The sequence below is a fragment of the Sphingobacterium siyangense genome, assembly GCF_007830445.1.
Classification (GTDB): domain Bacteria; phylum Bacteroidota; class Bacteroidia; order Sphingobacteriales; family Sphingobacteriaceae; genus Sphingobacterium; species Sphingobacterium siyangense.
This window is the reverse complement of sequence record NZ_VLKR01000002.1, coordinates 1-115,343: the sequence shown is the minus strand read 5'-3', so window position 1 is coordinate 115,343 and position 115,343 is coordinate 1. Positions and strand designations below refer to the sequence as shown.

Below are 115,343 nucleotides of genomic sequence, written 5' to 3'. Positions count from 1 at the left end.
AGCCAACATGTTGATAGCTTCATTGCTCGTACAGAGACAAGCATTCCGACAAACCTTACACCTTACATCGTTGAAGAACGTCAATTGAACGTTGCTCAAATGGATGTGTTTTCGCGTTTGATGATGGACCGTATCATATTTTTAGGCAGCGGTATTGATGATCAGGTAGCCAACATTATTCAGGCACAGCTCTTGTTCCTACAATCTACCGATGCACAACGTGATATCCAAATCTACATCAATTCACCAGGTGGAAGCGTATACGCTGGACTAGGAATTTATGATACTATGCAATATATCACGCCAGATGTAGCGACGATCTGTACAGGTATTGCTGCGTCTATGGGAGCTGTTCTTTTGGTTGCTGGTGCAAAAGGCAAACGTGCAGCCTTACGTCACTCACGCGTCATGATTCACCAACCTTCCGGTGGTGCACAAGGAGTTGCTGCCGATATGGAAATCAACTTACGTGAGATGATGAAATTGAAAGAAGAATTATACACCATTATTTCAGATCATTCTGGACAAACTTACGAATGGGTAGAAAAATCTTCAGATCGCGATTACTGGATGAGAGCCAATGAAGCCAAAGAATTCGGTATGATTGACGAGATTTTACTTCCTAAGAAGGAGATTATTAAATAACAATGGCAAAGAATAACGATAGAGACATTCACTGTTCGTTTTGTGGCATAAGCAAAAATGAAGCCCAGATGCTTATTGCAGGCAACGGAGCACACATCTGTGACAGATGTATCCAGCAGGCAGGCGAAATCTTGGCAGAAGAATTAAAACAACGAAAAAGTAAAACTTTACAGACTGCTTTAAAGTTGATCCGTCCTTTGGAGATTAAAACTCACCTGGATCAATATGTAATCGGTCAGGATGATGCTAAAAAAGTAATTTCAGTAGCAGTTTATAATCACTATAAACGTTTAAATCAGAAAGTGGATAAAGACGAGATTGAAATCGAAAAATCCAATTTGATTATCGTTGGTGAAACCGGTACAGGTAAAACCTTGCTTGCAAAAACTGTTGCCAAGATACTCAACGTCCCCTTCTGTATTGTGGATGCAACTGTATTGACAGAAGCAGGGTATGTAGGGGAAGACGTAGAAAGTATATTAACACGTTTATTGCAAGCAGCAGATTATGATGTAGCCTCTGCAGAACGCGGTATTATCTATATCGATGAGATTGATAAAATCGCACGTAAAAGCGACAATCCGTCTATTACAAGAGATGTATCGGGTGAAGGTGTGCAGCAAGCTTTATTGAAGATTTTAGAAGGTACGGTTGTAAACGTTCCACCTCAAGGCGGCCGTAAACACCCGGATCAAAAAATGATCGCAGTCAATACAAGTAATATTCTATTTATCTGTGGTGGTGCATTCGACGGTATTCAAAAGAAAATTGCAAACCGTCTGCGCACGCAAACAGTAGGTTATAAAATGAACGAAGACGAAGAGGAAATTGACTTGAATAATCTATACAAGTATATTACTCCTCAAGACTTAAAAAACTTTGGCTTAATTCCAGAGTTAATTGGCCGTCTTCCTGTATTGACTTACTTAAATCCATTGGATAAGGAAACTTTACTGAGCATTTTGACTGAACCAAAAAATGCATTGGTAAAACAATATAAGAAGTTGTTTGAATACGAAGGTATCGAACTAAAATTTGATCCTGACGTATATACGTTTATTGTTGATAAAGCTGACGAATTTAAACTTGGAGCCCGTGGCCTCCGCAGCATATGCGAAGCCATTATGCTGGATGCCATGTTTGAGATTCCGTCAACAAAAGAACAAACGGGACAGAAAGCATTAGAAATTACCTTGGACTATGCGAAGAAAAAATTCGAAAAGTCCGATTTAAAAAAGCTTAAAGTCGCTTAAAAAAATCCCGTTCGCTGAACGGGATTTTTTTTTAGAAAAGAATTAAAAATCTTATATTACAATAATAACATAGCCATAACGGAATGTTGACAGGAAGATAAGAGATTCAAGAAATTAAATTTAATGACTATGACAACAAAGAGAAGTGCAAAGAATACCGTAAATAGTCCGATCACACCAGGTTTAAAAACCAAAGAAGAAATCGTGAACAACTGGCTTCCCCGTTATACGGGAAGGCCTTTGGAAGAGTTTGGGGAGTATATCCTTTTAACGAACTTTTCAAAATATATCCACCTGTTTTCTGAAATGCATGATAATGCTCCTATTTACGGGGAAGACAAACCGATGCAATCCGTCACTGCCGGAGGTATCACCATTATCAATTTCGGAATGGGAAGTCCAATGGCCGCAACCATTATGGATCTATTATCAGCAATTGCACCAAAAGCCGTTCTATTCTTGGGTAAGACCGGGGGGATCAAGAAAAAAATTCCTGTAGGTGAATTGATTCTTCCAATTGCCGCTATCCGCGGCGAGGGAACATCTAATGACTACTTTCCACCCGAAGTACCTTCATTACCTGCCTTCGCCATGCAAAAGGCCATATCCACTACAATTCGGGATCACCAACGCGATTACTGGACTGGAACGGTATACACCACCAATAGACGGGTTTGGGAACATGACAAAGCTTTCAAAAAATATTTAAAATCAATCCGTGCCATGTGCGTTGATATGGAAACCGCAACGATATTCAGCGTCGGATTTGCCAACAAGATTCCAACAGGTGCTTTACTGCTAGTTTCAGATCAACCGATGGTGCCAGAAGGAGTAAAAACTTCGGTCAGTGATGTAACAGTTACAGCAAAATATGTGGAAGAACATATCGGTATAGGTATTGATGCTTTAAAACAGCTTATCAATAACGGATTGACCGTGAAGCACCTTAAATTCTAAGGTACAATGCAAGCAACATCATATTTTCCTTTGGCGGGAAAATATGATGCACTCCTCTCTATAAAACAATAACTATCAAATACTTAAAACTATTAAACATTATTATTGATTAATAATTGAACAGTTATTAACTAAAATTTGAGATGTTAACAAATGTTAATCTTCACAATAATTAAACTATTTGGCGTTTATATTGTAATATTCATATTACCCAACACATATATCGTAAAAATTAATCAAGCATTGTGAAGAAAAAAACATTATCTATTTTTAAAGTATCCCTATTGATTTGTTCAGCCTTAGCCACACAGGTAAGTTGTTCTTCAAGTTCTTCAAAAGAAAATAAAACCAAAGAAAAAAACGTGGCCTTGCCCGTCTATACCGTCACTAAATCAGATGCTACCACCATCAAGGATTATTTGGGCACCATAGAAGGTAAAGTTAACGTTGAGGTCCGCCCACAGGTCGAAGGACTGCTTCAGGAAATTTATATCGATGAAGGTTCTTTTGTTCAAAAAGGCCAGAAACTGTTCAAAGTAGACCCCTCTACTTATCAGGAAAATCTCAATAACATGGTTGCTACAGAGCAGGTCGCCAGAGCCAAACTTAAAAATGCACAGCTCGAAGTCGACCGATTGAAACCGCTGGTTCAAAACGACGTTATCTCCGATGTCAGACTGGCATCGGCCAAATCAGACTATCAGGTAGCCAAGGCGACACTGGATCAAGCCATCGCAGCCGTACGTTCCGCTCAGATCAGTAAGGATTTTACGGTTATCACCGCTCCGGTAGGCGGTTACATTGGTCGGATCCCAAAACGTATCGGGAATCTGGTCTCAAAAGGTGATAAAGAACCCCTCACCTATCTTTCAGATATCCAGGAAGTCTATGTTTATTTCTCCATGAATGAATCTGACTTTCTTTATTTTTCCAAAGCACAGGCAAAAAAAGATAGCCTAGAAGGGAAAAAATACAACCAGAATCAGAAGCTTGTATTTCCCGAAGTTACGCTCGTCCTTGCGGATGGCGAAGAATACGCAAAAAAAGGTATAGTGGATGCCGTCAATGGTCAGATCAACCGTACTACAGGTGCGATCTCCTTGCGTGCGACATTTCAAAATCACGACAATATACTTCGGTCCGGAAGTAGTGGTACACTTAAAATTGCAGAGGTTAAAAAAGACGTTCTTCAAATCCCTCAGATTGCAGTCAATGAATTGCAGGATAAAACCTTCGTGTATATACTGGACCAAAACAACAAAGCACAAAAACGAAATATCCAACTGACAGGCAAAAGTAAAAACAATTATATCGTCTACTCAGGACTACAGGAAAACGATCGCGTTATTACCAGTGGATTTGACAAATTGACCGACGGTTCACCAGTAACCCCGATTTTACAGAAATAATTATCTATCATTTTTACATGCTACAAGGTGTCGGGTATACTGTACACTTCATGTAGCGTGTTTAAAATTCCATATATATGCTAAAAACATTTATAAATAGGCCTGTATTAGCCACGGTGGTTTCCATTATCCTGGTAATCTTGGGCTTAGTTGGGCTAAAACTTCTGCCTGTCTCGCGTTTTCCAGAAATTGCACCACCAAGTGTGCTTGTTTCACTAAGTTATCCGGGAGCTAATGCTGAGACTGTAGCAAAAAGCGTTTTACTACCTATCGAAGAAGCCATCAATGGTGTAGAGGATATGACCTATATCAAGTCATCTGCCTCCAATTCAGGATCGGGAAGTGTGTCGGTCTATTTTAAGACAGGTACCAATCCTGATATTGCCTCAGTCAACGTACAGACACGGATTTCCAAAGCAATCAGTTCCATTCCCGCAGAAGTAAATGAGGCCGGAATCACGGTCATGCCACGGCAAACGGGTGTCATTATGACCATCAATCTCTACTCTGATCATCAGGATAGTGCCTACGACGAAACTTTTCTCCAGGCTTATGCACAGATTAACCTGATGCGGCCTTTGCTGCGTGTTGATGGTGTAGCCCAGGTTTCCCGTTTAGGAGCACGGGATTATGCGATGCGACTTTGGTTGAATCCCGAAAAACTAGCCCTTTATAACCTCGTCCCACAAGATGTTACCAACGCTATAAAAGATCAAAACTTTGAGATTGCCCCCGGTAAATTTGGAGAAACCTCAGATGAAGCTTTCGAAACAGTGATCCGTCATAAAGGGCGTTTCACCACACCGGAGGAATTCCAGAGTATTGTGATCAAAACCAACACCGACGGTTCAGTGCTCTATTTAAAAGATGTGGCACGCGTCGAATTCGGTGCTACAAATCTAAGCAGCGACAATAAAGTAAATGGACATCCCGGTCTTACACTCAACTTAACACAAACCAGTGGTTCCAACGCCCATGATATTGATATTGCCGTCAGAAAGGTTCTCGAGGAACAATCAAAAACATTTCCAAAAGGCATACACTATGAGGTAACCTACTCTGTACGTGACCAGATCGATGAATCGATCAACCAAGTTGAGCACACCCTTTTTGAAGCCTTTATCCTGGTATTTATTATTGTCTTTATCTTCCTGCAAGATTTTAGATCCACCTTGATCCCTGCAATTGCAATCCCGGTTTCATTGGTGGGAACCTTCTTTTTTCTGCAGCTTTTTGGATTTTCGCTCAATGTCCTCACGATGTTTGCCCTGGTGTTAGCTATTGGAATCGTAGTGGATGACGCCATTGTCGTCGTTGAGGCCATCCACGAAAAAATGCACAGCACAGGAATGAAACCCAGAGCCGCTACATTATCGACGATGTCCGAAATTACGGGAGCCATCCTGTCCATAACCATGGTCATGGCTGCTGTATTTTTGCCTGTAGGATTTATGGAAGGGCCAGCAGGTATCTTTTATCGCCAGTTTGCTTACACCCTGGCAACAGCGATTCTGATTTCAGCACTCAATGCATTGACATTAAGTCCAGCCCTATGTGCGCTACTCCTGAAAGCCCCGCAACAGCATACCAATCAAAAAAACGGCAAAATCAATCAATTTAAAGATCGCTTCTTTAAAGCATTCAACACCTCTTTTGATCGACTGACCGCCCGTTATGTCTCGATTGTAGAAATACTGATCAAGAATAAGAAAATAGCCTGGGCAGGCTTAATTTTAATTACAGCACTTGGCATTGTGTTTATGATTAATACACCCAAAAGTTTTATTCCGACAGAGGATGATGGATTTATCACATACAACATTGCCCTCCCTCCCGGCGCTTCATTGAGCCGAACAACTGAGGTTCTTCATCGTGCCGATAGTATTTTAAAGAAAAGACAGGACATCAATGGAATGACAACAGTTTCTGGTTTTAATGCCCTGGACGGAAGCTCAAGCCCGGCATTTGCCGCTGGTTACATCACCTTAAAACCACATGCCAAACGCAAGCACATCAAAAATATCAATGCATTTATGGATACCATCAGGCATGATCTATCCCAGATCAATGAAGCAACGTTTACAGTATTCCCCCGCCCTACCGTACAGGGTTTTGGCGACTTTGCCGGAATTGAAATGGTTCTTCAAGATCGAATGGGTGGTGACATTCGGGATTTTAACACCATTGCAGATACCTTTATCAACCAGCTCAATACCTTACCGGAAATACGAAGTGCCTACACAAGTTTTAAATCAAACTTCCCTCAGTATGAAGTAAATATCGATGCCGTAAAGGCAAAATCCCTGGGAGTTGAGATCAAAGATCTCATGTCCACAATCCGATCTTATTTTGCGCGTGTACAGGCGAGCGATTTTAATCGGTTTGGTCGCCAATACCGTGTTTATGTCCAATCAGATTTCGACTTCCGCAAAGATCCCGAATCCTTCAATTCAATTTTTGTGCGAAACAGTAAAGGCGAAATGGTGCCTATTAACACCATATTGACCTTAGAAAAGACTGTGGGTCCAGAAACCATCACGCGTTACAATCTATACAATGCAATTGCAGTAAATATTACACCCGCGGAAGGCTATAGTACAGATGATGCGATGCAGGCTATCCAAAAGTTGGCCGACAACAAACTTCCGGGTAATTACGGTTTTGAATGGACGGGCATGAGCTATGAAGAAAGTCAATCCGGCTCACAGACGATATTGATTTTTGCGCTTAGTATCCTATTCGTCTACTTCCTGCTTTCCGCTCAATATGAAAGCTACATTCTTCCTTGGGCAGTATTACTGTCTATACCTGTGGGACTGATCGGCGTATTTTCCGTGATCAACCTTGTGGGACTTCAAAACAACATTTATGTGCAAGTAGGACTCATCATGCTTATTGGTCTTTTGGCCAAAAATGCTATTCTGATCGTCGAATTTGCCGTTCAGGAACGCAAAAATGGTAAAAGTATCGTCGAAGCTGCCATTAACGGTTCAAAACTTAGGTTACGGCCAATCTTGATGACGAGTTTGGCATTTGTTGCTGGCCTGGTACCCTTGATGTGGACGGTTGGTCCATCGGCGATCGGTAACCATTCGATCAGTTTCAGCGCCGCCGGCGGCATGCTCTTTGGTGTAGCATTCGGCATCTTTATCATCCCTGTACTCTTTGTCGTATTCAAAAGCCTGGATGAAAAACTACATGATAAACTAGCTAAAGAAGAGGAAGAATAATGAAAAACATAAAAAAATACCTTTCGGGAATATCGATCATCATTGGCCTCTTAGGCCTGATGAATGCCTGTAAGATCGGCAAAGATTATGTGCAGCCCAAACTCAAACTTCCCGAAAACTTTCGTGGCGATACGCTGGATTATTTCGGAGACACCTCCAGTATGGGACTGATCCATTGGAAATCCTTCTTTCACGATCCCACATTGAAACTATTGATTGATTCTGCCTTAGCGAATAATTTTGAAATGAAGACAGCATTGCTCAACCTGCAGATTTCAACCCGAGTTTTGGCGCAGAACAAAGCCAATTATCTGCCGAGTGTAAATGCGACAATTGCCAATGGAAACCGTACCTGGCGATCGAAAGACTTTGGTAGTGGTCCCCTGACCAAATATTATGATCACAAAGGTGAAACAGCACCGCAAAATATGTTCGTGTATCAATCTATGTTTGGTTCCGATATTAATTTTAGCTGGGAAATAGATATCTGGAAGAAAATAGGTAGCAAACAGGAGCAGCTGTTAGCCGAGTATCTGGATACACAGGAGGCAAAAAATGCGATACAAACCTCTATCATAACTGCTGTCGCAAAAGGTTACTTCAATCTCTTGATGCTCGATGCCAAGATCGAGGTTGCCAAACGTAACGTCCAATTGAACGATAGTACGCTGCGTATGATCAAGCTCCAATATGAAGCGGGTGAGATCACCGCCTTGGCGATCCAACAAACACAATCACAGCGCCTATTGGCGGCATCCCTCGTTCCCGAAATCGAAAAGGAAATTGTCATCCAGGAAAATGCGCTTCAGACACTTACTGGAAAATTACCCGATAGCATCAAAAGAGGCACTTCTTACGAGCATCTCTTCGCTGAAAGCAAAGACATTTCACTCGGTTCCCCGATCGAAATTGTGCGTAATAGACCAGATATCCGATCATCTGAATTTCAATTGATGGCAGCCAATGCGAATGCCAATATCCAACAGGCCATGCGTTACCCTTCATTGACCGTGGGCGGCGTATTGGGGGTAAATAGTATGCTCCCCAAAAATTGGTTCAATATACCAGGGGCATTGCTCGGTGGAATAACCGGGAATTTGACCACACCTATTTTCAAAAACAAAACCTTGAAAACACAATATGAGGTCGCTAAATTGGAACGTGATAAAGCCGAAATCCAATTGCAACAAAAGGTCGTGGAAGCCGTAGCCGAAGTCTCTAACGCAGTGGTCACGGTCGACAAGCAACGGGAGCAATTGTCTTTGGCCAAAGAAAGAGTCGATAATGCACATCTTGCCGTCAAAAATGCGGGTTTACTCTTTAAAAGTGGCTACGCCACATATTTAGAGGTTATTACAGCGCAAAGCAATGCCCTAAACAGTGACCTCGATCTGGTCGAGTTAAGGCAACAGCATTTAGATGCATTTGTGGATCTGTACCGGGCACTCGGAGGAGGTTGGAGATAAGGATTTAAAACGCTATTTTTGTGGTATGACTCCAGAAGAATTACAACAATATTTTCAATCCAAAGACTTGCCTGAATCGTTAGAAATACAGCAAGATATGCAGGTCTTCGACGTACAACGTTTCTTGAGCACAAGTTTTATCCATGTTGGATTATGGAAAAAAGATCTAAGCAAATGTCCATCCTGGATTAGACTTCTTAAATTCAAGGATGCCTTAGAAAATAAAGAAGAGGCCTAACATCTGTTAGACCTCTTCTTTATTTATAGCTATATGCTAGGAGCAAGTTGTTTCATTAATAGTGGCATCTGTTCTTTCGAAAAGATCTCTTCTGCCCCAGCGTCCCGCAATTCCATCCGTTCATTTTCATCACTACTTGATGTCAGCCCAAATATTCGAATAGAGGGAAACCTCTCCCGTATGATTTTTGCCGTTTCTATCCCGTTTAATACAGGCATATGCAGATCTAATATACATATTTCAGGAAGTTCGTGCTCATTTTCATCGAGGTAGTCGATTAAATCCCTACCATTGGAAGCACAATAAACCAAATCCAATAAATGAGATTGAGCCATAGCTCGCATCAACACATGATGAATCAGCGCATCATCTGCGTAGACAACCGTACATTTATTTTTGGTATCCATTTGAAAAAGCTATCATTTTAATAATTATAAAAACAATATTATATAAATATGTAATAAAATAAAAAATACAGAAAAAAGTTAGCAATAATTATGTTATTATACAAATTTTATTTCAAAATGTTCACTATTAACAATCCAACAAGCTTTTAGTTTGATTTATACAATAAGAACATCATAGGTAGTAAATCTCTCCGTGTCAATACCGTTAGAAAAGATTAAGTAAAGAGAAATAAAGATCGGTAGCCTATACCTTAAAAATCATCTTCAATAATTTCAGCCACTCTTCCTACTTGGCCATCCGTCAACCTGACTTTAATTCCCCTCGAATGATATGAGGATGATGTCAGCAAGTCTTTCACAATGCCTTCTGTTAAATTTCCTGTACGTTGGTCCTTTTTTAAGATTATATTCACCAACATGCCTGGCTTTACATCTGCTCTATTTCTTCCATCCATGGTCAAACTTAGAAAAATTGTTTTTTAAATGCAATATAAATAAACAATTTATTGTTAGAAAAACCTTCGTCTCGTATTTTGGAACAGGTACAATGAAAGCAAATGAAACCCAATAGCGTAGATGAATGGTATAAACCGAACTGCAGGCTATTTTATTCAATACCTCCTTACCATAAAAAATGGTCGGAATTTCTTCCGACCATGATTGGCTTTAAGCCTTTTTTTATGGGATGTAGGCCATCAGCATATTGGCTGTTTGACCAATTGAATTTATTTAAATAGCTTAAAAATATCGTTTCCGAATATAAAGACCATTAAAGCCAATAAAATAAAGAAACCGACCATTTGTGCTTTCTCCAGGAATTTTTCGCTCAATGGCTTACCTTGTATCATTTCAACCAACAAGAACAATACGTGACCGCCATCCAAAGCTGGAATAGGCAATAGGTTCATAAATGCCAATGCCATAGACAACATCCCTACTAAGGACCAAAAACGGATCCAGTCCACTTCTGTGCCGAACAGGGTCGCAATTCCAATAGGACCAGATAATGCTTTATCGGCACGTACCTCCCCTTTGAAAATCTTGCCAAATCCTTTGGCGTTGTCCGTAATCACGGTAAATGCTTTTTTAGCGCCGATTGGAAATGCCTCCATCAAGCTATATTGCGTTGTAAAAGATTTGATGGAATAATCACGATTAATGCCTATTCCCAGCATGGCATCCGCAGGAACATTCCCTTGCAATGAAACTTCAGTTCCTTTGCGTAAAACTTTAATCGCTACAGCTTTATTGATATTCGCTTTTATTTGTGCTTTAAACTCGTCGAAGAAAGGAACCTGTACCTCATTCACCGCAATAATGCTGTCGCCTTTCACAAAACCCATTTTACTTGCTGCCGATCCAGGTGATACTTCAGCAACACTTGTTGTTTTAACACGTGGCTCGATGAACTTTTCCCCTTTCTTATCTGAAAGCGTGTTCAATAAATCGGCTGGAACTTTTACTTCTGTTGTTGCACCATTGCGCTCAACTGTAAGTGCCACTCCGCCCATCAATACTTTAGAACTGATCAACTCCGAGTAATTTTCGATACGGTGCCCGTCTATTGAAATCACTTTATCGCCAGCTTTCAAACCAATGGATTCACCAATGGATCCCGGAACAATACCGTTTACCAGCTGATCCATTTTGATATCTGTATTGCCCATTTTAAAAGTCAGCATCCAAAAGACAACAACGCCGACCACAATATTGACAATAATCCCCCCAAGCATAACGATTAAACGTTGCCAAGCTGGTTTTGATCTAAATTCCCAAGGTTGTGGCTCACCCTTTAATTGCTCAGTATCCATCGATTCATCGATCATACCCGCAATCTTGACATAACCACCTAAAGGCAACCAGCCAATACCATATTCACATCCTTTATAATTGAATTTAAATAATTTCACTCCCCAGGCATCAAAGAACAGATAAAATTTTTCCACCTTGATACCAAATGCACGTGCTGCTAAGAAATGTCCTAACTCATGTAGAACAATTAAAATTGACAAGCCTAAAATCACTTGTCCGACCATAATTAAAACACCCATGTATGCTTTTTAAAATTTAATCTTTGATTATTTCCTTTGTTATTAATCTTGCGACACGATCCGTCTCCAGATAATCATCCAGCGTCGGTGTCGCAATGAATTCTACTTTATCTAATGTTTGTTCAATAATATCACTCATTTCCAAAAACCCAACTTGATCTTTCAGGAAGGCATCCACAACAACTTCATTGGCTGCATTTAATACACAGCTTCTATTTCCGCCGGCACGAAGGCTCTCATAGGCAAGTGCCAAGTTCCGAAAAGTTTCCATGTCTGCTTTTTCAAAACTGAGCGTTGGATAGTCCATGAAATTAAATCGCTCAAAACTGTTTTCAAAACGTGCCGGATAGGTCAGTGCATACTGGATCGGCAATTTCATATCAGGAACCCCCATTTGGGCCTTCATGGAACCGTCCTGAAACTGAACCAGCGAATGTACAATAGATTGGGGATGTACAATCACATCGACCTGATCTATTGCCAGATTGAAGAGCCATTTTGCTTCAATCACTTCCAGCCCTTTATTCATCAAGGATGCTGAGTCAATCGTAATTTTGGCACCCATCGACCAATTGGGATGTTTCAAGGCTTCAGCCTTAGTCACTGCGAGAAGATCTGCTCTCTTTTTACCACGAAAGGGTCCTCCGGAAGCTGTGATATATATTTTCTCGATTGGATTATGCTCCTCGCCAGCCAAACACTGGAAAATCGCCGAATGCTCCGAATCTACAGGAAGCATGCGTACACCATATTCTTTCACTAAAGCCATAATCAGCTCACCGGCGACAACCAGCGTCTCCTTATTGGCCAGCGCAATATCTTTTTTCGATTGAATTGCTTGAACAGTAGGTTTTAATCCCGCAGATCCAACGATCGCATTCAAAACAACATCTACTTCTTCGTACTGCACCACTTCAACCAGTCCTGCTTCTCCCAAAAGAACAGCGATATCATGTCCTTTTAAAGCATCCTGCACATAACTGTACTGAAGGGAATCTGTTACAACAACCGCTTTGGGCTTAAACTCCAAGGCCTGTTTAACCAACAATGTGGCATTGCTACCACAGGTCAGAACGATTGCTTCAAATTTAGTAGGAAAGGCTCTAATCACATCCAAGGCTTGTGTACCTATACTTCCCGTTGCCCCTAAAATGGCAATTCCTTTTTTACTCAAAACCTTTGCTATTAATTAAAATATATTATTTAAAATCTTTGGATCCTCTCCCCCATGGTAATCCGCCATCATGGATCGGTAAGCGACCGAAACAACAATACTAGCCAAAGGTACCACCAAGAAAGAACTCACGAGGTTCAAAATAATAAAAATTATGTAATATTCTAAATAATTAAAATACATCTGCAATAACTGAAAAAAAGCAAATACAGCCAAAATCAATAATAGTTTGAATACATTGCCCTTTGTCAGTGCAAAACTGAAGCGTAATGACCTCAATGTGCCCGCGTGTTTATCAATAATGAAAAATGGATAAAATGCCACTCTAATAATCAAGATGAAAGTCAATATTGCCGCGACAAAAACAACAAACATCGTAAAGTTGCTCATCAACTCCATCCGATTGTCACCATTTTCAAATAGATAAAGGAATGGTAAAGAAATGGCTCCTAAAATCATCAGGAGTGCTATGGAGAGCACCATTATACTTAACATTGCGCCAAAAAAATAGGCGAGCTCCTTAGAACTAGGGATGCACTGGATCAATTTCTTATCATGATTTCCATCAATCAGACTTAAGATATACTTAAATAAAGTCATATTCAATCCGAAATACATCACCATGAAAAAAAATGCCATAAAACCACTCAACACCACATTGAAATCACTGATGGTGGTCGCGAGATAATTAGAGAGTCCGGAGGTCACGAACAGTAAAAAACAAAGCCCCGCCACTGAAAAATAATGTCTTTTCAGCAACTCCCATGACTTATTAAAAACCTCATTAACAGCAAAAGTACTTTCCTTTAGGAATTGAATCATTTTTTCTTTGAATAAACTTCTACAAAGATGCCATATTTTTTAATTTTCAACAATTTACACTCCCATAAAAATCATTTTTTTTATAATATTTAACATAAAAAAAAATCCCCTATCCGAATGGACAGGGGATTCTATAGGGTATATCGAACTATGCCTATTTAAATTCTTTGGGAAGCGGCTTCTCCAATAAGTATTGATAGTAGAAACGCGCACGCTCATTAGAATCATATTTACTTTTCGAACGGTCAAATCCATGACGGCTTCCCGGATAGATCATCAACTCAAAAGGAACACTTCGATCTGTCAATTTATCAACAAGTTGGATTGTATTCTGTAAATGAACATTATCATCCATATCGCCATGCATAATACGCAAAACGCCTTTATAGTTATTTGCGTAGGTTAACACAGAACCAGCTTTATAGCCTTCAGGATTGTCTTGAGGCGTATCCATCCATCTTTCAGTATAATGGCTATCGTACAGATCCCATGAGGTTACTGGAGCACCGGCAATACCAAAATCAAATACATCTGCGGCCTTCGTCATCGCTAAACAAGTCATATACCCTCCGTAGCTATGCCCGGTGATAAGCACTTTGTTTTTAGCTACCCAAGGTTGCGATTTTAACCATTTAACAATCGTTGAATAATCAATAATCTCCCAGTGACCAAGATTGCGGTGCATATAAGCAACACCTTGTTTACCAAAATGACCAGATGCCCGGTGATCTGCAGAGACTTGAATAATTCCTTCATTAGCCCAATATTGATTATTCGTTCCTTTCCAGGTATCTTTTACCGTTCCAGCATCAGGACCACCATAGATACTGAAAACAACAGGGTAAACTTTTGATTTATCGAAATTTGTCGGATAAGTAATTGTCAATGGAAGATCGAACAAACCATCATCTGATTTAAGATGTAAGTATTCGGTTTTACCATACGTATACGAAGCAAAATCAGCCGCTTTACTATCTGCTAACTGACGGACGACTTTACCTTGGTTATCCAACAAAGCAAACCGATCGGGTGTACTCACATTGGAGTATTTGGTAATAAAATACTTACCATCAGGCGATACATTGACATCGTGTGAGTATTCTCCGAAAGTCAGACGTTTTAAATTTTTACCCGAATAATCCACGCGGTATAAATCAAAACGTGCCGAATTTTCTTTACGTGCGGTAAAATAAATCACCTTATTTTTTTCATCAATCCGTTTTAATTCGGTTACCTGCCATTCGCCGGAAGTAATTGGATTGACCAATGTTCCGTCCAATTTATAGAGGTAGTAATGCGCCCAGCCCGTCTTATCCGATTTTAAGATATAATATTTGTTGTCCGCAAGATAGGTGATACGCTCATCGTGATCCAAATTGATCCATGAAGCCTGACGCTCGTCGTAGATTTCTTTTTTAGAACCAGAATTCGGATCCACTTGATAAAACTTCAAATTGTTCTGATCCCTGTTCATCCACTGCACCATCACATTTTTGCTATCAAAGGCCCAGTAAGGCTGCCCAAAATACTGATCATCTTTTTCGTTGAAATCAGCCCAGGTAACGTTCCCCCCATCGAGATGAACGATACCCACCTTCACCTCCGGATTTGGGTCTCCAGCTTTGGGGTATCTTGTCTCCTCCAGGTAACCATGCTGGCCTTTGGACGAATAAATCGGAAACATAGGAACCTTGGTATCATCGAAACGCATGAAGGCGATTTTACGGCTGTCCGGAGACCACCAAAAAGCTTTGTATTTTGTTGGACGCCCAAGAATTTCCTCGTAATATACCCAAGATGACCAACCATTATAAATAACGTCGGTACCATCATTTGTATATTGCATTTCCTTTCCCGAAGTCACGTCCACGCTATACAAATTGCTTTTGCGGGTAAAGGCAACATATTTACCATCCGGCGATAAGGTCGGATTCTGTTCAGCAACATCAGGAGAGTTGGTCAACTTCTTGGCTACACTATCTGTACTTTTCAGGAAGATATCATTGTTTTCGACATAGACAACCGTCCCTTCTTTAGGAGGAACTGTATAAATGCTTCTGTGACCTGATTTAATGTTAACCTGATATAAACGACCATCATTTACATCATTTTCCAGATAAGCTGTCCCGTCTGCCCAGCCAGGATACTGATTCGTGCGAACTGTCAACGATGGCTTTTGCCCCCAGGACTGTGCAAAATCCAATTTCTTTTGTGCAAAACCAACCTCATGCACTAAAAAAACGATAGACGCACCTAAGAGTACTCTTGAAACCGTATTCATTAATTTTTGGATATGTTTATTAATTATTTTGGCTAAGATAAAGAATTGTGACAAATAACGACGATTTTGCCTGTAACAAGCTTAATTCAGATTGCGCGTACCATATGGCTTAGCAAAGACTTGATTAAGCCGGATGATTCCTTGCTAAGGACGATGCTCGAAAAGTGTTAGCTGTATACCTTCCTTTGGAAAATCAGCTTCTTCCACAAAATTTGATATCGAAACACCCAACAACCTTACTTTGTTCACCAGCTCAACCTTACTCAACAAACTATGGGCAGTGGCGTAAATTTTGTCTTCCGAATCAAAACTATTTTCTAAGGTTATACTGCGTGTCAACTGAACAAAATCGGCATATTTAATTTTTATGGTTAAGGTTCTTCCAGAGATTTCCTTTTTCCCGATGCGTGTCCACAACTGTTTGCAGAGCCGTTGCAAAATGGTATTTAATTCTTCAAATGCTTCTACATCCTCGCCAAAAGTATCCTCAATCCCGACCGATTTACTGCTGCGATTGGGGACAACAGGACGGTCGTCGATCCCGCGTACGATACGGTAAAAAAAGTGCCCAGTCTTTCCAAACCAGCGCACCAAATCCTCCTCGCGTTGTTTTTTTAAATCGAGCCCAGTAAAAAGCCCCAGTTCATGCATTTTTTTCGCGGTTACTTTTCCTACGCCAAAAAACTTATCCACGGGCAATGACTCCATGAACTTGACAATTTTCGAAGGACCTATAAATGTTAAGCCGTTGGGCTTGTCCATATCCGAAGCAATCTTTGCAACAAATTTATTGACGGAAACACCAGCAGAGACGGTCAGATTCAACTCTTCTTTAATAGCCTCTTTAATTGCTTTGGCGATATCAATAGCCGAACCAATACCCTGTTTGTCTATGGTCACATCCAAAAAAGCCTCATCCAGGGAAAGCGGTTCGATTAAATCCGTATAACGGAGAAAAATCTCCCGAATTTGGTATGAAACCTGGCGATAAACATCGAAGCGAGGATAGGTAAAGATAATATGGGGGCACAACTGGAGAGCTTTTCGGGAGCTCATAGCAGATTTGACGCCAAACTTTCGCGCTTCGTAGCTGGCCGTTGCAACGACTCCCCTCCCATCCGGGGAACCACCCACTGCAATCGCTTTTCCCCGATATTCGGGAAAATCACGCTGATCTACAGAGGCATAAAATGCATCCATATCCAAATGAATAATCTTGCGATGTACCTGTTCGGGATCCATGATCCAAATTTACAAAAATTAGCATTATAGACTAAGAAAACCGAAAAATAACTAATAGAATTAGCAACACAGCACAAAGCGACAATCACTCGGCTAGCCAAGCGTCAATCTAAGTATAATGCATTCGTCATTATGCTGTTAATTATTTATCTTTAGGTGAAACTATCCGTTGGACAGAAAAATCATCGTTCCGGCGCATAGTCCTAGTCACTGCATTAAATGGTTTTAATTAGCACACATGATGGAAAATTTACCCGAACAAAAACCGAAAAAATCCGGATTTAAGAAGTTCTTACTCCTGCTGATCCTTTTCCTCCTTGTGGGGGCTGGCTCCTATGTTTACTGGAAGTATTACTATGTATTCGGTGAAGGTGTAAAATCTGGCTATCTTAATTATGCTGTAAAAAAGGGCAATATTTTCAAGACCTACGAAGGCAAGCTCATCCAGGAGGGATTTGGAAGTATCAAAACGGGTGGTATCGCCAGCAATCAATTTGAATTTTCTATTGAAGATGATTCGATATTCCGTCAACTGGAGCTCAATAGTGGAAAATACTTCGATCTGCGCTACAAAGAATATCATGGTGTCCTTCCCTGGCGCGGAAACACGGTTTATATCGTTGACAAAATTGTCAATATGAAATAGCGAACTCCGCTAGGTTTACCAGCGGAGTTATCGACACAACTTACTTATGCAGAAAGCACATCACGCACGATCAATTTTTCGTTGAAATAACGTTTTAAAATGCTTCCGTCACCGTGTAGTGTCCAAACTTCTTTGGGATTTACCATTTTAATGTACTGAAGAATGTCATTCCAGTCCACATGATCAGAAATATACAGCTCGATATCATTCTGAGCCTGTAAACGTTTCCAGCCTGAGGCAAATGCACGTAATACTTTGGTCGCCCTAAAATAACTATTGAAGGTCATCGGCGGTACCAAGTAAACTTTGTTCTGTTCGCCCTGTTTCATTTCTTTTCTGTTGTAGGGCTCGTAGTCTAATTTCTTCAGCCCGTGTTGATCATAAAGGCGATGGTAAGGCAATATTCCACTATGCACAAGCACTTTTCGATCCGGGCAGTACCTGTTGATCAAATCAGTAATTCGCTGCGCCTTGCCCAACACATAAGTACCTAATAAGATATTACTGGCATGTCCATCAAGTTTTTTTATCTCCTCCGCCGGATCGGGATGGCTGATATCCGGATTTGCAAAGGTACTTTCCGTAATGAGGACATCAGCCTGCTGCACTTTGATCGGCTCACAGGTATCATCAGCTTGTAACTTGTAATCGCCGGTGTACAAGTAACGTACCCCCCGATATTCCATTAGAATCTGTGCTGACCCCAGTATATGACCTGCTGGTAAAAATGTGATTTCGACTGCACCTATTTTAAAGGGACTATTAAACAATTTGACCTGATAAGAATCTTTGCGATTTTGTTTATACCGATAAGTCATAAAAACTGAAGTCGCATGTGTGGCATACACATAGTCGTGTCCTGAGCTGGCATGATCGCCATGGGCATGAGATACGACATTGTGCATAACGGGATTGCTGGCATCAATAAAAAAATCACCATAACGGCAGTAATAGCCTTCTGGCTTTCTGACTAAGAAGTCAGCCAATAGTGTAGACATCATATTATTTTAGAAACTTTTGATGCAAAGTCCACACCTGCGGTAATAGCGGAGTGGTTCCATCATTAATGATGACGAAGTCTGCCAATTTTAATTTTTCTTCGTCAGATAGTTGCTTATTAATTCGCTCCATGACCTGTTCCTCAGTAACAGCATCACGTTCCATGACACGTTTAACGCGTATGGGTAAAGGCGCAGTAACCAGTATGGTATAATCAAGATCCTTGTAGGACCCACTTTCAAAAAGCAAAGCAGCCTCTTTGAGTGAATAACGGGACTTTTGCTGTTCAGCCCAGTCCTTTGCCGCCTGAATAACGACGGGGTGTACAATGCTGTTCACAAGTTCGAGCTTCGCCTTGTCGGAGAATATCTGTTCAGCCAAAAAAGCCCGATCCAGTTTCCCATCCTTATAGGTCTCTTCGCCGAACTCCGCAATCAAGCGAGCTTTGATTCGCAAATCGGAATTCATCAATTCCTTCGCCTCATCATCAGCATTATAAACAGGTACAGTCATGGCTTTAAAAAGCTGACAGATAAATGTTTTACCGGATCCAATTCCACCTGTTATTCCAATCTTCATGAAAATATTGTTATTTACGTACAAAAAAGTCCACGTTTTGAGGTACAACGCTAATTACCTTACAATAGTCCGGTACTTTGGTCAGCAAAATAGGCAGATATTGCACCTCGTTTTTCTCCCAATCGGACAAATCGACCACTGCTTCAAAATCTCGCGATGTATAGTTATTATAATCTTTGACAGACATCAACACCGTGACGACAACTTTGCTCGGACTAAGCCTGACCGAGCTATAACGTTGGCCATTCTCCACTTTTACGGGCAACTCGATTATTTTCTCTGTCAATTCACCTACAGGCATGAGCACCTCGACCGAAGTCGGATAAACATTGATATTCGCTTTTTGGTTACGTGCCAGGTTGGCCACGGTCCGAACGTCGGTTTCGACTTCTTTCCCTCTAACGGTATCCGTTTCCCAATACTCGATAGCCGAAACATCCTCGTAAGGTCCGGTGATTGTCACATAAGCTGGTGTAACTTTGGTATCAGCGATAAAACCGTAGCCACGTTTAAATCCGATATTTGCAAGGGGTTTTACAGGCACCTTACGCTGGGTCTGTTTGGAAAAATCAAAAAACAAGGTATCTGGGCTAACTGACACCACGCGTTGTTCATGTGGAAACTGTCGGTTGATAAAGCCCAATTGGTTGGAAAAAACAATCCAGTCTTTGGTTTTTAACGAGCTTAGGTCCACCTGAACCTTTGGGGTTTCCAATGCAGCTTTGGAAAACAGGAATTGCCATCCTGTCATCTCCAGCTTCACTTTTACCGTATCGGATTGCTGGGGGTGAAATGCGCGTTTCTCGGGAAGATTGACATATTCAATCGCCGCCTTGACGGAAACAGTATATTGATTGGAGATCGAAAACAATAACCAAGCTAACAACGAAATTCCAACACAACGCACGAAGACATTAATCTTACGCCGTTGGGTCTTATTTATTCGAACTGCATTCGCCATGATACAAACTTAATCAATTTGCGTAAAAATCTGTGTTCTTATCTGCATTTCATCTTAAAGACAGCAATATTTCCATTGCATTTTTCTCTTTTGTGGCAATGGTTCTGAAAATTTCTGATGCCTGCTGCACATCATCAAAACTGGCTGTCTCCGCAATTTGACCAAACAATTCCGCCAGGGATGTCCACAATAATGCAATCTGCGCAAACTCATGGTGAACCTCAGCGATCTGCTCTATTCCGAGCAGATCATAACTTTCCTTAATAAAGTCACGATATAGATTTCGAAACAAGGCCCCTCCAGTACCTGCGTTTTCCATCAGTGGATCAAATCCTAAAAACAAATGAAAAACAACATCGCAAAAACGATTGTATTTGATAACTATTACGTTTTATATTTACAGGGGGTTAACGGGGGTATTACAGGGGGTTAACAGGGGTATAACAGGGGTCAATCCCCTGATAAACCCTTGTTAATACCCTGTAAAAATAGTGTTACTACTAAATTAATTAAGAAAATAGTAGTAAATTGACAATAAGCTCAATACAAGAATTATAAACTAAAAGAGGAATAGCTATGGCAATTTTACAAAACGGTCCGAATGGACCTATTATTGGTAAATTTGGATCGGTGAGTGCCTACATGTTGAAGGATCAAAATGTGGTGCGCGGCCCAAAACGAAAACGCAGCTCCCCACCAAGTGCGGCGGAACTCTTAAACAGAAAAAAACAGCAAGTAGCCGGTAAGTTTGCCGGCCATAATAAGCGGCTTCTTGAATTTGGTTACCAGTTTTTAGCGGAAAAAGGAAGTCGCGTAGGTGCATTCCAATTGGCACAACGGCATATTTTTAAAGAGGCCATCGAAATAGACGCAGAGAATAACCCTTTTGTTAATCCAGAACGACTGCTTCTATTTTCTGGTCCGCTAACCCCATTATCCAACTGCCAAGTCAGTATCAACAATGATGTAATCGACCTGAGCTGGGAAGCAGATGATCACTATAGTGATAGCGTATATAAAATCAACCTGGTATTATTGGACCCTTTTAATGAATCCCATTTAAGAACTTCTATCGCACCTGTAAGTGATGGATCTTGTTCCGTTCAATTTGACCGGTTAAAGCGAAAAATCACTGATTTCCATGTCTATGTCGCAATATGGGATACCTTAGATGGCGGTTTTTCGAATTCCATTTATTGTGGAGTAATCTAAAGCTTTGTTATGCTAACAATTTATATGAACGCTCTTGCCTGGGCTTTCTATTAACAGCATAAAAAAAGCCAGTTTTCTACGAAAACTGGCTTTCATTTCTTTCAGGAAAAAGCTTATTCGTCAATTTTATTAACAACGTATTGAATAAACCAATTTGGAAGCTTATTTTCCGGCAATAAAACAGTACCCCCTCCACGCAATACTTCTGCTATCAGAACCATTGTTTCATCAGAGTTGTCAAATAGATAAGCTTTTTCACTAGCTCTTATCGCTGGCAATAAATTGGTCAGTGTACGATAGTATCTTTCGACTATTTTATCTTTTGGCACACCATGCCCCCCCTTCTCTTTTCTAATTTCAACCCGAGAAATATTAATCAATGGATCATCCAAGCAAACAAAATAAAAATACGTCCTATATTTTCTTTCACTTGCTTCATCAATTTCATCCAATTTAGATGGATGACTCATAACAGTCTCAAATGAATAGCTGATACCATTTTCGAGTAAATGATACCGTATAAAAGAGGTAATAAGTGACGCTTCATAACTATGAGTATCTCTAGACTTATCTACGATCATATTTTCACGGATAGCAATAGATATAGGGTGTCCTGACTCTTCGGCCTTCCGTAATAGGCTATAGATTGATCCCTGCCTAGAAATTGATCCAAGTCTTCCTGAGTAAGTTTTAATCCAAACCTATTAAGATTTATAAATCCAGCTTTACTAATATCCTGTTCAATTTCGTCTGAATTAACAAAATAGCCAGTATTAAACTGGCTACTGATTTGCTTATATAAAGTTGATTTACCCGAACCATTTGGACCGGCAAATACCCTCAATCTTTTGGCCCTAGGCATAAAACAATACCTTTTTTTAATTTAACTTTACTCTTTATCCGATCTATTTTTTTAATAATCTGACGACTTCCGTCTACACGTTTTTCAACAACATATCCGCCCTCAATGATCTGGATCGATAAATCTAAAGCCCGGTTCTCCTTATTCGCAATTTCAGAAGCCTGTTTCGCTGCTTGATTTAATTTTCTGCGTTCTTCTTTCAATTCTAATGATGTCATAATAACCTCCGATGTCTAAATATACAAAATATTCACTATACTAATTCGAATAGGGATACATTTTAGACTAAATCTCGTAAGACGAAATTATAAAATTGCTACCAAAATATTATTTTATGTTATCAAAAATCAGGGATATCAGTGCACCTTTTTTATATTCGGGATTCGTTCCCCAGCGTAATCGTTTTACCGGGAACATAATAAAAAAAGCCAGTTTTCGTAGAAAACTGGCTTTCATTTCTTTCAGGAAAGAGCTTAAGAAGCGCTCTTCTCCGTATTGTTAGCAGCCTTAGAAGCATCTAAAGCAATTGCTGATTTATCAAAACGGATTTTTACACCCGAACCTACATCGACTAAGAAAGTAGTGTCTGATACTTCTACAATACGGCCATGAATACCAGCTGTAGTTACCACTTTTGAATTTACACCTAATTGCTCAATATATTTCTTATGGTCTTTTTGCTTTTTCATCTGTGGTCTGATCATGAAGAAATAAAATACCACAACTAGACCAACCATCATTATCAGTTGACCATAACCGGCGCCACCTGCTGCTTGTAATAATACTGTATTCATTTGTTATTATATCGTTTAATAATGTGTTATTTTGCTAATACTTCGCCTTTGAGCTGCACCGTTGTTAAGCCATTGGAAGCATTCGATTGAATCGTAATGATCTTCTGCTGTTTACCAACCTGTCCTTCACTATTGAAAGTTACATGGATCTCAGATTTTCCACCTGGCAAAATAGGGCTTTTCGAAAACTCAGGTTGCGTACAACCACATGAAGCAGTCACTTTCGAGATAATAACAGGTGCATCACCCGAATTTTTCAACACAAAGGTATGTTTTACCTGTGCGCCTTCCTTCACCTGACCGAAATCAAATGCAGACTCTTCAAATTCTACTTTTCCCAATTGTGCTGCTGCCTTAGAAAGGCTATCCGCAGCTGCTGTTTCAGTCGCTGTCGTGGCTCCTTCTTCTTTTCCTTTTTGTGCATTTCCACAAGAAAATAAAAGTACTGCCGACAAAGCTAAAACCGAATATTTGCCAAAGTTTTTCATTCGTATAAATTATTTATGCGTTTGGTTTTAATCTCTTAAACCACGACCTGCCTTCTGGATTCTTCCCTGTTGGTTCAGATCGTTCAGTATTTTATCCAAGATACCATTGATAAATGTATTACTTTTCAATGTACTGAATACCTTAGAAATTTCAATATACTCATTTATTGTCACTTTCACTGGAATAGATGGAAAATTAACCAATTCACATATGGCCATACGCATCAATAATGTATCCATTAAGGCAATACGATCTGATTCCCAATTCTTCGTTTTCTCAGAGATAAGCTTTTGATACTCATTTGTATTGCGAATAGTTTTACCCAACAATGCAATGACATAGTCGCTATCATCATTCCAGTTTTGCGTAATCTCTGCAAGTTTATTTTTACGTGGATCTTCAGAACTAAAATTCTTAAAAGTCTTCGCAATCAACGCTTGCAATACTTCTTTATCTACCGGCCAGTTGATGAATTTTTCTTCAAAAACCTGCTCTATAACCGGCGATTTCAAGATGATCTTTTTAAAGATATGCTTGATGATATCTTTTTCCGTACCGATCGAACGATCTTCTTGTTGCAAGTACTCCAAATAAGCTTCAGAATCCTTTAACTGCAAAAATACAGTACGTACGATCTCCGGATCAAAGCTCCAGGAAATCTTATACTTTTTGACACCTTCTCCATATTGTGGATTTTGTCTCAATGACTCAATAAAAGTGTTTGTACTTAACTTGGTCGTTAAAGACAAGTCTTTTTCAGTTGGTAAAAACTTATTGGCCCTACCCTCTGCATCTATTAAGACATAATCAGATACTTCATCTAAAAGATTCAGTGTCCACATATACATCTCATAAACTTCATCCACATTTTTTAATAGTGCTTTCTCAAATGTTTTGATGTCTTTATCTTCCGAAAGACTGTACGCATAAAGCGTTTGCACTACTTTTACCCTCAGGTGTCTCCTGTTTAACATAGTAATTTTAAAGAACGATTTTTTATAAAATAATAAATAAGAACGATTTTGGGATGAAGACTATCTCTTGATTTTTTTAATATCTTGGATACGCTTCTCCGCGATGCGATTGGCCGCTTCAAAAGTAGAGATATTCTCTTCTTTTGATTTTTTTAACACGTCTCTAGTCGCATTATAAATATTTTTGATCACAAATTCAGTGTGATCTACGCCATAATTTTGAATTTCTGAATAACAGCCGATTAATGCACCAGCGTTGATCAAATAGTCAGGAGCGTATAATATACCTCTTTCATGAAGGATAGAACTTGTAACAAGTTCATCTTTCAATTGATTATTGGCAGAACCAGCAATAATTTTGCATTGCATTTTCTGTGCGGATTCTGGATTTACGGTACCACCTAATGCACAGGGAGAATATACATCAAATTCGTGATCGAATACTTCACCGTAAGGTATTGGTTCAGCTTTGTACTTAGCCGCTACTTTTAGCATTTTTTCTTCCGTAATATCGCTTACATATACACGCGCATTCTCTTCACGCAACATCGCAATTAAACGCTCACCAACACCACCTACTCCATGTACAATTACTTTTTTACCAGCAACATTTTCCGATCCGTATAATTCCTTTAAGCATGCTTTTATACCGAAATAAACACCTTGAGCAGCGAAGATCGAAGGATCACCAACGCCACTGCCATGAATTGCTTTTGGTAAACCTGCAACATGGTCAGTTTCGGTATAAATATGTTCTAAATCGCGTTGTGTGGTACCTACATCCAAAGAAGCAATGAAATTACCATTCAATCCTTCAATAAACTGGCCCAAACGGCGCAATAAAACCTCAGATTTGTCCAAACGGCTATTCCCAATAATAACAGCACTACCACCGCCTAAATTCAATCCAGTGATGGCTGATTTATACGTAATGGCCTTGGATAAACGTAAAGCATCCTCAATAGCTTCTTCTGTACTTTCGTATGGTAACATACGAACCCCTCCTATCGCAGGCCCTAAGGTTGTATCATGGATCGCAACGATAGCTTTCAAGCCCACTAATTCATCATTACAGAAAAATAAGTTTTGATGGCCAGACTGGCTCATCAATTCAAAAATAGAATTTTGAGATGTTGACATAAAATGTACTACTCTAATTTGTTTTAATTTTTTAAGGTACTTGATGCAAAAGTAGGAAAATTATTCGTTGTGCATAACAACTTTTTTTATCCAAGACTTAACATTTGATTTCCGAATGACAGTAAATTCACTCAAATCGTAAAGCATTTTGATGAATTAGTCCTACTTTTGTATTCGTAATATGAAGGATCTCGCCTACTTAAATAAGTACTTTTATAAATACCGCTGGAAACTGATTCCAGGGGTTATTTTTGTTATCATCTCCAACTATTTCGGGGTATTGCCTGCGAAGGTAATCCGCGAAGCATTTGATTTGGTACAGGAAAACATCTATCTATACCGTCTATTTGATGGTTTCGACAGACAGGAACTCGTCTACCAGGTATTTGGCACCAGTCTCCTGTTTTTTGGTTTCGTCGTTCTCCTACTTTCGCTGTTGCGGGGCATATTTTTATTCTTTATGCGTCAGACGATCATTTTAACGTCGCGTTATATTGAATACGACCTCAAAAATGAGATCTATAATCATTACCAAGATTTAAACTTCGGTTTCTTTCGGAAGAACAATACCGGAGATCTCATGAGCCGAGCCACCGAAGATGTCAATCAGGTACGTAACTACCTCGGACCCGCCATCATGTATGCGATCAATACCGTAGTTTTATCGATCATGGTCATCTATGCGATGTATAGTGTCAATGGACGGTTGGCGACCTATGCATTGGCGCCAATACCGGTTCTATCGGTTATTATTTTATTTGTCAATAAGATTATTAACAAGCGTAGCTTAAAAATTCAGAAACAACTGGCGAACCTTTCTTCTTTTGTGCAGGAAACTTTTGCTGGTATCCGCGTGATCAAGACCTATACCAGAGAACAAAATAAAATGCAGGAATTTGAGAAGGAAAGTACCATTTACCGTAATACGGCTCTTGATCTCGTCAAAGTGCAGGCTGTTTTCTTTCCGCTTATTCTATTGCTTATTGGGCTCAGTACCGTAATCACCATTTATATTGGTGGAATTGAAGTTGCCAAAGGAACAGTCACTGCCGGAAATATTGCTGAGTTTATCATCTATGTCAACCAATTGACTTTCCCTGCCATGTCTTTGGCTTGGGTTACCTCATTGGTACAACGTGCTGCAGCCTCACAAAAACGCATCAACGAATTTCTCCATACTGAATCTCCAATTGTTAACGGAACAGCTACCAAAGAACTAGCGGGTGAAATCAGGGTTGATGGAATCTCCTTTACCTATCCAGAAACAGGTATTCAGGCGATTAAAAATATATCGTTCCAAATTCCGGTCGGCAAAACACTTGCTATTATCGGAAAAACAGGATCCGGAAAATCCACGCTGGCCAACTTACTCCTTCGGATGTATGATATCGACAAAGGAAGTATTCATTATGATAGTCTTGAAATTAAAAACCTTGATTTCAAAAGTTTGCGCCAACAAGTTGGATTTGTCCCACAAGATGTTTTCCTATTTTCAGATACCATTGCCAATAATATAGGCTTTGGTTTAGACCACTTTACACAGCAACAAGTTGAACAGGCCGCCAAAGATGCCGCTGTATACGACAACATTATAGCTTTTGAAGATGGATTTGAAACCGCCGTTGGGGAACGTGGTATCACCCTCTCCGGTGGACAAAAACAACGGGTTTCCATCGCACGCGCTTTAATTAAGGAACCCAAAGTATTGATTTTTGATGACTGTCTTTCAGCCGTGGATACAAAAACAGAAGAAACAATTCTCCGTTCGCTAAGCCGCATCATGAAAGGCAAGACCTGTATTTTTATTGCCCATCGCATCTCGACAATCAAGAATGCAGACCATATATTGGTGATGGATCAAGGAGAAATTGTGGAACAGGGTACACATGCTGAATTGATGGAGAAAAGAGGTGAATATTTTGAACTCCATGAAAAGCAATTACTGGAAAGTGTCGAAGGATAATTAAAATATCCCTGAATTCAGCTAAAGGATGTAAGGGATATCTCTCCTAAATTTGACTTAAATATTTAAGTCAAACATTTTACATTAAAGGATCATGGAGAGAACCCCTATTCAGAAGGCTACGTCAAGTGACGGAAAAACAATTGCTATTATTTCTTACTTAACCATCATCGGCCTTGTTGCTGCCATCATTATGAACAACAAGGAAAAGACTGCTTTAGCGCAATTCCATATCCGACAAAGTATAGGAATTTCAGTAACAGGAATGGCGTTGGGACTGTTACGTTTTGTTCCAGGTATTGGCGGAATTGCCATTAGTATTGTTGGATTGCTCCTACTTATTGCTCTTATATTAGGATTAATATCCGCATTTTCCGGAGAGCGGAAACCACTCCCCTTTATCGGTGAAAAATACCAGGAATGGTTCAATATGATCTAATCAACATTTTCAAGACATGGAGCACCTTCCCATCAAAGATGCTCCATGTTATCGTTTTTTATGAACGTTCTGCCTTTAATTGGACGTAGCGCATCTTTAGCTAGCTTTCATATCCGGCACCGCTTTCTCCTCTTTAAAAAACAGGGCAAATAGCACAAGACAAAAACCAGAAATACCTGCTGGAATAAACCAAAGATATTCCCAAAATTGAGCAGCATAAGCTGTTTTTAGGTAATCTGAAACAGCACCGGCAACCCAAAATCCGATCAGCATACCTACACCATACATCGCGATGGTAATAAGACCCTGTGCAGAAGCTTTGTATTTTTCACCAGCAATTCGATCGGTATAGATCTGACCCACTACGAACATAAAATCATAGCAGATGCCATGCAATAAAATTCCGAACAGCAATAAGAATGACCGTTCCTGTCCGTCGCCGTAAGCAAAAAACAAATAACGGAGTGCCCAGGCCGCAATGCCCAGTAAAATCATCTTTTTATACCCCAAGCGTCTAAAGAAAAATGGAATCAACAACAAGCAGATGGCTTCGGAAAATTGCCCCAATGCCATTTTTGCTGTGGGATTGGGTATTCCGGCGTTGACCAAAAATGGGTTCGCATTTTGATAATAGAACGAAATGGGAATACAGATGACAATTGCTGTTACAAAAAAAATCAGAAAACTCCGCTGTTTTAAAAGCTTCAATGCATCCAAACCGATTGCCTTTCCAAAATCAAACTTTTCATCTCTAAGCTTCACCTGTGGTGGTGTTTTTGGCAATGCTAGACTGAAGACCGCCAATAATAACGAACAAACCGCGCCCATAATAAAGGTATTATGCAGGGCACCTGCCTGTATCGATTCGGGAGCATCCCAACGGAACAAATAACTGATCACGAGTCCCGAACAGATCCAACCGATCGTTCCCCACACGCGTACCCCCGGAAAATACTTCTTCGCGTCTTCAATATTCCGGAATGCGATTCCATTGGATAAGGATAGCGAAGACATGTAAGCCATAAAATAGACAAATACATAGGGATAAAAATGTGTCGCATCCGGTGCTTGCGACATCCCGTAAAGTAGTGCAGCTCCAATGAGATGTAATGCTGAAAGTACCCGCTCGGCATTAAAATACCTGTCGGCGACAAAACCCACAAAAAAAGGAGCAAATACAGCACCAAGGGATTGTGTCGCAAAAATATTTGCGACCTCCATACCCGAGGCATTGAGCGATTTAATGAGGTATGTTCCCAAAGTTACAAACCAAGCCCCTTTGATAAAATACTCTAAAAACATCATCAGGGACAATTGCACGCGTAATACTGGTTTCATCTATTAATTGGTGTTGGAGGTGTTTGTTTTGATTCGTTTATTCGGCTTCGCTATTGTTAACTATTTGCTCTTCAAGACATGCTATCATCTGGGTAGGTTATTGACCTATTTGTGCTCAAGGATGTCTCCATTTCTTTTCTTAAGATTCGATTATCTTTTCTTAAGATTCTGGCAATGCATTTCGCATAAAATTAAGCCAGTTCTTGCTGGCAATCTTTTCAAGATCCGTGTTATCATACCCTCTTTTTGACAGGATACCAAATACTTTTTGGATATCAGCAATCGTTTCCAGATCATAAGGACACTGCTCACGGCCAAATGCTCCGTCTAAATCGCTCCCCACGCCAACATGATCTACATTTCCTGCCAATTGACAAATATGATCAATATTGTTGGCCATGATATCCATGGAGCAATTGCTTGTTTTAGGGTCGGATACACCGCGGACCCAATTCGGTACCATCATCCAAGCATCGAGCGCTACACCGATCACCGCTTTTTTCTCCACAAGTGTCTTAATCATTTCATCACTGAACTGCCTATTATGATCCACAAACTTGCGGCAATTATTATGACTGGCCCAAATCGCACCCTGGTAACGTTGTACAGCATCCCAAAAAGCATCATCATTTAGGTGTGTCGCGTCCAATATCATCCCCAATCGCTCCATTTCCTGCAACAACCTTATTCCCTGCTCATTAAGCTTGCCGGATGAATCTGTTCCATTGGCATATCTACCTGGCCCGTAATGTGCTGGTCCAATCGCTCTTAAACCATAGTTATAGGCTGTTTCGAGATAGCTGATATCCACAATGGAATCGGCACCCTCCAGACTCAGCAGATATCCGATTGGCTTATCGGCATGATCACTGCCATCCGACCAGAGCGCCAAATGCTGGTCCAGATCAGTTTTTGTACAGATCATTTTCATTTGGCCATCGGCTTCCATTGCTTTATACCATGCAAGCTGACCCTGTGTTTGTGCCCATGCCTGTTCCGGTGAGTACCAGCCTGGTAATAGGCTATCGGGTTTTACGAATCGAGCGATTTGTGTAGCAACAACCAAACCAATATGACCACGACGCAATTCGTCAAAAGTGACTGTTGCCTTAGCCCGATCGGGTTTGTCATCCATCCCCTTTTCCCTACGGTTCAGTTCAGTAATCGGCAATCGAAGATCCCGATTCCATTCCATGGCATTCATACTCAAATCCAAATGTGCATCGACCAAAAATGGCATTTCAAATTCGTACATATCAATAATTTATTTTTTTATTTCGCGCATAAACAGTCCAAATTTGATCTGCCTGCCGTTCATTGACAACTTGAAGTTCGCCATAACAAGCTACTGTCGGACAGATATGTCGTGGCACAGCATACAGCGCATCGCCAATATTAAATTGTGCAGTATTGGAAACTTCAACAACCAAATGTTCTTCACTCTGCATTTTTATTTCGCCAATACGGGGATCGAAAAACTTGACGCGAGGCTGCGGCGATTCACATGCAACTGATTTATACCCCAGGTCCAAACAAAGGTGCTTGTGATCAACGATAGAAACGACTCGCGTCAAAAGTACCGCCGCAAGCATAAAATCCTGTTCTGCGTAATTTTCGGCATAGCCGAAATCCCAAAACACAAACGTTCCGGGACTGCATTCTACATCGCTGCGTTCGGCATGAAAAGGGAAACTTGGTGAACCGCCAATAACTTTAGTCAAAGGTTTAGAAGTGGACACCTGCGCCATAAGATAGGCAGTTTCGAGTATACCATATGAATGTTGGGATTGCTTTTCGCGAAGTTTATAATCCTTATCATGAATATGACCGTCATAACCATGCACACCTACCAACTGAATACCTTCCAAAAGATGGATATCCATAACGAGACGCTCAATCCCTTCTAAAGGTAATCCTGTACGGCCCATGCCAATATTAACATCCAGATAAACAGCGCTGCGTAAGCCTTTCGACAAGCTCCACTTTGAAATCTCCTGTGCTGCATCGACATGATCCACAAGACAGGCAAAATGTGTCTCCGGAAAGGCGGTTACAAGATTCAAAAAACGATCTATCTTTGGCCCTACGGGCTGGTATGCCAGCAAAACATCTTTTGCACCGATAACACCCAATAGTTCAGCTTCTGCAATGGTTGCACACTTAAACTTTGTAATCCCCTTATCCATCATCAGTTGGCATACTTCCCGACACTTGTTCGTTTTGATATGCGGCCGCAATCGATCAGCCCGCCCATGCACAATATGTAAAGCGCGGTCTATGTTCTTGACAATGCGATCAGGATAGACCAGCAAGGCTGGCGAATCGACCTGATCAACATCATGTATATGGCACCAAGTTTCCATACAATTCCGATTAGTATAACTCAAATAATGCTTCGATTTCTACGGGAATATTATCGGGCAAAGATCCAAATCCAACTGCACTACGTGTTCCAATACCATTCTCTTCTCCCCAAACCGCAGCGAATAGTTCACTACAGCCGTTAATTACACCTGGATGATAAAGAAAATCCGAGGTACAGTTGACCATACCCAATACCTTGATCACACGCTTGATTTTGTTCAATGAGCCCAAATTGGTTTTAATGGTCGACAACATGGTTAGGCCTACTTGTCTCGCTGCAAGTTTGCCTTCTTCAGGACTGATATCACTTCCAATGCGACCGATAATTAATGCAGCATCATCTTGTACGGGACCGTGACCAGAAAGATACAGATACTTGCCGTCAATGACGTATGGTTTATAGACACCTTTAGGTGCCGGTGCTGGAGGTAATGTCAAACCTAATTTTTCGAATTGTTCGTCTGCGTTGTACATCTTTAACGATTTTAAAGTTTAAAATAATAGCTAATATAAAATTAATTGCAATAGTAAAACAGCAAGGAGCCCAACAATGGAAACAATCGCCTCCATGATCGACCAGGAAAATAACGTATCCTTTACGCTTAGGCCAAAATACTCTTTAAATAGCCAAAATCCGGCATCATTGACATGGGAGAACATCAGACTTCCGGCTCCTATCGCCAATACCATAAGGTTAGGGTCCGCTTTTCCCCCTGTAACAATAGGTAGCAGAACACCAGCGGCTGTCAAGGCGGCTACTGTGGCCGAGCCGACACAACCTCTGATAACAGCTGTAATTAACCAAGCCAACAGTAAAGGTGAAATGGGGAGCTGCTGCAGGGTATTGGCCAATAACAGACTAACTCCACTGTCCTCCATAACTTGTTTAAAGATTCCCGATCCAGCAATAATCAATAGAATCATGGCAATATCTTTCACCGCAGACTCATAGATTGTCATCACATTGGCCATCGATCGTCCCAATTTCAATCCTAATAAATAGGTTGCTACACCGACCGCAATAACCATAACAACGGTAGGGTTGCCGATAAACTTAACTCCCTGCTGCAGCGCTATATTGGTTGTATGATAGCAATAAGGAAGCAATGTAAATAAGACAATGAGCAATACCGGCAGCAAGGCAACAGCCAGACTTACCCCCACTGTCGGGCGCGGATACTGCGCTGACTCCGAACGATCTTTCTCGCTAAAAATTGATTCCTGACTTGCCCGTATATTTTTGAGGCTTCTTCCAAAAATTGGCCCACCCAAAATAATAGCAGGTATGGCGATCAACAGACCATAGATAAGTGTCAGTCCCATATCAGCGTGAAACAGGGCAACTAATGCAACTGGGGAAGGATGCGGCGGAATAAAGCCATGTGTTACAGACAGGGCTGCCAGCATCGGTAATCCGATATATACTGCCGGCAACTTATAGCGGTAGGAAATCGAAAATATCAAGGGAACTAATAAGACAAATCCGATTCCATAAAATAACGGTATTCCAACGATAAACCCCGTCAACATAAGCCCCCACTGAAGATATCGTTCTCCCATCAGGCGGACCATTTGCTCAGCAATAATCTCGGCGGCCCCACTTTCTGCTACAATTTTCCCCAACATTGCGCCCAATACAATAATTAAAGTCAGGCTTCCCATAACGCCTGCAACACCTTTTTCAACTGTACCCACCAACTGTGCCGGTGGAATACCCAAACAAAGTCCACTGAATAAGGAAACAACTAAAAAAGCGAGAAAGGCATTGATCTTAAAATAAGTTATGCAAAGGATAAGCAAACAAATGCTGATTACAATGAGGATTATAGTCATTATATCACTATTAGGTTTTCCCTCAATTTGAGAGCTTGTATAAAATTTGGTCTATTAAATCATTTTTTCATCCTGAAAGTAAGGTTATTTTTCATTTTTTGCAAGGAAAATGAAAAATTAATGAAAATAAAAAAGGTATGGCTTACACCATACCTTTCTGTTTCCGTGACCTATCTCTTTTTGCTTTCATGACCTATCGTCAAAAAAAATCAGCAATAGGCCCTTGTTGAAAATTTATTTTTTAGGGATCTCTTTGAGAATTTCGAGCACAAAACTCCAAAACTTCTGTACCGAAGAAATGGAGACACGCTCTGCAGGCGAATGTGCCCCTAAGATTGTTGGTCCAAAAGAAATCATATCCATTTCGGGATAGTTTGTTCCCAAGATACCGCACTCAAGCCCGGCATGGCAAGCCACCACTTCTGGAGCTTCACCATGTTGTCTCGTATAAATTGATTTGAGCACTTCTAAAATCTCAGAATTCGGATTAGGTGCCCATCCTGGATAATTGCCCGAAAAACCGACGGTAAAACCACCCAGTTCAAATGCAGCTTGTAAAGATTGAGCTAAATCAAATTTAGACGTTTCAACAGAAGATCTGGTTAGACATTTGATGGAAACCTTTTCCCCACCTACTTCTACTTTAGCAATATTATTGGAGGTTTCTACCAAGTCTTCAAAATCGGCGCTCACACGATAAACACCATTTAAGGCCGCATAAACGCTGTTGATCAGGTTTTCCTGCACGTTTACTGGAACTACAGTTGCATAAGCAGCATCAGTTTGCTTCACCACAATTTCCATAGCCGGTTCTGTCGTTGCAAATTCCAATTTAATATCCTGAGCCAATTGTGTCAAATTCTGAACAAAGTCAGTTGCTTTATCCTTACTGATAACCACCTTTGCAACACTTTCTCTCGGAATTGCATTGCGTAGACTTCCGCCCAATAAAGAAGCAATACGCAATCCATAATGTGCATTCGTGCCAAATAGCAAACGGTTCATTACTTTATTGGCATTGGCAAAACCTTTATGAATGTCCATACCAGAATGCCCCCCATGTAGTCCTTTTACTGTAATTTCAAAAGATAACGTATCAAAAGGACAAGGCTCTGCAACATAGGACTGTGTTGCCGTCACATCAATCCCGCCAGCACAACCAATATCGATTTCAGTATCATTCTCTGTATCCAGATTCAACAGGATTTCACCAGAAAGCACATCGCCTTTTAAACCTAAAGCTCCCGTCATGCCTGTCTCTTCATCAATCGTAAACAAAGCTTCAATGGCAGGGTGTTCAATAATGGATGATTCCAAAATCGACATGATTGTCGCAACGCCAAGACCGTTATCTGCCCCCAAAGTGGTACCCTCAGCTTTTACCCAATCACCATCAACGTACATCTTAATGCCTTCATTATCGAAGTCAAAAACAGTATCGTTATTTTTTTGGTGCACCATATCCAAATGCGACTGCAATACAATCGTTTTACGGTCCTCCATTCCCGGAGTAGCAGATTTTTTGATGAGCACGTTGCCAATCTCATCAACGCTTGTTTCTAAACCCAAGGATTTACCAAAGTCTACCATAAAGGCAATCACGCGCTCTTCTTTTTTAGAAGCTCTCGGGACCGCATTCAATGCAGAGAAATTTTTCCAAATTGCTTTTGGTTCTAAACTATTTTCAATCATATCTAAATTTTTTCCTTGGTCAAAGTTACTCCATTTTTATTAGATATCCGGTGATTATTGGCTTAGAATAAAAACAAAAGCCAATCACTGTTCGTTCTAATACAGGGTATAAACATCAACATATCATTATGCATAGACCAGTACAAGTTGAACGGAAGGATATTTACTTTAAACCAGATAAAAAGAGAGTTTTAGCACGTTTTTTCTCACTGGGGGATGATCGTACCATTAAAGTTCTCAAACGTATCTTATCCTTGAATGAATCAGAGCGAAAAGAAGTCTTTGGCCAGGTACTCCGAAGCTATACAAAAAGACATCGTAGTATAGTCCATATCTTTGAACGTAATTTTGACCGCATAAGCCACTTATTGGAAAAGATTCCATTTCCAAAAGAGAAACTGAGCCAAATTGACAAGCTACTGATCGGCTCCTATTTCACGATGGAATATTCGATTGAATCGGCGGCATTGTTTAATCCCTCCATTATAGAACATCCGGACCAGACAGAATTATTCAGGGGTGAAAAACGCATTATTTTGAGTTTCAGGGCAACCGGAGAAGGCCATGTCTCTTCGATCGTTTTTCGATCAGGGACATTGGATGTTGACAACAATATACATATCGATTATGTCGGCAGTTTATTGGATAAACCTATGCAAGTCAAAAATCACCGTTATCACAAGGAGTCATTCTTAAAGAAAATGAATGAGTTGCATGCCGAGCCAACGGAAGTCAAGTCCAAACTGGAAGCCAAGCTAACGGAGACATTTACCTACGAGGAACTCAAACGGTACATCGATGAAGTACGGCGCGATAGCGACGAAAACCTGGAAAATGTGACATTTCTACAACAGGCGCTCTGGCTCGCTTCCTCGCATTATGAAATGACTTTCTCCCTGGATACTTCCATTTCAGAACGTGTGATATTTCCGATTGCCGATACCGAAAAGAGAGGAATTGAAGATGCGCGTTTCGTTCAGTTCAAAAACGAAAGAGGTGAGAGTACGTACTATGCAACATACACCGCTTACGATGGATTCAGCATCCTCCCGAAATTACTCACCACAAAAGATTTTTACCATTTTAAAGTGAAACCTATTTATGGTGAAATTGCCAACAAGGGGGCTGCACTATTTCCACGTAAAATAAATGGACGTTATGCGATGCTCTGCCGCATTGATGGTGAGAACAACTACATCGCCTACTCCAATAATATCAATATATGGCAGGAAACGGCCATCCGGATTCAACAGCCAGAATATCCGTATGAATTTGTTCAGATCGGTAATTGCGGGTCGCCGATAGAAACGCAATACGGCTGGCTGATTTTAACCCATGCCGTTGGACCAATGCGTGAATATGTCCTAGGCGCAGCTCTTTTGGACTTGGACAACCCGCATGTGGAAATTGGACGCCTACATAGCCCATTGATGACGCCCAATGACGAAGAGCGAGAAGGCTATGTACCAAACGTCATTTATTCCTGCGGAGCGATAGTACACAACGAACACCTCATTTTACCTTATGCGATGTCCGATTATGCATCAACCTATGCGACCATCAAGCTCGAAGATTTATTGCTCGCTATCTTGAATCCTGATCGTTATCAATAAAAGCACGGTAAACTACGATATAAGCCAAATAGAAACAAAGGGTACTCTCCGCCCCTTGGTTTCTATTGATGCCATAGGATTCGAGGCCATCACAGCAACCTTTAGTTTCCTCATCATACAAACCGAGCCGAAGATCATTCTCTCCTAAAAACCAGCGGAAAGAAGCAATCATACGGGTAAAATAGACCTTTTTATTGGTCAATCGAAAAGCTTCACGATACATAAATACCATTGCCGTGACATCAAGTGGCTGCTGACCAAACTTGCTGATATGCTTCCCTTGCTTGGCCCACTCCTGGTTTCCGACCAATGAAAGCGCACCATTCTGGACAGTCATACTTTCGAGAAACTTTAAAGTCGATAATCCCAACTGTTTTATTGTTTCATCGTTCAAAAAAGGATAGGCCGTCAATAACGCATAGGGCAAAATTGCGTTATCATAACTCAATACCGCTTCAAACCATTGCCAGTTTTCATCTGAGCTTGCCTCGTATTCCCGTACCAGCTTGCCGATAAGGGCCCGCATTAACTCTATCATCACCTCGTCATTGGATTGATGATGCAAATATTCCGCAATTCCCAGTACAGTATAAGCTATCGCCCGGTTGGAACGCAACTGGCCAAAATTTGGAACGGCCCTAAAAAACAGTTCATGCCCCAATTGATAATAGCTTGTCAATTTTGTCTCCCGAAGAAGTACGCCCAATGCCCATATCGTCCGTCCAAAGGAGTCCTCCGAACCGACCTCATCGAGGAAACTATGTTGGAAATTCATAAAATTGTGAAAAAGCCCATCTTCGCGCTGATGATAATAGATATAACTCAAGTAGGTCGAGATGCGACGATCGAGCCTTTTGTCAGCAAAATCTTGCTGTGCCAATAAAGTAACTAAAAGTGCTCTTGCATTATCGTCCAGACAATAGCCCTCTTTGTAGTTCGGTAGCGAATAAGTTGCATGCTGTAAGATACCGACCTGATTGGTCAGTCTGTCGATATGCTTCCAACTGAATTTGGGCATTTCCTCTATACTAAATCCAACATTTTCTTTGAGGCTATCATAGGTAGGAATAATTTTATCTAAAATTCGTGTGTACCGAAGGCCTATATTTTTCCAGGTCATCTCTTTACCAAATATACGGGCATTGTCTCTTAGTGTTGTGCGATAGTCCAAATTTAAAAACAGATTTTTGAGCACCTCGGCCATCTTGGCTGAATTTTTAAATTCGACGAGCACTCCCCTTCCATCAGCGAGCAATTCTTTGGCGTGCCAATAAGGAGTGGACACCACCGCAGCTCCGGCACCGATGGCGTAAGACAATGTTCCACTTGTAATCTGTGCCTCATTGACATAAGGTGTAACATAAACATCGCAGGCACATAGATACTCCACAAGATCGGCTTGACTAACAAAGGAATTAACAAATTTCACATGTTCCTGCAACTGATAGGTTTCCACAAGACTGCCCAGGTATTCCCGATATTCCTCGCCGGAATGTGCCAATACATTGGGATGCGTTTTACCAACAACGAGGTACAACAGATCCGGTTCATCTTTGACGACCTCAGGGAGGGATTCAATCACCATTTCAATTCCTTTGTTTCGCCCCAAAAAACCGAAGGTCAATAAGACTTTCTTCCCGGAAAGTCCTTTTTTAAGCTTGGCAAGCTCATGATCTAAAGTAAACTCCGGCACACCGTGGTGTATCAGCCTAACTTTGGAGGTATTGACCCGATAAATCGATTTGAGTAATGTAATTGCATAATTGCTCATGACGATTACAATGGAAGCCCGTTTTACAATTTCAATAAGAATGGCCTTTTCATCAACATTGGGTTTTTCGAGAATGGTGTGAAAATTAACAAGTAGCGGAATGTGTAATGCATTAATCAATGATAAGATATATATGCCGCTATTCCCTCCAAAAATGCCATATTCGTGTTCGAGTATGACGCAATCGTACCCGTTTTCATTAATATAATTTGCGGCTTCAATATAGGACAATTGACGATGTTGATCTATTTTAAACACGACCTCACTGGGATAAACATAGTCCCGATCCGCGACCGCAAAAACATGTTGCGTCAGTTCCTGATTATGCAGTGCTACAGCATGCAATAAATCTGATGTAAAAGTGGCAATTCCACATTCTTTGGGCAAGTAGGTACTTATATAAGCAATCTTCATTGGAATAATATTTTGAATATAGCCCGGACAAAGGCAATAGCATCGTGTGCTCCACTATCTAAATGCGTTTCGAACGAAAATTGTTTGTCACAACTGTATGAATTAAATCGGAGGAAGGTTGGACGACACTTTGTGCAGATCAGTACGTTGCTATAAAACCTGGCGCTGAAAAGCTGTCCATTTGTTGGAAACAGTATAATTTGTTGGAAAACAGGGTATCCATTGATTATGCTTAGTAGAAAACAGAACCTTGATTATGCGAAATAAGAGTGCTCAATATCCTAGATTCACAACACGTAGATTGCTATTGCTTTTAAAAATCAATTTATCTAAGTTTGTTACAGAAAAACGGGCATTGAATGAAATCAGCAAAGGAAAAAATGATTGCCGGACTTCCCTATATTGATTCGGGGGGGCAATTATTTAAGGAAAGACAATACGCAAAAGAAGAACTGAAGCGATTTAACGATTCAGAGCCGAAACAACTGAAATTCAGAAAACAGATTATTCAAAAACTGTTTAAAGCGACGGGAACCCGATTCTTTCTCGAACCTCCTTTTCGTTGCGATTATGGTTATAATATTGCTATTGGTGAGAACTTTTACAGCAACTATAATTGTACGATTTTAGATGGCGCACCGGTTACCATAGGCGACAATGTATTATTTGGGCCCAATGTAAGTCTCTTTACAGCTGGTCATCCCCTCCATTTTGAAGCAAGAAATCAAGGTTGGGAATTTGCGTTGCCGATCGTTATCGAAGATAATGTATGGATCGGTGGACATGTTGTCGTCAACCCCGGCGTGCGAATCGGAAAAAATTCGGTCATTGGTTCTGGATCGGTCGTCACAAAAGATATACCAGCGGATGTCGTAGCTGCAGGCAATCCTTGCCGGGTGATACGTAACATTACCGAAGCGGATCGGATCAACTATACTGAAAATCTGTAGGGATAACACAGGTCACAAGGGATAACATGGGCCACATTTATAAGAAAACGATCTATCTTCCCACTTACTGTTAACTTACAGAATCATTTGTTAAAGATAATGAATAGGTGACGGTGGCTTCATGTTGTTTCAGAAGAGCAAATCCATTACTTGTCCAAAAATGTTGCTGATCGCCGGTCACATTTGCAAGAAGATATTGACCAGCAAACGTATGGATAAATAGTCGCGCATGCTTCAATAATGCTTTGCCTACACCTTTCAGCCTTACATGTGGAGCAACAGCGAGGAAATGGATTGTATAAGTATCACCTGAACTAATCAGGCTCAGCACGCCTACCACTTCGTTTCCATCGTAGGCCGCAAAATGCGTCGCTTCAAAATCGCCCTCCAACATCACCTCGGCCAACTTACCTTCCGGAGCGAAAACCTCTTTTCGAAGTTTCCAGGTCCGGGCGGCAAAAACTTGTTCAATGTACCAATCTATCATAATCCTTTTTCTAAAGACATAAACGCGTCGGAAAGATGATTGATGGTATCTGAAGGTAATAAGGAATAGGTGCCGATCGTCTTCACTGCAATATCTGCCGCGCGCCCATGCATATATACCCCCATAATTAAAGCCTCTTTAGAAGAATAGCCCTGTCCAAGCAAGGAGGTGATTATCCCTGTCAGTATATCACCACTGCCTCCTGTTGCCATCCCAACATTGCCCGTACTATTGAAGTACACCATCCCATCGGGCATAATCATAGCACTATTAGCCCCTTTTATTAATACGTAAAACTGATGTTTACGTGCAAAAACATTCACTTTCTCAATCTTTTCAAAATCATCTTGCCAAGCACCCAATATCCGGCTAAGTTCTTTGGGATGGGGAGTCAATATACTATGCGCTGGAACAAAAGCCCAAAGATTCGGTTCGCGGGAAAGAATATTTAAAGCATCAGCATCTAATACCAAAGGAGTATCATTAACACGGGTTATAAATACCTTTAGCGCATCAATTGTATGCGGCGCTGTTCCCATGCCGATTCCGATACCCACAGACTGATGGCCATCGATTACCGGGAATTGGCTAATAAAATCTTGTTCAGGATCAGTCAACACCATCGCTTCGGGCACAGCGGTCTGTAAGATGGTATTACCACCGTCAGGTACATAAGCGGAAGCTAAACCGCAGCCCGCTCGAAGAGCCGCTTTTAACGCAAGCTGAACGGCCCCCATTTTACCTTTACTTCCGCCAATAATAAGGGTATGACCAAATGTTCCCTTATGATCAAATTTCCTTCGTTGTCGATAAAAGGACCTGACAAGCGGCTCGTCGACATAAAAAAGATTGGTTTCTGCCGCTTCAATTGCTCGTTGGCTAAGATCGATATCCAATACCTTGAAGTCTTTTACATACCATTGGTTTTCGGGCAGCAGCAAGGCCATCTTGGGAAACTGAAAGGTATAAACCAAATCTGCCTTTACAATTGGAACATCTGCAGCAGTCTTTTTATCTGCCAGTAGTCCAGAAGGCATATCGACGGAATAGATCCTTGCACCACATCCATTTATACTGGAAATTATACCGTTCCAATCAGCTGTTAATACACGCTTTAATCCATAACCAAACAAGCAATCCAGTACGATTGCATCGGAAGGGATATCAATCTGGTTTTCCGCTGCAATTTTTTGAATCATATGATTGGGTAAACGCTTTTGATTGGCAAGATTATCAGCGGAGTAATCCGCTACATCCATTAAATAAACCTTGACTTGGGCCTGTTGTTGATCCAACAGACGAGCCAGCACCAAGCCATCGCCGCCGTTGTTTCCTTTACCGCAGAAGATGAAAAAGGTACTGTGCTCCAATCGGGGATGAAGCTTTTTAATTTCCTCAAAAACAACTGTTGCAGCTCGTTCCATCAGGTCTAGACTACTGATTTTTTGATCCTTTAGGGTTTCACTATCAATCCTGTTTATCTGCTGAGCGGAAAGTATCTTCATTTGGTCGCTATTTTTATTGAAAGTACCTATTCTCAAGGTCAATTAAAAATCTCGGTATAATTTTTTGGCAGGCTGGCGATAGTGATCCTAGTGTACGATCCGACGAAGGAACTACATCAGATCGCTATCGTTTAGCTCATGCACGTGTCTGCTTTTTATTCACTTGTTGTTACCGGCTTCTTATTCACTTGTTGTTACCTCTTTCACCCCGCCCGTACGTTTCAAGGTACCCCAAGTATTTAATTCACCTTTAATCGCTTTTCTGACAGATTTGAATAAAACGAAGTACATCAGTTGACGCCAGAAAAAACGCTGCGGAAACAAATAAATTAAATTGCTAAGCTTCTCGCCTTCCATTTTAAAGGCAATACCTGCAAAGAACATATCCACGAATACAAAAAGGAAGTAATAAAACATCACTTGACCAAAACCGTTATGCAGTGAAAATAATCCTGCAATTCCCGTCCAGCTGATACCATTTACCTCGCTTAAGGAGAAAAGACCACTCACTAGAGAGAATAACATAAAAATATCGACCAAAGGAGCAAATAAAGGAAGTATAATCTGAAAAATCAGAATATTAGGCATTCCGACCATACCAAAATAGCCATATTTGGGATTCAACAAGGTCTGTTTATTTTTCCAAAAACTCTGCAACACACCAAAACTCCAACGGAAACGTTGCTTGAAGAGCATTTTGACCGTATCTGGTGCTTCCGTATAAGCGATTGCTTCAGATGAATTTCGCACGGTATAACCCGCTCTTAATATACGCATGGTTAAATCACAATCTTCCGCTAATGTATCCGTAGTAAATCCGCCCACTTCCAAAATAACAAATCTACGAAAGGCCCCAATTGCTCCTGGTACGACCGATATCATATTGAGCAAATCGAACGCTCTCCGATCCATATTCTGTGAGGTGATATATTCGATCGATTGCCAATGTGTCAATATATTATGCACATTTCCCACTTTAACACTACCCGCAACAGCGGCGATCTGAGGTTTATTGAAATATTTCATCAACTGTTTTAACGCATCTGTTTTCAATTGTGTATCGGCATCGATACAAAGCACAAACTGTGCTTCGGATTGTTGGATACCATAGTTAAGCGCAGAAGCCTTGCCCCCATTTGGTTTTGTAAATAACCTTACTTTAGGATGATCGCCATACACCTTACTGACAATCTCAAAAGTCTTGTCTTTTGATCCATCATCAACAAAAATCAATTCATAATTGGGGTAATCCAAATTCAACAGGCTTTTTATCGTTGCCAACACTGTTATTTCCTCATTATAGGCAGGAATGATCACACTCACCTTTTCCCGAGGTTCCACAACCAATTGAGATCGCTCTTTTTTACTTTTTTGTTTTTGTCGGATTGCCAGATAAGCAATCATTGCTGTTCTAAAAATTGCCAATACAATTGCAACGGAAAAAACCAAGTTAAGGAAGATGTTACCGTAAAACAATGTTCCTAAGAACAAGCGGTTGGAAGATCCACTAAATCCCGAATCGGAAGCATTTTCTACAGGAGGCATCAGTTCATCACGTTTTTTCCCCATTAAATCTCCAATCGTCGCAAATTTATAACCATGTGATTTAAAATAATGAATAATGCGCGGCAAGGCGGCTATAGTCGCTTCTCGATTGCCTCCGGCATCATGTAATAGAATAATGTTTCCATTATCGCGTTGTTTTATGACTTCATTATAGATTTCATCTGCCGTACGACCAGGTAACCAGTCGTTGGGATCAATATACTCGCCGATATTGATGTAGTTCTCTTTCCGGCTCTGAGCAACAGGCAGAATTTCGGCAACAGTCTGTGGCTCGGCATCGGCATTAAAAGGGGCCCGGAAAAGAATTGTACTATGACCGGTTATGCATTCGATGATCTTTCGGGTGGCATTCAGTTCAAACTTAACGCGATTTGGGCCTATTGTAGACATATCAGGATGAAAAAAGGTATGGTTACCGAGTTCATGTCCTTCTTGATATTCTCTCCGAACCAGATCCATATTTTTCTCAGCCATAACACCAACAAGAAAGAAAGCTCCGGGAACATGTTCCTTTTTTAATATATCTAATACTTGTGGTGTATACGTAGGATCGGGACCGTCGTCAAAGGTCAGGACCACAGTATTATCTCTTTCTCCAAAGCGTTTGATTACATAATTACTTGGCGTCTTTACATACTCCTGATTCTCAACCATAAGCGTTGATGGGTCGTAAGTGAATTTCACTTCCCCCGGAGCAGGACTATTGACCAAGTCCAAAATTTCCCCATCCCCAATATATTGAATACCCCCGACATTGATCTGGCTTATCTTTCCAAAGTCAAAAGGTTCTTTTTTCAGATTTTCTCGGTCCAATGATCTTGAAATAAATGACCATAAACGGGAGTCTTCACTTCCTAAACGCCAAAGTGCAATACCAGCTAGCCCCCAGTCATCTGCTTTGCGGATAAGATTAAAATAGGTTGCAGCGTCTGTAAAATAGACATCATGATGCATCCCTGTCCCATCTTTATAGCTAAAGTTGAGATTTGCAGATTCGGGATCAAAAGTAATCTTAGCATTGTAATTATGCGCCAAAATAACAGCATTATCATATGTCAATGTCTTGCCGACACTGCCTTTTGGCCAATCATATCCATAACAGGCCAAAGCCAGGATCACCTTGTCTGCATCGATCTTATTGCAAAGTTCATCAAGATTTTTTTCGACCCATGCCTGATGTGAAATGGCGCCGGCATTACTTTCAATGGAATGCTGATCATAAGCCATAAGTATGATGTAATCGTTGTACTTTTGTAAGGCAATGGGATCGTAATCATCATTTTCAGGTGAAATATCCTGCGTGACAAGTAGGCCTTCTGTATGAAATACCGTATAGATGTGGCCCATAAAATCATTCAGCGCCTTGTGGTCATCCAACTGTAAATTCTCAAAGTCAATATTTATGCCAGCAAAGCCATTGCGCTTCACTTTAAGAAGGATATCGTCTATAAAACGCTGTTGTTTATCCGGATTAAGTAAAATAGCCTTTACAGTCTGCCCGTCAAAATCGTTACCACTGAAATTGGAAATCTGTGCGATAGCTTTGCGCTTATATTGATGAATGACCTTAAGCGCAGCAGTATCTGCTTTATCCACTACTGTATCTTGATTAGGCACAGTAAAAAAGGATTCCATAGCAACCATATCCAAATGACCAATATTGCGGCGTAGATCCGATAAAGACTGCTCACGAACTTCATTAGACCAAGAACTAACATAAAACCCCATATTGATTCTATCTTTGGTACCAATATGTTTCAAATGCTTCAGCTCCCGGTCACGTTTAATCTTCTCCAATTCGGATTTTACAATGGTAAACTCCTTAAATTGTTTGGATTTTTTTAATCTGGCGGTGGACTTTTCAGTCAATGCTGTGTTGGTATTAATTGTTGGAAAAGGAGGAATCTGAATCTTTCCCAATGTATAAACCACACAGATAACACCAATGATCAAACCTATCACCAATGCTCTGCTCATCCATGAAAAAGCGTACCAGCGCTTTTTGCTTGACGTCTGAAAAATCTGTTTTCCTGACATAATCGTATTCTTATTAACTTCGGCTAAGCTACATCAGAAAATGATCCAAAAAGTAGATGAATAGCTTAAAAATTTCTTAATTTTTTCAAATGATTCACACTTCGAATTATATCTAAATTTAAGTATATTCGATAAAACGCAATACACTAGCTCAGAAACTTTTATATGAGATCAATATATGTACTCATTCCACTCCTCTCGTGTCAGGTTTTCAGTGGATGTGGGCAGCCAAATGTTGCTGCACCTAATAACAAAACTTTGAATCCGGCAACTACTGCGTCAATAGCACCTAACGGAAATCAGTTTATCAACCCCGATGGGATGACGATCAAATCGCGCATTTTGTTACCAGAAGGCTTTAAAAGGCCTACCTACCGGGTCGAAGAATTTGGAAATTTTCTCGAAAATCTTCCATTATACCCCATCGACCAGGAGGTACATTATTATAACGGAAAAATTAAACCTAGAAATAACATCTACAATAGTGTTGTGAAGCTAGACATAGGAAAGCGCGATTTACACCAATGCGCCGATGCTGTAATGCGACTCAGGGCAGATTACTTATACCAACAAAAGCGGTATAAGGATATCAAATTCAACTTCCTTTCCGATAGCAAGCCCCGCGCATATACAAACTATGCAAAAGGAGACTACTCCTACCCAACCTATTGGAAATACCTGGAATATGTGTTTGCCTATGCCAATACGGCTTCGCTACACGATGAGCTGCCCAGCGCAAAAACGACTCAGGAAGTTAAGATTGGAGATACTTTTATCCAGAAAGGATCACCCATTGGCCACGCAATCATTGTAGTTGATCTAGCCAAGGACAATACTGGAAAAACAATCGTGCTGCTCGCGCAAAGTTACATGCCAGCCCAAGAAATACAAATTTTAAACAATTGGAACAACAGCACGCTTAGTCCTTGGTACGATATAGACCAGGATATTATAAAAACCCCTGAATGGACATTTTACCCTAAAAACCTCAAAACATGGGAATAGCCAGGGTTAAAAACTTGTGAATAGCCAGAGCTGATCATAATAATACTTTTTCAATCGATCAGGTGATGACCAAACAACAGGTAAAAAATAATAAAAGATATTTTTGTCTTTTATTATAAATTTCTATTTTTGTACCCGATAGTCACTTGCAAATGAACCCTATCAAGGTTTACAAAATTCCTCGTAGCGAGGTGGATTTTTTGTTTTTTATTCCGATCAAATAAAAGATAAAAAGGTATTTAAATATTTTATTATGATTACTGAAGCACAAAAAGAGTTAATCAAAGGCACTGTACCGATTTTAAAAGAACATGGTGTAGCGCTGACTAGTTATTTTTACAAACGTATGTTTGCCCACAATCCTGAGCTTAAACATATCTTCAATATGGGAAACCAACAAAATGCGCGACAACAAACGGCGTTGGCTACAGCTGTGTTAGCCTATGCGGAGCATATCGAGAATCCCGCAGTCCTCCTTTCTGCAGTGAAACATATTGGACAAAAACACAGTAGTCTCAATATTCGTCCGGAGCATTATCAGATTGTTGGCAAGCATCTATTGGCCTCCATTCAAGAAGTATTGGGGGATGCAGCAACAGAAGAACTGATTGAAGCCTGGAAAGTTGCCTATTTTCAATTAGCAGATCTGATGATCGGAGTCGAAAAGGATATGTATGATCAAATGATCCAGAACGAGGGCGGATGGACGGGTTGGAAGCCATTCACCATTGTAAAAGTGGTATCTGAGACCGCCGAGATTCAGTCTATTTATCTTAAGCCAACAGATCAAGGAAAACTTCCAAAACATGAGGCAGGCCAGTATGTAAGTGTACGTGTATTTCTTCCCGAATTACACCTGTATCAACCAAGACAATATAGTCTTTCCGATGCGAGCAATGGAGAGTACCTTCGGATTTCGGTAAAAAGAGAAGCTACGGAAGGAAAACCTGAGGGTATGGTGAGTAATTATATACATCAATACTTTGAAGTTGGAAAACAACTGGAACTCACAGCACCTACAGGTTCCTTTCAACTTATCGAAAGTGAAAAACCACATGTATTTATTAGTGGTGGAGTTGGTCAGACCCCATTAATTGCCATGTTAGAGCATTTAGCTGACAAGAAAGAAGACAAACCAATCACTTGGATCCACGGTTGCCGTAACCCTGATTTACATGCGTTTAAAGAAAGATTAATAACATTGGAAAATCAACATCAAAACATAACTAGTTTTTCTTTCTATGACGAAGCTCAAGATGCGGATGCCGACGTACTTGTGGGTTGGGTTGATCTCGCTAAAATAGATGCTTCGCATCTTCCACAGGAGGCAAACTATTACCTCTGTGGCCCATCAGGATTTATCAAAAAGCACTTCCAATATTTAACGAATCAGGGTGTCAACGCTGAGAACATTCATTTCGAAGAATTTGGTCCAGCATCTTTGCAACTAAATTAATTGCACTACCCCACTTCATCAAATAGTCATCCCTAATTTTTAATCATTGGCGGATGGCTATTTTTGATTTTGTACATTTGCAAAAAGCAAAAAGATTATGGGTATTTTTTCTAAAACATGTGAATATGGACTACGGGCAGTTTTTTTTATCGCACAAAGCTCCCAAGAAAATAAACGCGTGAGCATAAAAGAAATAGCAGAGAGCATCCATTCTCCGGAAGCTTTTCTAGGCAAGATACTACAGAATCTAAGCCGTGCAGGTATCATTCGATCCATGAAGGGACCTGGTGGTGGATTTTACCTCGATAGGGAAGACATGTCCACTCCACTATCCGAAGTCGTCAAAGCGATCGATGGTGAAAGTCTATTTGTCGGCTGCGGCATGGGGCTTGAATTCTGCTCCGAACAATATCCCTGTCCCTTGCATCACGAGTTCAAAAGCATACGCAACAACCTCTCGGAAATGCTTCAAAAAACAACGGTCGGCCAATTCAATGATGACCTGATTAAAGGGAAAATCCTGTTAACGAAAAGCCATATCGACCCGAATAAAACCACGGGTAATTCCTTGGATTAACAGGCTAAATCTTCAGCTTTTTCCTTCATTTTTTCTATTGAGTACCGTTTTGAAAATAATTCGGAAGACGTAAAATTCGCTTTTTTTCGTATAAAACTACACGTTCACATAATCCACATAACACAGCTGATTAAAAGCAATATAAAAATTACAAAACATTAGAATGTATCGCATTTAAGCGTCCCGGCATCCAATTATTCAAATCATTGAAATTACGCGAAATAGGATACCCCAAGACCATTTCTAAACTTGTTATCAGGTCGCCACCAAACTCGATATAACTCCCTGAAAGTAACCCTCACTTTTTATTTAATCCGCTCCATGAAACAAGGAAATAGGCTTTTTGTCAGCCTATACCAAGGCAACAATGCTCCTTTTTTGACGTATTTCTTTTGGGTTAAACCCAAAAAACATGAATTATTTTCTGACTATCACACCATTTTCATACAATTTTGCAGCTTTTAATATAAAACCAAAAAAAATACAAATTAACATCTAAACAACAACATATTACATATTTTATATAAATAAATAAAACACATATAAAACGGTTTAAAAAGCTTGATTTTTATAACAGAAAGGGTGTGGATAAAATTTTATCCACACCCTTTCTGTTATTCATGGATAGCGCTAAAGCGGGCATTCCCTCCAGTGCCGGATACAAAAAAATACAGGAGACCACAATCTTTAAATTCTTCATGTGTATTGTACAGTTCGAGGTCACAGTTCCCGCCATTAACGATGATTACCTACGAAAAGAGCATCCATGTAGTAGAGCGCGCACTTGTACTTAACTATAATTTCTCTAGCGCTTCTACCAACATCATGCGAAACGTTTCGACACCCAAAGCAAGTTCATTTGTAAAGACCACTTCATTAAATATAAGCAAACACCGGATTTTACACCATTTTAATTCGATCTAAGACAACATCTCTACACAATTAGTCCTTTACTTACAATTTGAATAAAATTACTTAGAACGAGTAATAACAACCTTTCAGCAAAACTATAGGATGATACAGGACACTTGTCCGCTACATAGACACGCAACTCCCGCCTGAATCGATCTGCGGCGACCGAGACCAACCATCCAAATCACCAGACTTAATTCTAGCCCTCTTTTAATCGATTTAAGACATCTTCTCCGAGTAAAGCACCTTACGGTCACTCAAGAAAAAAAGAAGCAAAAACGAGCTTAAAACAACCTTCACAGCATCGGACCAGCACTGGAATGTGATGAGTTAGACACCCCTTTCGGTATAGCCAATAGCTTCAAAAAACAACAAAATAAATCAATAAGAAGATTTAATACAGCTAAATAAACAGAATAGCCTTAAGTAAAACATTACAACTAAAACTACCCAAATCCATTAAAATCAAATTCACACAGAACAAAACAAACGCTTTTATTATATTTAAGTTTTCCCAACAAACCATGAGTAACACCCCCTCTTTATCGAGATCATTTTTAAAAGCAGAACTTGTAAAAATCAGGAAAACCCGCAATGTAATCATTGGTATATTCCTCGCGATGTTCGTTTTTTGTTACGGATTTTTTCTGCTGTCTTTTTTTCAGAAATGGTCGGACAGTGAAGACAGGCTATCGTTTTTTTACAAATCACTCCCTACCCTATCCTTTCTTTTCGCTTACCTAGGCTTTGCGTTCGGCCTGTTGAGTTGGATAGCTTACATTAAAAACCAAAAATTCATCCATGCACTACAACAACTGAACGACGATGATCTTGATATCTACCAACAATATAGCAGACGGCTGGTCCGCATCTTTTCAGCTATCTCCCCATATCTTTTTTGTGAAAATGAAATTTTATTTTTCCCATTCATTGGAAACAAACAGATCCCAATTAGTCAAATCCATCGCATTGAAACAAAAATCATAAGAAACTACCGGGGGCCCAACAGCTATCGCATCTATTTCTATAATGAATTCAACAAAATCTATCAGGTCACCATGAATCAGAAAGGAGCTTTTGATTTCTTACAGGAGCAACTTCGGAAGGAAAATCCAACGATAGTTGTTGTCGCTAGAAACCATTAAACACATACGAGTTTTCAGATAATTCAGCGAAAAAGCGGAGCATCCCCATATCATCGCTCATTGAACTGCTAAATGTGATCCAGTTAAAAAATTCAGTCCTATGCTTCTCGCGAAAACCAACAGTCGACACCTACAACCTATCGCTTATTCCCAAAGAAAACTAGACTGGAAGATACAGCCGATATTTACCCGACTCAGCAACTTCTTTGATCACCTGGTTTCTTTCTTCCAGAAAGCGCAACATGTATCGGGTTAAAAATAGCCATTCTGCAAGCCTTCCCAGAACCCCGAGAGGAGCCTTAAAATTGAACACATCGCGCATTAATACTTTACCATGTTCCAGTTCCTTGAAAATATGCTGGTGATCCATCGAATGAAACACTCCTTGAGTCATTCGATCTTCGAAAAAATGAGATTTTTCCATCGCTGTTATCTGTACAGTTAATGTTTGCTTTACGCCAAGATGCCTTGCACGCCAACGCACATGCTGACCTACCTCGATTAATCCTGTCGTCACCCCATCAATTGCCTTCTCCCCAGTTTTCTTTGTCGAATACATATGCAGATCAATACTACGTGCCAAGTCAAAAACAACCGATAAAGGAGCTTCTATAATTGTATCTAAAATAAGCTGCGGCATAATACTCTTTTAATATATTTCACACGAATTTCGTAAAATTCAGTAATTTCTTTAGGATCGGGCTCGAGAATTTTCTAAATTGATTTACCTTCAGAACGGCAACTAGACAATAATCATGATAACACTACTTCAATTCGAAAAATCAGATTTTCCGCTTTTTAAGTCATGGATTCGATCAGCAGAGGAACTATTACAGTTCGCAGGACCGTATTTTTCGTTTCCGCTTACCGATTACCAACTTGAAAAATACATTCAAGACCTAAAGCGAAACGCCTTTAAAATAATCGACACAGCAACCAAAGAAATTATCGGCCACTGCGAATTAAGCTTCGAACGGGACATTCCAAGACTTTGCCGCATCCTAATTGCAAAAAGTTCCGAACGAAATAAAGGTTACGGCAAGAGCACTGTGAACACACTCCTCAGGCGGCTTTTTATTGAAGGCAATTATGAAACAGCCGATTTAAACGTTTATGACTGGAATCACAATGCAATCCGATGTTATGAAGCCGTAGGTTTTCGAATTAACGAAAATATGATTTCGGAAGTAACAATTGGCAACGAAACCTGGAAAAGCCTCAATATGAAGATTAGCAAATCTGACTGGAAAAGTTAATTTAGCGCTATGAAAAATAAGCGAAAATTAAAGCATATAGCAATATGTTTATTCGTAATGGGTGCATTGCTCGGTTTTTACAGCTAGAAAATCGAGCCACATTGGGTAAAATACGAGCAGATCAATCTAACTGTAAAACATTTACCAGAAGCATTGGAAGGAAAATCATTGATCCAGATCTCGGACATCCATATCGGCAACTATGTGGATAAAGATTTTATAAAAAGAACCTTTCGGGAAATCGGAGCATTAAAGCCCGATATCGTGGTATACACCGGCGATTTTGTACGTCTTGTTAACAATAAAATCCCCTTAGAACAACTCAATGAAGTCATGCAAGATGCCCCAAAAGGCAAACTTCAAACATTGGCAATTCTAGGCAATCATGACTATGGAAAAAATTTTCAGGACAGTGCGGCAGCAGATTCAATCGTTAGCCTACTCCATGGATATTCGATAAAAGTATTGAGAAATGAAAGCGTAATAACCCAAGGGTTAAGAATATTTGGTATAGATGACTTTTGGGGAACAAACTTTGACCTTGTAAAGGCCATGAAAGACTACGATCAATCTCAAGCCAGTTTAGTATTATGTCATAATCCGGATGCCGCAGACCTCGACGGCTGGAATAGATACAATGGCTGGATCCTGGCAGGACACACACATGCTGGCCAAGTAAGAATTCCTTTTTGGGGCTCCCCGATTATTCCCGTAAAAAATAAAAACTACGATCAAGGAATCAAGAAAATAAGCGGAGACAGAACATTATATATCAACCGCGGACTGGGACACAGCATTCCCATCAGATTCAACGCCCGACCCGAGGTTACCATTTTCACATTAAGGAAAGAATAACAATCCAAGGAGCGATTCAATTTGCCCCGTTCCTTTAAAGAAGATATGGATAAAAGGCCGTATGAATCGTCTGTCTATAATCTTCCAGTGGATTTCCATTTTGGTGTGCAGCCAAAACAGCATAGCTTGAGCTCCAAAAATCTGAAATGATAAGAAGTTGGCGCACGAACCCCTGTAAATTTACCAAGGGTATATCAGAACGAAACATGCCTAACTCAGCGTAATACAAAAATAGAGAGACAAGTTGCTCTTCACGCTGTGTCACCAAATTTCTGTAAGCTTCTGCAATACTGGGGATCCAGTTGCAAATTTCAACAAAATTCTCAAAAATAAACCTGTATTTCGATATCAGCGCATAAGAGCCATCAATAAAACTATCCAGCACCTGGCGAAATGTGCTTGCATCATCTTCAGGCTTCAAAATCATCTTTTCATACTCATTTTGCAATAATTGGAAAAGTTGAAAAATAATATCCTCGGTATGTTTAAAATGATAATGAAGATTACCGGCACTTATATTCAGTTCCTGAGCAATTTGACGCGTTGTTACCGTACGTATACCATCACGATTATAAAGCTTCAACGCGCCCACAATAATTTTTTCTTTCGTATTCATGATGCAAAATTAGAACAGTTGTTCTAATTTTGCATCATAAACTAAAAATAAGATCATAATACATGGAAAAATCAACGGGAAATTGGCTAAAAAGGCAATACATCGAATTAAAACAAACTTTAATCCCAGCTCATCCAAACGACAGTTCTTGGAAGAAATTCGGTAAACAGACTGCTTTCTTTATGTTTTTAACTTTAATGGCATGTGGTGCTATAGCAATGTTAATCGCCGTTTCCTTCGCTCATTAAGTAGGGAGCTGTTTGACGGCTTATTTATCTTCTACTGGTTTTGTTGGTTCTTTATTCGATTTACTCGGGCTAATCATTTCCCTATCCCCTTCCTAAACGACTGGCTGACTGATTTCGTTTTTGTACCGATTATTATCCATTGTTCATCTATAGTAGGTAGTTATGTATTCAACAATGGCAGAGCCCATGGTTATCCGCTTTACCAAATCTGGATAATTTCATTCTTCACCTCCTTACTTTTTGAATGGATCATGCCTCAATGTACCACTTATAATACCGGAGATATTGCTGACGCCGCAGCTTACTTTGCTGGAGGGTTATTTTATTTCTGTTTCCATCAATCCTTCTATATCAAAAAAAATCATCAACTTATCCGAGAGAGGAACAATAAGCAGAAATTTACCTTATAAATTCTTAGAAGACAACGTAGAATCAACAGCATTTAAGGCAAAATATCACAAAACGACAAGGGTAACCTCAGAAGGACAGCATAAAAAGTATACAAATCACGTAAAAAGTAGACAGATCACATCAAAATTAGATCAACGACATATTCACAATAAAGGGGAATTCTAAAAATTGAACTTTTTCTGTAAAGGTAATCGTGAAATTATACCGGTAGGGAAAAACTCTTTTCGCTCTCAAGAGCGATTAATGAAAGCGATTTAAATGCTGAAACTGCAGGAAGCCTCTCTTTATTAAGAATACCATTAGCGGGAAAGCAGGCATTCGAATAAATGTAAAAAACCTTTGTTTGACTCCAAATACCCTGACATCAAACAAAAGGCCTTATAATCATCAATACTCGTTTAAGAGTACTTTTTCAGCTAATACTCGATCAAGACTTCAGTGACTTGAGCACCTTGTTTAGCACTTTTAAATTTAAACTTCACTTTCTGATTCAGGTTCAATTTCTGTCCAGCAAGACGGTCATTGAAATAAATAGATTGCTGAGTTTCGTTGTCTCTAATAAACCCATAGTTGGAGTCGTTATTGTAATGGACAACTTTTCCGAAGGAATACTCGTCATGATGATTTGAGGCCATGCTTGGACTCTCCCCTTCTTTCAATTTTATCGCAGGTCTATCTGAAATATTCCCATGTTCATCAACATAAGCAAACAATTCTTCCAAAGATTTCCCCTTGTCGTTGTTTGTTTTGTTGAATTCTTTTTTCTCAATTTTTTGTTGTTTTTTGAGTAGTTTCTTTTTTTCTCGTTCTTTTTTGTTAAATGTAATTTGGCTTTTGCTCATTCAATATGGATTAAAATAAATGTTCCCGAGGAGGTTACGGACCTTTAGAGCTTCGTTGAAAAGATAAAAATGCGATGTGTTCTAAGGAGATAATTGCAAAGGTACAAAAAATTCTTTAAAAAAGGGATATTGAGCGATCCTGTACAAAGTGATCTTAACCTGGAACCGATTCGTTTCTTCGACTTTAAACACGAATATCCAGTTCATAATTTTTTGTCTAAACCTAGTCGCGTACAATGGACCCTGATAACAGTCAGTTATCTGAAGCCCATCGATCTTTCGATCTTTTTAAACAAGATTTATTTCGATCACAAAATTGAAAAATTCCATAAAACAAAAAGATCATTTGGACGTTATTTTTAAAAAAAACTATGGAAATAAGAAACATCGAAAGGGACGAAAGAGGCAATTTTATTGCAGAAGTTGAAAATAATGAAGCCGGAATTTTAGAGTATACCTGGCAAAACGATCATGAGTTTTCCATTGATCATACAGAAGTCTACGATGAGTATCAGGGAATGAGTGTGGGAAAAAAATTGGTACTGGAGGCTGTTGACTATGCCAGAAAGAATGACGCCAAAATTATCCCAAATTGTCCCTATGCGAAAGCTATCTTCGATAAAACAATAGCTTTTCAAGATGTATTGGCATAAAAAAGCCGTTTTATCCTATCGATAAAACGGCTTTTTATACTGTATTGAGTGGGTTAAATCACGATATTGATTATTTTTCCTTTGACAAAAATAATCTTTTTGATTGCCTTCCCATCTAAATGCCGTTGTACATCAGTATGTGCTCTAATCGTATCTTCTACTGCTTTTTGATCTAAATCAAGCGGTAATGATAAATTGAATTTCATCTTACCATTGAAAGATACCGGATAAGCAAATTCAGATTCAACCAAATATTCTGCCTTGAACACAGGATATGAAGCGTAAGAAAGTGTACCGGCGTCGTTACCCAACAGCGCCCACAACTCTTCCGTAATATGTGGTGCATAAGGCTGAAGAACAATGACGAGCTGTTCCAATATCTGTCTTTTATTGCATTTCAACTCAGTCAATTCATTGACACAGATCATAAATGCTGAAACAGAAGTATTGAATGAGAAACGTTCAATATCATCTTCCACCTTTTTGATAATTTTATGTAAGGCTTTAAACTCTGCTTTGGATGGATCTTCATTGGAAACACTAAAATTACCCTCAGCATCGTGGAACAGTCGCCATACTTTACGTAAGAACTTATAAACCCCTTCAATACCATTTGTATTCCAAGGCTTAGCCTGCTCCAAAGGCCCTAAAAACATTTCGTATAGACGCAATGTATCTGCTCCATAGGATTCGATAATATCATCAGGATTGACCACATTGAATTTGGATTTAGACATTTTCTCCACCTCACTACCGCAGATATACTTCCCATTTTCCAATACAAATTCAGCATTTGCAAAATCCGGCCTGAAGTTTTTGAATTTTTCCAAATCCAGCACATCATTATGAACAATATTCACGTCTACATGTAAAGGAATAGTTTTGTATTCATTTTTTAATCCATAAGACACAAATTGATTTGTACCTCTCCCTTCGTCATCAAGTACACGATACACAAAATTAGAGCGCCCTTGAATCATGCCTTGATTAATCAATTTGCGGAATGGCTCTTCCTCATTTTGGTAACCCAAATCTTTCAAGAACTTGTTCCAAAAACGCGAATACAACAAGTGTCCAGTAGCATGCTCAGAACCACCGATATATAAATCTACGGCTTTCCAATAATCCACAGCCTCTTTGGATGCAAAATTACCTTCATTTTTTGGATCCATATATCTAAACCAATACCATGAGGAGCCTGCCCATCCCGGCATCGTACTCAATTCATACTCATATTGATCTTCATATTTCCAATCTTTGGCCCTTCCCAATGGAGGTTCACCCGATTCCGTTGGTAAATATTTATCAACTTCGGGCAATAAGAGCGGTAATTCTTCTTCTTTAATTAAATAAGGTAATCCATTTTTAAAGTAGACAGGCACGGGTTCTCCCCAATAACGCTGACGCCCAAAAATAGCATCACGCATGCGGAAGTTTATTTTCGCTTTACCTAATTTTAATTCTTCCAATTTAGCAATCAAAGCAGGAACCGCCTCTTGGTAAGTCATACCATTGATAAAATCGGAATTGATGTATTTTCCATCTTTATTTGGATCAGCTACTTCTTCAATATTTTGAGTATCCGAAATAGGAATAATAGGAAGAGTGAAATGTTTAGCAAACACATAGTCACGTTGATCGCCACTAGGAACAGCCATTACAGCACCTGTGCCATAACCAGCAAGTACATAATCCGCGATCCAAATCTGTACATCCTGTCCAGAAATTGGATGTTTAGCGTAAGAACCAGTAAAAGCACCAGAGACTGTTTTTGTATCAGCCATACGATCCAATTCAGATTTTTTCGAAGTTTTCTCGATATAGGCGTCTACTTCTGTTTGCTGCTCAGGGGTAGTCAATGCTGCAACCAATTCATGTTCTGGAGCCAAAACGACAAATGAAACACCATATATAGTATCTACACGCGTCGTAAACACTTCAATTGCTGTATTTAATTGTGGTACGGGAAATTTCACCGAGGCACCTACCGATTTTCCGATCCAGTTACGTTGCATTTCAACCAAAGGTTCTGGCCAATCAATGGTATCCAAACCTTTCAATAAACGATCCGCATAAGCAGTAATACGCATAGACCACTGCATCATCTTCTTTTGCTCCACAGGATAACCACCACGCTCAGAGACACCGTTGATTACCTCGTCATTCGCTAATACCGTACCTAAAGCAGCACACCAGTTTACTGTACTTTCACGCAAATAAGCAATCCGATATTTCAACAATTCCCGCTGCTGTTTTTCTTCATCCAAAGATTTCCATTCGTCAGCGCTGAATTCCAAGACATCTTCATCCGAAACTGCTGAAATGCCAGTTGAACCACTTGCAACAAACCTCGCGATTAACGTTTCGATCGGTTCAGCTTTATCGGATTCCTTATTATACCAAGAATCAAACAATCTCATAAAAATCCATTGTGTCCATTTATAATATGACGGATCAGAAGTACGTACTTCTCTACTCCAATCATAAGAGAACCCAATGTTATCCATTTGCTCACGGTACCGATTGATATTTACCTCAGTCGTCACTGCAGGATGCTGACCAGTTTGAATGGCATATTGCTCTGCAGGAAGTCCAAAAGAATCATATCCCATCGGATGCAATACATTGAAACCTTTCAAACGTTTATATCTTGAAAAGATGTCCGAAGCAATATATCCCAGCGGGTGACCAACGTGCAGCCCCGCTCCGGAAGGATAAGGAAACATATCCAATACATAGTATTTTGGCTTTTGATGCGTATCGGACGTTTTATACGTTTGATGATCCGCCCAAAACTTTTGCCACTTTTTCTCTAATGATTTGTGATTATACTCCATTTTTATTCGTAAGGAATTTTTATGACTTGCGAAATTACGATTTTAATACTGAAATGTGATAAAAGTTTTGTAGTTTGAACAATAAATTATAGTATTGAAAAGTTAATTAAACATAGGAAGAAAACAGCCTTCGAATTGATTTTTATCAAAGTAATTACAAGATTAATTCGAAATCTTCCACTCAAATAGTTACTTTCGCAAATAAATTTTTGCTTATTATGTCAGAATACGAATTAAGCACACAAAAAAGAAAAACAAAATCTGTATATGTATCTACGGTTATCAGTATCGCTCTCGTGTTGTTGGTAACAGGTATGTTGGGATTACTCTTGGTGCACGCTAAAAATCTTTCGAAATACGTTAAGGAAAATATCGTCTTAAATGTCATCGTAAATGATGGCACAAGTGAAGGTGATGTCCTTTCTCTACAAAAAGACCTGGAAAAAGATCCCTACGTGCTTCGCACCGAATATATTAGTAAGGAATTGGCTGCAAAAAACTTGAAAGAAGATCTTGGTGAGGATTTCGTACAATATTTGGGACATAACCCACTTCTACCTTCTTTGGATGTTTACATGAAAGAGAATTATGCCAATACAGATAGCATTAAAACTTTTATTGAAAAGATCTCCAAAAACAATAAAATTAAAGAAGTTGTATACCAAGAGTCATTAATTGACATGGTCAACAAAAACGTACGCATCATCGGAATGATTGTTCTTGCTTTTGCGGTTATCTTATTGATTATCGCCGTAGCTTTAATCAACAATACGATACGTCTTGCGATCTATTCACAACGTTTCTTAATCAAAAGTATGCAATTGATTGGGGCTACTAAAAACTTTATTCGTAAACCATTTATAACGTATGGCATCATTCATGGTTTACTGGGATCTTTGATCGCGATTTTACTCCTCATTTTAACGCTGAAATTTGCACAACAGCAAATACCAGAACTGGTCTTTTTACGCAACTGGTTCGAATTTGCGGTGATCTTTTTAGGAGTAATCTTGATTGGAATTCTCATTTCGGGACTTAGCACCTATTTCGCAGTAACAAAATATTTAAAGGCACAATCTAACGATTTATACAGATAAAAATGGCTCAAATAAAGAAATCTACTGAATCAGTCAACAAAGGTTCATTTGTATTCTCCAAAGTAAATTACCAACTGTTCATAGCGAGTTTAGCTATTGTAATCATAGGCTTTACATTGATGTCTGGTGAAACTGATATCTATAGTTTTACCAAGATTACCTTGGCCCCTATTGTTGTTGTTCTCGGGTTTGCGATAGGATTTGCGGCAATTCTATACCGCCCCAAAAACAAATCCAACTAAAGCATAATCTTATTTCAAACAGATGTCTATTATTGAAGCTATCATCCTTGCTATCATTGAAGGATTAACGGAGTTTTTGCCTGTATCTTCGACAGGTCATATGATCATTGCTACTGCCTTAATGGGTATTCAACCATCGGCATTTGTCAAATTGTTTACAATTGTGATCCAGTTAGGCACCATATTATCCGTTCTGGTATTATACTACAAACGTTTTTTTAAAACGCTTTCATTTTATTACAAATTGGTTATTGCGGCGATTCCGGCCTCTGTGTTGGGCTTGCTATTCAACGATTATATTGATGCATTATTAGAGAGTCCTTTAATGGTCGCAGTGATGTTGGTAGTCGGCGGCGTAGTGCTACTTTTCGTTGACAAGTGGTTCAACAAACCAACTGTTGAAGATTCGGACAAGGTTTCCTACAAACAAGCTTTTATGATCGGGGTATACCAATGTCTTGCATTAATCCCGGGTACCTCAAGATCTGCAAGTACAATTATTGGCGGTATGGCTGAGAAACTAACCCGTAAAGCTGCTGCGGAATTTTCCTTTTTCCTTGCTTTGCCTATGATGTTTGGTGCTTCTGCAGTAAAGCTTTTAAAGTTTTTTAAAGAAGGTAACACCTTCACAGGAGAAGAACTTAATTTGCTTATTATTGGAAATCTAATTGGTTTCGTTGTTGCAATTGTAGCCATTAAGTCTTTTATTGGCTTTTTGACCAAATATGGTTTTAAAGCATTTGGTTGGTACCGAATCATCGTTGGTGTTATTATTCTTGCCCTCCTACTTTCGGGCCATAGTTTACAAATTATCTAAAATCTTCGGATGGAAAATATAGAGGTTAGTGAAAATTCAGCAAAGTTCAACTTTGCTGAAGGAGAAATGTTGTTGATCGATAAACCTTTAACATGGACAAGTTTTGATGTTGTTGGTAAAGTTAGAAACTCAATCAAGCCATTAAAATTAAAAGTCGGTCATGCAGGAACTCTAGATCCACTTGCGACCGGCCTGCTCATTGTCTGCACTGGCAAACTAACAAAAAAAATAGACAGCTACCAAGCTGAAGACAAAGAATATACAGGTTCGATCACATTAGGAGCGACAACGCCTTCTTACGATCTGGAAACAGAGATTGACGAAACATTTCCAATCGATCACATCACAGAGGAAATGATCTTCGAAGCAGCAAAATCCTTTGAAGGCGAAATTCAGCAGTTTCCTCCAGCCCATTCAGCCATAAAAATTAATGGTGAACGCGTCTATGAAAAGGCCCGTCGTGGCGAAGAGGTTGAAATAAAATCCCGCCAGGTACGCATCAATAGCTTTCTCATTGAAAAGATCGAGCTTCCCAACGTGTATTTTCGCATATCCTGTTCAAAAGGAACCTACATTAGATCATTGGCCTATGACTTTGGAAAAATCTTACAGAGTGGATCACATCTGAGTTCTTTAAGACGCACCAAAAGTGGAGATTATTCGGTAGAAAATGCCTGGAATCTAGAACAACTTATCGCTGAAATAAAACGTCATAAAGAAATCATTAAATAACTTTACCCTCCCATTTTATTGATTCTTTATCTTATTTTTGCAAAAACTCCTATAAATGAAAATCTACAGAAGTTTAGATGATTTCTCACCAGTTGAAAATGCAGTTGTAACCATCGGTACTTTCGATGGTGTTCATATTGGCCATCAAAAAATATTGGCTCACTTAAAGGAAGCAGCTCATAAAATTAATGGTGAGACAATTTTGCTTACTTTTTTCCCACATCCACGATTGATTATCAATCCAGATGATGATAGTTTACGCCTAATCAACGATATCGAAGAAAAGGTCAGTCAATTGAGTAAAGTGGGAATTGACCACTTAATTATCATTCCTTTTTCCCGTGATTTTTCAAATCAGACTCCGGAAGAATATATTAGTAATGTTCTTGTAGGCAAATTGGGTACAAAAAAGATTGTGATAGGCTATGATCACCATTTTGGAAAAGATCGAAAGGGTACTATGGGCGATTTAGAGCAGTTTGCATCTATATTTGACTACAGTGTTGACGAAATTCCAGAACAGGATATCAACGATATTGCAGTATCCTCCACACGAGTACGTGAAGCGCTTATAAAGGGCGATATAAGAACGGCTAACCTCTATTTAGGCTATCCTTTCGAATTAACGGGAACTGTTATTAGAGGCGACCAAATTGGGCGTACAATCGGATTTCCAACAGCAAACCTGCAGGTTCACGAACCTCATAAACTCATACCGGCCTATGGTATTTATGCTGTTGAGGTATATATCTATAATCATATCCAAAACATCACTACAGGGGAGTATAAAGAGGAAAGTCCGGTTTCAATTGCGAAAGGTATGGGCTATATAGGGACCAGGCCCACTGTTGATGGGATGAATCGTGCTATTGAAATCAGCCTATTCGATTTCGATCAGGATATTTACGGCAAGACACTACGTGTCAAGTTCCTTCATTTTATCCGACATGATGAACGGTTTGACTCGCTTGAAGAAATGAAAGCTCAGATAAAAGCAGACGAAGTCGAAATCAGAAGTCTTATTGGTTAGAACAAGTCTGTTAGCTATAAAATAAAAAAGCGGGAATTCCCGCTTTTTTATTTTATAGCTATTTTTTCTCTTCCTTGCAAAAGAAGATATTATTTAATAAACGCCTCGATACCCAATCTGTAGCTATCCAGGCCAAAACCACAGATCACCCCTTTACAATTCTTTGCCAGGAACGAATGATGGCGAAACTCCTCTCTTTGATGGACATTGCTTATGTGAACTTCAATAACAGGTGTTGTAACAGCCGCAATTGCATCTCCAATAGCAACAGATGTATGCGTATACGCTCCAGCATTCAACACAATTCCATCAAATTCAAAACCAACTTCGTGGACCTTATCGATTAACTCTCCTTCTGAATTGCTTTGAAAATAGTGCAATTGTACCTTTTCAAACTGTTGTTTAAGTTCTTCAAAGTAGCTAAGGAAGTCCTGGCTACCATAAATCGATTTCTCCCTTACACCCAACAAATTCAAATTTGGGCCATTCAGTATGAGGATTTTTTTCATTGAAATATAATCATTTTTGTGCTGGTCCATTGGTTAACTGAGCTAACCCTTACCATTTTTGTTTAAATAGATCGTTTTTAAGCCGTAATAAATTATAAGAACGGATCGCCAACTATCGGATATTTTATTCTGGTTGTATCAAAGTTGTTTTTCCTATCTTCTCAATTTGTCCTGAGACCTCGTTTTAAAAACAAACTATATTGGTTTTTGTAGCGTTTATGGCCAATCAATATAGTTTGTCTTATTTCTAGATAGATCAGTTTATAAAAATTTCTATAAATCGTTATAAATTGCCCGGAAACTTGAGCGAAGTCCAAATGACACAACACCAGACTTATTGACTACCGGTGTTTCATATTGTGCTTTTGCGTAACGTTGGGTATAACCAAGTTCTAAGCGAAGGTTATACTTGGGGTTAAGCACATAGGCAGCCTTAGCATCCGCATAATAGATATTGTTCTTTATTCCTTGCGCAATGTGGTTTCCATATAAATTTGGTATCGTTCGATAGGATTGAAAAATATCTCCTCCCATATTACTTCCATCCGGGAGATCCAGCCCATTCTGGGTAAACATGCCCTGTAACGAAAAGTCCCATCTATCCCATGCATAATTCACAAGACCAACAAGCTCTCTAAAGTTTGCCCCTTTCGGATGAGCCAATGGTTCGGCATTGTTACTATAGTTTGAATACGATTTAAAGTGTGCGTAAGTATATGGTCTTGCTGTATTATACTCGGCAAGAAAATTTAAATTCTTCACACCAAACATATCATATCCCCTTACGCCAAGTTGTGCTCCCCATTTGTTGTGCGCATATCCGTTACCAGCGAAGAACTCTTTAGCAGTAAATTCACCCAGTAAAAACTGTCCATATGCAGTCAATCTATAAGGTAATTTATATTTGGAGGTCAATCCCAAAAACATTTTGTCAGGCGACGTTGAGTTATTACTTTCAACAGGTCGAATAAAGATAATTGGACTAATATAGCTAAAATCAAAACCTCTTTTACCAGCCTCATCTTGAGCAGCCCAAACGACAGACTGAAAAAAGCCTATCGATAGCTTATTTGTCACATTCCAATCCAAATATTGAAAAGCCCCCCATTTTTTTCCGTCTCCTAAACGTGTATTATTCTGCCCTTCCATCGGAGTTGTACCCGTCAAATCCTGTCTAGGATGCGTCGGATCATTCATATAGGCCCAAATCGAAGTATATTGAACATTTCCTATGGTCCCGGTCAATTTCAAATGGGCATAGTTTGAAGAAAAATCCGATAAAAGCATCGATCGATAGCCATCCCCGATAAAGTTTTTGTCGTAAGCCAAAGTTGCCTGGATATACTTATGGGCGTCATAAGTCATACTAGCTGTCGCATACATCCAGTCCATTTTATTCTTGGACTGAAATTTTGTATTTCCTTGACCCGGAATAACTTTATGTGCAACAATATAATCATCTAAATATTTAGGAAAGACAGCTTGGTTTTCAAATGCAGAGGTATTCAATGTAAATTTGTTTCCTACATTCAATCCCACCTGAAATCCTCTACCATTCATCCAAGTACGACGTTTGTCACCTTGCATATCTTTTCCAATATACATATCAGGCAAATAGTCTGCGTAAAATGTGTAATCGTCTTTTTCAACCTGAATAAGATGTTCGTTAAAGATTTTGCGCATGAACCAATTAGACGAAGAAACGGGTTTATTAGATTGGATTGAATCAAACTTAGCTAACAATAAAGAGTCTTTTATGACGAATGGTTTAGCAGACGTATGCATTCTCGTCTCCGTAGAATAAACCGCATCGTTCATTTTTTGATAAAAATGATACGAATAGGGCTGACTCTTAATCTGGGCAAAACCTCCGCAGGAAATACCTACTCCCACGCCTGCCAGCACAATTCGGAGTAAATTATTATTTTTTGTTATATTAAGCCTCATAAAATTATTTCAAAGATTATTTTTTCTAGCAAAATGCATTCCTAAACGCAAATTAACCGAATAAAATTGACTTTATTCATATGTTCAGTCAATTTTATCATGCTAAATCGTATTTGCTATTCCTTTTATTCAAAAATATTTATATCTTGCATTTCAGTAAATAACCTTAAATCATAAAAAATAGCCCTAATAAGCATGAAACGCAGAACATTTATCCAAAACGCAACCCTGTTAACCGCAGGTGCACTTACAAGCAAATTTTCATTCGCTCAGGAACATTCTTTTCCCACTGTTCGGACAGGTAAAGAGAAAAGACTTTTCTCGAGCAAGGTAATCGAAGATGCAATTGTAGAATTTCAGAAAAATGTTAAAAATAAGGAACTGGCTTGGTTATTTAACAACTGCTTTCCTAATACCCTAGATACTACCGTATTTCCCTATGTCCAAAACGGAAGAAATTATACCTATGTGATTACAGGGGATATTGACGCGATGTGGTTGCGTGACAGCAGTGCGCAGGTATGGCCGTACCTCCCTTTTATGAAAAAAGACAAAAAACTGCAGGATCTTATTGTTGGCTTAATTCAAAAACAGAGCAAATGCATCAATATTGATCCTTATGCCAATGCATTTTATAACGATCCAACAAAGAAAGGCGAATGGTTCAGTGATCACACAAACATGAAACCTGGAATTCATGAACGAAAATGGGAAATCGATTCATTGTGTTATCCAATTCGATTAGCTTATCATTATTGGAAAGAAACAAATGACAGCAGTCCATTTAATGAAGAATGGTTAGAAGCACAACATAAAATATATCAGACTTTCGTTGAGCAACAACGTAAAGATAGTCTAGGCCCATATAAATTTGAGCGAACAACATCCAGAGGATCCGACACATTACAGGTAGATGGCTACGGATATCCTGTAAATCCAGTTGGCTTGATTTGCTCTAGTTTTCGACCGTCAGACGATTCTACAATTTTCTCATTTCTTATTCCATCCAATTTATTTGCGATTGTTAGCCTTAGACAGTCTGCCGAGATCTTGAAAAAGGTTAAAAATGAACACGAGCTCGCTGCAAAAATGGAAGCGCTTGCCAATGAGGTCGAAGCAGCAGTCAATAAATATGGTATCATCGACCATCCGACACTGGGCCGGATTTACGCATTTGAAGTAGACGGTTTTTCGAGCCATCTTATGATGGATGATGCAAATATCCCTAGTTTGTTGGCCCTACCTTATTTAGGAGCTGTAGATCTAAATAACGAAGTTTATCAACGTACGCGTAACTTTGTTTTGTCTGATAAAAATCCATTCTTTTTTAAGGGAACAGCAGCAGAAGGCATTGGTGGACCTCACATAGGAAGAGATATGATCTGGCCGATGTCCATTATTATGCGGGCGCAGACCTCAACAAATGATGAGGAGATTCGTAATTGTATTAAAACACTGGTCAATACACATGGTGGAACTGGATTTATGCATGAGTCTTTTCATAAAAACGATCCTAAAAAATTCACAAGACATTGGTTTGCTTGGACAAATACATTATTTGGCGAATTAATTTGGAAAATATACAAAGAGAAACCATCTTTGCTTCAATAAATCTGAAACTTATGACACAATGTTATAAGTGAAAGAACTTATAACATTGTGTTATGGATAATTTAACAACCCCCTGTCCTATTGGTATTTTTGATTCCGGTTATGGAGGACTCTCCGTATTCAAGGAAATTCAACAACTTTTACCTCAATACGATTATATCTATTTAGGCGATAACGCCCGTGTTCCCTACGGTACAAGATCCTTTGAGACCGTTTATAATTACACCAAACAATGTGTTTTTAAATTATTTGACCTGGGCTGTAATCTCGTTATTCTGGCATGTAATACGGCTTCTGCAAAAGCATTAAGGACTATTCAACAACATGATCTTCCCCCTGGAAAGAAAGTCCTTGGCGTCATCAGACCCACTACAGAAATCGTACACAATTTTACGAAAACTAACAAGATCGGTATTTTAGCCACTACAGGAACGGTAAAATCTGAATCCTATAAAATAGAAATACACAAATTCAATCCAGAAATTGAGGTTTTTCAGCACGACTGCCCTTTTTGGGTTCCTTTAGTAGAAAACAATGAAATCAATACAGAAGGTGCACATTACTTTGTAGAAAAAGATTTACGGGAACTTTTACAGCAATCCGATCAAATCGATACCATTGTACTTGCCTGCACCCATTATCCTTTATTGCTACCCGTAATCCAAAAATATACACCAAGTAATATAAAGATCATCTCCCAGGGACCTATTGTTGCCAATAGCTTAAAAGAATATCTTGATAGACACCGGGAAATTGAAACAATTTGTTCTCAAAATGGCCAACTGGCCTTTTATACAACAGACGATCCAAGGGACTTTGAATACAAAGCAAAAATATTTTTTGGACAGCCGATAGCCGCAAGCCATATCAGTGTTTAGAAAATAAAAGGCAATAATTTTTAAAACTTTTACTTCCCAATTTTCGTTATTCTGATAAAAGGCGAGTAAAATGAAAAAGAACTTTATAACCATTGCTTATAATCAGGATACACAGCATTGCGAATCCAAAGAGTTTTCAAACATACAGGAAAGTGCAGATTATTTTAAGACTTTCGAGACCTCTGCACAGCCCAACTACGTTCCCGTGTGTATTTACAATTTAAATACAAACACCATTCTAGATATAAGTGATTATTATATAAACAACGATATTGAACTCCACCGAATTGTAAAAAACTGCCTGGCCGGAAAATAACTCCTTTAATACTTAAAAACAAATTAGCGGACTAGCATTCCCCTTTCTTATTAGCATGAGTTATATATTTATATTATTACATTCTGAAAAATAATATTTCATTAATTTTTAATATCTTCAAGCAGATAATCAGACCAAAAACAAGTCACAGATAATGAAAACCAAACTGACAATAAGCCTCTTAACAGTATCTTTAGGATTAACTGCATGTAATTCAAACCATGCGAATTCAAATTCAAGTTCGGATAGCAGTGCAAATTCTGCAACTGATACAACAAGTTATCCTCCCGTAGAAACACAAAATGCAAACACGAATTATAAACCTGCATTTGCTGGACAAACCAGAATTAAAGGTGCAAAGACGAGCACACCGTTCGAAGGTAAAGTAATTGCCGAGGGATTAAAATCTCCTTGGGGTATCACTGCGCTACCAGATGGCCGATTATTAATCTCAGAAAAAGAAGGTGATTTTCGCATTGCAACTGTAGACGGTAAATTAAGTGAACCAATTAAAGGTTTACCTCAAGTCAATAGCAGTGGACAAGGTGGACTTTTGGGATTACGTCTTGATCCAAAATTCGAGTCAAACCGTATGATATATTGGGTTTTCTCTGATAATACCGCTGCCGGAACTTTGACGGCTGTTGCGAAAGGAAAACTGTCCGCAGACGAGAAATCGATAGAAGGTGCTAAAGTTATCTACCAAGCTACTCCTGCTCATAAAGGGAACTTGCATTATGGTGGCCGTATTATCTTTGATAAAGAAGGCAATATTATTTTGAGCACGGGTGAAAGATCTGATTTGGTCACAAGACCATTGGCACAAGATCTGAATGCAGCATTGGGCAAGATCCTACGCATAACCACTGATGGACAGCCTGCCCCTGGGAATCCATTTATAGGCAAGGCAAATGCACGTCCGGAAATTTACAGTTATGGACATCGTAATCCACAGGGACTTGTCTTACATCCTGAAACTGGCGATCTTTGGGAAACTGAATTTGGTCCACGGGGCGGCGACGAGTTGAACAGAATTGAAGCCGGCAAGAATTATGGATGGCCAACGATTACGTATGGTATAGAATATAAAGGAGATAAGGTTGGTGAGGGCATACAACAAAAAGACGGTCTGGAACAACCCGTCTATTATTGGGATCCTGTTCTCTCGCCTAGTGGAATTACATTCTATACCGGACAGAATATTCCAGAATGGAAGAATAATCTCTTTATTTGCGGTTTGAGCAGCATGCACATTGCCAGAATTATACTAAAGGATAACAAGGTGGTTGGAGAAGAACGCCTACTAGGTAGTGAAGGTCAACGATTTAGAGATATCACGCAGGGAAAAGATGGCGCGCTGTACGCTATCACAGATATCGGAAAATTATATAAAATTGATAAAAAATAAATACTTCGATTCGACGCAGCCCCTCTCAAATGGGCTGCGTTTTATGTTGACCTAGCCCTAAAAACACCCTTTCAATTATTTTTTATCGACCTTATTTGCTATATTTCTTTTCGAACATGACAACCACTTTAGTTTGGCTCGATTATTGATCATCTATTAGCGAATCAATAAATTATTATATGGTAAAAAAAGAAAAAATGAAAAAACTATTAGAAATTAATCCCTTGTCATTCTATATGACCAACTGGGGATTTGTAAACAACACCGCCCCAAAAAGAACGCGCAAAACCTGCCAACCTTCTCCCAAAAATTAAGCGTTCTTGCTTAAACAATTCAATTAAAATTTATTAAAATTATCTGCTGATATCCTCCATACGGATATTAAGTAAGAGATTTATTTCTTTTACTAGATCCGTATGGAAGGGCATTAAGCTATGCGAAAAAATAGGCCAATGCGATTACGATTATAATACAAGCAATCATAATGTATTTATTCAATTGGCTATTTTTTTCTCCTTCGTCACTTTTATAGTGATAATCTCGTTTGTTGGGCAAATTCATAAGCTTGTTTTTATTCATGATGAAGTTACGGACTTTTTTCCATATTATTCGTGATGATAAGGCTCTCCCTTCATGATAGAAAATGCACGATAAAGCTGCTCTGTAAAAAACAAACGAATCATTTGATGCGAAAATGTCATCTTGGACAACGAAATTTTTGAATTTGCTCGATCATAAATTTTTTGGTCAAATCCATAGGGGCCACCAATAATAAATACCATATGCTGAACACTTTGCACCATCATTTTTTCCAGATAAGCAGAAAACTCCAGGGAGCGAAACTCTTTTCCATGTTCATCCAGCAGAACGACTAAATCTTGAGGCTGTAATTGTTTTAGAATCAAAAGAGCCTCCTTATCTTTCTGCTGCTCAGCAGAAAGATTTTTGACATTTTTGATGTCTGGTATCACCAGGATATTAAAGTTCACATAAAACTTTAACCGTTTAATATACTTATCAATACCCTCTATCAGGTATTTGTCATCTGTCTTACCTATACAAAGTAGCGTTATCTTCATCTAAACATTTTATAAGTTTTTGTTATGAATAGCACAATAGAAGCCGGCTTTCTCGATCCAAAATAATGGCTTTGTTCTTGTTCCCGGGTATTGTCAAAAGCTGCTCATAAACTTTTATCCAAGAGCTGCTACGCTAATAAATAGCGCATACATACAATTGAGCAAAGTTCTGATTTTATTTAAAATAAACACAATCAAAAGGACAAAAAAACATTAACCTCATTTATTCGTTTAGTTATAAAACATTTATTTTCTCGTACACGCTTAAAACATCACGCTGAAAATGGATAATGACCTCGTTTTAAGCGCATCGATCAGATCAGATTGTTGTATATAACAATAGGAACGAAATATATTTCAACAATTCCAATACGCAGAAATAAAGCTGCTGCGTTAGTTGTCTAAAAAGATGTGAAACTGTACGTGCTCATCTGGATTACAATAATATGGAAATGCAAACAAATTAAGTATACACATGAAAATAATAAAATCAATTATTCTTATTGCTTTTGGCTTATTAGCACATGAAACCTACGCTCAGACAACCGCGGTAGACAGTACGAAAACCTGGATTATCAAAGGAGAAAACACCTTTCTGATCAACCAAAGTTCATTTTCTAATTGGGCTGCAGGTGGTGTAAATTCATTCTCCGGCAACCTAACTCTTAATTACGACTTCAATTACAAAAAAGGCAAATGGTCATGGGACAACAAGGTCCTAGCGGCTTATGGGCTAACCTTTCAAAAAGAGTCGGACTGGCGCAAAAATGATGACCGATTAGTTTTAAATAGCTTGTTGGGACATCAGGCGTCTCAGTATTGGCTTTATACCTTTTTTCTAAACTTTAACACACAATTTGCCGATGGTTATGATTACACAGCTTCACCCCAAAAAAGGATATCCAGGTTTTTAGCTCCGGCATACCTGAGCTTCGGTCCGGGTTTTGCTTACAAACGATCGGACAACCTCAGATTTAATCTTTCACCTGCGGCTGTGCGCTTTGTATTCGTAAGTGATACACTCCTTTCTACACGATATGGACTAAATCCGAACAGCAAGTCCCGCACTGAATTCGGTGCATCATTTGATGCTTATTATAAAGTAAATTTAATGGAGAACATTTCATTTGAAAATATACTAAAACTCTATTCAAACTATTTAGATAAACCTCAAAATGTAGATATCGACTATACGGCCAATCTTTTTATGAAGGTAAATAAGTTTATTACAGTAAACGCAGGTGTACAGATGATCTACGATGACAATACGGCTATTCCGATTATTAAAGATAATGTTGAAGTTGGAAAGAGAAATTCTGCCCTACAAATTAGGCAAATTGTTGGTGCTGGCGTGACATACAAGTTTTAAAGGCAAAAAAAATAGCAGGCACAAGCCCACATAAGCAAGATAAATTACGAAGTCGCTGTAAACGAAAAAACCGAATTTAAATCATTCGGTTTTTTCTATTATTTAGGAATACTTATGTAAAATTAATCACTAAAATGGCGCATCATCAGGCATGTCGTTCATTCGGGATGGCATAGTAATCCCCCCACTGAAGCCCCCAGCACTAAAATCATCAGCAAAGTTTGGCGACGGATTCAATGCAGAAGCAGAAAATGTAGCCGGTGCATCACCGAATCCATCTCCACCACCCATACCCGAAAACTCATCTTCTAAATCCACAAACTTCACAAATTTACCCACAAAGCGAAGTGGAACAATTCCGGTCTCACCATTACGGTGTTTTGCAATAATAACTTCACCGACACCGGCAGTAGGACGTCCCTCTTCATCTTCTGTCAAACCATAATATTCGGGCCTATATAAGAAAAGAACCATATCCGCATCCTGCTCAATAGAACCAGACTCCCGTAAATCGGACAACATAGGGCGCTTACTATTTCCTGGCCTTGACTCTACTGCACGACTCAACTGCGACAATGCGAGCACAGGAATATTTAACTCTTTGGCAACAGATTTCAAAGCACGGGAAATACTACCAATCTCTTGTTCACGGTTCCCCCCTCCTTTACCGTCTGCTTTTCCATGCATTAACTGCAAGTAATCGACGATCACCATCTGGATATCGTATTGTGCCTTTAAGCGCCTACATTTAGCTCTAAATTCGAACACGTTCAACGCCGGCGTATCATCAATAATAATAGGCGCATCAGTTAAACGACCAATTCTCGAATGTAATTGTTGCCATTCATGATCAGCAAGATTTCCTTTTTTCAATTTCTCTTGCTCAATTTCGGTTTCACCAGCGATTAGACGATTGACAAGCTGAACAGATGACATCTCCAGCGAGAATACGGCAACTGCTTTTCCGTGTTCCACTGCAGCATTACGTGCAACGGAAAGTACGAATGCCGTCTTTCCCATCGCTGGACGTGCTGCAATAATAACCAGATCAGAAGGCTGCCAACCTGAAGTCATACGATCCAAGGCAGTCAAACCCGAAGGTACACCTGTCAGACCATCTGTGCGGTCACGCAGCATCTCAAGATTAGAGATCGCCTCACGCATAATATCGTCCATCTTTCTTGAATCTCTCCGCAAGTTATTCTGCGCGATATCAAACAAACTTTTTTCGGCATGATCCAACAGATCGAAGATATCTGACGTTTCATCGTATGAGCTATTAATAATTTCAGTAGAAACTTTAATCAGCTCACGCTGGATATATTTCTGTGAAATAATACGTGCATGATACTCAATATTAGCTGCCGAAACCACGCGATCTGTCAATTGCGTAATATAATAGGCACCGCCGACCATTTCAAGAGCCCCCATCCGTCTAAGTTCCGAGGTAACGGTTAATATATCAATTGGAGAAGTCTTTTGAAAAAGGCCAAAAATCGCTTCAAAGATTTTTTGGTGTGATTCCTTATAGAACGATTCCGGTTTTAAAATATCAATAATTTCACTCAGCGCATTCTTTTCAAGCATCAAAGCTCCCAAAACAGCCTCCTCAAGATCCACTGCCTGCGGCGGAAGTTTACCCAAACCACTCACCAAATTATTTAATTTGGTACGACGTTCGCCATAATTACCCCGTTTGTTATTATCCGTGTTATTCGCTTCAAAATTACTGTCGTTCATCATGATATTATATCAGAAATATAGCTTTGCTATCCTTATAAATTTTAGATAGGATAACAAATGTATAAAAAATAAAATTCACCACCATACGGAGTTACACACAGAGAAATTCAACGATCACACCCGAAACCTCAAAAAGCTTTGAAGGACACAGATTTACACAGTGAGTTTTCAACACTTACTGTTGAAAAGATGTTGAAAATAAAAAATTACCACTTAAAATCAACACATTAAAAAATGTTAATAACTTAAGCCATTGTGAATAAGCAAAATGGTAAAAAGCAAATCAATCCCCTCGACTATCATCAAAACAAACTGACTTTAAGATGAAAACAAATCCCTTTTTTAGCACTAAAAAATATTCATATATTGTATCTTTGTAACTATGACGCACGACTCCTCAACATTAAAACCCTATAAAGATACCAACGATGGGAAGAAGAAACAGGTAGCAGATATGTTTGACAACATCTCTCATTCCTATGATTTTTTAAACCATTTCATGTCTTTGGGTATTGACATTATATGGCGCAAAAAAGCCATCAATGCCTTGAAGTCCATAAAACCGCAACTGATGTTGGATGTAGCGACGGGAACTGGTGATTTTGCATTGGAATCAATTAAAATCTTGAATCCGAAAAAGATTATTGGTGTCGATATTTCCCAAGGAATGCTTGAAGTCGCTAAGAAAAAAATTGCAAGCAAGGGATTAGATAATCAATTTGAGGTAGCGTTAGGAGACTCAGAGAGGCTTCAATTTGAAGATAATACTTTCGACGCTGTTACCGTAGCATTTGGTGTCCGTAATTTTGAAAACTTGGAGAAAGGCCTATCAGACATATACCGCGTATTAAAACCTGGTGGGAAAGCTGTTATTTTAGAATTTTCGAATCCAAAGAAATTCCCCATTAAACAGCTTTATAATTTTTATTTCAAGTTTATTACACCAACCATTGGAAAATTCTTTTCAAAAGATTCCAGTGCATATGAATACCTACCAGAATCTGTTGCTCAATTTCCAGATGGCCAAAAGTTCGTTGCCATAAACAAAAAGGCAGGTTTTAATGAAACTATTGTTAGACCGCAAACATTTGGTATCTGTACCATCTATATTGCTACAAAATAGTACCAGCTAAGATCTGGTTTTGAATCAAATCGGATTAATTTTTAATATCAACGAGTTACTTTATATGACTAAAACAGTTTTTATTACAGGAGCAAGTTCAGGAATTGGTCAGGCTTGTGCCGAAGTTTTAGCGAAAGAAGGTTACAATCTTTTACTTTGCGCGCGCAGGTTAAACCGTTTAGAGGCATTAAAAGATGCATTGTTAGCGGCCTACCCTACTATTCAGATCCATATTTTTGAGCTTGATGTTCGCGATGCTGAACAAGTTGCGAATCAAATTGAGGGCCTGCCTCCAGCATGGAAGAAAATAAATGTTCTCATCAACAATGCTGGTTTGAGCCAAGGATTGGATCCTATTCAAAATGGTGATATCGGAGATTGGGACAGAATGATTGATACCAATATTAAAGGTTTACTGTATGTGAGTAAATCTGTGATACCACTTATGGATACTGAAAACGGCGCCCATATTGTTAATTTAGGATCTATTGCAGGGAAAGAGGTTTATCCGAATGGAAATGTGTACTGTGCTACCAAACATGCTGTTGATGCTTTAACTAAAGCTATGCGCATTGATTTGTTAACTCAGGGCATTAAAGTAACATCTATCGACCCCGGGATGGTGGAGACGGAGTTTTCGGAAGTTCGTTTCCATGGAGATCGGGAAAGAGCTAAAAATGTCTATAATGGTGTGCAGGCCCTGACAGGGAAAGATATTGCCGAAACGATCCTTTTCGTCATTACCAGACCTGCACATGTTAATATAAACGATCTATTAATAATGCCTACAGCGCAAGCGACAGGCACAATTGTCAATCGAAAATAATTTAAATATCATGTCATTAGAAATACAAATAAATCAAGACATTAAGGCCGCAATGATCGCAAAAGACACGGCAAAATTACGTGGCTTACGTGCAATTAAGGCAGCTATCCTCTTAGCAAAGACAGAAAAAGGTCATGCCGAAGACCTTAATCAGGAGGCGGAGATTAAAGTTTTACAAAAACTTGTAAAACAACGTCGCGAATCTGCTGAAATTTACAAGACTCAGAACCGTGAAGATCTTCATGAAATTGAAGTTGAGGAAGAAAAAGTAATTGAGGCTTATTTGCCAAAACAACTAAGCAGAGAAGAAGTCGAAACGATTGTCAAAGCAATTATCGCCGAAACAGGAGCTTCCTCCATTAAAGATATGGGTAAAGTAATGGGAGCCACAAATCAAAAGCTTGCTGGACAAGCAGATGGAAAAACCATCTCTGAAGTTGTTAAAAGTCTTCTTGCATAAAATGCTTAAATCAATAGAGTCAAATTAAATTGGATATGTCTTTCCAGCCATATCGATTACATAATTTGACTCTATTTTTATTTCAATTATGGCTTTTCAGTGGAATCTAAAGAGTTTTGACGAACTCAACACGACAGAATTATATCGTATTTTAAAGCTTCGAATGGAAGTGTTTGTTTTGGAGCAGGAGTGTTTATATCCTGAATTGGACGATAAAGATTTTGCCTGTCTACATCTGTGGACAGAACAAGATGATCGTATTATAGCATACACGAGATTGGTTCCTCCGGGCCTTTCCTACCCACAAGCTTCGATTGGTCGGGTTATCGTCGCCGAGGAAGCGCGCGGAACCGGTCTGAGCAAACAATTAATGATTCATTCTATCGAATCGCTCTATAAAGAATTTGGTGAAGGTGAGATACAGATAGGTGCGCAATTTCATTTAAAATCCTTTTATGAAAAATTAGGGTTTAAACAAATTTCCGAGCCCTACCCTGATTATGGAATCCTTCATATTGATATGATTAAACCCGCAATTTAGTAAATTTAGGCATGCAAAACGTTGTCATCATCACAGCCGCCCTATTTGGCGGACTCGCTATTATCCTAGGTGCATTTGGAGCCCATGCATTCAAAAAATTCCTATCAGCTGAAAAACTGGAATCCTTTGAGGTCGGCGTTCGATATCAAATGTATGCTGCGCTAACCCTATTGATTCTGGGATTCAATTTCCACTTTGAGCTTCAGTCTGAACGAGTCGCATTTTATCTGATCACACTAGGAACTCTTTTATTCTCGGTAAGTATATATTTTCTATCGTTTGCTGAATACTGGAAAAAGAATCTAAAGTTTCTTGGCCCAATTACCCCGCTCGGCGGATTACTTATGATCGCAGGCTGGGTTGCTATTATCATTCGTTTTTTGTAGATTTGAACTATATATGGCAATGATGTCTGCCCTGAACCGCCTTAATAAGCTGATGACGTCTACTATTTTAGTATAAAACAACAATTTTATATAAAGTGTAGACTTATGGCTATAACACATTCAAATCAAAGCAATCTTCATTTTTTTCTTAAATGGCTTATCTCCTGTAGTGCGATAGGTTTCATCGTAGGCTCTATTTGTGCGTTTTTTCTCTTTTCCCTCAATTGGGTAACGCAGTACCGAGAAGCTCATCCTTGGATAATTTATGGACTTCCCCTAGCGGGATTTGCCATAGCATTGTCCTATAAGTATTGGGGAAATCCAGCAAGCAAAGGAAATAACCTGCTGATTGAAGAATACCTTCATCCCCAACGCCGCATTCCGCTTATCATGGCGCCTCTTGTCCTATTCGGAACTTTACTTACACATCTGTTTGGGGGTTCTGCAGGTCGTGAAGGAACTGCTGTACAGATAGGTGGAGCAGTTTCCGATCAGCTTAATCGCTGGTTTGACTTCGATAAAACTGAACGTCGCATCTTAATTTCGATCGGCATCACTGCAGGCTTTGCCGCTGTGTTTGGCACCCCGCTCGCCGGAACGATATTCGGACTGGAAGTACTACTGATTGGCAAAAAAAGATATTTCGGTATTCTGCCCTGTTTATTTACCGCCTATTTTGCGAACTTCAGCTGTCAATTATGGAATATTCCACACACCCATTATCCAATTCATGATGTTATTCCAATGCTGTCCTTGACCAATATTGGATTTAGCCTCGCCGCAGGCATTCTATTCGGTATTACAGCATGGCTTTTTACATTTGCCAGCGATTTCTTTAGCCTTCAATTCAAACGAATTAAATATCCTCTGCTTAGACCAGTGATCGGCGGTATTATTTTAGTACTTATCATTACGTTATTCCATAGCAGTAACTATATTGGACTTGGTATCCCCATGATTCAGAACGCATTTGTCGATCAGTCGAATTATTATGACTTTATCATCAAATTGCTTTTAACGACTTTCACCCTTTCTGCCGGATTTAAAGGCGGAGAAGTCACCCCGCTGTTTTTTATCGGGGCAACCTTGGGGAGTGCATTAAGCACCGTTATTCCACTTCCCATCAGCCTGCTGGCTGCCATGGGCTTTGTAGCTGTATTTTCAGGCGCTACAAACACCCCGCTCGCCTGTATTGTAATGGGTTATGAATTATTTGGGATTCAGCCTATTTTATTTATAGCAATAGCGTGTATAGTCGCTTTTTTATTTTCCGGAAAAAAAGGAATTTATATTGCGCAAAAAGGCGGTTTAAAGGAAAAATTATACCGCAGACTCAATTTATAAGCAGACTCACTTTATAAACAAGACAATGCGCTTTCAGCTTCTCAGTCTATCTCCTTGCATCCCATTATGAACTACTTCAAATAAAAACAAGATAGGGCAAAAAAACATGTCAAGAATAAGAGTGCAGACCACAATGAATGGATAGATGACTTTAATAAAGACACGAGAAAAATTTTTTGATAAAAAAAAGCCTAAATCATAAGTATGCTTTAGGCTTTTTTTAAAATCTTATCATCCGAACTATAGTAGTTTTCCATGCAAAAAGAATGCTGCAACAGTAAAATAGATAATCAATCCTGAAACATCCACCAACGTAGCTACAAATGGTGCTGATGCCGTCGCCGGATCCAATCCAAACCGACGTAGAATAAATGGAATAAACGATCCTGACAAAGTCCCCCATAAAACAATAAACAATAAGGAAACAGCAACCGTAAAACCAATTGAAATCCAATAAGGACCATAGTCATACAGACCAAGAAAATGCCAAGCCAATATCCGTAGGAATCCGATCGAACCCAATATTCCACCTAAGATTAAACCAGAAGAAATTTCGCGCTTCATCACGTACCACCAATCTTTCAGCTTTAACTCTCCGAGCGCCATGGCACGAATAATTAAAGATGCCGCCTGCGACCCGGAATTACCCCCACTGGATATAATTAAAGGAACAAATAAAGCAAGTACAACCGCCTTTTCCAATTCCCCTTCAAAAAATCCCATTGCCGAAGCTGTAAGCATTTCGCTAAAAAACAAGATGATCAGCCAGCCGGCTCTTTTTTGAATCAATTGCAACAAAGGAGTTTTAGTATAAGCCAGATCCAATTCTTCCATCCCCCCAAATCGCTGAATATCTTCTGTATCCCGATCTTCAATTCGATCCAACACGTCATCAAATGTCACAATTCCGACCAATACCCCTGCTTCTGTAATAATAGGCAAAGCACTTCGGTCATATTTTTGAAAAATCTCGAATGCCTCTTCCATGGGTGTGGAAGCCTTAATCGCGGCAAAATTGTAATCTATTAAGTCGGAAATCTTGGTAGAAGAATCCGATAGCAGTAATTGACCAATTTTCAAGTCATCGATCAACACATTTTTCTCATCAACTACATAAATAAAATTAAGCGTTTCGGCCTTCCTTCCAAACACCTTGATATGCCGAAAAACATCATCCACAGTATAATAAGGACGAACTTGCACATACATTGGCGTCATAAGCCGGGCAATACTATCCTCTTTATATCCGATCAGCTCCAAAGCCATCTGCTTCTCGCGCTCATTCAATAGATTGATCAGATACTTGATCAGATCATCAGGCAATTCAGACAGTAATTCATTACGCGTATCCGGCTTCAAATTATTCAGCAATTCGGACAGTTCATGTTCCGTCATGGATTTGATCAACGTATATTGAACATCCATTTCAAAAAAAGAAAAGATCTCCAATCTATCCTCCAAAGGATAGTCCATAAACTGTTGATGTTGTTCTCCCTTACTTAAACGCGATATTTCTTCCGCGATATCGGCTGGGTGTAATGCTGAATTTTGTTCCATTGGAAGAATATTTTAATGGATTTAGCGCAAAAGTAGCTTATTTTGTATGATTTTCAACAATCTGAAAAACTATTTTTTCCAATGGGAATTGCTGCTAGTCTTTCGTAAAATCGTCTACTACTAGATTGAAGAGTACATTTGACTTGATATGCCCATGAACTTTACAATATCTTAAAAATTAATTAATCCAGGCGCTAGCTCCTCGGGCTCAAAACCAGCTTTAAATAGCCGGGCTGTTAAATTACCTTTCAGTTCTATATTTCCTTCATCTACATGCAACCAGCTCCCTTCACGCAAGCCTATGACTGGCTGAGGATTAAGCTGATGAAATTCCTGGATTCGCGTTTCCCTTGTCTCTCCTTTATGTGTAGAATTTGGATCCGGATCCAAATAATGTGGATTAATATTAAAAGGTAAGAAACCAAGTGCGTCAAAGCTAGGCGGATAAACAATAGGCATATCATTTGTAGTTCCTATTGTTAGTCCGGTCAAATTGGACCCCGCAGATGTACCGACATATGGAATCCCCTTTGCTACTTGTACACGCAATTGCTGTACCAAATCCAGCTCATACAAGGTTTTTAAGAGTAGAAATGTATTTCCTCCACCAATAAAAATAGCCTTAGCATCCTGAATAGCCTTCTTCATGTTATGAAACTCATGCAGCCCCCGAACCGTTATACCGCTATCTCTCAGTGCGTCCTGCACCTTAGCCGTATAACCATCAAACGAAATTCCTGATGGTCTCGCAAAAGGGACAAATAGCAATTCGTCTGACTGAATAAATTCTACAAAATCTTGCTTAATATAAGCTAAAAACTCACTACCATAGATCGTACTTGTACTTACGACCAATAACTTGTACGCTGGATTAACATTCATCTTTTTTTCGCTAAAACATTAAAATAAAAAGTACCCTTGGCTTTGTCGATTGCGAAGCCAAAGGTACAGTTTTCGTTCCTTACTCTATGCTATTTCTTATCGGTAGTCTTTTTTTCAGCACCCAATCTTTTATTTTCCTGCAGCGCTTTATGTAAAAGATATTCGATCTGCCCATTAACACTCCTAAACTCATCTGCAGCCCATTTTTCCAATGCTTTGTACATCTGGTCGTCTAAGCGTAGCATAAAGTTTTTCTTATCCGCCATTTCATTTCGTTTATTGGTACAAAGTACCTGTATTTACAATTGGTGTCGCCGCCTTCTCTCCACAGAGCACCACCATTAAATTGCTGACCATTGCTGCCTTTTTCTCGTTGTCCAACTCTACAATATCTTTCTCAGACAATTTATGCAAGGCCATTTCCACCATCCCAACAGCACCGTCTACGATCTTTGCCCTTGCTGCCACAATTGCTGCCGCCTGTTGTCTTTGAAGCATAGCACCTGCAATTTCGGAAGCATAAGCCAAATGACTGATTCTGGCCTCTTTAATAATAACCCCGGCTGGAGCCAAACGATCGGACAATTCTTGTTCAAGAATATGATTTACGGTATCCCCACCTTCGCGCAAAGTGATCTCCGCGCCTTCATCTTCCAGGTTATCATAAGGAAAGCTTCCGGCCAAATGTCTTACTGCTGCTTCACTCTGCGTGCGTACATAAGATGTATAATTACTTACATCGTAAGCAGCTTTATACGTATCACCTACCTGCCATACGATAACCGCTCCAATCTCGATTGGATTTCCCATCTTGTCATTTACTTTCAGTGTCTGTCCCTGTAAGTTATCGGAACGAAGACTCACTTTAATCGTTGAATACAACGGATTGACAAAAAATAATCCATTTTCCTTAACAGTACCTACATATTTTCCGAAGAAATTCAGCACACGAGAATGATTTGGATTAATAATCATCAATCCCTTTAAAATAAAAAAAGTAGCAATCATCAATATCACCCCCAGTACAACATACAGGGAACTTGCTTCGACATTCGCGAAGGAGAATATAGCTGCCACAAAGGAGACAACAGCTATCAATAAGGCTAAATAGCCAGACATTGGTTTAATTAGTTTTTCCATAATTTGTTAATATATATTTGATATCATTTTAATATCATAAATATACTATAATATTTTTCATATTTCAAATGAAAATTTAAAATTACTATTTTTGATTATGCGCAAAAGATCCTTTCTACCTTTAGTAAACTCCACGACAGAAATACTCATCCTTGGCTCTTTGCCTGGAGACAAGTCTTTGGCAGAAAATGAATATTATGCGCACCCACAAAATCGATTCTGGAAAGTAATCACCTCTTTGTTTAATGCGCCGGAACAAACAAATTATACGGAGAAGATAGATCTATTATTCAAAAACAACATCGGTCTTTGGGATGTTTGCGCAGAAGCCTCTCGTCCCGGCAGTATGGATCTAGCCATACAAAATGAAGTTCCGAATCAGCTTGTTGAACTGCTAGAAGCCCACCCTAAAATCACACAAATTATTTTTAACGGGCAAAAAGCGCACAGTTTATACTTAAAGCATTTCAACAAAAGAGAGGACATTATTTACAGATGCTTACCTAGCACAAGTCCAGCCAATGCGAAAAGTAATCTCGAAAATCTAATTAAACAATGGTGCGTAATAATAAGTGATTAAATTACACGAATTAGATTCGTTAATTCAGTCCTATTGCTTATTTTTGCCCTAAGATGTCAGATTTAAAATACAATCAACGAGGCGTATCCGCAGGGAAAGAGGATGTGCACAATGCGATAAAAAATATAGATAAGGGTCTGTTTCCCAAAGCATTTTGCAAAATAATTCCAGATATTTTGGGTGGAGACCCAGACTGGTGTAATATTATGCATGCTGATGGTGCTGGCACCAAATCTTCATTGGCGTATGTCTATTGGAAAGAAACTGGTGATATTTCAGTTTGGAAAGGTATCGCACAAGACGCAATTATCATGAATATTGATGACTTGCTTTGTGTAGGCGCCATCGATAACATTCTCTTATCCTCAACGATTGGCAGAAATAAGAATCTTATTCCTGGTGAAGTGATTGCTGAAATCATCAATGGTACAGAAGAGATTCTGGCGGAACTTCGGGAGTTGGGAATTGGCATCTATTCTACAGGAGGTGAAACTGCCGACGTTGGCGACCTTGTTCGTACCATCATTGTTGATAGTACAGTAACCTGTCGGATGAAACGTGAAGATGTTATTTCAAATCATCGCATCAAAGGCGGTAACGTCATTGTTGGCTTAGCATCGAATGGAAAAGCAACGTATGAACAGTCGTACAATGGCGGAATGGGTTCCAATGGACTAACTTCTGCACGTCATGATGTATTTAACAAAAAAGTAGCTGAAAAATATCCTGAAGCGTATGATCCAGCTGTTCCTTACGAACTAGTTTTCGCGGGGAGCCAAGATCTTACAAATGAAATCGAAGTTGAAACCGGAGAAAAAATAACTGCGGGTAAGCTTGTTCTTTCAGCGACACGTACTTATGCGCCTGTTATCAAACAAATACTAGACAAGTATCGTTCTCAAATTGACGGGATGGTACATTGCTCTGGTGGAGCGCAAACAAAGGTCTTACACTTTGTGGATAATGTGCACGTCATCAAAGATAATCTTTTTCCGATCCCACCTCTTTTTGAATTAATACAGAAAGAATCCAATACAGCCTGGAAAGAAATGTACAAAGTATTCAATATGGGACATCGTATGGAATTATATGTACCTGAATCGATTGCATCGGATATCATTGCTATTTCAGAATCATTCGGCATTCCGGCTCAAATCATAGGTCGCGTGGAAGAATCTACGGCTAAAAAAGTTACTATAACCTCTCCTTACGGAGAATTTATCTACGAATAAAAGATTTTCATCCCTGTCCCCTGCTTATACATGGGACAGGGCTATTTTTTCAATTTGGTATACATGAAAGAAAAACTTCTTGTGGGCTGGAAAGAGACCCTTGATTTACCTGAATTGGGAATATATGGTATAGAAGCAAAAGTCGATACCGGCGCTGCTTCATCGGTACTACACTGCAACTCGTACAAGGTAGTTAAGGAAGATGGTCAGGACTGGATTATCTGCGAACTTATCATTAATTTTGAAACCGAAGAGACAAAAACTTTAAAATTAAAGCTCTATAAAACAAAATTGGTTAAAAGCTCTTTTGGTCAAGAAGAGAAGCGATTTTATATCCGTACCACAGCAACATTGTACGACCAAGTGTTTGGCATTAAGATATCCTTTAGAAATCGATCCCAAATGACCTACCCTATGCTTTTGGGGAAAAATTTTTTATATAAAAGGTTTTTGGTTGATGTTTCCAAGGAAAATCTCTCCGTGAAGGCCTTGGCAAAATAAAAACAAATAGCCAAGCTATTTTGTTATCTTAGCACAAAATATACTCAATATACAAATCGTGAAAATTGCCGTATTATCGACAGTAAAGAGTTTATACTCAACTCGTCGTCTCGTAGAAGCCGCACAACAAAGAGGACACGAATGCGTTGTCATCGACCACAGTAAATGTTATGTAGGTATTCAACAAGGTAAACCCAGTATTCATTACAAAGGACAGGATCTGAGTGATATCGATGCCATTATTCCGCGGATAGGAGCATCGGTAACATTTTACGGATCAGCTATTGTTAGACAATTTGAGGTGATGGATGTTATTTCCGCTAATCCCAGCCAGGCAATTACGCGATCTCGGGACAAATTGAGGTGCCTGCAGATTTTATCCGGTGCAGGAATCGGACTCCCAATTACGGGATTTGCACGTACAGCCTCTGACGTAGACGACCTTATTAGCATGGTTGGTGGAGCTCCATTAGTTATCAAATTGTTAGAAGGAACCCAGGGTATTGGGGTAGTCCTTGCAGAGACAAAGAAAGCCGCTTCATCCGTTATCGAAGCATTCTACGGCCTTGGCAATAACATTTTGATTCAAGAGTTCATCAAAGAATCTAAAGGCTCTGATATTCGCGCATTCGTGGTGGACGGCAAAGTTGTAGGTGCAATGAAACGTACGGCAAAGGAAGGCGAATTTAGATCAAACATCCATCGTGGCGGTACCGCACAAATTATCCGTTTAAGTAAGGCTGAGAAAGACACAGCGATTGCCGCTGCAGCACAGTTAGGGCTTACGGTATGTGGCGTTGATATGATCCCTTCTGATCGCGGACCTTTAGTACTCGAGGTTAATTCATCTCCTGGTTTGGAAGGCATCGAGAAAGCGACCAAAAAAGATATTGCCTCAGAAATTATACAATATATTGAGAGACAATATGAAGCGAAACAGGCTCAAATGCCTAAAGTTGTCAAGAAAAAGAAAAAAAGAGAAAGTAAATTATAAGATTACCGAATCAGCAACTAAAAGGGTTGTCAATTTGGACAACCCTTTTTATTTCTAAAGACCCTAAACTCAACTAAATCCAGATTTCCAATACTCTTTAAATTCGGTTACCATTACGTCCAATTTTTACTTATCTTAGGCTAAATTAATGAATTAATGAAAAGATTTAGCCATCTTCTATTTGCCTTTGTACTCGTACTAGCTGCATTTTCCTGGTCTTTTAGCCAAACAACTATCCAAAAAACAGCATCACCAAATTGGCTCCGCCCTACTACAAAAAAGCCCATAAAGCCAAATTTGGATGATATTAGTGATGGATATTACTATGAGTTAATCGAACATCAAATAAACTTAGCTACCCAAACAAAATATTATAAGGACATAAAAGTTCTATTTGATCAGACTGGAATCGAAAATCTGGGACAAGTCCAGGTAACCTTTGATCCGCATTTTCAAAACCTTCAACTACATGAGTTAAAGGTTATTCGGAACGGCAAAGATATCAACCTATTACCGCAGGCAAAATTTAAGCTCCTTGCCTCCGAAACAGAGCTTTCGAGATCCATTTACAACGGAAGTCAAATGGCCCATTATGTTTTGGAAGATTTACGCAAAGACGACAAGATTGTATTTGCTTATTCAATAATAGGTGTAAATCCGGTATTTGAACAGAAATTTTTCGACAGCTATTACTTACAGGGATATGAACCTACAGGTCTGGTTCATCTCAACTATATTGTACCCAATGGTCGCAAACTTCAGTTTAAAAGTTTCAATGGCGCACCTGAGGCACAGCAACAGTCAACAGGAAATACAACAAATTTTTTCTGGGAGCTGACGGCGGACAAAACGGTTCAGTACGAGGATTATAGTCCGTCGTGGTACAGCCCTTTAAAATATATCCAATGCTCGGAATTCAATACCTGGCAGGAAGTTGATCAATGGAACCGTAAAATTAATCCTATTCCACAAATAGCAACGACAAGTACACTTCAAGCCTTCGTCAATCAACTTTGGAAAGAGTCCAACGGGCAACCCTATGCGTACCTGAAAAAGGCCTGCGACTTTGTACAAAATGAGATACGCTATATGGGTATTGAGATGGGAGAATATTCGCACCGGGCAAATGTTCCAGAAAAAGTATTTTCCCAGCGCTACGGCGATTGTAAAGATAAATCAATGCTGCTGGCCACAATGCTCAAAAACAAGAATATTGATGCAGGACTCGTATTAGCCAATACCTATAAGAATAGAGGCCTGCAGGAAGAACTTCCCTCGCCTTATGCTTTCAACCATATGGTTATTGAAGTTAATATTAGTGGACGGTCCCAATATATTGACCCAACCATAACTAATCAGGGTGGAGATATCAAAAACAGGTATTTCCCAGCTTATGGAAAAGTACTCTCGACTATGGGTAGTGGAAAGCTTACAGACGTACCGCAGCATATTGTCGGCAATATTAAAGTCAAGGAAACCTTGACGATGGAAGGCAAATTTGAGGCTACCCTTGATGTCCACACAACTTATGTTGGAAATGAAGCGGACGATATGCGTACTTATATTCAAAGTAGTGCAAAAAATGACATACAGAAGCAATACTTGGAGTATTATGCCAAGATCTATCCGAAGATCAATAAAATTAGTCATATACAATACAAAGATGATGTGGAGAACAATATTGTGGAGATCATCGAAAAGTATAAAATAAAAAACATTGGAAAGACAGAAAGCGGATCTACTAAAAAATATATTCCTTTGTTGGGAACAAATATAAATGACAAGCTTCCAGAGATTATGGAGGATCGTATTGCTCCCCTAAGCCTTTCTTTTCCAACAGATCTAACCTACGAAATGTATATTGTCAACAAAGGGAAAAAAGAATTCGGTAATTATAGAGACAATAGTTATTTCGACCGCACTGCGTATGTTTTCGGCAAAACACTGGAAGTAGAACAGGATAGTATTAAGGTTGCATACACGTTAAGTTTCCACGAACCCTTTGTCGAACAAAAAGACCTGAAACAGTATTATGCAGATTTTGCAGATCGTGATCATATCTTTTATAATGGCTTCTATCTTGACAATGACGGATATGTAACAGATGGGATAACTGATCTGAGTACGCCGGCATCGGCGGAAGACTTTAATTGGTTTGTCCTGATCCTATTCGTTCTTCTGGTGCCAGCTGTCATCTGGTATATTGTTAAAAAGTATAATAAGACCAAAGCTTTTATCATCAAACCTTATGACGAGATTTATCACGATCAGATCGGCGGATGGATGATCATACTGCTTATTGTACTATTTATAAATATATTGACCTTATCCGGTATATTTATCTTCCAACAGTCTTTCTTTAGTTTAAATACTTGGCAAGCGGTAGATCAACTGGAAGGTGTTTCCCCCGTTCTATACAGAACTTTACTATTATTGGAAATAATCGGTAATATATTGATACTGTCTGGATTGATTTATAGCTGTATCCTTCTAATTAAGAGAAGGGATATTTTCGCTCAGACCTTCTTTATGGTTGCACTATTTATGGCCATATTTTGTACACTAGATGCAATTGCAGGCTATTTTATGTTCAAACAATACTTGAATAAAACCGATGACATATTTACCAAATATGAAGATACGATAAGAACTATTATCTTTTTCTGTATTTGGGGAACTTATGTCTATAAATCGGAACGTGTAAAGGGTACCTGTGTTCGCCCATATCAGAACGATCAGATTATTCCCAAGGCTGCGACAGAGCATCCTTTTGATCAAGACTTTCTAAAGCCTTATTCAACGATGAAACAAGGAGAAAACGAAGCTGGGGCGGAATTTCAATCCCAGGGGGATACAGTTGCTCGCAGTCATCCCGAGGACGATCAAGACAAACCGTAGCTACCATTTTCATAAAAAAGGGTTCTGTAAATAATATACACAACCCTTTTTTATGGAAATCTGATTTACATTATTTCATTTTCATCACCATATTATCCGCGCCTTCAGTAGACACTTTTACCTGACCAGACTTGTTCTTCGTAGACTTATAATGGACATGGTTTTTGACTCCCTCAATTTGAACAGTCTCTACTGAACCAATATTAACCATATTGTCTGCCCCCTCTATCGTCACCGTTGTAATGTCATTCCCTGTTACAGTATTCCCCTTCCCCTCAATAATCAATTTACTTACATTGCCACGGATTACAACTTTATTGTCAGCACCTTCTATTTGTACAATCTCCCCCCCTTTGGCCTCTATCGTACGATTATTGTTCACCCCTTCAATTGAGATAACTTTTCCCTGCTGATTAACCACATCGTTCGTTAGAGCCTTCGAAACCGGCTCTTTGGCCGCCATCACCAAACTTCCGATCAAAAGAAGTGAAAATCCAAATGTAATTGTTCTTAGTTTCATAATGTTATGTTTTCTACAGATCAACAAAAATCAAACCTAATTTCAAATCTAAAAGAGCTATAAGTTGTAATATACAGCGTCACTTGCATCAAGAGTATAATTGGGGAGTAAGAACTAAAATGAAACATAGCATTGAATTGGGTTTACCTGGCACATAACGTCCCAAAAAAGATACAGTAACCGTCATAACAAAAAAAGGAGCCTTTTAGGCTCCTTTAATATCTCTAACAAATTGACAGCGGATTAAAAACTCTATTTTACTGCGTCTACAACTGCTTTGAAAGCTTCTGGGTTATTTAAAGCTAAGTCAGCTAAAACCTTACGGTTCAAACCAATGTTTTTAGCGTTTAATTTACCGATCAATTGGGAATAAGAAATTCCGTGTTGACGAGCTCCAGCGTTGATACGTTGAATCCATAAAGCTCTAAACTCGCGTTTTTTGGTTTTACGATCGCGGTAAGCGTATTGTAAACCTTTTTCTACTGTATTTTTAGCAATAGTATAAACTTTGCTACGTGATCCAAAGTAACCTTTTGCAAGGCCTAGGATTTTTTTGCGTCTTCTTCTAGAAGCTACTGCGTTAACCGAACGTGGCATATTTTTAAAATTAGTTTGGTAGAAGGTGTCATGTATTTCAATGAACTTACAACCTTATACCCGGTTAAAAAATTATTATTAATAAAATCGAATAAAACTTATTTACCGATAGCAAGCATACGTTTTACGTTGCCCATATCGCCATCAGATACATAACTTGTTTGTGTTAAGTTACGTTTACGTTTTGTGCTCTTTTTTGTCAAGATGTGGCTTTTGAAAGCGTTTTTTCTTGCAATTTTACCTGTTCCAGTCAATTTGAAACGTTTCTTTGCGCTGGAATTGGTTTTAACTTTTGGCATAATACTTATAAATTTTATATCAATCTGTTAGAATTCTTATTATTTTTTAGGAGCCTTTGGAGCTACTGTTAAAAACATGCGTTTACCTTCTAATTTCGGTAAAAGCTCTACTTTACCGTAATCCTCTAAAGCCTGAGCAAAGCGTAACAACAAGATTTCACCTTGATCCTTGTGTACAATAGCACGACCTTTGAAGTGTACATAAGCACGAACTTTCTCTCCACTTTCAAGAAACTTAATCGCATGCTTCAATTTGAACTCAAAATCATGCTCACCAGAGTTAGGTCCGAAACGAATTTCTTTAATAACAGTCTGTTTTGCATTAGCTTTGATTTCCTTTTGTTTCTTCTTCTGTTCGTAAACAAACTTACTGTAGTCGATAATCTTACAAACCGGCGGTACAGCATTTGGCGAAATCTCCACTAAATCAAGTTCCAACTCATCAGCCAACTCTAACGCTTTGCGCGTAGGGAAAACTCCTTGCTCCACATTATCTCCTACCAAACGTACCTCAGGTACTTTGATTAACTCATTAATGCGGTGATCTGGTTCTTTCTTTCTCATTGGTGGTCTTGGACCACCGGGTCTTTTTAATGCCAAATGTTTAAAAATTAAACGGTTATTTCCTTAATTAATATATCTCTAAATGCCTCAGCAGTCATAGTTCCTAATTCCACTGAGCCATGTTTACGTACAGAAACTGTGCCATTTTCCACCTCTTTTTCCCCTACAATCAACATATAAGGAAGCTTTTTCACTTCGGCGTCTCTGATTTTTCTGCCCACTTTCTCGTCACGTAAGTCTATCAGTCCGCGAATATCGGAATTATTTAGCGAATTCAAAACATTTTGAGCATATTCTTCATATTTTTCTGACACTGGCAAGACGATAAATTGCTCAGGAGCAAGCCATAATGGGAATTGTCCAGCACAATGTTCGATCAATACAGCCACAAAACGTTCTAAAGATCCGAAGGGCGCACGGTGAATCATCACAGGGCGATGTTTCATGTTATCACTTCCTGTATATTCCAACTCAAAGCGCTCAGGCAAATTGTAATCCACCTGTATAGTACCCAACTGCCATTTACGACCTAAAGCATCCTTCACCATAAAATCCAATTTTGGACCATAGAAAGCCGCTTCACCATATTCTACGACTGTCGGCAAGCCTTTTTCCTCTGCAGCTTCAATAATTGCAGATTCAGCCAAAGCCCAGTTTTCGTCAGTACCAATATACTTCGTACGATTCTCAGGATCACGTAACGACACTTGTGCTGTATAATCATTAAAGCCTAAGGCTCCAAAAACATAAAGTACTAAATCGATTACCTTTTTGAATTCATCTTTAACCTGATCGGGACGACAAAATAAATGGGCATCATCCTGAGTAAATCCACGCACCCTTGTCAATCCGTGAAGCTCACCAGACTGTTCGTAACGATATACAGTACCAAACTCTGCAAATCGAACCGGTAAGTCCTTATACGAACGTGGTTTTACTTTATAAATTTCACAGTGATGCGGACAGTTCATTGGTTTTAACAAAAACTCTTCTCCTTCGATCGGAGTCTTTATCGGCTGAAATGAATCCGCGCCATATTTCTCATAGTGTCCAGAAGTCACATATAACTGCTTATGTCCGATATGCGGAGTAACAACAGGCTCATACCCTGAGTTTAACTGTGCTTTCTGTAAGAAGTCTATCAGCTTTTGACGTAATGCAGCACCTTTAGGCAACCAAAGAGGCAAACCTGCACCAACTTTTTCAGAAAAAGCAAAAAGTTCCAACTCTTTCCCCAGTTTACGGTGATCGCGTTTTTTCGCCTCTTCTATAAATTTCAAATATTCTGTAAGCTCCGATGCTTTAGGGAAAGTAACACCATAAATACGTGTCAACTGTTTGCGAGACTCATCACCTCTCCAGTAAGCACCGGCAACATTAGTCAATTTAATCGCTTTGATAAACCCAGTATTTGGAATATGAGGCCCACGACATAAATCTGTAAATTCCCCTTGAGTATAGAAAGTAATCTTTCCATCTTCCAAGTCTTTGATTAAATCTAGCTTATACTCATCTCCTTTTTCAGTAAAGTAAGCCAATGCATCCGATTTCGAAACAGCTTTACGTTCAAATGTTTCTTTCCGTTTAGCCAGCTCCAGCATCTTGTCTTCGATCGCTTTAAAGTCATCAGACGAGAATTCACGATCACCAAAATCAACATCGTAGTAAAATCCGGTTTCAATCGCGGGACCAATACCAAATTTAATCCCAGGATACAATGCCTCCAATGCCTCAGCCAATAAGTGGGCTGAAGAATGCCAAAAAGTGGATTTACCTTTGGTATCATTCCAGGTCAATAACTTGACAGTAGCGTCATTTTCAATAGCACGGGCAGAATCCCACACTTCACCATTAACTTCGGCAGCAAGGACGTTTCTTGCAAGCCCCTCCGAGATTGATAACGCAATCTCTGCAGCAGTGATCCCTTGTTGATACTCTCTTACGGAACCATCCGGTAGTGTAATTTTAATCATTTACAACTATGATCTTTAAATTGTTAAAAAATAGAAAACATAAAACAACATGTACAATTATGTTATTACACTTACGTTTTCAATAAATAAATTGTGACACAAATTTAGTAAAAATTCTGATAAAATAACAGGAGTTTAGCGCTATTCAACGCATTATACAGGTATAATTACTAGCCCCGCTCCCGACCTCTGTTCAAACACACCGATTTCATCAGCTTTACATCCTCATCATTGCAGTTTAAAACGAATTGATAATCTGATCTTATTGATCAACAGCTCCTCTCTATTGTCCCCATGTACATCCCAACAATGAATGAAAATCAGGTTATATACTAACAGGGGTATAGCAAGGGGTTAACAGGTGTATAACAGGGGGTTAACAGGGGTAAATCCCTATTAACCCCTTGTTACCCCCCTGTAAAAAGAGTATTGTTTCGCTGTTAATAGAAAACATCGTATAAACCTGATACCATAGTAGCGGTAAACAATGTGCTTTGCTTAAACATCAACCTAAAAATAAAAGGGATAAAACAGATTATTACCAGCAACTATATATAAAAAAAATGACAGGACAGCTACTTAAAAGCCACAGGACAAATTGAGCATCTCATTAATATTTGCTACCTTTGCAGACTGAAATTTTAACTATGTCAAATCAAGTACCAGAAGACGGAACACTATTGCCCTTAATGGAAGAATTTTACACTATTCAGGGAGAAGGCTACCACACCGGGACTGCTGCTTATTTCATACGATTGGGTGGTTGCGATGTGGGCTGCCACTGGTGCGATGTAAAGGAAAGTTGGGATGCATCTATCCACCCCCTTACAACCGCAGATTCGATTATCGAAAATGCAAAGAAATATCCGGCAAAAACAGTTGTCATTACGGGTGGCGAACCACTTATTTATAATTTGGATTACCTAACAAAAGGACTTCATGAGGCGGGCATTAAAACGTTTATTGAAACCTCAGGTGCATATCCTTTGAGTGGCGAATGGGACTGGATATGTTTATCTCCAAAAAAATTCAAAGCTCCACGGAAAGATGTGTTAGAAGCTGCTGGTGAACTTAAAGTTATCGTTTTCAATAAAAGCGATTTCGCATGGGGAGAAGAATACGCACAACTTGTAGGACAAAACTGTAGATTATACCTTCAACCTGAATGGTCGAAATCTAAAGAGATGACACCTTCTATTATTGACTACGTAAAAGAAAACCCTAAATGGGATATTTCACTACAAACACATAAGTTCTTGAACATTCCTTAATCGTGCAAATGCACAATTAAATAGACACATAAAAAAGGCCTTCGATACTATCGAAGGCCTTTTTTATAAATAATAAATTTATATTAATGCATGGACTTTAAAATCACTTCACATAGGTCTTTAAAAAAGCTTCCAGGTCTAACGTTTTCGTTTCTTCACCCTCCTTCTCCCGGACCAGAACATTTCCAGCATTATCAGCATCTAAAAATAATAAGTTCGCCTTTAATAAAATCTTCCCATTTTCATCCAACAATCCAACTTTTCCATTTTCAGAGAACATCAAATAATTGTCTAAAAATTTACTGATATTTTCCTTTTTGTCAAGCAGAACTTTCCCTTCCTGTGTGATCAATCCAAAATTACCATCTTTCTGAAAAATGGCCAGTTTTTGATTTGCAGGCGTAAGCCAGTCAAACCCTTCTTTATTCACCTTTCCTCCTTTCTTATCCAACAACCAGAAATAATTATCTTTATCTGAAACAATAGCAGTCTGCTCATTAAAATAGGCTAAAGAGAAAAGAGAGCAAGGCAACACGTCCTCTCCCGCTATGCTTTTTATACCATAATATTCATCATTGGTATCTTTGTCCTTGACCATCGTCCATTTAAGTGATTTTTCCAATGGAAAAGTATCTTCAAATAAACTCACATCTTCCCCTTCACTCGTATTCCCTCCCCCTGAGATATCAATCACCTTTGCATTTTTAGGAAGTGCAAAATCTGTCACAGACGATACATTGATCACTTTTGTTGTTTCGAAACCAAGGTCATTGTTTTCACCCAAAGACAATTTGAGCACACCTCCAGGCAAATCATTGATAAATGAAAATGCTGTCAGATAATAAGTGGGCACTGCTTCCGAATACCATACCGTTGCTACCGCGGAATCGGCATGGTTTTTTATAAATAACTTTGCTTTCTTACAGGTAATTCCCGCTATCGATTCGATCTCGCCCATATCTTGCAGCTGCACATAAGGCCCTTCCGACTCCCCTAACTTCGTACTGACAATCTTATAGGATGGACTGTATGCTTCGGCAGTAACAACATCATCTCCAACCGAATACGAATATGTTTTTGCTAATTTTCGATTTAAAATAGCATGTGCTTTTTGATTCACTACAGTGGAAGAATAATCGGCATCAGCCAAAATCTCCACATTCCGATAAGCCATTTTTCCTTTCAAAAATGGCTCATAAAACTCTTTTGCAAATTCCGGAACTTCATTTTCAAATTTTTCAGGGGAAACTTCACCTTTAAACACCAACTCCATCTGCCATTGCTTATCTTGTGCATAGGTTGTCGAAATTGATAATCCAAATAATAGTGCAACGTTGAGTAAATTATTCATAAGAATGATAAATATGTAGCTAAATAACAAAAGACAGACCAAAAAGCCTATCTTTTACGCTATTTTTTTATTTATTTACTTTTTTCGCTTCATATTTCCATAAAAAGCAAAAAAAAGACCACTAAGCAAAATATACTACAATTTAATCATCTGCCTAGTTTTCACCGCTTCGTCACATGCCAAAGCAATTCGTAGACTATTAACAGCATCTTCCATCGAATCTGAAAGGTCCAAATTATCTACAATCGCCTGCTGAAAGAATAACTGCTCCCGGTTACATAATTCCTGATGGTCGGGCTCATCAGATAAATTGACCCACTCATCGACCTTCGTAAATTCATTTGCCGCATTTAAATCGGCATAATGTACGCGAAGGCTTTCTGTTTGTGTATGGGATGCTACCGAATCCGATTTACCTTCATCGCTTGCTTTATTTGCGACAATGGAAACTGCCCCCTTAGGTCCAAAAACATCCTTTACAAAAAAAGCGTTCTGACTAACCATTGGTCCCCATCCAGCTTCATACCATCCTACGGACCCATCTTCAAAATGCAGCTGCAATTGTCCGTAGTTGTAGTTCCAAGCAGGAATCTCATCGGTTAACCGCGCTCCGATTGCAGATACATACAATGGTTTCGCACCCACCATTTGACACATGACATCAATATAATGAACTCCACAGTCAACAATGGGACTTAAACTAGCCATTAGATTTTTATGCACATCCCACATATACCCATGGCTCTGTTGATTGAGATTCATACGCATAACAAGTGGTTTTCCCATCGTTTTAGCTATTTCAATAAATTTGACCCATGAGGGATGATATCTCAAAATATATCCAACAACCAATTTTTTATCATATTTCACTGCTGCATCGACGACCTCCTGCGCGGAAATCACATCTTCAGCTAAAGGCTTTTCAATAAAAACATGAGCACCAGCCTGAAAGGCTTTTATAGCATACGCTTTGTGTGTATCCGGATAGGTCGCTATACAAACGGCATCCGGCCTCGTTTCCTGAAGTGCATCCTCATAAGATTCAAACAATTTATAGTTGCCTCCCAATTGTTCATTCAGTTTACTTTTGCTCTCCCCACGAGCTACTAGCCCCACAATTTGAAAGCCATCTAAATCGTGATATGCCTTCGCATGAGATGCGCCCATATTTCCACATCCAACAACCAATATTTTAATAACCTGTTGCATCATTTTTTCTATTTCTATATTATTTCTTTAATCCATCTAAAGCAAAGGCTGCTCCTGTTCCCAGTACAGCACCTGCTAACACATCGGAGGGAAAATGTACGCCCAGATACATCCTTGAATACCCCACGCTACTCGCCCATAAAAGCGATGGTGCGACGACGTACCACTTTGAGTAAGCCCGAGACAAAGCAGAAGCAGTAGCAAAAGCAGATGAGGTATGACCAGACGGAAAGGAATACCCACCGGCCGTACGAACCGATATGAAATTAGGATATTTTTTAAATGGCCTGCTTCGCTTAAAAATATGTTTTAACCCAACATTCACGAGCGCTGTTACAGCTGTACTACTAGCAACATACAAGGCATTCTGACGCATTGCCTTATCATCGTTGACCGCACCTGCAACCAGTAAACCTACAGGAACGGCTATCTGAACATAGTTATTGATATCAGAAAGCACTTTAAATGTTTGTGTTTGTGGCGCTGTCCGAGTCTCGGCTATGGACTCCAATATACGGATATCTAACGTAGACGCTGGCTTTTCCTGTCCAAGGACAGGACCACATAGACAGTTAATCCAACAAATAAAAATAAAAGCTAATCTTTTCATCAAACAAATAATCTATCTAATTTATAATCCCTTTGAAACATGTACCACTAAACACATTCCTCCTATTTATTAAACAACAACTTATACTCCCTACTACTGCAACTCTTATTCGCTACTAACTTAGTATGTCACCCCCAATTCCTAAAAATAAGAAAATTTATGTGAGTTGTCAGCCTATAAAAAGCGTTTCGATTGAACAAGATTTCACAACTTGCTATTTAAAGTAATTCAAACAGCCTACTATAAGGATAGGAAATCAGCATTACCTTTTGTCTAAATTATGGTATATTCCCCCAATCAACAGCATTGTTTTCACATTTTTTTCAAGAAAATTGAATTCATTTCAACAACAAGTCCATTGGGATAAGAATTTTAAAATGATAGTCTTGCATTTCCCATTAATTTACTATACATTTGCTTGCAGTTATTAATACAAACATGGTTTATACTTACGTACATCATTTTCATTTGCATCATCGCCATTGTGGCGATATGTTAATTTAATGTGTTCTTACGTAGAATACCTTCCCTCTTGTTTGATTTCTTATTATTAATAATTTACTGCTAACATTTATAAAGCGTTGAAAAATCTTAAAATTGCTATCCAAAAATCGGGTAGGTTAAACGAAAAATCTGTTCAATTACTGAAAAATTGTGGTTTAGACTTCGAGAACTACAAAAGTTCTTTAATCACAACTGTTGGGAATTTCCCACTGGAAATATTATTTCTGAGAGATGATGATATTCCGGGATATGTGGAACAAGGCATAGCCGACCTGGGCATCGTCGGTGAAAACATCATCGATGAGACCGAATCCAAAGTAGAATACATCAAACGGCTTGGTTTTGGAAAATGTACATTGAAACTGGCTATTCCCAAAGATAGCACCATCCAAGATATTAAAGACCTTAACGGCAAAGCAATCGCAACCTCTTATCCAAATATCCTAAAGAATTTTCTAGACGATTATAAGATTAATGCAGACATCCGTTTGATATCCGGCTCAGTTGAGATTTCACCGGGCTTGGGTCTTAGTGACGCGATCTGCGATATCGTATCTACCGGAGGAACACTAAAAAGCAACGGTTTGAAACCTTTTGCTGATGTCAAAAATTCAGAAGCCATTTTGGTTGGAAGAAAGGGATTAGAAGGCAATGAAGTTTTGACCGAATTAGTACAACGTATCGAATCTGTTCTTTTAGCAAAAGAAACTAAATATGTGGTATTGAATGTCGAAAAGAAAAATTTGCCAGCCATCACTTCTTTATTGCATGGTGTTAAGAGCCCTACGGTTGTTCCACTGGCAGAAGAAGGTTGGGTAGCCGTACACACCGTTATCACTGAAGATGACTTTTGGGATAAGATCAATAAGTTAAAAGCTGAAGGTGCCCAAGGTATCGTTGTGATGCCCATTGAAAAAATCATTCTTTAAACTTGATGCACTTATACAACCATGTTAAAAAAATATGATTACAAAACGTTAGGAAAAACCGAAATCCAGCAACTGGTCGCTAGGAATACGGATCCAAACAATGCAATACAAGAGGTTGTCCAGGAAATTATTCAACAAGTACGCCACCAAGGTGATATCGTATTACGCGAATATGCGGCCAAATTTGATAAAGTTGAACTTGACAGATTATATTTAGACGAGGAAGATATCGACGCACTGGCATCTACCATTGACCGCGATCAACAAAGAGCATTGGAAATCGCGTTTCAAAATATACATAAATTCCATAGTACACAATTAAAAAGGGAGCGCACTGTTGAAACGATGCCCGGCGTAAAATGCTGGCGCGAGGTTCGTCCCATTGAAAAAGTTGGCCTTTATATCCCAGGGGGATCAGCAGTTTTACCTAGCACACTTTTAATGCTCGGTATTCCTGCGAGAATAGCTGGATGTAAAGAGATTGTCGTTTGTTCTCCTCCACAATCCAATGGAAAAATAAATGGCTTTGTTGCTTTTTGTTTAAAATTACTTAAGATAAATAGAATATACCTCGTTGGAGGCGCTCAAGCTGTTGCTGCTATGGGGTTTGGAACAGAGACTATACCAAAAGTCGATAAGATATTTGGCCCAGGAAATCAGTTTGTCACAAAAGCAAAATCCATCATACAGGGCCTTGCAAATGTTAGCATTGACATGCCTGCGGGGCCATCCGAAGTACTGGTCATCGCTGACGAGTCGGCTAATCCAGCATTTGTCGCCGCAGATCTTTTGGCACAGGCCGAACACGGAGCCGACAGTCAAGCTGTGCTGGTTGCAACTTCCGCGACTATAGTTGATGCCGTCAACACAGCATTAGTAGCCCAATTAGCGGTTTTGCCTCGCAAGGAACTTGCTGCAAAAGCGATTGAAAATTCCTATGCAATAACTGTCGAGAATCTTCAGGAGGCCATACAGTTTTCAAATGACTATGCGCCAGAACACCTTATTTTGGAGACGGACCAATGGGAGTCCTTAACACGCTATATCAGTAACGCTGGTTCGGTTTTCTTAGGTCACTTAACCCCTGAAAGCGCAGGAGATTATGCCTCAGGTACAAATCACACGCTGCCTACATCAGGCTATGCACGCTCCTACTCCGGCGTATCAGTAGATTCTTTTGTGAAAAAAGTTACTTTTCAGCATATAAGCGAAACTGGACTTCAACAAATCGGGTCGGTAGTTGAAATACTCGCTGAACTCGAAGGCCTGCAAGCGCATAAAAATGCGATTTCTATTCGGAAGAAATAATAAAACATAAACTCTTGATATCACACAAAAGGCTTTACGATGTAAAGCCTTTTGTGTGATACTGATCTTTCGAATATTCATGACTAATGTTGACTGCATTACCTTCCGAAGGTGTCATAATTATCCGTTGCATATTTTTCAAATCTAGTCAGCAAAGCTATATTATCTTTTTCTAAGGGGCTTAAGTCTGCAGACACATCTTTTGAAATAGGCACATACCAATCTACAGGTTCAAAAAACTGGCGAATGCTAGGTTTGGTAAACGCATAGCCATGTCGGGCAAAAATCGTATTCCGAATAATCTCCAGATCTAATTTCTTGAGGTTTTTAAGGTCTTTCTCCGTCAACTTTTGTTTAGATGCATTTACAGTAAAGACCGCAGGGGATGCCGATCGATAGTATTGAATAATGTAAGTATAAGTTGAATCTCCATCCACATCAGTTTCCTCCTTTCTTTTTTCGTTAATCCAGTCGACCAAAGTTCCGTCTTCTCCATCCTGATTTTTTAGCATCAGATTTGGATTATAGGCGAACTGCTTTTTCAACAATTTAAAGCTTCGCTTTTTAATCTTTACCCCTTGGTCATATGCGGTCCAATTGCCTATTAAGGTATCGTGATTAAGCTTAATTTCAAATCGCCCGTCGGACTTTTTGTCGCCGGGTTCATCCAATAATAACCGAATATCGGCACCATTTTCCTCCAATTTCCCCACAAAAGAGCGCAGATTTCCTTTGACAACATTCTGTCCGAAGATATTACCCTTATCCGTAATTTTTTTTATGGTCAAATTTATCTTCGGAGAATAATCTGTTGTGGGCAGCCCTTCTCCTTCCTCAAGAGTACTTTCATCCACAACAAATTCGCCCACCCAATTGCCATAAAGTTCCTGATGTGCCTCAGCTTCGGCCACAACAGTATCTTTTGTTTCGGTGGCTTCATTCTTTTTGCTTTTCCCGTCCTTACAACCAAGGATTGCTCCAAGCATTAACATTAAACAAAGGTTCTTCCTCATAATTTATGATTTTTTTGATAAATAATAAATTCCGCCAACAACAAATTAGGGACCCACCCCAACCAGGCAATAATTTGATAGAGATCCATCGGATTAGGCTGAAACAGGTATACTAAAGCAAGCTTCCAAAAACGTAGGGTAAGTGCAGAACAGGTTAAGGCAAAACTACGGATCATAAAATCACGGTGTTTATCAAATTTTCGCTGACTCGCCAAACGAACTGCCCGCCAGGTGAAATAAAACCATCCAAGCCCCAATAATTCAAATGCAATAATAGAGGTTAACCCGCCATTTGCCACGGATCCAATAAGCAAACCTGAAGGAGCGGCAAAAACCAAAATGGCGAATACATACAAATACCCGATACTTCGATGGACTCGCGGATATTTATTCAATAGATAAGTATTAAACTGCGTAAAGCCGGCAGGCAAGGCAAAGATAGCTGTGCAGACATGGACATAAAATACGTAGCGATACCACCAAAGTTCTTCAATTTCCGTTTGTTTAATCATCAGGAAATTCGCATCGAGTGAGAACCCACGATAGCGAAGTGTGATTTCAGCCATCAGCATACAGCTATAGGCAAAAATTAAAAGCCAAAATCCTTGCAATATCGAAAATTGAGCTTTTTTAAACATATCGCTTTCTATTTACTCCGGATCGCTTCTACCGGATCCAATCGAGAAGCCATTAGGGCCGGAACAATACCTGATATGAGACCAATAAACGTCGAAAGCGAAACGGTAAGCATAACCATTTTTAAACTTACGACAATAGCAACGCCAGTTGCAGCTTGCACTAGAAACGCCAAAAAATAAACAACAACGAGGCCTATCCCTCCCCCCAACAAACATAGTACGATAGACTCAACTAAAAATTGTGAAAGAATAAAGAAATTTTTAGCCCCCAGCGCTTTCTGGATTCCGATGATATGTGTACGCTCTTTGACACTGACAAACATGATATTGGCAATACCGAAGCCACCAACCAAAATCGAAAAAATACCGATTGAAAAACCCGCAAGATTAATTATCCCAAAAAGCTGATCCAGCGCACCTGTAATCATTGTTGTCTGGTTAATGGAAAAGTTTTCCTCCCGTTGTGGCGATATACGACGAATCGAACGCATGAGTGTCTTCGCTTCGCTCTCCGCCTCGCCAAGCGTATAGTTCGATTTAATAACCATCGCTATGCTCGGTGAGAAATTATCATAGTTGACCAAATTTCTCGCAAGCTCAAATGGAATAAAGGCGGTATCATCGGGGGAGGTATTGATCAATACACCATTTCCTTCTTTCTTTAATACACCGATAACCTGAATTTTTCGGCCTAACATATTAATATATTTGCCAACAGGTTCCTCATTAGGAAAAAGCCCTTCCGCAATATTTGCTCCCAACACAGTTACAAGAGCTCCACCCCTCGACTCGCTTTCAGCAAAGTAACGACCATCCACAATATTCAAATTTTGAATGTACAGGTTCTCATAGGTCGCTGCATTGACCGATGAGCCTTGGGCCGAATTATTCTTATATTTTATAGTCGTATTACCAATATTGATCATATACGCCATATACTCGGCTGTCGTCATCCGACTCTTCAAATCCAGGTAATTATTGTATGTAGGTTCAGGTCTATTCAAGTATTTCCACCAAGGGAAATTTGGACCTCCATCCCAGGGCCATTTCTCAATATAAAGTGTTTTGCTACCGATCTTCTTTACTGATTCCTCTATATTATTCCGTAGGGTATCTACCGCAGAAAATACACCAATAATCGTAAAAATACCGATGGTCACACCCAACAGCGATAGTAAGGTGCGAGTACGATTGTCTTTTAATGCCGAAAAAGCAAACTGACAACTCTCCAATATCAATCTAAAAAATAGCATAATTGTATTCTAAAATACAATATAGTTTTGATTTAATGTCAAAATCGTTAAAAATATATACATAAATTAGAAATAAGCCCTTTCTATACCCGAAAAAGTTATAACTTTGTATGCTTTTTGCAACCTAGTATTTGGTGCACTGTAATGCACTGAAAGGCAGACATTAAAATATATATCATTAAAGATGAAGTTATCTCAATTTAAATTCAACTTACCAGAATCATTACTTGCTTCTGAACCTTCTGAAAATCGTGACGAATCACGCTTGATGGTCCTACATAGAGATACTGGTAAAATTGAACACAAAATTTTCAAAGATGTATTGGATTATTTCGATGACAAAGATGTCATGATCTTAAACAATACTAAAGTTTTTCCAGCCCGCCTTTACGGTAATAAAGAAAAAACTGGAGCTACGATTGAAGTTTTCTTGTTGCGTGAATTGAACAATGAGCTTCGTCTTTGGGATGTGTTGGTAGATCCTGCGCGTAAAATTCGTGTAGGCAACAAATTATATTTCGGTGATGATGACTTATTGGTTGCCGAAGTGGTTGACAATACAACTTCTCGTGGCCGTACAATTAGATTTTTATTTGATGGTACCGATGAAGAGTTCCGCCGTAATATTGAAATCTTAGGTGAAACTCCGCTTCCTAAATACATCAAACGTAAAGCCACGCCGGAAGATAAATTCCGTTACCAAACGATCTACGCAAAAAATGAAGGTGCTGTTGCTGCTCCTACAGCTGGACTTCACTTCTCAAGAGAGTTAATGAAACGTCTGGAACTAAAAGGTGTTGATTTTGCAGAGGTTACTCTTCACGTTGGTCTTGGAACTTTCCGTACCGTTGAAGTCGAAGATTTAACCAAACATAAAATGGATTCGGAACAGTTCATCATCACTGATGAAGCTGCACGCGTTGTCAATAGAGCAATCGACAACAAACGTCGCGTGTGTGCTGTAGGAACGACTTCTATGCGTGCAATAGAATCTTCTGTTTCTGCAGATCACCACTTAAAAGCGGCGTCTGACTGGACGAGTAAGTTCATCTATCCTCCTTACGATTTCAGTATTGCAAACTCAATGATTACAAACTTCCATACACCAGAATCCACACTTTTAGTAATGATTGCTGCGTTTGCAGGCTACGAAAATGTGATGAATGCCTATGAAGTTGCTGTAAAAGAAAAGTATAGATTCTACAGCTATGGCGACGCTATGTTAATCGTTTAACGATGTGGCTTAAAAGATAAAATAAAAAAACGTGGATAGCCTTAAACTATCCACGTTTTTTTAAATAGTAACCTTTCAATAACAACATGAACTTTGTAATTATCGTTGCTGCCGGAACCGGAAACAGAATGAATAGCGATCTTCCAAAGCAGTTTCTTGACTTAAATGGACTGCCGATTGTTATGCATACAATTAATCGATTTTGCCAGTCAGAAACCATTTCGGAAGTTATTTTGGTCATCAGCGAGCCAATGGAAAGTTTTTGGACCGAACTGTGTTTGAAGCATCAGTTTGATCGCCCTATACATATCGCTTTTGGCGGACAAACCCGCTTCGAAAGTGTAAGGAACGGAATAGATTACATTCAGCAAAATTTTGATATCGGTCCAAAAGACTATATTGCGGTGCACGACGGAGCTCGGCCTATCATCACTGAAGCTCTTATTAAAAAAGCCTTCCAGGGGGCGTATGATCATCAGGCAATTGTCTTAGCACAAAAGAGCATTGAATCAGTTCGGATGGGAGACACCACATCCAACTCTGCTGTTGATAGAAATCATACCTGGTTAGTACAAACTCCACAGGTTTTTCATGGAGAATTGCTTCTAAAGTCCTATCAGCAAGCCGAAGATCCCCTTTTTACAGATGATGCGTCGGTGGTAGAGAAAATGGGCAAGCGTATCGCTATCATTGAAGGTGACTCCAGAAATATAAAAATCACCTACCCTCAAGACTTACAAATTGCCCAGTTCTATCTGAATTTGATTTAATGGATTAAGCATTGCCACGAATAACGCGCAATAAAACCACAATAATAGCAATGACCAAAAGGATGTGGATAATGTTATTGCCAGCCGCATAACCTCCAAAAAAACTTATCGCCCAAATGATAACTAAGATAACGGCGATGATATACAGTAAATTTCCCATTTCTTTATAATTTAATACCTAAATCTATTTTTTATAGGTATAACAACGAAAAAAGAACTATAGTTTTATTTTAAATGGATTAGCTAATTTCAAGCTGTAATCTATCGTAGGCTAAAAACATGTTTTCGGGCAATTCTCTGGAAACAGCTTCATGCAGTCCCATTCGATGCCCTATATGTGTAAAATAGGTTTTATCGGCATGAATATCATAGGCAAATTCAATCGCCTCATCCAATGTTAAATGTGAAATATGAGATTCCTTTTGCAAAGCATTTACCACAAGAATCTTTACTCCTTCCAATAATTTCCGTGATTCTGCGCTGATAAATTTCGCATCAGTAATGTAGGCGAAATCTCCGATCCTAAAACCCAAGACTGGCATTTTATAATGGAGAACCTCAATAGGCATAATTTCTTTTCCAAATAAAGACAAGGGTACACCGGCCTTTATCTCTTCCAAATCCAACCGCGGAGCTCCGGGATATTTAACTTCTGTAAACGCATAATAAAATTCTCGTCTGAGCGCTTCATGGAGAGCTGCTGTACCGTAAATAGAAATTGAGCTATGCTGCTGATAATTAAATGCCCTTACGTCATCTAAACCAGCAATATGGTCTTTATGTGAGTGTGTCATTAACACCGCATCCAAATGCATAACTTTCTCGCGCAACATCTGATACCTAAAGTCTGGGCCAGTATCCACAACCAATGTATGTTGATTGTATTCAATAAGAATAGAAGAACGTAACCTCTTATCACGTCTGTCTTCAGATTGACAGACCTGACATTGGCATGCTATTACAGGCACCCCTTGTGATGTTCCGGTTCCTAAAAATGTTATTCTCAAGCTACAATTTTTGATTTCAATATTTCTTCATAAATCGGAAGAAGTTTTTCAGAAATGGCCTCCGAATCAATTTCAATATCCAATAATATGTTCCACAATGACTGGATTTTTATTTCAAGATTCGAAAACTTATTGACTACTACAACTTTTGTCGTCTGCAACATACAAGCGCCTGTGCGGAATGAACCTTTCTCGTATCTAACTTTATACCCTTGCTCCTTAAAAAACTCTTCTAACTTAGTTAAACTGCTTTGTGTAAACGGCAACAAAATCTCTCCTTCCTTTTAAATTTCTACCTCAGTCTTCCAAACTTAGATAAATTTGATTTTATATACAAATAAAATCACTGCTACTCATCAACGCGCCAACTTAAGAAGTTCATTGCCAAAAGTATCCCAGCTGTATTTCCTTTTTTCATCGATAATATTCGTTCTAAATTGCTCTTCTTTGTTGTAATGGTAAAATGAAAAAATACCGTCGGCTATTTGACAGGCATCAGGTTCCACAACATAACCAACGTAGCCATCTTGAACCAATTCCGGCAATCCCCCAACATTACTCACAATCATGGGAAGATCAAAATGATAAGCAACTTGGGTGATTCCACTCTGCGTAGCGCTACGATAAGGCAATACAACGCAATCCGCAGCTGAAAAATAACGTCCCACCTCCTGATTTGGAATAAAATCGGTATGCATAAAAATAAACTCTTCGAGTTTATACTTTTTTATAAGCTCCAGATAGGGAGCAGGATCACCATAAAATTCTCCGGCAAGCAATAATTTAACACCGAGATCGCGAACCTTGGAATTAGCTAATGCTTCCAGCAAGATATCTAAGCCCTTGTATTGACGAATAAAACCAAAAAACAATACGACTTTATCCTCTTCGGCAATCTTAAGTAATCGACGTGCTTCCTTTTTACTTTGATGCGCACCATAGTTATCGTAGAGGGGATGCGGCGTATATACCGCTGGCATTTTGGGGCTTAACATTTTCAGATCTGCCAGCACACTTTTACTCATAGTGAGACAAGCATCAACAGATTTCAAAAAGTAGCGGATCAACATCTTATCCCCTATGCGCTGTTCATGAGGGATTATATTATCAGCGATACATACAATTTTAGTATGTTTATTTTTTCGAACCTGTCGCTGGATTGTTCCCAAACAAGGCCCAAAAAATGGCATCCAAAATCGCACGATAAGCAAATCGTAGTTCGCCTTCCTAAGCTCCCTACCAACCTTTATCCAATTAAGTGGATTAATAGAATTCACTATTGTTTTAATATGAAGACCGGTTGGTGCAGGCTCATCTGAATATTGGGACTTCCCAGGGAAAAGAAAATTGGGATACTGTAGACTAAAGGAATAGATATCCACTTCATGACCTAACTCCTGAAAATGGAATGCCAATCGTTCATTAAAAGACGCTATCCCCCCTCCCCTCAATGGATAGGCGGATCCTAAAATCACAATTCGCATAATTATTTAGATGACTTTCTCAATTTGATAATCATTCCGATCGGAGCTGCTTCTAGAGACTAATTCTGCCAAGAAACCTGTCAGAAATAATTGTGTTCCCAAAATAATCGCTGTCAGCGCAAAGAAAAATAATGGTTGATCTGTTATATCTCTAAATGGTGTACCGCTAGCTATACTCATGAGTTTGTGGCAAATCAGATAAATGGAGATAAATAAACCTGCAAGAAAACTAATCACCCCCATAACACCAAAAAAGTGCATCGGTCTTTTCGCAAATTTGCCGACAAAAAATATGGATAATAAATCCAAGAAGCCTTTCACAAAACGGCCCGGCCCAAATTTAGTTGTACCGTATTTACGTGGGTAATGCTGTACAACCTGTTCCTGTATATTGGTAAATCCAGCCCATTTCGCAATAACGGGTATATAACGATGCATCTCGCCATAAACCTCAATGTTTTTAACAACATCTTTTTTATAAGCTTTAAGACCACAGTTAAAATCATGCAGGTTATGAATTCCAGACATAGATCTTGTTACCCCATTAAACAATTTGGTTGGGATTGTTTTGGTCAATGGATCATAGCGCTTTTGCTTCCAACCCGATACTAAATCCGCTCCCTTGTTCACGATCCGATCATACAGTTCAGGAATCTCATCTGGACTATCCTGTAGATCAGCATCCATTGTAATAACAACATCGCCCTGTGCAGCAGCAAAGCCTACATTTAAAGCCGCAGATTTTCCATAGTTGCGTCGGAACTTTATCGCAGAAATATTCGTGTTCTTTAACTTCAACTCTTCAATAACTTTCCAAGAATTATCTTTACTCCCATCATCAACTAAAATAATTTCATAGGAAAAATGATTGGCCGCCATAACACGGTCGATCCAAGCTGTCAATTCGGGTAAGGATTCTTCTTCATTAAATAAAGGAACAACAACAGAAATATCCATGTGAATGTTAATCATGCTAAAAATGTAGTATTATAATACCAACAAAGGTATTACTTTTTCAGTAATACCTTATAGGGTCAATTTTATTTTATTAAACACTAATTGGTCTCTTGCTTAATCACCAATTTTTCTCGTTTTGTCAAGGCTGATAATAGTAATGCAAAAACAAATTGAAACATCAATGTGATTGCCAATCCTTTGAACACCTGTCCTAAGGTTATCTTTCCTATAGCATCAACTTGCTTTTCAAGTTCTGCGATTTTTGAATCTATAACTTCATCTGGCACGTTGTTTTTCTCCATATACTCAATGGTAACATTAATTGTATGCGTCACCACCTTTTCTTGTAAAGTTGGATTAATGAAATTAACATAGAGTTGCGTACCAATAGTGGAAATAATCGTAGAAATAGCAAGCATCATAAAGATCGATTTCAATGCTATAGAAAAGTTCCAGTATCCACCATTTGCTTTCCTAAGAGAGAAGGCGAACAGCGCAGAGATAACAACAAAAATCCCCGTATTAACAATAAATGACATCGACATTACCCCCCAAAAGGAATTTAAGTCTTTGACAACAAACAAAACAACTAATCCTAGAATAAAAGAAATTATTCCTAAAATAACACCATAGATAATACTTTTCTTTTTGTCGATTACCGCATCAAATCCTACATTACTTTGGTTGAATGATTCTGCCATAAAATTATTTGTTATAGTAAGTACTAATTATTTGGTAAAGGGCGATATCAAAAGCCTTATTGGAAGAAGCGTCAGCATACTCTTCAAATTGTTTTTCAGATGGTTTCAACTCGCTAAAGAAACTCATAATAGGATAGAAAAGTTCATAAACTTCGCTTCTCGGATTTATTCCCTTTCCTACTTTTGCAATTTCGGCATACGGGCTATCTACTACAATCTGATTAGCAATGATATCTTCATAAATTTCATGCTCGTCTTGGAATTCATCTTCGTCAACCAGTAAAAATTCTTTTAGGAAATCATCCAATTCAGGTTCAATCTCATCATCCTTACATTCCCCTAAATAAAGAAAAATATTCAACAATTCTGTTCCACGATCTATTGTTTCATCTTCGATCGCTTCCCATTCTTCAGAATCCAAATAATCATCTTCCAATTTTAATACGTCATTGGAGAAAAAGTTCATCAATAAAAGATCGACATATACTTCACGAAGTTCGTCAAACAACGGATAGTCATCAAAAGACTGATCCAACAGTTCTAATTTCTCTAGATAACTGGCCTCCGTATTGAATACGCCAATGATCTTTTCAAGAAACTCCGGGGCTGTCGAGATTCCATCAACCTTGCCATAATTTAATATACCTGCCTCAACGGCTGCTTTAACATTTGCTTCCATGGTTTTTAATCGTTTTTAATGATTTGACTATTATTGATGACCAATTCGACAGCGCCTTTTAAGATCTGTCCGAACAATGGAGAATTTTTTGATTTGGATTTATTGGTTTTCTCATCGAAGCTCCAAGTCTTCGCTGAGTCAAATACGACAAGATTGGCTACTGCCCCTTCTTCAATAAGAGGAACGTCAAGTCCTAGAATCTGTCGGGGTCTAACTGAAAGACTATTGACAATTTGTTCTTCGTTTAATCCAGCACGAACCATGAGTGGCAATACGGTCTGTAGTCCAATAATTCCATTTTTTGCAATATGAAATTCTACATTCTTAAATTCTATTTCATGCGGTGTATGTTGCGAAACAACAGCGTCAATAGTACCGTCCTTAATTCCTTTGAGTAATACCTTAAGATCTGCCTTTGTGCGTAACGGCGGACTCACCTTATAATTACTATCAAAACCGACAATATCTTCGTCAGTAAAGACCAATTGATGTGCAGCAACATCACATGTCACTGGAAGACCTTTTGCTTTAGCTTTTTTTATCAGGTCAACGGCTTCCGGTGTGCTAATGGATGCAAAATGAATTGGAGCTCCGGTATATTCCGCCAAATACAGATCACGAGAAACCATTAACGATTCGGCAAGATTGGGAATACCCTTCATCCCCAAATAAGTACTCATCGCACCTTCATTCATTTTGTTTCCACCTGCCATAGATTCATCTTCAGCATGTGAAAAAATCAACCCATCGAATCCCTTCGCATATAACAACGCTCTGCTCATTAATCCTGCCTGCTGTACACTCCTATTTCCATCACTGAAAGCGACAGCACCCGTTTGCTTCATATCAAATAGCTCGGCTAGTTCCTTTCCTTCTCGTTTTTTACTGATAGCTCCAATTGGATGTACATCAACAAGATTCCCTTTCGCTGTATTGACAATAAGTGCAACTTCAGAACGGCTTTGAATCGCTGGTTCGGTATTTGGCATTACAGCAACTCCAGTAAATCCTCCCGCTGCTGCTGCTGCGGTTCCACTTACAATGTCTTCCTTGGTTTCTAATCCAGGTTCTCCAAAATTGGCATGTAAGTCAAAAAAACCTGGCGCTAAAATTTTTCCTGCGCCATCGATGGTCTCTATGTTTTTATCAGCTACTTTGACAGATTTCCCAATCTGCGCAATCTTTCCCTTTTCGATAAATACATCAACTTGCTGCTGATGAAATTCATTACCAGGTAAAATTACTTTAACAGAAGTAATCAATAAGCTTTTCATATATGAATGTGATTGAAATTAAAAGGATACAACTTATTTATCGAAGCATATAGCGTGCGCAGTGTTAACAGACAAACGGTGGCTTTATCACTATAAATTATATAGCTGCAAATAACTTTTTCGCGTGATGCCTGTGATTGCTTCATTTCGAGAAACAAAGTTACAAAATACAAATTTATTAAAGAACATTAAAAATAGATTTCAACGAGGAATAACTAGGCATTTTCTCCCCACTGATAATGTTTAAATTCAAACCCTGCAAGACTCAAAATCCGATCAACCACAGTTTCTGCAACATCCTCCAAAGTCTTTGGCAAACTATAGAATGAAGGTGATGCAGGGCAAATGATACCTCCGGCCTCTGTCACCAATTTCATGTTTTGAATATGTATAATACTTAGCGGTGTCTCACGGGTAACCAAAATCAATCTTCGTCGTTCTTTTAGCATTACATCTGCCGCGCGAGTTGTCAGATCAGAAGAAATTCCGTGGGCGATCCTTGATAATGTCCCCATTGAACACGGACAGACAATCATCGTATCATAGCGAGCCGACCCTGACGCAAAAGGAGCAAAGAAATCACCCTTATCATAAAATTTGAACGGTACATCCTGATAACTCTCATCGCCTAACTCCGCACGCCATACATCCTTCGCATTGTTCGACATTACAATCCCAACTTCTGCGATCTGTGTTTTTAATACCAATAGTTTTTTAAGTAAAACTTTAGCATAGATTGAGCCGCTAGCTCCAGTAATGGCAATAACAATTTTTCTCTTAGACATCTCTTTTAAAATAATAAAAACAAAGCTATAAAAAAAGGGTCGTAGTGAGAAACACCCGACCCTACATCTACCTATGAAAAACATGCCCTTGGGAGGGGCTTAACAAAAGTACATCTACTTTTTAATTTACAAAAACATTATGCGCATTACTACACATTTGTGTATATAAAATACCCCAAAAATAACTTTTTCCCGGATTTTAAGATCCAATTCACCCCGTAAAAACACCCTTCTTCTAAATTTCAGTTCAATCCCAAGCAAAATTAAATACAAATATTTTCGCAAATCAAACATTTATTCTCATCAATAAAGTCTATTTTAGTGACAACGTTAGACAATTTGTTAAGACATGAACCTTTCCGTTTTAGAACAATATATTGAAGAAGGCAGAAGCCATGATATCGACTTATTATTGATTGGAAATCCCGAACTTTTACAAGAAACAACGAGTCATGGAATTTCTCCCCTCCTATTGGCTTGCTATTATAACAAACCCCAGATCATTCGGACACTTTTACAACACACCAAATCCATGACTATCCATGAGGCCTGTGCGGCCGGGTTAACCTCATACCTGGAGGCTATTATTTTGCAAGCTCCATCTATTGTCAACGAATGGTCATCACAGGGTTTTACGCCATTGACCTTAGCAACATATTTCAACAAAGCAGACATTGTCCGTCTTTTACTATCCAAAAAAGTCAATCCCAATGTCGTAACCAAAAATGAACAACTCACCACTGCGCTACATATTGCTGCGGCAAACAACAATGAAGAGATCGGCAAGTTGCTTATCGATGCTAATGCAAATGTCAATGCCATTCAAGCTACTGGTGAAACTCCACTTCATTTCGCGGCTCAATTTGGTAATATCGACTTTATTGTTGCCTTACTCGAAAATGGAGCCGACACCAGAGTCATCAATATTTCAGGATTAGCTCCAATGGATATGGCATATGAAAAAGGCCATAAGGAGATTGCAGAGATTTTAAAGAATTAATTTCTTTTTAAAATTTCTGATCCTATACTGCAATGAAGGCAGCGCTTCCTATCACAGTAAAATCTCTTTAATTGCAAAATCCCTTGACTTTGCAATGCGCTTTGAACAGGCCAATCATATTGAGTAAATTGTCTCACAACAACATTTTTTTCTGCAGGAAGCTGCTCCAAAAGATCTAGCGCTTTATCAATATATGACTGAATACTAAAATATTTACCGTATGAAAAAAGAAATACGATAATCACGTTAATAACAAGCGTGTCAATAGTTTCTTTACCCAGCCGAACCGATGTTTTTACCTTCGTTTTTGTACCGAAAGAAAAATATCCCCCAAAATAATCACCCGGCGACTCTATCTTAAATAATTTTCGAGCAGCCTCCAAATCATCCACAGCCAAAATCTTAGCAACGCCCAACTCGTTCTTACTAAACAAAAGAGCTAATTGCGTGATTCGCCGTTCAGGAAAATTATAAGGTCTCATTCTCATCCTTTTCCAAACCCCATAAATAGCCTCTATACCATGAATACGTTTTTGATACTCAAATTCACCAGCTAGCCGCTTCATATACTCGCTTTCTTGTCCTTGAATAAACAGCCTGCTGATCCCAAAGAAAAGAGCCTCTATTTTAAATAGGTTGGAACGATATTTTTGTAAAATGTTCCAAGGTAATTTTTCCCCAAGCTCCTGAAATGTATCTGCATTAACTTTTAATCCCATACATCTGCAGATCCATACCCATAAAGTTTTTTCCCAATCCGTATTACATTGTTTTAAGATCACCGACATTTGTTGAAACTTCATTTCTAGGCGTTCAATAGCTAAACTACTCAGCCATATGGATTTTTTAAAAAGATCGACAGAACTAAGCTGAAATTCACAAGGTATCGAACTTTTAGTATTCATCATCACTGAATACCGCTCCAAGAGATGCTGTTCCACATATTCCGAAAGCACCAATGTCGGTATAGATGTCCCATCATTTCGGTAGATAACTTTATCATTTTTCCACACCACATGTAAGATAACGTTATTATAAACGACATCTTCTTGATGACAATGTCGATCCCAATCCGAAGATTGGATATGCATCTCGACATGACCAAACCAATCATTATCTTTACACCTAATATGTGACATGAGAAAATCGGGGCCGGAATCTGTATTATATTGCCCCACATGAACAACGACCAAGGGTTCTCCATCAGTAGAATTCAACCCATTTGCACGGAATAGCCGAAGTTTCCAGATAAACTGCATTAAGTTTTCTGTAACTAACATAATTGTAATTTTAGAATTAAATCAACCGGCTATTGCTTATAATTCCTTAAATATACAATTTAATAATTACTGTTTCTTATAGATCTTTAAAAGATCATTGGAAACCAATTTGCTTTCTAGCAATTGTCCTTTAAATTGAGGAGCCTCAATCCCATTCAATAATCTTGTTTCAGACTCAAATACCCTTGCCTCATCCCAGAGATCCGCATCTATAAACATTTGCAGAGTAGCACGCCCTCCTTCTATGATTATTGACTGAACATCCATTAAATAAAGTTGATAAAGAATATTCTGCGGTAAATACAACCCATAATTTTCGAGCTCAATATACTTCACATTTGCTGTCCATTCTGTCTTTTTAGCATTGAACACAATTGTATCAGCTTGATCATTGAGAATATTAGCATCTAGCGGGATAGCAAGATCTCTATCTAAAAGAATACGCAATGGGTTTTTACCCTGCCATTCTCTTACGGTCAGACTGGGATTATCTACGACTGCAGTATTTGTACCAACCAAAATAGCATCTTCCTCCGCTCTCCAACGGTGAACCAACTGTTGGCTTGCGGCATTACTTATCCAAACCTGCTTACCCTCTTGTCCTATAAAACCATCCTTGGTTTGTGCCCATTTTAAAATAACATAGGGACGAAATTGACCGATACGTGTAAAAAACCTACGATTGAGCCATACGGCCTCTTTTTCCAGTAAACCAATTTCAACCTCAATACCAGCTTCCCGTAGTATTTCTACTCCTTTGCCATTGACCTTTGCGAAAGGATCCAAACAGGCTATAAAAACTTTCAAAGGTTTCAGCTCCGCAATCATATTAGCACAGGGTGGCGTCTTTCCATAATGCGCGCAAGGTTCAAGGCTGACATAAAAAGTACTTTCCGCGATAAGCCGCTTTGCCTTTTCCCCATACTTTTGCATAACCTGTTGTACAGCATTGACCTCAGCATGTGGTCCACCATACGGAGAAGTATACCCTTCACCGATAATTTTACCGTCCAAAACAATGACAGCCCCAACCATTGGATTGGGACTCACTGAACCCGCACCCATTTGGGCCAGTTCCAAACAACGATGCATATATTGCCTGTGCATATCCATAGATACAAATCTATGAAAATCGTACCTTTGACACATGAAAATACTTCAAGATTTCGAATTATTATTTCAACACGAGCTTCAGGAGTTATATGATGAGGATGAAATAAAAGCAATATTCTTAATGGTTGTTGCCGAAAAGTTTGGGTTAAATAGAACCAATTATCATTTGAGAAAAACAGATATTGTCAACGAGGCGAATAAGGCTGAAGTACTTAGCATCCTTCAGGATCTAGAAAAGCACAGACCTATACAGTACATACTCAATAGGGCAGATTTTTATGGTGAAGTTTTCCAGGTCAATGAATCGGTCCTCATTCCACGCCAGGAAACTGAAGAACTTGTCGATCTGATCATCAAAAACCATAAATCTTCTCAAAACCTAAAAATTATAGATATCGGAACTGGCTCTGGCTGCATCCCTATCACCTTATCAAAGCATCTCAATAATGCCCTGGTAACCACGATAGACATCTCAAAAGAGGCGATAAAAACAGCACAGGAAAATGCTAATAATTTAAAAACTCAGGTTCAATTTATCAATGCGGATATATTTGAATGGGAATACATTTTCTCCGACCAACAATACAATATCATTGTATCCAATCCGCCCTATATAACCCCGGGAGAAAAGCAGCATATGAATCAAAACGTATTGGCTTACGAACCTGAGCTCGCATTATTCATTGAAGAAAGCGCTCCGTTGATTTTTTATGATGTTATTTCATCCTTTGCACTGAAACATTTAGCCCCAAATGGAGATCTATATTTTGAAATCAATCAATATCTCGGTGCAGAAATGAAAGAACTTATGGTCAAAAAAGGATTTGAACAGGTCAGACTCATAAAAGATATCAATGGAGCAGACCGAATAATCCATGCAAAAAAAGCGCGATAAAAAATAATCCGTTTATTTATTAAGCAGTTAAGGCCTTTTTATCAAAATTTGCACGCAATAATTTGGCATATATCAAAAGAAATTCTACCTTTGCATCACTTTCAAAAACAGAAAGGATTCCGTAGCTCAGCTGGTAGAGCAATACACTTTTAATGTATGGGTCCTGGGTTCGAATCCCAGCGGGATCACTAAAGAAAAGCTAATCGCAAGATTAGCTTTTCTTGTTTTAAAGATATTAGGATTCGAAAGAAGGGTCGGCCGGGTTCG

Annotated in this window: 111 protein-coding genes, 1 tRNA gene and 1 riboswitch (1 of these 113 running past the window's edge); of the genes, 50 read left to right on the top strand and 62 right to left on the bottom strand. The window is 39.2% G+C overall.

The features are described from left to right. The 7 genes from clpP to IQ31_RS02785 form a co-directional block, all read left to right on the top strand. A protein-coding gene (gene clpP, locus IQ31_RS02815) for an ATP-dependent Clp endopeptidase proteolytic subunit ClpP (protein ID WP_046674530.1) crosses the window boundary here: on the top strand, positions 1 to 645 show its 3' portion. It extends 57 nt beyond the left edge of the window; 645 of the gene's 702 nt are visible here — the last part of the coding sequence; its start codon lies beyond the left edge, outside the window; it ends in the stop codon at positions 643 to 645. A gap of 2 nt (positions 646 to 647) precedes the next feature. Beyond that, positions 648 to 1,898, top strand: coding sequence for an ATP-dependent Clp protease ATP-binding subunit ClpX (gene clpX / locus IQ31_RS02810; RefSeq protein WP_070565518.1), 1,251 nt, complete (start codon positions 648 to 650; stop codon positions 1,896 to 1,898). A 123-nt stretch (positions 1,899 to 2,021) separates the two neighbouring features. Beyond that, positions 2,022 to 2,855: an AMP nucleosidase gene (locus IQ31_RS02805; protein ID WP_198385934.1), complete on the top strand. Its 834-nt coding sequence runs from the start codon at positions 2,022 to 2,024 to the stop codon at positions 2,853 to 2,855. Positions 2,856 to 3,100: 245 nt separating this feature from the next. Beyond that, positions 3,101 to 4,264, top strand: a complete 1,164-nt coding sequence (locus IQ31_RS02800; RefSeq protein WP_232475553.1) for an efflux RND transporter periplasmic adaptor subunit — start codon at positions 3,101 to 3,103, stop codon at positions 4,262 to 4,264. Positions 4,265 to 4,341: 77 nt separating this feature from the next. Then, entirely contained in the window at positions 4,342 to 7,494 is a 3,153-nt protein-coding gene (locus IQ31_RS02795) for an efflux RND transporter permease subunit (protein WP_088162124.1), read from the top strand. Further along, positions 7,494 to 8,960 (top strand): efflux transporter outer membrane subunit, encoded by a 1,467-nt coding sequence (locus IQ31_RS02790; RefSeq protein ID WP_088162125.1) that lies wholly within the window; start codon positions 7,494 to 7,496, stop codon positions 8,958 to 8,960. The genes IQ31_RS02795 and IQ31_RS02790 overlap by 1 nt, the downstream gene beginning before the upstream one ends. 25 nt (positions 8,961 to 8,985) lie before the next feature. Continuing rightward, positions 8,986 to 9,198 (top strand): DUF6965 family protein, encoded by a 213-nt coding sequence (locus IQ31_RS02785; protein WP_120332699.1) that lies wholly within the window; start codon positions 8,986 to 8,988, stop codon positions 9,196 to 9,198. Between the two features lie 29 nt (positions 9,199 to 9,227). Here IQ31_RS02785 and IQ31_RS02780 read toward each other — a convergent pair whose 3' ends face one another. The 7 genes from IQ31_RS02780 to dinB all read right to left on the bottom strand — a co-directional run bounded on the left by IQ31_RS02780 (position 9,228) and on the right by dinB (position 17,175). Continuing rightward, entirely contained in the window at positions 9,228 to 9,605 is a 378-nt protein-coding gene (locus tag IQ31_RS02780; protein WP_088162127.1) for a response regulator, read from the bottom strand. Between the two features lie 251 nt (positions 9,606 to 9,856). Next, the gene (locus IQ31_RS02775; protein WP_046674525.1) at positions 9,857 to 10,060 is read right to left on the bottom strand and encodes a YwbE family protein; all 204 of its coding nucleotides are present in this window, start codon (positions 10,058 to 10,060) and stop codon (positions 9,857 to 9,859) included. A 270-nt stretch (positions 10,061 to 10,330) separates the two neighbouring features. Then, positions 10,331 to 11,656 carry an RIP metalloprotease RseP gene (rseP, locus tag IQ31_RS02770; RefSeq protein ID WP_088162129.1) on the bottom strand — a complete coding sequence of 442 codons (1,326 nt, stop codon included), beginning with the start codon at positions 11,654 to 11,656 and terminating at the stop codon, positions 10,331 to 10,333. A 16-nt stretch (positions 11,657 to 11,672) separates the two neighbouring features. Then, complete coding sequence (locus tag IQ31_RS02765; protein ID WP_145327047.1) at positions 11,673 to 12,830, bottom strand: 1-deoxy-D-xylulose-5-phosphate reductoisomerase; 1,158 nt, start codon at positions 12,828 to 12,830, stop codon at positions 11,673 to 11,675. A 15-nt stretch (positions 12,831 to 12,845) separates the two neighbouring features. Next, entirely contained in the window at positions 12,846 to 13,652 is an 807-nt protein-coding gene (locus IQ31_RS02760; RefSeq protein ID WP_145327046.1) for a beta-carotene 15,15'-monooxygenase, read from the bottom strand. A 154-nt stretch (positions 13,653 to 13,806) separates the two neighbouring features. Beyond that, a complete protein-coding gene (locus IQ31_RS02755; RefSeq protein ID WP_145327045.1) occupies positions 13,807 to 15,933 on the bottom strand; it encodes a S9 family peptidase in 2,127 nt (708 codons plus the stop codon). 144 nt (positions 15,934 to 16,077) lie between these two features. Then, positions 16,078 to 17,175 carry a DNA polymerase IV gene (gene dinB, locus IQ31_RS02750; protein WP_145327044.1) on the bottom strand — a complete coding sequence of 366 codons (1,098 nt, stop codon included), beginning with the start codon at positions 17,173 to 17,175 and terminating at the stop codon, positions 16,078 to 16,080. 238 nt (positions 17,176 to 17,413) lie between these two features. On the opposite strand from dinB, the gene IQ31_RS02745 reads away from it, so the two are divergent. Then, positions 17,414 to 17,821, top strand: coding sequence for a hypothetical protein (locus tag IQ31_RS02745; protein ID WP_075993279.1), 408 nt, complete (start codon positions 17,414 to 17,416; stop codon positions 17,819 to 17,821). Positions 17,822 to 17,865: 44 nt separating this feature from the next. On the opposite strand, the gene IQ31_RS02740 is transcribed toward IQ31_RS02745, so the two are convergent. The 4 genes from IQ31_RS02740 to IQ31_RS02725 are packed head-to-tail and all read right to left on the bottom strand — an operon-like array spanning position 17,866 to position 20,679. Continuing rightward, positions 17,866 to 18,822 (bottom strand): exonuclease, encoded by a 957-nt coding sequence (locus IQ31_RS02740; protein ID WP_342212500.1) that lies wholly within the window; start codon positions 18,820 to 18,822, stop codon positions 17,866 to 17,868. Between the two features lies 1 nt (position 18,823). Continuing rightward, entirely contained in the window at positions 18,824 to 19,399 is a 576-nt protein-coding gene (gene coaE, locus IQ31_RS02735) for a dephospho-CoA kinase (RefSeq protein WP_208734096.1), read from the bottom strand. 10 nt (positions 19,400 to 19,409) lie between these two features. Further along, entirely contained in the window at positions 19,410 to 20,360 is a 951-nt protein-coding gene (locus IQ31_RS02730) for a YbbR-like domain-containing protein (RefSeq protein WP_120332691.1), read from the bottom strand. Between the two features lie 49 nt (positions 20,361 to 20,409). After that, on the bottom strand, positions 20,410 to 20,679 hold the full coding sequence (locus IQ31_RS02725; RefSeq protein WP_145327043.1) for a DUF4872 domain-containing protein: 270 nt from the start codon (positions 20,677 to 20,679) through the stop codon (positions 20,410 to 20,412). Positions 20,680 to 20,936: 257 nt separating this feature from the next. On the opposite strand from IQ31_RS02725, the gene IQ31_RS02720 reads away from it, so the two are divergent. Then, the gene (locus IQ31_RS02720; RefSeq protein ID WP_145327042.1) at positions 20,937 to 21,572 is read left to right on the top strand and encodes a hypothetical protein; all 636 of its coding nucleotides are present in this window, start codon (positions 20,937 to 20,939) and stop codon (positions 21,570 to 21,572) included. Positions 21,573 to 21,685: 113 nt separating this feature from the next. Here IQ31_RS02720 and IQ31_RS27590 read toward each other — a convergent pair whose 3' ends face one another. From IQ31_RS27590 to IQ31_RS02690, 7 genes are all read right to left on the bottom strand, one after another. After that, positions 21,686 to 22,153 (bottom strand): ATPase, encoded by a 468-nt coding sequence (locus IQ31_RS27590; RefSeq protein ID WP_208734094.1) that lies wholly within the window; start codon positions 22,151 to 22,153, stop codon positions 21,686 to 21,688. Beyond that, positions 22,150 to 22,434: a hypothetical protein gene (locus IQ31_RS27585; RefSeq protein WP_208734092.1), complete on the bottom strand. Its 285-nt coding sequence runs from the start codon at positions 22,432 to 22,434 to the stop codon at positions 22,150 to 22,152. Before IQ31_RS27585 ends, IQ31_RS27590 begins: the two co-directional genes overlap by 4 nt. Further along, a complete protein-coding gene (locus IQ31_RS02710; RefSeq protein ID WP_088162140.1) occupies positions 22,413 to 22,652 on the bottom strand; it encodes a hypothetical protein in 240 nt (79 codons plus the stop codon). The genes IQ31_RS27585 and IQ31_RS02710 overlap by 22 nt, the downstream gene beginning before the upstream one ends. A 255-nt stretch (positions 22,653 to 22,907) precedes the next feature. Next, positions 22,908 to 23,228 carry a preprotein translocase subunit YajC gene (gene yajC / locus IQ31_RS02705; protein WP_145327041.1) on the bottom strand — a complete coding sequence of 107 codons (321 nt, stop codon included), beginning with the start codon at positions 23,226 to 23,228 and terminating at the stop codon, positions 22,908 to 22,910. A gap of 26 nt (positions 23,229 to 23,254) precedes the next feature. After that, positions 23,255 to 23,716 (bottom strand): DUF1573 domain-containing protein, encoded by a 462-nt coding sequence (locus IQ31_RS02700; RefSeq protein WP_145327040.1) that lies wholly within the window; start codon positions 23,714 to 23,716, stop codon positions 23,255 to 23,257. Positions 23,717 to 23,743: 27 nt separating this feature from the next. After that, positions 23,744 to 24,691 carry a transcription antitermination factor NusB gene (nusB, locus tag IQ31_RS02695; RefSeq protein WP_070565546.1) on the bottom strand — a complete coding sequence of 316 codons (948 nt, stop codon included), beginning with the start codon at positions 24,689 to 24,691 and terminating at the stop codon, positions 23,744 to 23,746. A gap of 60 nt (positions 24,692 to 24,751) precedes the next feature. Next, positions 24,752 to 25,831 carry a Glu/Leu/Phe/Val family dehydrogenase gene (locus tag IQ31_RS02690; RefSeq protein ID WP_088162143.1) on the bottom strand — a complete coding sequence of 360 codons (1,080 nt, stop codon included), beginning with the start codon at positions 25,829 to 25,831 and terminating at the stop codon, positions 24,752 to 24,754. A gap of 181 nt (positions 25,832 to 26,012) precedes the next feature. On the opposite strand from IQ31_RS02690, the gene IQ31_RS02685 reads away from it, so the two are divergent. Together IQ31_RS02685 and IQ31_RS02680 are read left to right on the top strand one after the other, a co-directional pair. Then, the gene (locus IQ31_RS02685) at positions 26,013 to 27,794 is read left to right on the top strand and encodes an ABC transporter ATP-binding protein (RefSeq protein WP_145327039.1); all 1,782 of its coding nucleotides are present in this window, start codon (positions 26,013 to 26,015) and stop codon (positions 27,792 to 27,794) included. Positions 27,795 to 27,888: 94 nt separating this feature from the next. Continuing rightward, positions 27,889 to 28,233, top strand: a complete 345-nt coding sequence (locus IQ31_RS02680; protein ID WP_088162145.1) for a magnetosome magnetite crystal formation protein family — start codon at positions 27,889 to 27,891, stop codon at positions 28,231 to 28,233. 96 nt (positions 28,234 to 28,329) lie between these two features. On the opposite strand, the gene IQ31_RS02675 is transcribed toward IQ31_RS02680, so the two are convergent. From IQ31_RS02675 to IQ31_RS02650, 6 genes are all read right to left on the bottom strand, one after another. Further along, positions 28,330 to 29,571 (bottom strand): MFS transporter, encoded by a 1,242-nt coding sequence (locus tag IQ31_RS02675; RefSeq protein WP_145327038.1) that lies wholly within the window; start codon positions 29,569 to 29,571, stop codon positions 28,330 to 28,332. Between the two features lie 160 nt (positions 29,572 to 29,731). Then, positions 29,732 to 30,826: a dipeptidase gene (locus tag IQ31_RS02670; RefSeq protein ID WP_244294311.1), complete on the bottom strand. Its 1,095-nt coding sequence runs from the start codon at positions 30,824 to 30,826 to the stop codon at positions 29,732 to 29,734. A 1-nt stretch (position 30,827) separates the two neighbouring features. After that, positions 30,828 to 31,934, bottom strand: coding sequence for a D-TA family PLP-dependent enzyme (locus IQ31_RS02665; protein ID WP_088162147.1), 1,107 nt, complete (start codon positions 31,932 to 31,934; stop codon positions 30,828 to 30,830). A gap of 10 nt (positions 31,935 to 31,944) precedes the next feature. Continuing rightward, positions 31,945 to 32,409, bottom strand: coding sequence for a RidA family protein (locus tag IQ31_RS02660; protein ID WP_075993294.1), 465 nt, complete (start codon positions 32,407 to 32,409; stop codon positions 31,945 to 31,947). Between the two features lie 30 nt (positions 32,410 to 32,439). Then, a complete protein-coding gene (locus IQ31_RS02655) occupies positions 32,440 to 33,768 on the bottom strand; it encodes a GntT/GntP/DsdX family permease (RefSeq protein ID WP_088162148.1) in 1,329 nt (442 codons plus the stop codon). Between the two features lie 234 nt (positions 33,769 to 34,002). Further along, positions 34,003 to 35,460 (bottom strand): aminoacyl-histidine dipeptidase, encoded by a 1,458-nt coding sequence (locus tag IQ31_RS02650; protein ID WP_088162149.1) that lies wholly within the window; start codon positions 35,458 to 35,460, stop codon positions 34,003 to 34,005. A gap of 128 nt (positions 35,461 to 35,588) precedes the next feature. On the opposite strand from IQ31_RS02650, the gene IQ31_RS02645 reads away from it, so the two are divergent. Further along, entirely contained in the window at positions 35,589 to 37,073 is a 1,485-nt protein-coding gene (locus tag IQ31_RS02645) for a glycoside hydrolase family 130 protein (RefSeq protein ID WP_088162150.1), read from the top strand. On the opposite strand, the gene IQ31_RS02640 is transcribed toward IQ31_RS02645, so the two are convergent. Continuing rightward, a complete protein-coding gene (locus IQ31_RS02640; protein WP_145327037.1) occupies positions 37,045 to 39,258 on the bottom strand; it encodes a glycosyltransferase family 4 protein in 2,214 nt (737 codons plus the stop codon). The two genes, IQ31_RS02645 and IQ31_RS02640, sit on opposite strands and share 29 nt — an antisense overlap. Positions 39,259 to 39,617: 359 nt before the next feature. On the opposite strand from IQ31_RS02640, the gene IQ31_RS02635 reads away from it, so the two are divergent. After that, complete coding sequence (locus tag IQ31_RS02635; protein ID WP_145327036.1) at positions 39,618 to 40,208, top strand: sugar O-acetyltransferase; 591 nt, start codon at positions 39,618 to 39,620, stop codon at positions 40,206 to 40,208. Between the two features lie 70 nt (positions 40,209 to 40,278). On the opposite strand, the gene IQ31_RS02630 is transcribed toward IQ31_RS02635, so the two are convergent. The 3 genes from IQ31_RS02630 to IQ31_RS02620 form a co-directional block, all read right to left on the bottom strand. Continuing rightward, positions 40,279 to 40,695 carry a GNAT family N-acetyltransferase gene (locus IQ31_RS02630; protein ID WP_145327035.1) on the bottom strand — a complete coding sequence of 139 codons (417 nt, stop codon included), beginning with the start codon at positions 40,693 to 40,695 and terminating at the stop codon, positions 40,279 to 40,281. Next, complete coding sequence (locus tag IQ31_RS02625; protein ID WP_145327034.1) at positions 40,692 to 42,200, bottom strand: NAD(P)H-hydrate dehydratase; 1,509 nt, start codon at positions 42,198 to 42,200, stop codon at positions 40,692 to 40,694. Before IQ31_RS02625 ends, IQ31_RS02630 begins: the two co-directional genes overlap by 4 nt. A 180-nt stretch (positions 42,201 to 42,380) precedes the next feature. Continuing rightward, complete coding sequence (locus tag IQ31_RS02620) at positions 42,381 to 45,803, bottom strand: trifunctional glycoside hydrolase family 18/polysaccharide deacetylase/glycosyltransferase family 2 protein (protein WP_145327033.1); 3,423 nt, start codon at positions 45,801 to 45,803, stop codon at positions 42,381 to 42,383. 165 nt (positions 45,804 to 45,968) lie between these two features. Here IQ31_RS02620 and IQ31_RS02615 point away from each other — a divergent pair, with 165 nt between their 5' ends. From IQ31_RS02615 to IQ31_RS02605, 3 genes are all read left to right on the top strand, one after another. Further along, positions 45,969 to 46,808, top strand: a complete 840-nt coding sequence (locus tag IQ31_RS02615) for a DUF4846 domain-containing protein (protein ID WP_145327032.1) — start codon at positions 45,969 to 45,971, stop codon at positions 46,806 to 46,808. 253 nt (positions 46,809 to 47,061) lie between these two features. Further along, entirely contained in the window at positions 47,062 to 48,264 is a 1,203-nt protein-coding gene (gene hmpA, locus IQ31_RS02610) for an NO-inducible flavohemoprotein (protein WP_232475555.1), read from the top strand. 97 nt (positions 48,265 to 48,361) lie between these two features. After that, on the top strand, positions 48,362 to 48,841 hold the full coding sequence (locus IQ31_RS02605; protein WP_088162157.1) for an RrF2 family transcriptional regulator: 480 nt from the start codon (positions 48,362 to 48,364) through the stop codon (positions 48,839 to 48,841). A gap of 568 nt (positions 48,842 to 49,409) precedes the next feature. Here IQ31_RS02605 and IQ31_RS28040 read toward each other — a convergent pair. Then, positions 49,410 to 49,541 carry a hypothetical protein gene (locus IQ31_RS28040; protein ID WP_280176843.1) on the bottom strand — a complete coding sequence of 44 codons (132 nt, stop codon included), beginning with the start codon at positions 49,539 to 49,541 and terminating at the stop codon, positions 49,410 to 49,412. Between the two features lie 736 nt (positions 49,542 to 50,277). Here IQ31_RS28040 and IQ31_RS02600 point away from each other — a divergent pair. Continuing rightward, complete coding sequence (locus tag IQ31_RS02600; RefSeq protein WP_145327031.1) at positions 50,278 to 50,898, top strand: hypothetical protein; 621 nt, start codon at positions 50,278 to 50,280, stop codon at positions 50,896 to 50,898. Positions 50,899 to 51,058: 160 nt separating this feature from the next. On the opposite strand, the gene IQ31_RS02595 is transcribed toward IQ31_RS02600, so the two are convergent. Then, positions 51,059 to 51,538 (bottom strand): SRPBCC family protein, encoded by a 480-nt coding sequence (locus IQ31_RS02595; RefSeq protein WP_145327030.1) that lies wholly within the window; start codon positions 51,536 to 51,538, stop codon positions 51,059 to 51,061. A gap of 115 nt (positions 51,539 to 51,653) precedes the next feature. On the opposite strand from IQ31_RS02595, the gene IQ31_RS02590 reads away from it, so the two are divergent. Further along, positions 51,654 to 52,154 (top strand): GNAT family N-acetyltransferase, encoded by a 501-nt coding sequence (locus IQ31_RS02590; RefSeq protein ID WP_145327029.1) that lies wholly within the window; start codon positions 51,654 to 51,656, stop codon positions 52,152 to 52,154. Positions 52,155 to 52,307: 153 nt separating this feature from the next. Beyond that, the gene (locus tag IQ31_RS02585; RefSeq protein ID WP_158638781.1) at positions 52,308 to 53,009 is read left to right on the top strand and encodes a metallophosphoesterase; all 702 of its coding nucleotides are present in this window, start codon (positions 52,308 to 52,310) and stop codon (positions 53,007 to 53,009) included. A 34-nt stretch (positions 53,010 to 53,043) separates the two neighbouring features. Here the strand turns inward: IQ31_RS02585 and IQ31_RS02580 are convergent, their stop codons facing one another. Beyond that, a complete protein-coding gene (locus IQ31_RS02580) occupies positions 53,044 to 53,625 on the bottom strand; it encodes a TetR/AcrR family transcriptional regulator (protein ID WP_145327027.1) in 582 nt (193 codons plus the stop codon). Between the two features lie 62 nt (positions 53,626 to 53,687). Here IQ31_RS02580 and IQ31_RS02575 point away from each other — a divergent pair, with 62 nt between their 5' ends. Next, the gene (locus tag IQ31_RS02575; RefSeq protein ID WP_075993309.1) at positions 53,688 to 53,873 is read left to right on the top strand and encodes a hypothetical protein; all 186 of its coding nucleotides are present in this window, start codon (positions 53,688 to 53,690) and stop codon (positions 53,871 to 53,873) included. Positions 53,874 to 54,700: 827 nt separating this feature from the next. Here the strand turns inward: IQ31_RS02575 and IQ31_RS02570 are convergent. Then, positions 54,701 to 55,126 (bottom strand): cold-shock protein, encoded by a 426-nt coding sequence (locus IQ31_RS02570; protein WP_075993311.1) that lies wholly within the window; start codon positions 55,124 to 55,126, stop codon positions 54,701 to 54,703. 371 nt (positions 55,127 to 55,497) lie between these two features. Here IQ31_RS02570 and IQ31_RS02565 point away from each other — a divergent pair, with 371 nt between their 5' ends. Next, positions 55,498 to 55,779, top strand: coding sequence for a GNAT family N-acetyltransferase (locus tag IQ31_RS02565; RefSeq protein WP_070565582.1), 282 nt, complete (start codon positions 55,498 to 55,500; stop codon positions 55,777 to 55,779). Between the two features lie 53 nt (positions 55,780 to 55,832). Here IQ31_RS02565 and leuS read toward each other — a convergent pair whose 3' ends face one another. Next, positions 55,833 to 58,616 (bottom strand): leucine--tRNA ligase, encoded by a 2,784-nt coding sequence (leuS, locus tag IQ31_RS02560; protein WP_088162166.1) that lies wholly within the window; start codon positions 58,614 to 58,616, stop codon positions 55,833 to 55,835. Positions 58,617 to 58,834: 218 nt separating this feature from the next. On the opposite strand from leuS, the gene IQ31_RS02555 reads away from it, so the two are divergent. From IQ31_RS02555 to IQ31_RS02535, 5 genes are read left to right on the top strand one after another with little or no spacing between them, the layout of a single operon-like run. After that, positions 58,835 to 59,713, top strand: coding sequence for a cell division protein FtsX (locus tag IQ31_RS02555; RefSeq protein WP_046674489.1), 879 nt, complete (start codon positions 58,835 to 58,837; stop codon positions 59,711 to 59,713). Positions 59,714 to 59,715: 2 nt separating this feature from the next. Then, positions 59,716 to 59,955: a DUF3098 domain-containing protein gene (locus tag IQ31_RS02550; protein WP_075993313.1), complete on the top strand. Its 240-nt coding sequence runs from the start codon at positions 59,716 to 59,718 to the stop codon at positions 59,953 to 59,955. Positions 59,956 to 59,977: 22 nt separating this feature from the next. Further along, on the top strand, positions 59,978 to 60,772 hold the full coding sequence (locus tag IQ31_RS02545) for an undecaprenyl-diphosphate phosphatase (RefSeq protein ID WP_088162167.1): 795 nt from the start codon (positions 59,978 to 59,980) through the stop codon (positions 60,770 to 60,772). 9 nt (positions 60,773 to 60,781) lie between these two features. Next, positions 60,782 to 61,504, top strand: coding sequence for a tRNA pseudouridine(55) synthase TruB (gene truB, locus IQ31_RS02540; protein WP_088162168.1), 723 nt, complete (start codon positions 60,782 to 60,784; stop codon positions 61,502 to 61,504). Between the two features lie 55 nt (positions 61,505 to 61,559). After that, positions 61,560 to 62,534: a bifunctional riboflavin kinase/FAD synthetase gene (locus IQ31_RS02535; RefSeq protein ID WP_046674485.1), complete on the top strand. Its 975-nt coding sequence runs from the start codon at positions 61,560 to 61,562 to the stop codon at positions 62,532 to 62,534. Positions 62,535 to 62,623: 89 nt separating this feature from the next. Here the strand turns inward: IQ31_RS02535 and aroQ are convergent, their stop codons facing one another. Together aroQ and IQ31_RS02525 are read right to left on the bottom strand one after the other, a co-directional pair. Continuing rightward, complete coding sequence (gene aroQ, locus IQ31_RS02530) at positions 62,624 to 63,043, bottom strand: type II 3-dehydroquinate dehydratase (RefSeq protein ID WP_088163621.1); 420 nt, start codon at positions 63,041 to 63,043, stop codon at positions 62,624 to 62,626. A gap of 273 nt (positions 63,044 to 63,316) precedes the next feature. Further along, complete coding sequence (locus IQ31_RS02525) at positions 63,317 to 64,990, bottom strand: gliding motility protein RemB (protein ID WP_244294309.1); 1,674 nt, start codon at positions 64,988 to 64,990, stop codon at positions 63,317 to 63,319. Positions 64,991 to 65,185: 195 nt separating this feature from the next. Between IQ31_RS02525 and IQ31_RS02520 the strand changes: the two genes are divergently transcribed. From IQ31_RS02520 to IQ31_RS02505, 4 genes are all read left to right on the top strand, one after another. After that, entirely contained in the window at positions 65,186 to 66,601 is a 1,416-nt protein-coding gene (locus IQ31_RS02520; protein WP_088162169.1) for a glycoside hydrolase family 125 protein, read from the top strand. 53 nt (positions 66,602 to 66,654) lie between these two features. Then, positions 66,655 to 67,479, top strand: coding sequence for a glutamate racemase (murI, locus tag IQ31_RS02515; protein WP_145327026.1), 825 nt, complete (start codon positions 66,655 to 66,657; stop codon positions 67,477 to 67,479). Positions 67,480 to 67,549: 70 nt separating this feature from the next. Continuing rightward, on the top strand, positions 67,550 to 67,795 hold the full coding sequence (locus IQ31_RS02510; protein ID WP_088162171.1) for a hypothetical protein: 246 nt from the start codon (positions 67,550 to 67,552) through the stop codon (positions 67,793 to 67,795). 154 nt (positions 67,796 to 67,949) lie between these two features. Further along, the gene (locus tag IQ31_RS02505; protein ID WP_145327025.1) at positions 67,950 to 69,203 is read left to right on the top strand and encodes a PQQ-dependent sugar dehydrogenase; all 1,254 of its coding nucleotides are present in this window, start codon (positions 67,950 to 67,952) and stop codon (positions 69,201 to 69,203) included. Positions 69,204 to 69,808: 605 nt separating this feature from the next. Here IQ31_RS02505 and rlmH read toward each other — a convergent pair. Then, the gene (rlmH, locus tag IQ31_RS02500) at positions 69,809 to 70,282 is read right to left on the bottom strand and encodes a 23S rRNA (pseudouridine(1915)-N(3))-methyltransferase RlmH (RefSeq protein WP_145327024.1); all 474 of its coding nucleotides are present in this window, start codon (positions 70,280 to 70,282) and stop codon (positions 69,809 to 69,811) included. Positions 70,283 to 70,757: 475 nt separating this feature from the next. On the opposite strand from rlmH, the gene IQ31_RS02495 reads away from it, so the two are divergent. After that, complete coding sequence (locus IQ31_RS02495) at positions 70,758 to 71,651, top strand: DUF3078 domain-containing protein (protein ID WP_088162174.1); 894 nt, start codon at positions 70,758 to 70,760, stop codon at positions 71,649 to 71,651. Positions 71,652 to 71,780: 129 nt separating this feature from the next. Here the strand turns inward: IQ31_RS02495 and dnaB are convergent, their stop codons facing one another. Next, complete coding sequence (gene dnaB / locus IQ31_RS02490) at positions 71,781 to 73,391, bottom strand: replicative DNA helicase (RefSeq protein ID WP_370445164.1); 1,611 nt, start codon at positions 73,389 to 73,391, stop codon at positions 71,781 to 71,783. 385 nt (positions 73,392 to 73,776) lie between these two features. Between dnaB and ubiE the strand changes: the two genes are divergently transcribed. The 6 genes from ubiE (at position 73,777) to IQ31_RS02460 (ending at position 78,074) form a co-directional block, all read left to right on the top strand. Next, on the top strand, positions 73,777 to 74,517 hold the full coding sequence (gene ubiE, locus IQ31_RS02485; protein WP_145327023.1) for a bifunctional demethylmenaquinone methyltransferase/2-methoxy-6-polyprenyl-1,4-benzoquinol methylase UbiE: 741 nt from the start codon (positions 73,777 to 73,779) through the stop codon (positions 74,515 to 74,517). 64 nt (positions 74,518 to 74,581) lie between these two features. Further along, positions 74,582 to 75,343, top strand: a complete 762-nt coding sequence (locus IQ31_RS02480; protein ID WP_088162176.1) for an SDR family NAD(P)-dependent oxidoreductase — start codon at positions 74,582 to 74,584, stop codon at positions 75,341 to 75,343. A 10-nt stretch (positions 75,344 to 75,353) separates the two neighbouring features. Next, positions 75,354 to 75,803, top strand: a complete 450-nt coding sequence (locus IQ31_RS02475) for a GatB/YqeY domain-containing protein (protein WP_088162177.1) — start codon at positions 75,354 to 75,356, stop codon at positions 75,801 to 75,803. 88 nt (positions 75,804 to 75,891) lie between these two features. Further along, a complete protein-coding gene (locus IQ31_RS02470) occupies positions 75,892 to 76,344 on the top strand; it encodes a GNAT family N-acetyltransferase (RefSeq protein ID WP_088162178.1) in 453 nt (150 codons plus the stop codon). Between the two features lie 11 nt (positions 76,345 to 76,355). After that, positions 76,356 to 76,730, top strand: a complete 375-nt coding sequence (locus IQ31_RS02465; RefSeq protein WP_088162179.1) for a DUF423 domain-containing protein — start codon at positions 76,356 to 76,358, stop codon at positions 76,728 to 76,730. A gap of 6 nt (positions 76,731 to 76,736) precedes the next feature. Continuing rightward, positions 76,737 to 76,799: riboswitch (Fluoride riboswitch) on the top strand. A gap of 36 nt (positions 76,800 to 76,835) precedes the next feature. Next, positions 76,836 to 78,074, top strand: a complete 1,239-nt coding sequence (locus IQ31_RS02460) for a voltage-gated chloride channel family protein (RefSeq protein ID WP_088162180.1) — start codon at positions 76,836 to 76,838, stop codon at positions 78,072 to 78,074. Positions 78,075 to 78,314: 240 nt separating this feature from the next. Here IQ31_RS02460 and mgtE read toward each other — a convergent pair whose 3' ends face one another. The 4 genes from mgtE to IQ31_RS02440 form a co-directional block, all read right to left on the bottom strand. Next, positions 78,315 to 79,631, bottom strand: a complete 1,317-nt coding sequence (gene mgtE / locus IQ31_RS02455; protein WP_088162181.1) for a magnesium transporter — start codon at positions 79,629 to 79,631, stop codon at positions 78,315 to 78,317. 171 nt (positions 79,632 to 79,802) lie between these two features. Next, positions 79,803 to 80,513, bottom strand: a complete 711-nt coding sequence (gene pepE, locus IQ31_RS02450; RefSeq protein ID WP_088162182.1) for a dipeptidase PepE — start codon at positions 80,511 to 80,513, stop codon at positions 79,803 to 79,805. An 89-nt stretch (positions 80,514 to 80,602) separates the two neighbouring features. Then, positions 80,603 to 80,779 (bottom strand): type II toxin-antitoxin system antitoxin, encoded by a 177-nt coding sequence (locus IQ31_RS02445; RefSeq protein WP_088162183.1) that lies wholly within the window; start codon positions 80,777 to 80,779, stop codon positions 80,603 to 80,605. A 10-nt stretch (positions 80,780 to 80,789) separates the two neighbouring features. Further along, positions 80,790 to 81,653, bottom strand: coding sequence for an SPFH domain-containing protein (locus IQ31_RS02440; protein WP_088162184.1), 864 nt, complete (start codon positions 81,651 to 81,653; stop codon positions 80,790 to 80,792). A 97-nt stretch (positions 81,654 to 81,750) separates the two neighbouring features. Here IQ31_RS02440 and IQ31_RS02435 point away from each other — a divergent pair, with 97 nt between their 5' ends. The 5 genes from IQ31_RS02435 (at position 81,751) to IQ31_RS02415 (ending at position 87,858) form a co-directional block, all read left to right on the top strand. Beyond that, positions 81,751 to 82,233 (top strand): DNA-deoxyinosine glycosylase, encoded by a 483-nt coding sequence (locus IQ31_RS02435; protein ID WP_145327022.1) that lies wholly within the window; start codon positions 81,751 to 81,753, stop codon positions 82,231 to 82,233. Between the two features lie 53 nt (positions 82,234 to 82,286). Next, positions 82,287 to 83,465 (top strand): AIR synthase related protein, encoded by a 1,179-nt coding sequence (locus tag IQ31_RS02430; RefSeq protein WP_145327021.1) that lies wholly within the window; start codon positions 82,287 to 82,289, stop codon positions 83,463 to 83,465. Positions 83,466 to 83,528: 63 nt separating this feature from the next. Continuing rightward, a complete protein-coding gene (locus IQ31_RS02425; RefSeq protein WP_088163625.1) occupies positions 83,529 to 83,966 on the top strand; it encodes an ATP-dependent zinc protease family protein in 438 nt (145 codons plus the stop codon). A 58-nt stretch (positions 83,967 to 84,024) separates the two neighbouring features. Continuing rightward, positions 84,025 to 84,960 (top strand): 30S ribosomal protein S6--L-glutamate ligase, encoded by a 936-nt coding sequence (rimK, locus tag IQ31_RS02420; RefSeq protein WP_046674465.1) that lies wholly within the window; start codon positions 84,025 to 84,027, stop codon positions 84,958 to 84,960. A gap of 156 nt (positions 84,961 to 85,116) precedes the next feature. Further along, complete coding sequence (locus tag IQ31_RS02415; protein ID WP_145327020.1) at positions 85,117 to 87,858, top strand: DUF3857 domain-containing protein; 2,742 nt, start codon at positions 85,117 to 85,119, stop codon at positions 87,856 to 87,858. A 70-nt stretch (positions 87,859 to 87,928) separates the two neighbouring features. Here the strand turns inward: IQ31_RS02415 and IQ31_RS02410 are convergent, their stop codons facing one another. The 5 genes from IQ31_RS02410 to thrS all read right to left on the bottom strand — a co-directional run bounded on the left by IQ31_RS02410 (position 87,929) and on the right by thrS (position 91,811). After that, the gene (locus IQ31_RS02410; protein WP_088162191.1) at positions 87,929 to 88,378 is read right to left on the bottom strand and encodes a DUF3060 domain-containing protein; all 450 of its coding nucleotides are present in this window, start codon (positions 88,376 to 88,378) and stop codon (positions 87,929 to 87,931) included. 252 nt (positions 88,379 to 88,630) lie between these two features. Beyond that, on the bottom strand, positions 88,631 to 88,975 hold the full coding sequence (gene rplT, locus IQ31_RS02405) for a 50S ribosomal protein L20 (protein ID WP_046674462.1): 345 nt from the start codon (positions 88,973 to 88,975) through the stop codon (positions 88,631 to 88,633). A gap of 98 nt (positions 88,976 to 89,073) precedes the next feature. After that, positions 89,074 to 89,274, bottom strand: coding sequence for a 50S ribosomal protein L35 (gene rpmI, locus IQ31_RS02400; RefSeq protein WP_002993964.1), 201 nt, complete (start codon positions 89,272 to 89,274; stop codon positions 89,074 to 89,076). A 39-nt stretch (positions 89,275 to 89,313) separates the two neighbouring features. After that, complete coding sequence (gene infC / locus IQ31_RS02395; protein ID WP_075993338.1) at positions 89,314 to 89,874, bottom strand: translation initiation factor IF-3; 561 nt, start codon at positions 89,872 to 89,874, stop codon at positions 89,314 to 89,316. A gap of 11 nt (positions 89,875 to 89,885) precedes the next feature. Next, entirely contained in the window at positions 89,886 to 91,811 is a 1,926-nt protein-coding gene (gene thrS / locus IQ31_RS02390; protein ID WP_112376148.1) for a threonine--tRNA ligase, read from the bottom strand. A gap of 647 nt (positions 91,812 to 92,458) precedes the next feature. On the opposite strand from thrS, the gene IQ31_RS02385 reads away from it, so the two are divergent. After that, on the top strand, positions 92,459 to 93,082 hold the full coding sequence (locus IQ31_RS02385) for a 7-carboxy-7-deazaguanine synthase QueE (RefSeq protein ID WP_075993340.1): 624 nt from the start codon (positions 92,459 to 92,461) through the stop codon (positions 93,080 to 93,082). 103 nt (positions 93,083 to 93,185) lie between these two features. Here the strand turns inward: IQ31_RS02385 and IQ31_RS02380 are convergent, their stop codons facing one another. The 3 genes from IQ31_RS02380 to IQ31_RS02370 all read right to left on the bottom strand — a co-directional run bounded on the left by IQ31_RS02380 (position 93,186) and on the right by IQ31_RS02370 (position 96,252). Further along, the gene (locus IQ31_RS02380; protein WP_145327019.1) at positions 93,186 to 94,433 is read right to left on the bottom strand and encodes a hypothetical protein; all 1,248 of its coding nucleotides are present in this window, start codon (positions 94,431 to 94,433) and stop codon (positions 93,186 to 93,188) included. A gap of 135 nt (positions 94,434 to 94,568) precedes the next feature. Next, complete coding sequence (locus IQ31_RS02375) at positions 94,569 to 95,645, bottom strand: Gfo/Idh/MocA family protein (RefSeq protein ID WP_232475557.1); 1,077 nt, start codon at positions 95,643 to 95,645, stop codon at positions 94,569 to 94,571. A gap of 16 nt (positions 95,646 to 95,661) precedes the next feature. After that, entirely contained in the window at positions 95,662 to 96,252 is a 591-nt protein-coding gene (locus IQ31_RS02370; protein WP_088162194.1) for a phosphatase PAP2 family protein, read from the bottom strand. Between the two features lie 581 nt (positions 96,253 to 96,833). On the opposite strand from IQ31_RS02370, the gene hisG reads away from it, so the two are divergent. Both hisG and hisD read left to right on the top strand, forming a co-directional pair. Next, complete coding sequence (hisG, locus tag IQ31_RS02365) at positions 96,834 to 97,685, top strand: ATP phosphoribosyltransferase (protein ID WP_075993344.1); 852 nt, start codon at positions 96,834 to 96,836, stop codon at positions 97,683 to 97,685. Positions 97,686 to 97,706: 21 nt separating this feature from the next. Next, the gene (hisD, locus tag IQ31_RS02360; protein WP_075993345.1) at positions 97,707 to 98,993 is read left to right on the top strand and encodes a histidinol dehydrogenase; all 1,287 of its coding nucleotides are present in this window, start codon (positions 97,707 to 97,709) and stop codon (positions 98,991 to 98,993) included. A 98-nt stretch (positions 98,994 to 99,091) separates the two neighbouring features. On the opposite strand, the gene IQ31_RS02355 is transcribed toward hisD, so the two are convergent. From IQ31_RS02355 to IQ31_RS02345, 3 genes are read right to left on the bottom strand one after another with little or no spacing between them, the layout of a single operon-like run. Beyond that, entirely contained in the window at positions 99,092 to 100,006 is a 915-nt protein-coding gene (locus IQ31_RS02355; protein ID WP_075993346.1) for a YARHG domain-containing protein, read from the bottom strand. Beyond that, entirely contained in the window at positions 100,003 to 100,644 is a 642-nt protein-coding gene (locus tag IQ31_RS02350) for a DUF2306 domain-containing protein (RefSeq protein ID WP_075993347.1), read from the bottom strand. The genes IQ31_RS02355 and IQ31_RS02350 overlap by 4 nt, the downstream gene beginning before the upstream one ends. Before the next feature lie 8 nt (positions 100,645 to 100,652). Next, positions 100,653 to 101,897 (bottom strand): ABC transporter permease, encoded by a 1,245-nt coding sequence (locus IQ31_RS02345; protein ID WP_172840710.1) that lies wholly within the window; start codon positions 101,895 to 101,897, stop codon positions 100,653 to 100,655. A gap of 184 nt (positions 101,898 to 102,081) precedes the next feature. On the opposite strand from IQ31_RS02345, the gene queA reads away from it, so the two are divergent. Together queA and IQ31_RS02335 are read left to right on the top strand one after the other, a co-directional pair. After that, on the top strand, positions 102,082 to 103,131 hold the full coding sequence (gene queA, locus IQ31_RS02340; protein ID WP_075993349.1) for a tRNA preQ1(34) S-adenosylmethionine ribosyltransferase-isomerase QueA: 1,050 nt from the start codon (positions 102,082 to 102,084) through the stop codon (positions 103,129 to 103,131). Positions 103,132 to 103,217: 86 nt separating this feature from the next. Next, entirely contained in the window at positions 103,218 to 103,901 is a 684-nt protein-coding gene (locus tag IQ31_RS02335) for a 2-C-methyl-D-erythritol 4-phosphate cytidylyltransferase (RefSeq protein WP_145327018.1), read from the top strand. A 4-nt stretch (positions 103,902 to 103,905) separates the two neighbouring features. Here IQ31_RS02335 and IQ31_RS02330 read toward each other — a convergent pair whose 3' ends face one another. The 8 genes from IQ31_RS02330 to IQ31_RS02290 all read right to left on the bottom strand — a co-directional run bounded on the left by IQ31_RS02330 (position 103,906) and on the right by IQ31_RS02290 (position 110,788). Next, positions 103,906 to 104,061 (bottom strand): lmo0937 family membrane protein, encoded by a 156-nt coding sequence (locus IQ31_RS02330; RefSeq protein WP_104382583.1) that lies wholly within the window; start codon positions 104,059 to 104,061, stop codon positions 103,906 to 103,908. Positions 104,062 to 104,140: 79 nt separating this feature from the next. Beyond that, entirely contained in the window at positions 104,141 to 104,908 is a 768-nt protein-coding gene (locus IQ31_RS02325) for an MBL fold metallo-hydrolase (RefSeq protein WP_088162196.1), read from the bottom strand. Between the two features lie 356 nt (positions 104,909 to 105,264). After that, entirely contained in the window at positions 105,265 to 106,392 is a 1,128-nt protein-coding gene (locus tag IQ31_RS02315; RefSeq protein WP_075993352.1) for a glycosyltransferase, read from the bottom strand. A 6-nt stretch (positions 106,393 to 106,398) separates the two neighbouring features. After that, positions 106,399 to 107,349: a glycosyltransferase family 2 protein gene (locus tag IQ31_RS02310; RefSeq protein WP_075993353.1), complete on the bottom strand. Its 951-nt coding sequence runs from the start codon at positions 107,347 to 107,349 to the stop codon at positions 106,399 to 106,401. A 98-nt stretch (positions 107,350 to 107,447) separates the two neighbouring features. Then, positions 107,448 to 108,050, bottom strand: a complete 603-nt coding sequence (locus tag IQ31_RS02305) for a DUF4199 domain-containing protein (RefSeq protein WP_075993354.1) — start codon at positions 108,048 to 108,050, stop codon at positions 107,448 to 107,450. A gap of 4 nt (positions 108,051 to 108,054) precedes the next feature. Continuing rightward, positions 108,055 to 108,729 carry a hypothetical protein gene (locus IQ31_RS02300; protein ID WP_075993355.1) on the bottom strand — a complete coding sequence of 225 codons (675 nt, stop codon included), beginning with the start codon at positions 108,727 to 108,729 and terminating at the stop codon, positions 108,055 to 108,057. Positions 108,730 to 108,734: 5 nt separating this feature from the next. Further along, complete coding sequence (locus tag IQ31_RS02295; RefSeq protein WP_088162198.1) at positions 108,735 to 110,003, bottom strand: dihydroorotase; 1,269 nt, start codon at positions 110,001 to 110,003, stop codon at positions 108,735 to 108,737. A gap of 215 nt (positions 110,004 to 110,218) precedes the next feature. Continuing rightward, complete coding sequence (locus IQ31_RS02290; protein ID WP_075993357.1) at positions 110,219 to 110,788, bottom strand: UbiX family flavin prenyltransferase; 570 nt, start codon at positions 110,786 to 110,788, stop codon at positions 110,219 to 110,221. A gap of 349 nt (positions 110,789 to 111,137) precedes the next feature. Between IQ31_RS02290 and IQ31_RS02285 the strand changes: the two genes are divergently transcribed. Further along, the gene (locus IQ31_RS02285) at positions 111,138 to 111,788 is read left to right on the top strand and encodes an ankyrin repeat domain-containing protein (RefSeq protein WP_088162200.1); all 651 of its coding nucleotides are present in this window, start codon (positions 111,138 to 111,140) and stop codon (positions 111,786 to 111,788) included. Here IQ31_RS02285 and IQ31_RS02280 read toward each other — a convergent pair. Then, positions 111,785 to 113,068, bottom strand: coding sequence for a DUF2851 family protein (locus IQ31_RS02280; RefSeq protein ID WP_088162201.1), 1,284 nt, complete (start codon positions 113,066 to 113,068; stop codon positions 111,785 to 111,787). The two genes, IQ31_RS02285 and IQ31_RS02280, sit on opposite strands and share 4 nt — an antisense overlap. A gap of 66 nt (positions 113,069 to 113,134) precedes the next feature. Beyond that, complete coding sequence (ribD, locus tag IQ31_RS02275; RefSeq protein ID WP_088162202.1) at positions 113,135 to 114,181, bottom strand: bifunctional diaminohydroxyphosphoribosylaminopyrimidine deaminase/5-amino-6-(5-phosphoribosylamino)uracil reductase RibD; 1,047 nt, start codon at positions 114,179 to 114,181, stop codon at positions 113,135 to 113,137. A 34-nt stretch (positions 114,182 to 114,215) separates the two neighbouring features. Between ribD and prmC the strand changes: the two genes are divergently transcribed. Continuing rightward, a complete protein-coding gene (gene prmC, locus IQ31_RS02270; RefSeq protein ID WP_145327017.1) occupies positions 114,216 to 115,076 on the top strand; it encodes a peptide chain release factor N(5)-glutamine methyltransferase in 861 nt (286 codons plus the stop codon). 115 nt (positions 115,077 to 115,191) lie between these two features. After that, positions 115,192 to 115,264 (top strand) — tRNA-Lys (locus IQ31_RS02265). The last annotated feature ends 79 nt before the right edge of the window (positions 115,265 to 115,343 follow it).

What these genes read in the sequence shown, in the direction of transcription:
- rseP (WP_088162129.1), bottom strand. Translation starts at nt 11,656, where the DNA reads ATGGGTGTTTTAATTATGGTCGGACAAGTGATTTTAGGCTTGTCAATT.
- IQ31_RS02790 (WP_088162125.1), top strand. Translation starts at nt 7,494, where the DNA reads ATGAAAAACATAAAAAAATACCTTTCGGGAATATCGATCATCATTGGC.
- IQ31_RS02785 (WP_120332699.1), top strand. Translation starts at nt 8,986, where the DNA reads ATGACTCCAGAAGAATTACAACAATATTTTCAATCCAAAGACTTGCCT.
- IQ31_RS02535 (WP_046674485.1), top strand. Translation starts at nt 61,560, where the DNA reads ATGAAAATCTACAGAAGTTTAGATGATTTCTCACCAGTTGAAAATGCA.
- queA (WP_075993349.1), top strand. Translation starts at nt 102,082, where the DNA reads ATGAAGTTATCTCAATTTAAATTCAACTTACCAGAATCATTACTTGCT.
- IQ31_RS02305 (WP_075993354.1), bottom strand. Translation starts at nt 108,050, where the DNA reads ATGGCAGAATCATTCAACCAAAGTAATGTAGGATTTGATGCGGTAATC.
- IQ31_RS02375 (WP_232475557.1), bottom strand. Translation starts at nt 95,645, where the DNA reads ATGATGCAACAGGTTATTAAAATATTGGTTGTTGGATGTGGAAATATG.
- IQ31_RS02745 (WP_075993279.1), top strand. Translation starts at nt 17,414, where the DNA reads ATGATGGAAAATTTACCCGAACAAAAACCGAAAAAATCCGGATTTAAG.
- IQ31_RS02385 (WP_075993340.1), top strand. Translation starts at nt 92,459, where the DNA reads ATGTCAAATCAAGTACCAGAAGACGGAACACTATTGCCCTTAATGGAA.
- IQ31_RS02370 (WP_088162194.1), bottom strand. Translation starts at nt 96,252, where the DNA reads ATGAAAAGATTAGCTTTTATTTTTATTTGTTGGATTAACTGTCTATGT.
- ubiE (WP_145327023.1), top strand. Translation starts at nt 73,777, where the DNA reads ATGACGCACGACTCCTCAACATTAAAACCCTATAAAGATACCAACGAT.
- IQ31_RS02345 (WP_172840710.1), bottom strand. Translation starts at nt 101,897, where the DNA reads ATGCTATTTTTTAGATTGATATTGGAGAGTTGTCAGTTTGCTTTTTCG.
- IQ31_RS02335 (WP_145327018.1), top strand. Translation starts at nt 103,218, where the DNA reads ATGAACTTTGTAATTATCGTTGCTGCCGGAACCGGAAACAGAATGAAT.
- IQ31_RS02600 (WP_145327031.1), top strand. Translation starts at nt 50,278, where the DNA reads ATGAGTAACACCCCCTCTTTATCGAGATCATTTTTAAAAGCAGAACTT.
- IQ31_RS02710 (WP_088162140.1), bottom strand. Translation starts at nt 22,652, where the DNA reads ATGACATCATTAGAATTGAAAGAAGAACGCAGAAAATTAAATCAAGCA.
- IQ31_RS02630 (WP_145327035.1), bottom strand. Translation starts at nt 40,695, where the DNA reads ATGATAGATTGGTACATTGAACAAGTTTTTGCCGCCCGGACCTGGAAA.
- IQ31_RS02480 (WP_088162176.1), top strand. Translation starts at nt 74,582, where the DNA reads ATGACTAAAACAGTTTTTATTACAGGAGCAAGTTCAGGAATTGGTCAG.
- IQ31_RS02575 (WP_075993309.1), top strand. Translation starts at nt 53,688, where the DNA reads ATGGAAAAATCAACGGGAAATTGGCTAAAAAGGCAATACATCGAATTA.
- IQ31_RS02460 (WP_088162180.1), top strand. Translation starts at nt 76,836, where the DNA reads ATGGCTATAACACATTCAAATCAAAGCAATCTTCATTTTTTTCTTAAA.
- IQ31_RS02505 (WP_145327025.1), top strand. Translation starts at nt 67,950, where the DNA reads ATGAAAACCAAACTGACAATAAGCCTCTTAACAGTATCTTTAGGATTA.
- IQ31_RS02425 (WP_088163625.1), top strand. Translation starts at nt 83,529, where the DNA reads ATGAAAGAAAAACTTCTTGTGGGCTGGAAAGAGACCCTTGATTTACCT.
- IQ31_RS02795 (WP_088162124.1), top strand. Translation starts at nt 4,342, where the DNA reads ATGCTAAAAACATTTATAAATAGGCCTGTATTAGCCACGGTGGTTTCC.
- truB (WP_088162168.1), top strand. Translation starts at nt 60,782, where the DNA reads ATGGAAAATATAGAGGTTAGTGAAAATTCAGCAAAGTTCAACTTTGCT.
- IQ31_RS02645 (WP_088162150.1), top strand. Translation starts at nt 35,589, where the DNA reads ATGCATAGACCAGTACAAGTTGAACGGAAGGATATTTACTTTAAACCA.
- rlmH (WP_145327024.1), bottom strand. Translation starts at nt 70,282, where the DNA reads ATGAAGATAACGCTACTTTGTATAGGTAAGACAGATGACAAATACCTG.
- IQ31_RS02685 (WP_145327039.1), top strand. Translation starts at nt 26,013, where the DNA reads ATGAAGGATCTCGCCTACTTAAATAAGTACTTTTATAAATACCGCTGG.
- IQ31_RS02285 (WP_088162200.1), top strand. Translation starts at nt 111,138, where the DNA reads ATGAACCTTTCCGTTTTAGAACAATATATTGAAGAAGGCAGAAGCCAT.
- IQ31_RS02730 (WP_120332691.1), bottom strand. Translation starts at nt 20,360, where the DNA reads ATGGCGAATGCAGTTCGAATAAATAAGACCCAACGGCGTAAGATTAAT.
- IQ31_RS02310 (WP_075993353.1), bottom strand. Translation starts at nt 107,349, where the DNA reads ATGGATATTTCTGTTGTTGTTCCTTTATTTAATGAAGAAGAATCCTTA.
- pepE (WP_088162182.1), bottom strand. Translation starts at nt 80,513, where the DNA reads ATGAATGTTAATCCAGCGTACAAGTTATTGGTCGTAAGTACAAGTACG.
- mgtE (WP_088162181.1), bottom strand. Translation starts at nt 79,631, where the DNA reads ATGGAACAAAATTCAGCATTACACCCAGCCGATATCGCGGAAGAAATA.
- IQ31_RS28040 (WP_280176843.1), bottom strand. Translation starts at nt 49,541, where the DNA reads ATGAAGAATTTAAAGATTGTGGTCTCCTGTATTTTTTTGTATCCGGCA.
- IQ31_RS02430 (WP_145327021.1), top strand. Translation starts at nt 82,287, where the DNA reads ATGTCAGATTTAAAATACAATCAACGAGGCGTATCCGCAGGGAAAGAG.
- murI (WP_145327026.1), top strand. Translation starts at nt 66,655, where the DNA reads ATGGATAATTTAACAACCCCCTGTCCTATTGGTATTTTTGATTCCGGT.
- hisD (WP_075993345.1), top strand. Translation starts at nt 97,707, where the DNA reads ATGTTAAAAAAATATGATTACAAAACGTTAGGAAAAACCGAAATCCAG.
- IQ31_RS27590 (WP_208734094.1), bottom strand. Translation starts at nt 22,153, where the DNA reads ATGATCGTAGATAAGTCTAGAGATACTCATAGTTATGAAGCGTCACTT.
- IQ31_RS02355 (WP_075993346.1), bottom strand. Translation starts at nt 100,006, where the DNA reads ATGAGGAAGAACCTTTGTTTAATGTTAATGCTTGGAGCAATCCTTGGT.
- IQ31_RS02755 (WP_145327045.1), bottom strand. Translation starts at nt 15,933, where the DNA reads ATGAATACGGTTTCAAGAGTACTCTTAGGTGCGTCTATCGTTTTTTTA.
- IQ31_RS02465 (WP_088162179.1), top strand. Translation starts at nt 76,356, where the DNA reads ATGCAAAACGTTGTCATCATCACAGCCGCCCTATTTGGCGGACTCGCT.
- thrS (WP_112376148.1), bottom strand. Translation starts at nt 91,811, where the DNA reads ATGATTAAAATTACACTACCGGATGGTTCCGTAAGAGAGTATCAACAA.
- aroQ (WP_088163621.1), bottom strand. Translation starts at nt 63,043, where the DNA reads ATGAAAAAAATCCTCATACTGAATGGCCCAAATTTGAATTTGTTGGGT.
- IQ31_RS02545 (WP_088162167.1), top strand. Translation starts at nt 59,978, where the DNA reads ATGTCTATTATTGAAGCTATCATCCTTGCTATCATTGAAGGATTAACG.
- ribD (WP_088162202.1), bottom strand. Translation starts at nt 114,181, where the DNA reads ATGGATATGCACAGGCAATATATGCATCGTTGTTTGGAACTGGCCCAA.
- IQ31_RS02740 (WP_342212500.1), bottom strand. Translation starts at nt 18,822, where the DNA reads ATGATGTCTACACTATTGGCTGACTTCTTAGTCAGAAAGCCAGAAGGC.
- IQ31_RS02380 (WP_145327019.1), bottom strand. Translation starts at nt 94,433, where the DNA reads ATGAATAATTTACTCAACGTTGCACTATTATTTGGATTATCAATTTCG.
- IQ31_RS02760 (WP_145327046.1), bottom strand. Translation starts at nt 13,652, where the DNA reads ATGATTCAATTCCTAAAGGAAAGTACTTTTGCTGTTAATGAGGTTTTT.
- IQ31_RS02625 (WP_145327034.1), bottom strand. Translation starts at nt 42,200, where the DNA reads ATGAAGATACTTTCCGCTCAGCAGATAAACAGGATTGATAGTGAAACC.
- IQ31_RS02350 (WP_075993347.1), bottom strand. Translation starts at nt 100,644, where the DNA reads ATGTTTAAAAAAGCTCAATTTTCGATATTGCAAGGATTTTGGCTTTTA.
- IQ31_RS02590 (WP_145327029.1), top strand. Translation starts at nt 51,654, where the DNA reads ATGATAACACTACTTCAATTCGAAAAATCAGATTTTCCGCTTTTTAAG.
- IQ31_RS02595 (WP_145327030.1), bottom strand. Translation starts at nt 51,538, where the DNA reads ATGCCGCAGCTTATTTTAGATACAATTATAGAAGCTCCTTTATCGGTT.
- IQ31_RS02670 (WP_244294311.1), bottom strand. Translation starts at nt 30,826, where the DNA reads ATGTACGAATTTGAAATGCCATTTTTGGTCGATGCACATTTGGATTTG.
- IQ31_RS02415 (WP_145327020.1), top strand. Translation starts at nt 85,117, where the DNA reads ATGAAAAGATTTAGCCATCTTCTATTTGCCTTTGTACTCGTACTAGCT.
- IQ31_RS02640 (WP_145327037.1), bottom strand. Translation starts at nt 39,258, where the DNA reads ATGAAGATTGCTTATATAAGTACCTACTTGCCCAAAGAATGTGGAATT.
- IQ31_RS02570 (WP_075993311.1), bottom strand. Translation starts at nt 55,126, where the DNA reads ATGAGCAAAAGCCAAATTACATTTAACAAAAAAGAACGAGAAAAAAAG.
- IQ31_RS02605 (WP_088162157.1), top strand. Translation starts at nt 48,362, where the DNA reads ATGGGTATTTTTTCTAAAACATGTGAATATGGACTACGGGCAGTTTTT.
- IQ31_RS02300 (WP_075993355.1), bottom strand. Translation starts at nt 108,729, where the DNA reads ATGGAAGCAAATGTTAAAGCAGCCGTTGAGGCAGGTATATTAAATTAT.
- IQ31_RS02470 (WP_088162178.1), top strand. Translation starts at nt 75,892, where the DNA reads ATGGCTTTTCAGTGGAATCTAAAGAGTTTTGACGAACTCAACACGACA.
- IQ31_RS02520 (WP_088162169.1), top strand. Translation starts at nt 65,186, where the DNA reads ATGAAACGCAGAACATTTATCCAAAACGCAACCCTGTTAACCGCAGGT.
- IQ31_RS02775 (WP_046674525.1), bottom strand. Translation starts at nt 10,060, where the DNA reads ATGGATGGAAGAAATAGAGCAGATGTAAAGCCAGGCATGTTGGTGAAT.
- dinB (WP_145327044.1), bottom strand. Translation starts at nt 17,175, where the DNA reads ATGGATCCCGAACAGGTACATCGCAAGATTATTCATTTGGATATGGAT.
- IQ31_RS02495 (WP_088162174.1), top strand. Translation starts at nt 70,758, where the DNA reads ATGAAAATAATAAAATCAATTATTCTTATTGCTTTTGGCTTATTAGCA.
- IQ31_RS02475 (WP_088162177.1), top strand. Translation starts at nt 75,354, where the DNA reads ATGTCATTAGAAATACAAATAAATCAAGACATTAAGGCCGCAATGATC.
- IQ31_RS02650 (WP_088162149.1), bottom strand. Translation starts at nt 35,460, where the DNA reads ATGATTGAAAATAGTTTAGAACCAAAAGCAATTTGGAAAAATTTCTCT.
- IQ31_RS02675 (WP_145327038.1), bottom strand. Translation starts at nt 29,571, where the DNA reads ATGAAACCAGTATTACGCGTGCAATTGTCCCTGATGATGTTTTTAGAG.
- IQ31_RS02565 (WP_070565582.1), top strand. Translation starts at nt 55,498, where the DNA reads ATGGAAATAAGAAACATCGAAAGGGACGAAAGAGGCAATTTTATTGCA.
- leuS (WP_088162166.1), bottom strand. Translation starts at nt 58,616, where the DNA reads ATGGAGTATAATCACAAATCATTAGAGAAAAAGTGGCAAAAGTTTTGG.
- IQ31_RS02435 (WP_145327022.1), top strand. Translation starts at nt 81,751, where the DNA reads ATGCGCAAAAGATCCTTTCTACCTTTAGTAAACTCCACGACAGAAATA.
- IQ31_RS02440 (WP_088162184.1), bottom strand. Translation starts at nt 81,653, where the DNA reads ATGGAAAAACTAATTAAACCAATGTCTGGCTATTTAGCCTTATTGATA.
- IQ31_RS02680 (WP_088162145.1), top strand. Translation starts at nt 27,889, where the DNA reads ATGGAGAGAACCCCTATTCAGAAGGCTACGTCAAGTGACGGAAAAACA.
- IQ31_RS02580 (WP_145327027.1), bottom strand. Translation starts at nt 53,625, where the DNA reads ATGAATACGAAAGAAAAAATTATTGTGGGCGCGTTGAAGCTTTATAAT.
- IQ31_RS02655 (WP_088162148.1), bottom strand. Translation starts at nt 33,768, where the DNA reads ATGACTATAATCCTCATTGTAATCAGCATTTGTTTGCTTATCCTTTGC.
- IQ31_RS02410 (WP_088162191.1), bottom strand. Translation starts at nt 88,378, where the DNA reads ATGAAACTAAGAACAATTACATTTGGATTTTCACTTCTTTTGATCGGA.
- IQ31_RS02555 (WP_046674489.1), top strand. Translation starts at nt 58,835, where the DNA reads ATGTCAGAATACGAATTAAGCACACAAAAAAGAAAAACAAAATCTGTA.
- IQ31_RS02295 (WP_088162198.1), bottom strand. Translation starts at nt 110,003, where the DNA reads ATGAAAAGCTTATTGATTACTTCTGTTAAAGTAATTTTACCTGGTAAT.
- rplT (WP_046674462.1), bottom strand. Translation starts at nt 88,975, where the DNA reads ATGCCACGTTCGGTTAACGCAGTAGCTTCTAGAAGAAGACGCAAAAAA.
- IQ31_RS02315 (WP_075993352.1), bottom strand. Translation starts at nt 106,392, where the DNA reads ATGCGAATTGTGATTTTAGGATCCGCCTATCCATTGAGGGGAGGGGGG.
- IQ31_RS02725 (WP_145327043.1), bottom strand. Translation starts at nt 20,679, where the DNA reads ATGGAAAACGCAGGTACTGGAGGGGCCTTGTTTCGAAATCTATATCGT.
- IQ31_RS02525 (WP_244294309.1), bottom strand. Translation starts at nt 64,990, where the DNA reads ATGAGGCTTAATATAACAAAAAATAATAATTTACTCCGAATTGTGCTG.
- IQ31_RS02330 (WP_104382583.1), bottom strand. Translation starts at nt 104,061, where the DNA reads ATGGGAAATTTACTGTATATCATCGCCGTTATCTTAGTTATCATTTGG.
- IQ31_RS02700 (WP_145327040.1), bottom strand. Translation starts at nt 23,716, where the DNA reads ATGAAAAACTTTGGCAAATATTCGGTTTTAGCTTTGTCGGCAGTACTT.
- IQ31_RS02690 (WP_088162143.1), bottom strand. Translation starts at nt 25,831, where the DNA reads ATGTCAACATCTCAAAATTCTATTTTTGAATTGATGAGCCAGTCTGGC.
- yajC (WP_145327041.1), bottom strand. Translation starts at nt 23,228, where the DNA reads ATGAATACAGTATTATTACAAGCAGCAGGTGGCGCCGGTTATGGTCAA.
- dnaB (WP_370445164.1), bottom strand. Translation starts at nt 73,391, where the DNA reads ATGAACGACAGTAATTTTGAAGCGAATAACACGGATAATAACAAACGG.
- IQ31_RS27585 (WP_208734092.1), bottom strand. Translation starts at nt 22,434, where the DNA reads ATGCCTAGGGCCAAAAGATTGAGGGTATTTGCCGGTCCAAATGGTTCG.
- IQ31_RS02290 (WP_075993357.1), bottom strand. Translation starts at nt 110,788, where the DNA reads ATGTCTAAGAGAAAAATTGTTATTGCCATTACTGGAGCTAGCGGCTCA.
- IQ31_RS02445 (WP_088162183.1), bottom strand. Translation starts at nt 80,779, where the DNA reads ATGGCGGATAAGAAAAACTTTATGCTACGCTTAGACGACCAGATGTAC.
- IQ31_RS02780 (WP_088162127.1), bottom strand. Translation starts at nt 9,605, where the DNA reads ATGGATACCAAAAATAAATGTACGGTTGTCTACGCAGATGATGCGCTG.
- IQ31_RS02660 (WP_075993294.1), bottom strand. Translation starts at nt 32,409, where the DNA reads ATGTACAACGCAGACGAACAATTCGAAAAATTAGGTTTGACATTACCT.
- IQ31_RS02550 (WP_075993313.1), top strand. Translation starts at nt 59,716, where the DNA reads ATGGCTCAAATAAAGAAATCTACTGAATCAGTCAACAAAGGTTCATTT.
- IQ31_RS02280 (WP_088162201.1), bottom strand. Translation starts at nt 113,068, where the DNA reads ATGTTAGTTACAGAAAACTTAATGCAGTTTATCTGGAAACTTCGGCTA.
- IQ31_RS02720 (WP_145327042.1), top strand. Translation starts at nt 20,937, where the DNA reads ATGGCAATTTTACAAAACGGTCCGAATGGACCTATTATTGGTAAATTT.
- clpX (WP_070565518.1), top strand. Translation starts at nt 648, where the DNA reads ATGGCAAAGAATAACGATAGAGACATTCACTGTTCGTTTTGTGGCATA.
- hmpA (WP_232475555.1), top strand. Translation starts at nt 47,062, where the DNA reads ATGATTACTGAAGCACAAAAAGAGTTAATCAAAGGCACTGTACCGATT.
- prmC (WP_145327017.1), top strand. Translation starts at nt 114,216, where the DNA reads ATGAAAATACTTCAAGATTTCGAATTATTATTTCAACACGAGCTTCAG.
- coaE (WP_208734096.1), bottom strand. Translation starts at nt 19,399, where the DNA reads ATGAAGATTGGAATAACAGGTGGAATTGGATCCGGTAAAACATTTATC.
- nusB (WP_070565546.1), bottom strand. Translation starts at nt 24,691, where the DNA reads ATGTTAAACAGGAGACACCTGAGGGTAAAAGTAGTGCAAACGCTTTAT.
- rpmI (WP_002993964.1), bottom strand. Translation starts at nt 89,274, where the DNA reads ATGCCAAAAGTTAAAACCAATTCCAGCGCAAAGAAACGTTTCAAATTG.
- IQ31_RS02620 (WP_145327033.1), bottom strand. Translation starts at nt 45,803, where the DNA reads ATGTCAGGAAAACAGATTTTTCAGACGTCAAGCAAAAAGCGCTGGTAC.
- IQ31_RS02635 (WP_145327036.1), top strand. Translation starts at nt 39,618, where the DNA reads ATGAAATCAGCAAAGGAAAAAATGATTGCCGGACTTCCCTATATTGAT.
- IQ31_RS02665 (WP_088162147.1), bottom strand. Translation starts at nt 31,934, where the DNA reads ATGGAAACTTGGTGCCATATACATGATGTTGATCAGGTCGATTCGCCA.
- IQ31_RS02615 (WP_145327032.1), top strand. Translation starts at nt 45,969, where the DNA reads ATGAGATCAATATATGTACTCATTCCACTCCTCTCGTGTCAGGTTTTC.
- IQ31_RS02805 (WP_198385934.1), top strand. Translation starts at nt 2,022, where the DNA reads ATGACTATGACAACAAAGAGAAGTGCAAAGAATACCGTAAATAGTCCG.
- IQ31_RS02510 (WP_088162171.1), top strand. Translation starts at nt 67,550, where the DNA reads ATGAAAAAGAACTTTATAACCATTGCTTATAATCAGGATACACAGCAT.